Annotated in this window: 99 protein-coding genes and 5 pseudogenes (1 of these 104 running past the window's edge); 53 read left to right on the top strand and 51 right to left on the bottom strand. The window is 60.8% G+C overall.

Going from position 1 to position 114,953, the window contains the following annotated elements; translation table 11 throughout:
* Positions 1 to 27: 27 nt before the first annotated feature.
* Complete coding sequence (locus OLZ32_RS11065; RefSeq protein ID WP_264421132.1) at positions 28 to 348, bottom strand: hypothetical protein; 321 nt, start codon at positions 346 to 348, stop codon at positions 28 to 30.
* 176 nt (positions 349 to 524) lie between these two features.
* Positions 525 to 1,229, bottom strand: coding sequence for a transcriptional regulator NanR (locus OLZ32_RS11070; protein ID WP_018068270.1), 705 nt, complete (start codon positions 1,227 to 1,229; stop codon positions 525 to 527).
* 138 nt (positions 1,230 to 1,367) lie between these two features.
* Here OLZ32_RS11070 and oiaX point away from each other — a divergent pair, with 138 nt between their 5' ends.
* The 17 genes from oiaX to OLZ32_RS11155 all read left to right on the top strand — a co-directional run bounded on the left by oiaX (position 1,368) and on the right by OLZ32_RS11155 (position 20,426).
* Positions 1,368 to 2,663: a 3-oxo-isoapionate-4-phosphate decarboxylase OiaX gene (gene oiaX / locus OLZ32_RS11075; protein ID WP_264421137.1), complete on the top strand. Its 1,296-nt coding sequence runs from the start codon at positions 1,368 to 1,370 to the stop codon at positions 2,661 to 2,663.
* Between the two features lie 5 nt (positions 2,664 to 2,668).
* Positions 2,669 to 4,006, top strand: coding sequence for a four-carbon acid sugar kinase family protein (locus tag OLZ32_RS11080; RefSeq protein WP_264421139.1), 1,338 nt, complete (start codon positions 2,669 to 2,671; stop codon positions 4,004 to 4,006).
* A 120-nt stretch (positions 4,007 to 4,126) separates the two neighbouring features.
* Entirely contained in the window at positions 4,127 to 4,954 is an 828-nt protein-coding gene (locus OLZ32_RS11085) for a phosphogluconate dehydrogenase C-terminal domain-containing protein (protein WP_003562289.1), read from the top strand.
* A gap of 100 nt (positions 4,955 to 5,054) precedes the next feature.
* On the top strand, positions 5,055 to 5,996 hold the full coding sequence (locus OLZ32_RS11090; RefSeq protein WP_003550404.1) for a D-ribose ABC transporter substrate-binding protein: 942 nt from the start codon (positions 5,055 to 5,057) through the stop codon (positions 5,994 to 5,996).
* Positions 5,997 to 6,069: 73 nt separating this feature from the next.
* Positions 6,070 to 6,714, top strand: a complete 645-nt coding sequence (locus OLZ32_RS11095) for a DUF2291 family protein (protein WP_113545438.1) — start codon at positions 6,070 to 6,072, stop codon at positions 6,712 to 6,714.
* Positions 6,711 to 8,261, top strand: a complete 1,551-nt coding sequence (locus OLZ32_RS11100) for a sugar ABC transporter ATP-binding protein (RefSeq protein WP_264396000.1) — start codon at positions 6,711 to 6,713, stop codon at positions 8,259 to 8,261. Before OLZ32_RS11095 ends, OLZ32_RS11100 begins: the two co-directional genes overlap by 4 nt.
* A complete protein-coding gene (locus OLZ32_RS11105; protein ID WP_003550410.1) occupies positions 8,258 to 9,322 on the top strand; it encodes an ABC transporter permease in 1,065 nt (354 codons plus the stop codon). Before OLZ32_RS11100 ends, OLZ32_RS11105 begins: the two co-directional genes overlap by 4 nt.
* Position 9,323: 1 nt before the next feature.
* Positions 9,324 to 10,358, top strand: coding sequence for a Gfo/Idh/MocA family protein (locus OLZ32_RS11110; protein WP_264396002.1), 1,035 nt, complete (start codon positions 9,324 to 9,326; stop codon positions 10,356 to 10,358).
* Entirely contained in the window at positions 10,355 to 12,214 is a 1,860-nt protein-coding gene (gene apnL / locus OLZ32_RS11115) for a D-apionate lactonase (RefSeq protein ID WP_264421141.1), read from the top strand. Before OLZ32_RS11110 ends, apnL begins: the two co-directional genes overlap by 4 nt.
* A gap of 55 nt (positions 12,215 to 12,269) precedes the next feature.
* Positions 12,270 to 13,274 carry a dihydroxyacetone kinase subunit DhaK gene (locus tag OLZ32_RS11120; RefSeq protein ID WP_264396006.1) on the top strand — a complete coding sequence of 335 codons (1,005 nt, stop codon included), beginning with the start codon at positions 12,270 to 12,272 and terminating at the stop codon, positions 13,272 to 13,274.
* Positions 13,275 to 13,277: 3 nt separating this feature from the next.
* Complete coding sequence (dhaL, locus tag OLZ32_RS11125) at positions 13,278 to 13,922, top strand: dihydroxyacetone kinase subunit DhaL (RefSeq protein ID WP_264396008.1); 645 nt, start codon at positions 13,278 to 13,280, stop codon at positions 13,920 to 13,922.
* 71 nt (positions 13,923 to 13,993) lie between these two features.
* Entirely contained in the window at positions 13,994 to 15,247 is a 1,254-nt protein-coding gene (locus OLZ32_RS11130) for an ABC transporter substrate-binding protein (protein WP_264396010.1), read from the top strand.
* 93 nt (positions 15,248 to 15,340) lie between these two features.
* Positions 15,341 to 16,240 (top strand): carbohydrate ABC transporter permease, encoded by a 900-nt coding sequence (locus tag OLZ32_RS11135; RefSeq protein WP_264396013.1) that lies wholly within the window; start codon positions 15,341 to 15,343, stop codon positions 16,238 to 16,240.
* Positions 16,237 to 17,121 (top strand): carbohydrate ABC transporter permease, encoded by an 885-nt coding sequence (locus OLZ32_RS11140; RefSeq protein ID WP_012755221.1) that lies wholly within the window; start codon positions 16,237 to 16,239, stop codon positions 17,119 to 17,121. Before OLZ32_RS11135 ends, OLZ32_RS11140 begins: the two co-directional genes overlap by 4 nt.
* Before the next feature lie 33 nt (positions 17,122 to 17,154).
* Complete coding sequence (locus OLZ32_RS11145) at positions 17,155 to 18,675, top strand: DUF5060 domain-containing protein (protein ID WP_264396018.1); 1,521 nt, start codon at positions 17,155 to 17,157, stop codon at positions 18,673 to 18,675.
* Positions 18,676 to 18,695: 20 nt separating this feature from the next.
* Positions 18,696 to 19,766 (top strand): ABC transporter ATP-binding protein, encoded by a 1,071-nt coding sequence (locus OLZ32_RS11150; RefSeq protein WP_003550428.1) that lies wholly within the window; start codon positions 18,696 to 18,698, stop codon positions 19,764 to 19,766.
* 150 nt (positions 19,767 to 19,916) lie between these two features.
* The gene (locus OLZ32_RS11155; RefSeq protein ID WP_264396021.1) at positions 19,917 to 20,426 is read left to right on the top strand and encodes a GNAT family N-acetyltransferase; all 510 of its coding nucleotides are present in this window, start codon (positions 19,917 to 19,919) and stop codon (positions 20,424 to 20,426) included.
* Positions 20,427 to 20,745: 319 nt separating this feature from the next.
* Here the strand turns inward: OLZ32_RS11155 and OLZ32_RS11165 are convergent.
* A pseudogene (locus OLZ32_RS11165) lies at positions 20,746 to 21,171 on the bottom strand (sigma factor); the annotation flags it as partial.
* A 186-nt stretch (positions 21,172 to 21,357) separates the two neighbouring features.
* Between OLZ32_RS11165 and OLZ32_RS11170 the strand changes: the two are divergent.
* From OLZ32_RS11170 to OLZ32_RS11200, 7 genes are all read left to right on the top strand, one after another.
* On the top strand, positions 21,358 to 21,645 hold the full coding sequence (locus tag OLZ32_RS11170; RefSeq protein WP_003550431.1) for a BufA1 family periplasmic bufferin-type metallophore: 288 nt from the start codon (positions 21,358 to 21,360) through the stop codon (positions 21,643 to 21,645).
* Between the two features lie 62 nt (positions 21,646 to 21,707).
* Positions 21,708 to 22,589, top strand: coding sequence for an MNIO family bufferin maturase (gene bufB, locus OLZ32_RS11175; protein ID WP_264396023.1), 882 nt, complete (start codon positions 21,708 to 21,710; stop codon positions 22,587 to 22,589).
* Positions 22,586 to 23,368, top strand: a complete 783-nt coding sequence (locus OLZ32_RS11180) for an HvfC/BufC N-terminal domain-containing protein (protein WP_264396025.1) — start codon at positions 22,586 to 22,588, stop codon at positions 23,366 to 23,368. Before bufB ends, OLZ32_RS11180 begins: the two co-directional genes overlap by 4 nt.
* Complete coding sequence (locus tag OLZ32_RS11185) at positions 23,365 to 23,862, top strand: DoxX family protein (protein WP_264396027.1); 498 nt, start codon at positions 23,365 to 23,367, stop codon at positions 23,860 to 23,862. The genes OLZ32_RS11180 and OLZ32_RS11185 overlap by 4 nt, the downstream gene beginning before the upstream one ends.
* A 436-nt stretch (positions 23,863 to 24,298) precedes the next feature.
* Positions 24,299 to 24,904 carry a TetR/AcrR family transcriptional regulator gene (locus OLZ32_RS11190; RefSeq protein ID WP_264396029.1) on the top strand — a complete coding sequence of 202 codons (606 nt, stop codon included), beginning with the start codon at positions 24,299 to 24,301 and terminating at the stop codon, positions 24,902 to 24,904.
* Positions 24,905 to 24,913: 9 nt separating this feature from the next.
* The gene (locus OLZ32_RS11195; protein WP_003550439.1) at positions 24,914 to 25,201 is read left to right on the top strand and encodes a YciI family protein; all 288 of its coding nucleotides are present in this window, start codon (positions 24,914 to 24,916) and stop codon (positions 25,199 to 25,201) included.
* 3 nt (positions 25,202 to 25,204) lie between these two features.
* Positions 25,205 to 25,828 (top strand): DNA-3-methyladenine glycosylase I, encoded by a 624-nt coding sequence (locus tag OLZ32_RS11200; protein WP_264396032.1) that lies wholly within the window; start codon positions 25,205 to 25,207, stop codon positions 25,826 to 25,828.
* Here the strand turns inward: OLZ32_RS11200 and OLZ32_RS11205 are convergent.
* A pseudogene (locus OLZ32_RS11205) lies at positions 25,825 to 26,354 on the bottom strand (peroxiredoxin-like family protein). The gene OLZ32_RS11200 and the pseudogene OLZ32_RS11205 sit on opposite strands and share 4 nt — an antisense overlap.
* A gap of 60 nt (positions 26,355 to 26,414) precedes the next feature.
* Between OLZ32_RS11205 and OLZ32_RS11210 the strand changes: the two are divergent.
* Positions 26,415 to 27,200 (top strand): helix-turn-helix domain-containing protein, encoded by a 786-nt coding sequence (locus tag OLZ32_RS11210; RefSeq protein ID WP_264396036.1) that lies wholly within the window; start codon positions 26,415 to 26,417, stop codon positions 27,198 to 27,200.
* A 468-nt stretch (positions 27,201 to 27,668) separates the two neighbouring features.
* Here OLZ32_RS11210 and OLZ32_RS11215 read toward each other — a convergent pair whose 3' ends face one another.
* Entirely contained in the window at positions 27,669 to 28,157 is a 489-nt protein-coding gene (locus tag OLZ32_RS11215; RefSeq protein WP_264396038.1) for a winged helix-turn-helix transcriptional regulator, read from the bottom strand.
* Between the two features lie 50 nt (positions 28,158 to 28,207).
* Here OLZ32_RS11215 and OLZ32_RS11220 point away from each other — a divergent pair, with 50 nt between their 5' ends.
* Together OLZ32_RS11220 and OLZ32_RS39360 are read left to right on the top strand one after the other, a co-directional pair.
* Positions 28,208 to 28,642: a hypothetical protein gene (locus OLZ32_RS11220; protein WP_264396040.1), complete on the top strand. Its 435-nt coding sequence runs from the start codon at positions 28,208 to 28,210 to the stop codon at positions 28,640 to 28,642.
* A gap of 12 nt (positions 28,643 to 28,654) precedes the next feature.
* Positions 28,655 to 28,741, top strand: a pseudogene (locus OLZ32_RS39360) (DUF1059 domain-containing protein); the annotation flags it as partial.
* 379 nt (positions 28,742 to 29,120) lie between these two features.
* Here OLZ32_RS39360 and scpB read toward each other — a convergent pair.
* Positions 29,121 to 29,809: pseudogene (gene scpB, locus OLZ32_RS11225) on the bottom strand (SMC-Scp complex subunit ScpB).
* A 55-nt stretch (positions 29,810 to 29,864) separates the two neighbouring features.
* On the opposite strand from scpB, the pseudogene OLZ32_RS11230 reads away from it, so the two are divergent.
* Positions 29,865 to 30,613 (top strand): annotated as a pseudogene (locus tag OLZ32_RS11230) (tyrosine-type recombinase/integrase); the annotation flags it as partial.
* A gap of 302 nt (positions 30,614 to 30,915) precedes the next feature.
* Positions 30,916 to 31,827 (top strand): protein-L-isoaspartate O-methyltransferase family protein, encoded by a 912-nt coding sequence (locus tag OLZ32_RS11235; protein ID WP_264396041.1) that lies wholly within the window; start codon positions 30,916 to 30,918, stop codon positions 31,825 to 31,827.
* Between the two features lie 1,035 nt (positions 31,828 to 32,862).
* Here OLZ32_RS11235 and OLZ32_RS11245 read toward each other — a convergent pair.
* Complete coding sequence (locus tag OLZ32_RS11245; protein ID WP_264396043.1) at positions 32,863 to 33,246, bottom strand: hypothetical protein; 384 nt, start codon at positions 33,244 to 33,246, stop codon at positions 32,863 to 32,865.
* A gap of 319 nt (positions 33,247 to 33,565) precedes the next feature.
* Entirely contained in the window at positions 33,566 to 33,973 is a 408-nt protein-coding gene (locus OLZ32_RS11250) for a hypothetical protein (protein WP_264396045.1), read from the bottom strand.
* 1,294 nt (positions 33,974 to 35,267) lie between these two features.
* Here OLZ32_RS11250 and OLZ32_RS11255 point away from each other — a divergent pair.
* Complete coding sequence (locus OLZ32_RS11255) at positions 35,268 to 36,347, top strand: YihY/virulence factor BrkB family protein (RefSeq protein WP_264396047.1); 1,080 nt, start codon at positions 35,268 to 35,270, stop codon at positions 36,345 to 36,347.
* Positions 36,348 to 36,420: 73 nt separating this feature from the next.
* Entirely contained in the window at positions 36,421 to 37,704 is a 1,284-nt protein-coding gene (locus OLZ32_RS11260) for a cystathionine gamma-synthase family protein (RefSeq protein ID WP_003550455.1), read from the top strand.
* A gap of 45 nt (positions 37,705 to 37,749) precedes the next feature.
* Here the strand turns inward: OLZ32_RS11260 and OLZ32_RS11265 are convergent, their stop codons facing one another.
* Positions 37,750 to 38,163, bottom strand: a complete 414-nt coding sequence (locus tag OLZ32_RS11265) for a cupin domain-containing protein (RefSeq protein ID WP_003550457.1) — start codon at positions 38,161 to 38,163, stop codon at positions 37,750 to 37,752.
* Between the two features lie 46 nt (positions 38,164 to 38,209).
* Positions 38,210 to 38,974: an SDR family oxidoreductase gene (locus OLZ32_RS11270; RefSeq protein ID WP_264396052.1), complete on the bottom strand. Its 765-nt coding sequence runs from the start codon at positions 38,972 to 38,974 to the stop codon at positions 38,210 to 38,212.
* 380 nt (positions 38,975 to 39,354) lie between these two features.
* On the opposite strand from OLZ32_RS11270, the gene OLZ32_RS11275 reads away from it, so the two are divergent.
* Entirely contained in the window at positions 39,355 to 39,813 is a 459-nt protein-coding gene (locus OLZ32_RS11275; RefSeq protein ID WP_003550461.1) for a carboxymuconolactone decarboxylase family protein, read from the top strand.
* Positions 39,814 to 39,833: 20 nt separating this feature from the next.
* Here OLZ32_RS11275 and OLZ32_RS11280 read toward each other — a convergent pair whose 3' ends face one another.
* Genes OLZ32_RS11280 through OLZ32_RS11290 form a run of 3 tightly spaced genes read right to left on the bottom strand, consistent with a single transcriptional unit; the run spans position 39,834 to position 42,992 of the window.
* On the bottom strand, positions 39,834 to 41,039 hold the full coding sequence (locus tag OLZ32_RS11280; protein ID WP_264396054.1) for a thiolase family protein: 1,206 nt from the start codon (positions 41,037 to 41,039) through the stop codon (positions 39,834 to 39,836).
* Positions 41,017 to 42,546, bottom strand: a complete 1,530-nt coding sequence (locus OLZ32_RS11285) for a class I adenylate-forming enzyme family protein (RefSeq protein ID WP_264396056.1) — start codon at positions 42,544 to 42,546, stop codon at positions 41,017 to 41,019. The genes OLZ32_RS11280 and OLZ32_RS11285 overlap by 23 nt, the downstream gene beginning before the upstream one ends.
* Before the next feature lie 29 nt (positions 42,547 to 42,575).
* Positions 42,576 to 42,992 carry an acyl-CoA thioesterase gene (locus OLZ32_RS11290; protein ID WP_264396058.1) on the bottom strand — a complete coding sequence of 139 codons (417 nt, stop codon included), beginning with the start codon at positions 42,990 to 42,992 and terminating at the stop codon, positions 42,576 to 42,578.
* A gap of 53 nt (positions 42,993 to 43,045) precedes the next feature.
* Between OLZ32_RS11290 and OLZ32_RS11295 the strand changes: the two genes are divergently transcribed.
* Entirely contained in the window at positions 43,046 to 44,020 is a 975-nt protein-coding gene (locus tag OLZ32_RS11295) for a zinc-dependent alcohol dehydrogenase family protein (RefSeq protein WP_264396060.1), read from the top strand.
* A gap of 107 nt (positions 44,021 to 44,127) precedes the next feature.
* Complete coding sequence (locus OLZ32_RS11300) at positions 44,128 to 44,685, top strand: DUF3299 domain-containing protein (RefSeq protein WP_264396062.1); 558 nt, start codon at positions 44,128 to 44,130, stop codon at positions 44,683 to 44,685.
* Positions 44,686 to 44,997: 312 nt separating this feature from the next.
* On the opposite strand, the gene katG is transcribed toward OLZ32_RS11300, so the two are convergent.
* On the bottom strand, positions 44,998 to 47,178 hold the full coding sequence (katG, locus tag OLZ32_RS11305) for a catalase/peroxidase HPI (RefSeq protein ID WP_264396063.1): 2,181 nt from the start codon (positions 47,176 to 47,178) through the stop codon (positions 44,998 to 45,000).
* Between the two features lie 143 nt (positions 47,179 to 47,321).
* Between katG and OLZ32_RS11310 the strand changes: the two genes are divergently transcribed.
* On the top strand, positions 47,322 to 48,236 hold the full coding sequence (locus tag OLZ32_RS11310) for a hydrogen peroxide-inducible genes activator (protein WP_168253838.1): 915 nt from the start codon (positions 47,322 to 47,324) through the stop codon (positions 48,234 to 48,236).
* A 21-nt stretch (positions 48,237 to 48,257) separates the two neighbouring features.
* Here the strand turns inward: OLZ32_RS11310 and panB are convergent, their stop codons facing one another.
* Together panB and panC are read right to left on the bottom strand one after the other, a co-directional pair.
* Complete coding sequence (gene panB / locus OLZ32_RS11315) at positions 48,258 to 49,079, bottom strand: 3-methyl-2-oxobutanoate hydroxymethyltransferase (RefSeq protein WP_164037508.1); 822 nt, start codon at positions 49,077 to 49,079, stop codon at positions 48,258 to 48,260.
* Positions 49,076 to 50,023: a pantoate--beta-alanine ligase gene (panC, locus tag OLZ32_RS11320; RefSeq protein WP_264396069.1), complete on the bottom strand. Its 948-nt coding sequence runs from the start codon at positions 50,021 to 50,023 to the stop codon at positions 49,076 to 49,078. Before panC ends, panB begins: the two co-directional genes overlap by 4 nt.
* Before the next feature lie 275 nt (positions 50,024 to 50,298).
* On the opposite strand from panC, the gene OLZ32_RS11325 reads away from it, so the two are divergent.
* Positions 50,299 to 50,772 carry a ProQ/FINO family protein gene (locus OLZ32_RS11325; RefSeq protein ID WP_003550489.1) on the top strand — a complete coding sequence of 158 codons (474 nt, stop codon included), beginning with the start codon at positions 50,299 to 50,301 and terminating at the stop codon, positions 50,770 to 50,772.
* Positions 50,773 to 50,876: 104 nt separating this feature from the next.
* On the opposite strand, the gene OLZ32_RS11330 is transcribed toward OLZ32_RS11325, so the two are convergent.
* From OLZ32_RS11330 to OLZ32_RS11355, 6 genes are all read right to left on the bottom strand, one after another.
* Complete coding sequence (locus OLZ32_RS11330; RefSeq protein WP_003550492.1) at positions 50,877 to 51,938, bottom strand: ABC transporter ATP-binding protein; 1,062 nt, start codon at positions 51,936 to 51,938, stop codon at positions 50,877 to 50,879.
* Between the two features lie 22 nt (positions 51,939 to 51,960).
* Positions 51,961 to 52,815, bottom strand: a complete 855-nt coding sequence (locus OLZ32_RS11335; RefSeq protein ID WP_264396072.1) for a sugar phosphate isomerase/epimerase family protein — start codon at positions 52,813 to 52,815, stop codon at positions 51,961 to 51,963.
* A gap of 65 nt (positions 52,816 to 52,880) precedes the next feature.
* Positions 52,881 to 54,119 carry an ROK family transcriptional regulator gene (locus OLZ32_RS11340; protein ID WP_264396073.1) on the bottom strand — a complete coding sequence of 413 codons (1,239 nt, stop codon included), beginning with the start codon at positions 54,117 to 54,119 and terminating at the stop codon, positions 52,881 to 52,883.
* Between the two features lie 38 nt (positions 54,120 to 54,157).
* Positions 54,158 to 55,000, bottom strand: coding sequence for a carbohydrate ABC transporter permease (locus tag OLZ32_RS11345; protein ID WP_011649125.1), 843 nt, complete (start codon positions 54,998 to 55,000; stop codon positions 54,158 to 54,160).
* Positions 54,997 to 55,926: a carbohydrate ABC transporter permease gene (locus OLZ32_RS11350; RefSeq protein WP_264396079.1), complete on the bottom strand. Its 930-nt coding sequence runs from the start codon at positions 55,924 to 55,926 to the stop codon at positions 54,997 to 54,999. Before OLZ32_RS11350 ends, OLZ32_RS11345 begins: the two co-directional genes overlap by 4 nt.
* Before the next feature lie 69 nt (positions 55,927 to 55,995).
* Positions 55,996 to 57,294 (bottom strand): type 2 periplasmic-binding domain-containing protein, encoded by a 1,299-nt coding sequence (locus OLZ32_RS11355; protein ID WP_027664475.1) that lies wholly within the window; start codon positions 57,292 to 57,294, stop codon positions 55,996 to 55,998.
* Positions 57,295 to 57,663: 369 nt separating this feature from the next.
* Here OLZ32_RS11355 and OLZ32_RS11360 point away from each other — a divergent pair, with 369 nt between their 5' ends.
* Entirely contained in the window at positions 57,664 to 58,710 is a 1,047-nt protein-coding gene (locus tag OLZ32_RS11360; protein WP_264396085.1) for a Gfo/Idh/MocA family protein, read from the top strand.
* Between the two features lie 27 nt (positions 58,711 to 58,737).
* Here OLZ32_RS11360 and OLZ32_RS11365 read toward each other — a convergent pair whose 3' ends face one another.
* Positions 58,738 to 59,877 (bottom strand): ROK family transcriptional regulator, encoded by a 1,140-nt coding sequence (locus OLZ32_RS11365; RefSeq protein WP_003550506.1) that lies wholly within the window; start codon positions 59,875 to 59,877, stop codon positions 58,738 to 58,740.
* A gap of 242 nt (positions 59,878 to 60,119) precedes the next feature.
* Between OLZ32_RS11365 and OLZ32_RS11370 the strand changes: the two genes are divergently transcribed.
* Positions 60,120 to 63,146 (top strand): alpha-mannosidase, encoded by a 3,027-nt coding sequence (locus OLZ32_RS11370; protein ID WP_264396087.1) that lies wholly within the window; start codon positions 60,120 to 60,122, stop codon positions 63,144 to 63,146.
* A gap of 157 nt (positions 63,147 to 63,303) precedes the next feature.
* Here the strand turns inward: OLZ32_RS11370 and OLZ32_RS11375 are convergent, their stop codons facing one another.
* The 3 genes from OLZ32_RS11375 to OLZ32_RS11385 are packed head-to-tail and all read right to left on the bottom strand — an operon-like array spanning position 63,304 to position 65,925.
* Positions 63,304 to 63,972, bottom strand: coding sequence for a TetR/AcrR family transcriptional regulator (locus OLZ32_RS11375; RefSeq protein WP_003550510.1), 669 nt, complete (start codon positions 63,970 to 63,972; stop codon positions 63,304 to 63,306).
* Positions 63,962 to 65,209 carry an amidase family protein gene (locus OLZ32_RS11380; protein ID WP_245272032.1) on the bottom strand — a complete coding sequence of 416 codons (1,248 nt, stop codon included), beginning with the start codon at positions 65,207 to 65,209 and terminating at the stop codon, positions 63,962 to 63,964. The genes OLZ32_RS11375 and OLZ32_RS11380 overlap by 11 nt, the downstream gene beginning before the upstream one ends.
* On the bottom strand, positions 65,137 to 65,925 hold the full coding sequence (locus OLZ32_RS11385; protein WP_003550514.1) for a cysteine hydrolase: 789 nt from the start codon (positions 65,923 to 65,925) through the stop codon (positions 65,137 to 65,139). Before OLZ32_RS11385 ends, OLZ32_RS11380 begins: the two co-directional genes overlap by 73 nt.
* A 331-nt stretch (positions 65,926 to 66,256) precedes the next feature.
* Here OLZ32_RS11385 and OLZ32_RS11390 point away from each other — a divergent pair, with 331 nt between their 5' ends.
* The 5 genes from OLZ32_RS11390 (at position 66,257) to ggt (OLZ32_RS11410) (ending at position 72,377) form a co-directional block, all read left to right on the top strand.
* On the top strand, positions 66,257 to 67,204 hold the full coding sequence (locus OLZ32_RS11390; protein WP_245272034.1) for a BMP family protein: 948 nt from the start codon (positions 66,257 to 66,259) through the stop codon (positions 67,202 to 67,204).
* Complete coding sequence (locus OLZ32_RS11395; protein WP_264396091.1) at positions 67,204 to 68,766, top strand: ABC transporter ATP-binding protein; 1,563 nt, start codon at positions 67,204 to 67,206, stop codon at positions 68,764 to 68,766. Before OLZ32_RS11390 ends, OLZ32_RS11395 begins: the two co-directional genes overlap by 1 nt.
* Positions 68,763 to 69,851 (top strand): ABC transporter permease, encoded by a 1,089-nt coding sequence (locus tag OLZ32_RS11400; RefSeq protein ID WP_003550517.1) that lies wholly within the window; start codon positions 68,763 to 68,765, stop codon positions 69,849 to 69,851. The genes OLZ32_RS11395 and OLZ32_RS11400 overlap by 4 nt, the downstream gene beginning before the upstream one ends.
* The gene (locus OLZ32_RS11405) at positions 69,848 to 70,753 is read left to right on the top strand and encodes an ABC transporter permease (RefSeq protein ID WP_003550518.1); all 906 of its coding nucleotides are present in this window, start codon (positions 69,848 to 69,850) and stop codon (positions 70,751 to 70,753) included. The genes OLZ32_RS11400 and OLZ32_RS11405 overlap by 4 nt, the downstream gene beginning before the upstream one ends.
* A gap of 91 nt (positions 70,754 to 70,844) precedes the next feature.
* The gene (gene ggt, locus OLZ32_RS11410; protein ID WP_406648117.1) at positions 70,845 to 72,377 is read left to right on the top strand and encodes a gamma-glutamyltransferase; all 1,533 of its coding nucleotides are present in this window, start codon (positions 70,845 to 70,847) and stop codon (positions 72,375 to 72,377) included.
* Between the two features lie 35 nt (positions 72,378 to 72,412).
* On the opposite strand, the gene OLZ32_RS11415 is transcribed toward ggt (OLZ32_RS11410), so the two are convergent.
* Complete coding sequence (locus OLZ32_RS11415; protein WP_264396093.1) at positions 72,413 to 73,051, bottom strand: TetR/AcrR family transcriptional regulator; 639 nt, start codon at positions 73,049 to 73,051, stop codon at positions 72,413 to 72,415.
* Between the two features lie 191 nt (positions 73,052 to 73,242).
* Between OLZ32_RS11415 and OLZ32_RS11420 the strand changes: the two genes are divergently transcribed.
* Entirely contained in the window at positions 73,243 to 75,705 is a 2,463-nt protein-coding gene (locus tag OLZ32_RS11420) for a beta-glucosidase (protein WP_264396094.1), read from the top strand.
* Positions 75,706 to 75,796: 91 nt separating this feature from the next.
* Here OLZ32_RS11420 and OLZ32_RS11425 read toward each other — a convergent pair whose 3' ends face one another.
* From OLZ32_RS11425 to OLZ32_RS11435, 3 genes are all read right to left on the bottom strand, one after another.
* Positions 75,797 to 76,333 (bottom strand): OmpA family protein, encoded by a 537-nt coding sequence (locus tag OLZ32_RS11425; protein WP_003550523.1) that lies wholly within the window; start codon positions 76,331 to 76,333, stop codon positions 75,797 to 75,799.
* A 14-nt stretch (positions 76,334 to 76,347) separates the two neighbouring features.
* The gene (locus tag OLZ32_RS11430; protein ID WP_264396095.1) at positions 76,348 to 77,022 is read right to left on the bottom strand and encodes a L,D-transpeptidase; all 675 of its coding nucleotides are present in this window, start codon (positions 77,020 to 77,022) and stop codon (positions 76,348 to 76,350) included.
* A gap of 164 nt (positions 77,023 to 77,186) precedes the next feature.
* On the bottom strand, positions 77,187 to 78,161 hold the full coding sequence (locus tag OLZ32_RS11435; protein WP_264396096.1) for an alpha/beta fold hydrolase: 975 nt from the start codon (positions 78,159 to 78,161) through the stop codon (positions 77,187 to 77,189).
* Positions 78,162 to 78,302: 141 nt separating this feature from the next.
* On the opposite strand from OLZ32_RS11435, the gene OLZ32_RS11440 reads away from it, so the two are divergent.
* Positions 78,303 to 79,352, top strand: a complete 1,050-nt coding sequence (locus OLZ32_RS11440; RefSeq protein ID WP_264396097.1) for an AI-2E family transporter — start codon at positions 78,303 to 78,305, stop codon at positions 79,350 to 79,352.
* Between the two features lie 232 nt (positions 79,353 to 79,584).
* Here OLZ32_RS11440 and OLZ32_RS11445 read toward each other — a convergent pair whose 3' ends face one another.
* From OLZ32_RS11445 to OLZ32_RS11475, 7 genes are all read right to left on the bottom strand, one after another.
* Positions 79,585 to 80,589 (bottom strand): ABC transporter ATP-binding protein, encoded by a 1,005-nt coding sequence (locus tag OLZ32_RS11445; protein WP_264396291.1) that lies wholly within the window; start codon positions 80,587 to 80,589, stop codon positions 79,585 to 79,587.
* The gene (locus tag OLZ32_RS11450; RefSeq protein WP_264396098.1) at positions 80,589 to 81,566 is read right to left on the bottom strand and encodes an ABC transporter ATP-binding protein; all 978 of its coding nucleotides are present in this window, start codon (positions 81,564 to 81,566) and stop codon (positions 80,589 to 80,591) included. Before OLZ32_RS11450 ends, OLZ32_RS11445 begins: the two co-directional genes overlap by 1 nt.
* Positions 81,563 to 82,477: an ABC transporter permease gene (locus tag OLZ32_RS11455; RefSeq protein WP_264396099.1), complete on the bottom strand. Its 915-nt coding sequence runs from the start codon at positions 82,475 to 82,477 to the stop codon at positions 81,563 to 81,565. The genes OLZ32_RS11450 and OLZ32_RS11455 overlap by 4 nt, the downstream gene beginning before the upstream one ends.
* A 4-nt stretch (positions 82,478 to 82,481) precedes the next feature.
* Positions 82,482 to 83,456 (bottom strand): ABC transporter permease, encoded by a 975-nt coding sequence (locus OLZ32_RS11460; RefSeq protein WP_017957362.1) that lies wholly within the window; start codon positions 83,454 to 83,456, stop codon positions 82,482 to 82,484.
* Between the two features lie 67 nt (positions 83,457 to 83,523).
* Positions 83,524 to 85,134, bottom strand: coding sequence for a gamma-glutamyltransferase (gene ggt / locus OLZ32_RS11465; protein WP_264396100.1), 1,611 nt, complete (start codon positions 85,132 to 85,134; stop codon positions 83,524 to 83,526).
* Positions 85,131 to 85,985, bottom strand: a complete 855-nt coding sequence (locus OLZ32_RS11470) for an alpha/beta hydrolase (protein WP_264396101.1) — start codon at positions 85,983 to 85,985, stop codon at positions 85,131 to 85,133. Before OLZ32_RS11470 ends, ggt (OLZ32_RS11465) begins: the two co-directional genes overlap by 4 nt.
* A gap of 147 nt (positions 85,986 to 86,132) precedes the next feature.
* Positions 86,133 to 87,707, bottom strand: a complete 1,575-nt coding sequence (locus OLZ32_RS11475) for an ABC transporter substrate-binding protein (RefSeq protein ID WP_264396102.1) — start codon at positions 87,705 to 87,707, stop codon at positions 86,133 to 86,135.
* A 193-nt stretch (positions 87,708 to 87,900) separates the two neighbouring features.
* On the opposite strand from OLZ32_RS11475, the gene OLZ32_RS11480 reads away from it, so the two are divergent.
* A complete protein-coding gene (locus OLZ32_RS11480) occupies positions 87,901 to 88,665 on the top strand; it encodes an IclR family transcriptional regulator (RefSeq protein ID WP_264396103.1) in 765 nt (254 codons plus the stop codon).
* Positions 88,666 to 88,711: 46 nt separating this feature from the next.
* On the opposite strand, the gene OLZ32_RS11485 is transcribed toward OLZ32_RS11480, so the two are convergent.
* The 9 genes from OLZ32_RS11485 to OLZ32_RS11525 form a co-directional block, all read right to left on the bottom strand.
* Entirely contained in the window at positions 88,712 to 89,647 is a 936-nt protein-coding gene (locus OLZ32_RS11485; RefSeq protein WP_264396104.1) for a dihydrodipicolinate synthase family protein, read from the bottom strand.
* A gap of 25 nt (positions 89,648 to 89,672) precedes the next feature.
* A complete protein-coding gene (locus OLZ32_RS11490; protein WP_264396105.1) occupies positions 89,673 to 90,626 on the bottom strand; it encodes an ABC transporter ATP-binding protein in 954 nt (317 codons plus the stop codon).
* The gene (locus tag OLZ32_RS11495) at positions 90,627 to 91,643 is read right to left on the bottom strand and encodes an ABC transporter ATP-binding protein (RefSeq protein ID WP_264396106.1); all 1,017 of its coding nucleotides are present in this window, start codon (positions 91,641 to 91,643) and stop codon (positions 90,627 to 90,629) included.
* A gap of 8 nt (positions 91,644 to 91,651) precedes the next feature.
* On the bottom strand, positions 91,652 to 92,569 hold the full coding sequence (locus OLZ32_RS11500) for a dihydrodipicolinate synthase family protein (RefSeq protein ID WP_264396107.1): 918 nt from the start codon (positions 92,567 to 92,569) through the stop codon (positions 91,652 to 91,654).
* Between the two features lie 18 nt (positions 92,570 to 92,587).
* Complete coding sequence (locus OLZ32_RS11505) at positions 92,588 to 93,466, bottom strand: ABC transporter permease (protein ID WP_003550548.1); 879 nt, start codon at positions 93,464 to 93,466, stop codon at positions 92,588 to 92,590.
* Positions 93,467 to 93,468: 2 nt separating this feature from the next.
* Positions 93,469 to 94,428: an ABC transporter permease gene (locus tag OLZ32_RS11510; protein ID WP_264396108.1), complete on the bottom strand. Its 960-nt coding sequence runs from the start codon at positions 94,426 to 94,428 to the stop codon at positions 93,469 to 93,471.
* 83 nt (positions 94,429 to 94,511) lie between these two features.
* Positions 94,512 to 96,110, bottom strand: coding sequence for an ABC transporter substrate-binding protein (locus tag OLZ32_RS11515; RefSeq protein WP_264396109.1), 1,599 nt, complete (start codon positions 96,108 to 96,110; stop codon positions 94,512 to 94,514).
* Positions 96,094 to 96,837: a FadR/GntR family transcriptional regulator gene (locus OLZ32_RS11520; protein ID WP_264396110.1), complete on the bottom strand. Its 744-nt coding sequence runs from the start codon at positions 96,835 to 96,837 to the stop codon at positions 96,094 to 96,096. The genes OLZ32_RS11515 and OLZ32_RS11520 overlap by 17 nt, the downstream gene beginning before the upstream one ends.
* A 174-nt stretch (positions 96,838 to 97,011) precedes the next feature.
* Positions 97,012 to 98,298: a GGDEF domain-containing protein gene (locus tag OLZ32_RS11525; protein WP_406648070.1), complete on the bottom strand. Its 1,287-nt coding sequence runs from the start codon at positions 98,296 to 98,298 to the stop codon at positions 97,012 to 97,014.
* 412 nt (positions 98,299 to 98,710) lie between these two features.
* On the opposite strand from OLZ32_RS11525, the gene OLZ32_RS11530 reads away from it, so the two are divergent.
* Together OLZ32_RS11530 and fhuF are read left to right on the top strand one after the other, a co-directional pair.
* Positions 98,711 to 100,894, top strand: a complete 2,184-nt coding sequence (locus tag OLZ32_RS11530; RefSeq protein WP_264396112.1) for a TonB-dependent siderophore receptor — start codon at positions 98,711 to 98,713, stop codon at positions 100,892 to 100,894.
* Between the two features lie 9 nt (positions 100,895 to 100,903).
* Positions 100,904 to 101,686 carry a siderophore-iron reductase FhuF gene (gene fhuF / locus OLZ32_RS11535; RefSeq protein WP_264396113.1) on the top strand — a complete coding sequence of 261 codons (783 nt, stop codon included), beginning with the start codon at positions 100,904 to 100,906 and terminating at the stop codon, positions 101,684 to 101,686.
* A gap of 83 nt (positions 101,687 to 101,769) precedes the next feature.
* Here the strand turns inward: fhuF and OLZ32_RS11540 are convergent, their stop codons facing one another.
* Positions 101,770 to 102,261 carry a GNAT family N-acetyltransferase gene (locus OLZ32_RS11540; RefSeq protein WP_164037581.1) on the bottom strand — a complete coding sequence of 164 codons (492 nt, stop codon included), beginning with the start codon at positions 102,259 to 102,261 and terminating at the stop codon, positions 101,770 to 101,772.
* A 163-nt stretch (positions 102,262 to 102,424) separates the two neighbouring features.
* On the opposite strand from OLZ32_RS11540, the gene OLZ32_RS11545 reads away from it, so the two are divergent.
* Positions 102,425 to 103,084, top strand: coding sequence for a sigma-70 family RNA polymerase sigma factor (locus OLZ32_RS11545; protein WP_080635939.1), 660 nt, complete (start codon positions 102,425 to 102,427; stop codon positions 103,082 to 103,084).
* Here the strand turns inward: OLZ32_RS11545 and OLZ32_RS11550 are convergent.
* From OLZ32_RS11550 to OLZ32_RS11560, 3 genes are read right to left on the bottom strand one after another with little or no spacing between them, the layout of a single operon-like run.
* Complete coding sequence (locus OLZ32_RS11550; protein WP_264396114.1) at positions 102,975 to 104,162, bottom strand: PLP-dependent transferase; 1,188 nt, start codon at positions 104,160 to 104,162, stop codon at positions 102,975 to 102,977. The genes OLZ32_RS11545 and OLZ32_RS11550 overlap by 110 nt on opposite strands.
* 10 nt (positions 104,163 to 104,172) lie before the next feature.
* A complete protein-coding gene (locus OLZ32_RS11555) occupies positions 104,173 to 105,594 on the bottom strand; it encodes an MATE family efflux transporter (RefSeq protein ID WP_264396115.1) in 1,422 nt (473 codons plus the stop codon).
* Complete coding sequence (locus tag OLZ32_RS11560; protein ID WP_264421144.1) at positions 105,591 to 106,580, bottom strand: GNAT family N-acetyltransferase; 990 nt, start codon at positions 106,578 to 106,580, stop codon at positions 105,591 to 105,593. The genes OLZ32_RS11555 and OLZ32_RS11560 overlap by 4 nt, the downstream gene beginning before the upstream one ends.
* 205 nt (positions 106,581 to 106,785) lie before the next feature.
* Between OLZ32_RS11560 and OLZ32_RS11565 the strand changes: the two genes are divergently transcribed.
* Genes OLZ32_RS11565 through OLZ32_RS11575 form a run of 3 tightly spaced genes read left to right on the top strand, consistent with a single transcriptional unit; the run spans position 106,786 to position 112,365 of the window.
* A complete protein-coding gene (locus OLZ32_RS11565; protein ID WP_264396117.1) occupies positions 106,786 to 107,004 on the top strand; it encodes an MbtH family protein in 219 nt (72 codons plus the stop codon).
* A gap of 19 nt (positions 107,005 to 107,023) precedes the next feature.
* On the top strand, positions 107,024 to 111,016 hold the full coding sequence (locus tag OLZ32_RS11570; protein ID WP_264396118.1) for an amino acid adenylation domain-containing protein: 3,993 nt from the start codon (positions 107,024 to 107,026) through the stop codon (positions 111,014 to 111,016).
* Positions 111,013 to 112,365: a lysine N(6)-hydroxylase/L-ornithine N(5)-oxygenase family protein gene (locus tag OLZ32_RS11575; RefSeq protein WP_264396119.1), complete on the top strand. Its 1,353-nt coding sequence runs from the start codon at positions 111,013 to 111,015 to the stop codon at positions 112,363 to 112,365. The genes OLZ32_RS11570 and OLZ32_RS11575 overlap by 4 nt, the downstream gene beginning before the upstream one ends.
* Here the strand turns inward: OLZ32_RS11575 and OLZ32_RS11580 are convergent.
* Complete coding sequence (locus OLZ32_RS11580; RefSeq protein ID WP_264396120.1) at positions 112,338 to 113,057, bottom strand: 4'-phosphopantetheinyl transferase family protein; 720 nt, start codon at positions 113,055 to 113,057, stop codon at positions 112,338 to 112,340. The two genes, OLZ32_RS11575 and OLZ32_RS11580, sit on opposite strands and share 28 nt — an antisense overlap.
* A gap of 209 nt (positions 113,058 to 113,266) precedes the next feature.
* On the opposite strand from OLZ32_RS11580, the gene OLZ32_RS11585 reads away from it, so the two are divergent.
* Positions 113,267 to 114,953: the 5' portion of a HAMP domain-containing methyl-accepting chemotaxis protein gene (locus OLZ32_RS11585; RefSeq protein WP_264396292.1), read on the top strand. It continues 194 nt past the right edge of the window; only the first 1,687 of its 1,881 coding nucleotides appear in the window; its start codon is at positions 113,267 to 113,269; its stop codon lies off the right edge, out of view.

The following is a 114,953-nucleotide window of genomic DNA, read 5'->3' on the forward strand; positions in this document are numbered from 1 at the left end:
GAAGCGGGGTTTTTGAGAAGGGGTCGATCAGTTGTTATGTGCCGCGCAGGCTTCGTCCATCGGCGTGGCGTTGCTTGTGCCGCCCTGCGTCTGAAGATTGGCAGAGTTATTGACCGGGTTGGGGCACTTGGTCTTGTCCATCTTCATTGTGCCGCTGATCGTGGATCCCGTCGTGGTGGTATCCGTTGCCATCGGCTTCTTGGTCTTCGTGTCGCTGGCTGCGCCGCCACCCTGGTCGGCCTGGTTCTTATCGATGGTGGCGCCGGCCGGTGCCGGATTGGATTGGGCGAAGGCGGATGTGGCCATGCCGATAGCGAAAAGCGAAGCTGCTACGAGTTTCATACGCATAGTGATGTCCTCCTTGGGATCTTTTGCATGCTTGACCCACTCAGAACCTCGTTCTTGGTCCATTGTTCCGTTGTGGCCGACAAATGCAGTGCCTCGCCCGAAAGCCATCGCACGATGGAGAGGCGAGGTGTTAAGCAGCAGAACGAGCAGGCATTAGTCGCAACGGGAACCGGCGTTTATTTCGCGTAGAGCGCTCGCGACCGCTCGAGATGCTTGAGGAGCGCCGTTTCCGAGCCATCGACGTCGTTTGCTTCAAGGCGGTCGACGATCTCGTCGTGTTCGGCGAGCGTGAATTTTTCCTTGCCGGTCCAGATCAGCATCTCGGTGTGATATTCCTTCAGCCAGGCAAGCATGGCTTCGCTGACGGCGACATAGATCGGGTTGCCTGATATCTGCGCGATGCGGGTGTGGAATTCCATGTCGGCGTCGATGAACTCCTCGGCCCGCCCGAGCGACATTCGCTGGCGTTCGATAATGTTCCTGAGATCGGCGATATCGCTTGCAGAGGCGCGCTGCGCGGCCTCGCGCGCCATGCCCCGCTCGAAGAAGATGCGGGCGCTCTTAAGGTATTCCAGCGAGTCCGACGATTGCGACAGCATGATCTTGGCGGTGAGATCGACCTGGCGGAATATCGATTTTGCCGTCAGCCTGAGGACCTTCGCCCGCTCGCCATGCGAAATGCTGACAAGACCTTTATTGGCAAGGGACTGCATGGCCTCCCTGATCGCCGGCCGGCCGACGCCGAAGCGTTCCATCAGCACGCGCTCGGAGGGCATTTCGTCGCCGGGCTGAAGCTCGCCCGAGGTAATCATTCGCTCAAGTCGATCAAACACTTCGTCAGAGAGTTTCCGGCGGACGATTTGTTCGAGGGGCTGGGTCATCACATCTCGCTGGCTCAAAATGTTTCCTCCTAACAGTTTCCGGGTCGAGAACAAAGCTGTCGGCGAAAATTTGCGGATCCGAAGATTCTACTTTTCATGAGTTGGAATACTCATTATACCAGATCACGAGTTGACGCCATGGCAATCTGCCGGGCCAGAGGAGCAACCATCCGTTTCATGATAATTACCCTGACCTACCGTATCGAAACGCCCGGCAGCGTCGAGGCAATGGCGGAAAAGATCGCGAGCGACCAGTCGACCGGTACTTTCGTGCCTGTTCCCGGTGAAACCGAAGAGCTGAAATCGCGTGTCGCCGCCCGCGTCCTGGCGATCCGTCCGCTCGAAGATGCGCGTCATCCGACCTGGCCCGAGATCGCTCCCGGCACGGTGCTACATCGCGCCGATGTCGAAATTGCCTTTCCGCTGGATGCGATCGGCACCGACCTTTCGGCATTGATGACCATTGCGATCGGCGGCGTCTACTCCATCAAGGGCATGACCGGCATCCGCATCGTCGACATGATGCTGCCCGACGCCTTCAAAAGCGCGCATCCCGGACCGCAGTTCGGCATCCCTGGAAGCCGCCGACTCACCGGCGTCGAAGGCCGACCCATCATCGGAACGATCGTCAAGCCGGCGCTCGGTCTCAGGCCGCACGAAACGGCGGAACTGGTCGGCGAGTTGATCTCATCCGGCGTCGACTTCATCAAGGATGACGAAAAACTGATGAGCCCGGCCTATTCGCCGCTCAAGGACCGCGTTGCGGCGATCATGCCGCGCATTCTCGATCACGAGCAGAAGACCGGCAAGAAGGTGATGTATGCCTTCGGCATCTCGCATGCCGACCCCGACGAGATGATGCGCAACCACGACATCGTCGCCAAGGCCGGCGGCAACTGCGCCGTCGTCAACATCAACTCGATCGGCTTCGGCGGCATGAGCTTTCTGCGCAAGCGCTCCAATCTGGTGCTGCACGCGCATCGAAACGGTTGGGACGTGCTGACGCGCGACCCCGGCGCCGGCATAGATTTCAAGGTCTACCAGCAGTTCTGGCGGCTGCTGGGGGTCGATCAGTTTCAGATCAACGGTATCAGGGTCAAATATTGGGAGCCGGACGACAGTTTCGTCTCGTCCTTCAAGGCCGTCAGCACGCCGCTCTTCGACGCCTCCGATTGCCCGCTTCCGGTTGCCGGTTCGGGCCAGTGGGGAGGACAGGCGCCTGAGACTTATCACCGGACCGGCCGGACCGTCGATCTTCTCTATCTCTGCGGCGGCGGCATCGTCAGCCACCCCGGCGGCCCGGCGGCCGGCGTTCGGGCCGTGCAGCAGGCCTGGCAGGCAGCCGTCGCAGACATCCCGTTGGAGATCTACGCGAAAGATCATCCGGAGCTCGCCGCTTCGATTGCAAAATTCAGCGACGGCAAGGGCGCGTGACCGCGATGGGTGGACCTCTCGTCAGCTATTACGGGGATGACTTCACCGGCTCCACCGATGTCATGGAGGCATTGGCTTCGAACGGCGTGTCGACCGTGCTCTTCCTCGACGTTCCGACGCCGGAACTGCTTGCGCGCTTTGGGGATTGCCGCGCAATCGGCATTGCCGGGACAAGCCGCAGCGAGACGCCCGCATGGATGGGAGAGCACCTCACGCGCGCTTTTGAATGGCTGAATTCGCTCGGCGCTGACATCTGCCACTACAAGGTCTGCTCGACCTTCGATTCCAGCGCCGAAATCGGCAATATCGGCAAGGCGATCGAAATCGGCCGATCGGTGTTCGGGCAATCCGTCGTGCCCGTCATTGTCGGCGCGCCGCAATTGAAACGCTACACGGCATTCGGCAACCTCTTTGCCGCTTACCAGGGCCGGATCTTTCGCATCGACCGCCATCCCGTCATGAGCCGCCATCCGGTAACCCCGATGGACGAGGCGGACCTTGCCGTTCACCTGTCGAAGCAGACCCGCCTTCCCGTCCTGGTCGCTGATCTCGTCGCCATCACCGCGACAGACGCCGATGCGCGTGTCGACGAACTGGCGTCGGGTTCGGAAGGAATCCTGCTGATCGATGTCGATTCCGAGGCGACGCAGGAGGCCGCGGGCCGACAGCTGCTTCGTGTCACCGGCCGCCCCGGAAGTTTTGTCGCCGGCTCCTCGGGGGTCGAATATGCCCTGCTCAGCGCTTGGCGGAGGAGCGGTTTCATCGGCAACAGCGGCGCCGAGTTTCCTGATGTCGGCCCGGTCGACCGCCTCGCCGTCGTGTCGGGCAGCGTATCGCCGACGACCGAGCGCCAGATCCGGACGGCTGTCGAGAACGGCTTCGAGAGTATCGCGCTCGATCCGCTTGCACTGGTCTCGGAGCATGGCGAAGGCGCGGTAAATGCTGCGGTGGAGGCTGGAACGCAGCAGCTCAGGCAAGGCAAGAGCGTCATCCTGTATACCGCGCTTGGACCGTCCGCAGACCGCGGCGCCGACATAGACAGGCTTCCAGGCGCTCGTCACCGGCTCGGGAGCGCGCTCGGCACGATCTTGCGCCGCCTGATCGAGAACGAAAGGCTTTCGCGTGCGGTCGTCGCCGGCGGCGACACATCAAGTCATGCACTCAGGCAGTTGAAGATCGACGCGCTGACGACGCTTCTGCCGCTGCCCCAGACGCCGGGTTCTCCGCTTTGCCTTGCGCATGGCGACTATCAGCCGACGAACGGCCTGCAGATCGCCCTCAAAGGCGGCCAGGTCGGAACTGACGGGTATTTCACGCAGATCCGCGATGGAAGGAAACACTGATGGTTTCCCCGATCCGGCTTGGCGCAGAAAAACGTGTGGATCATATGAATTAAGTGATATGGTGATTGACTCGTCATACCAGTATATGATCCTATCCAGAAACGGAAAAGGTGAGGAAACATGACTAAGATTGCCCTCTTCGGCGCAGGCGGGAAAATGGGATACCGGCTTGCCAAAAATCTCAAAGGCTCGCGTTTCGAGGTCCGCCATATCGAGGTGAGCGACGCAGGCAAGACCCGTTTGAAGAACGATCTCGGTGTCGATTGCGTGCCCGTCGATATCGGGCTCGACGGCGCTGAGGTGGTGATCCTTGCCGTGCCGGACACGGCAATCGGCAAAGTCGCGGCAGGCATCGTCGACAAGCTCACTTCAGGCACCATGGTGATCGCGCTGGACGCTGCGGCTCCCTTTGCCGGCCACCTGCCGAAGCGTGATGATCTTACTTACTTCGTCACCCATCCCTGCCATCCGCCGATCTTCAATGACGAGACGGACATGCAGGCGAAAAAGGACCACTTCGGCGGCCTCTTCGCCAAGCAGCATATCGTTTCCGCACTGATGCAGGGTCCGGAAAGCGCCTATGCGCTCGGTGAGGAAATCGCCAAGCTGATCTGGGCCCCGGTCATGCGCTCGCACCGGGTCACGGTCGACCAGCTTGCGATGCTCGAACCGGGCTTGTCGGAAACCGTCTGCGCATCGCTGCTCGTCGTGATGCGACAGGCCATGGACGAATGCGTGGCACGCGGCGTGCCGGAACAGGCCGCCCGCGACTTCTTGCTCGGCCATATGAACGTTCTCGGCGCGGTCATCTTTAAGGAAGTCGACGGCGTGTTCTCGGATGCCTGCAACAAGGCGATCGAGTTCGGCATCCCGGCGCTGATGCGCGACGACTGGAAAAAGGTATTCGAACCGCAGGAGATCGCCGAAAGCATCCGGCGCATCACCTGAACCGGCCTGGGGAGGCAAGTCCTCCCCCTCAACTGCCCCGGGGAGACGGGGTCTAGCCGCCCCAGGGAGAAGGGGCTTCATTCACAACAGGGAGGAAAAAATGAAACTGACGCGCAGACTGACACTTGCAGCTTTTGCCGGCGCACTGGCGCTTGGAACGGCTCTTCCGGCCTTTTCGGCCGATCTTATCGCCATCATCACGCCGGCGCATGACAATCCCTTCTTCAAGGCCGAAGCCGTCGGCGCCGAAGCCAAGGCGAAGGAGCTCGGCTACGAGACGCTGCTCATGACGCATGACGACGACGCCAACAAGCAGTCCGAAATGATCGACACGGCGATCGGGCGCGGCGCCAAGGCGATCATCCTCGACAATGCCGGAGCCGACGCCTCCGTCGCGGCCGTCAAGAAGGCGAAGGATGCAGGCATCCCCTCCTTCCTGATCGACCGCGAAATCAACGCGACGGGCGTTGCCGTCGCCCAGATCGTCTCGAACAACTATCAGGGCGCCCAGCTCGGGGCGCAGGAATTCGTCAAGCTGATGGGCGAGAAGGGCAATTACGTCGAGCTGGTGGGCAAGGAGTCCGACACCAATGCCGGCATCCGCTCGCAGGGCTATCATGATGTCATCGACGACTATCCGGACCTGAAGTCCGTCGCCAAGCAGTCGGCCAACTGGAGCCAGACGGAAGCCTATTCGAAGATGGAAACCATCCTCCAGGCAAATCCCGACATCAAGGGCGTCATCTCAGGCAACGACACGATGGCCATGGGCGCCATCGCTGCGCTGCAGGCGGCCGGCCGCAAGGACGTGATCGTCGTCGGCTTCGACGGTTCCAACGACGTGCGCGACTCCATCAAGTCGGGCGGCATCAAGGCAACGGTTCTGCAGCCCGCCTATGCGCAGGCTCAGTTGGCGGTAGAACAGGCAGACGCATACATCAAGAACAAGACGACGCCAAAGGAAGAGAAGCAGTTGATGGATTGCGTTCTCATCAACGCCGACAATGCCGGCAAGCTCGAAACCTTCGCCCTGACGAACTGATCGGCCGCGAATTGCGGAGGGCGCAGCGCTGCGCCCTCCGCAATGCATTTTGCAAGACGTCGAGGTTTAAAGCATGTTGAGAATGAAGGGCGCCCTGCTCGCTGCCGTCGTGGCGGCCGCCTTGCCCGGTTGCAAGATCATCAAGACGCCGACGGCTGAGGAAAAGGCGGCGGCAGCGGCCAAGACCGCCTTCGACCCGAATGCAAAGGTCGAGGCGATCTGGCAGTCCGAGGCAGTGCCCTATTTCGAAAAGCGCGCCGGCGACCTCAAGGACGTCATGCAACTGGCCACCTCCAGCCCCGACGCCGCAGGCGAGAAATACGGCAATCCCCGCAAGCAGAGCAGCTCGCCCTGGACCTATGCGGTGAAGATCACCGGCAAGGTTGTCGCGGCCGATACAGCGTCGCGCGCGGCAACGCTCGATGTCGACGCCGATGGCGACGGCAAGGCCGACGCCAAGGTGCAGATCGGACCGGCGCTGCGCGGCACGGCGCTGCGCGACACGTTGGAGTTCGTCAATTTCAACGAATTCAAGAACCAGATCGAGTGGGCGCAGTTCGGCAAAGCCTTCAACGAGAAGGCCAATACCACCTTTCTCTCCGCCATCCCGCGTGAGGGCCTCGCCGGCAAGACGGTGACCGCGATCGGCGCCTTTCCGCTGCCGAAGAGCGGCGAGCTGCCGCTCATAACACCTTCGGAACTGAAGGTCGGCCCATGACCACAGCAGAGGCAAAAAAGGACGACATCATCCTGCGCCTCGACGACGTGTCGAAGGTCTATTCGGGCATCGTCGCCGTCAAGCGCGCCAATCTCGAGCTTCGCCGCGGCGCGGTGAACGTCCTCGTCGGCGAAAACGGTGCAGGCAAGTCGACGCTGATGAAGATCATCGCCGGTGTCGAGCGTCCGACGCTCGGCCGCATCATCCTGGACGGCAAGCCCATATCCTTCGATAGTCCCGCAGATGCGCAGGCGAATGGCATCGGCATGATCTTCCAGGAGCTCAATCTCTTCGCCAACATGTCGGTCGCCGAGAACATCTTCGCCAGGCGTGAGATCACCCGCGGCATCCTCGGCATCGATCACAAGGCGCAGGTTCAAAAGGCCAATGCGTTTCTGAAGCGTCTGGATGCCGGGATCGAGGCGGATACGATGGTCGAGGACTTGCCGATCGGCCAGCAGCAGCTCGTCGAGATCGCCAAGGCGATGTCGTTGAATGCCCGTATCCTGATCATGGACGAGCCGACCTCGGCGCTTTCGGCGGCCGAAGTCGAGATCCTGTTCAAGGTGATCGCGGAGCTGAAGGCCCAGGGTGTGGCAATCGTCTATATCTCGCACCGGCTCGAAGAGCTGATGCGGATCGGCGACTACATTACCGTGCTGCGTGACGGTCAGGTCACCGGTGAAGCGATGGTCCGCGATATCGACACGCGCTGGATCGTGCGTTCCATGATCGGCTCGGATGCCAAGGATTTTGCAAAGTCCGTGGACCACACCGTCGGAGCCGAGGTCTTTCGCGCCGAAAACATCAGCCTGCCGCGGCCGACGGGCGGGCTTTCGGTCAACGATGTCTCCCTATCGGTCAAGGCCGGCGAAATCCTCGGCATCTACGGCCTGATGGGTGCTGGGCGCAGCGAATTCTTTGAATGCGTGATCGGCCGGCACACACACTCGACCGGCAAGATCTTCATCGACGGCAAGCATGTTCGCGCCCGCGACACCACCCGGCGCATCCGCCGCGGCCTTGCGCTCATTCCGGAAGACCGGCAGCGGGAAGGTCTGGTCCAGGTGCTCTCGATCGCCTCCAACTTGACGCTGGCGAGCCTTGGCCGCTTCACCCGGCTCTTCCATATCAACAGGGGTGCGGAGAAGAATGCCATTCGCGATGCGATCCGCGATCTGTCGATCAAGGCGCCGAACCCGGATTTCGAGGTGACCTCGATGTCCGGCGGCAATCAGCAGAAGGTCGTCATCGGTAAGGCGTTGATGACCAATCCGAAAGTGCTTCTGATGGACGAGCCGAGCCGAGGCATCGATGTCGGCGCCAAGGCCGACGTCTTTCGCACCATGCGGCGGCTGGCGGCAAGCGGGCTCGCCATTCTGTTTTCGACTTCCGACCTCGAGGAGGTCATGGCGCTTTCCGATCGCATCGCGGTCTTGAGCAACGGCCAGCTGGTCGCCGTCTTCGACCGCAACGAGGCCACGGAAGAAGCCATTATCGCGGCTTCGGCCAAGGGACACGGACATCAAGGGAAACTCGCGTCATGATGACGGCTACATCAACCACTCTTGCGCCGAAGGGCGGTAACGGCTCGGCGCTTCTGACGCTGATGAAGCTCAGGACGTTCATCGCGCTATTTGCCGTCATCATCTTCTTTGCGATCTTCGCCCCGAACTTCACCTCGACGGCGAACATGATCCTGATGTCGAAGCATGTGGCACTGAACGCCTTCCTGGCGATGGGTATGACCTTCGTCATCATCACCGGCGGCATTGATCTCTCCGTCGGATCGATCGTCGGGCTTTGCGGCATGGTCGCCGGCGGCCTGATCCTTTACGGCATCGAATTGCCGATCGGCTACACGATCTTTTTCAACCTCTTCGAGATCGTGCTGATCACCCTGTCGATCGGCCTGCTCATCGGTCTGATCAACGGCCTGCTGATCACCAAGCTCAACGTTGCGCCCTTCATCGCCACACTCGGCACACTCTATATCGCCCGCGGTCTCGCTTTGCTGTCGTCGGACGGGCAGACGTTTCCGAACCTTGTCGGCCGGCCGGAATATGCCACGACCGGCTTCGATTTCTTCGGCGCGGGGCGCATCCTCGGCCTGCCGGTGTCGATCTGGATCCTGATCGTGCTGGCGCTGCTGGCGGCCTATGTCGCCCGCTCGACGCCGATCGGCCGTCATATCTTCGCCGTCGGCGGCAATGAGCGGGCCGCGCGCATGTCCGGTATCCGGGTCGATGTGGTGAAGATCTTCGTCTACATGTTCTCCGGACTTTGCGCGGCAATCGTCGGCGTCGTCATCTCCTCCGAGCTGATGGCAGCCCATCCGGCAACCGGCGAAAGCTTCGAACTCAATGCGATCGCCGCAGCCGTGCTCGGCGGCACTTCGATGTCGGGCGGCCGCGGCACGATCGGCGGAACGATCATCGGCGCCTTCGTCATCGGCATCCTCTCCGACGGGTTGGTGATGATGGGCGTCTCCTCCTTCTGGCAGATGGTCATCAAGGGCCTGGTCATCATCATCGCCGTCGTGGTCGACCAGGCGCAGCGCCGCCTGCAGCAGCGCGTCACCCTCATGCAGATGGCAAAGGCAGGTTGATATGACGGAATTGAAAGGGGCTTTGATCGGTTGCGGCTTCTTTGCGATCAACCAGATGCATGCCTGGAACGACGTTCGGGGCGCCGGCATCGTCGCGATCTGCGATCGCGATCCGGAGCGGCTGAAGATCGTCGGCGACCAATTCGGCATCGATCGCCGCTATGGCGATGCCGAGGCTTTGTTTACCGATGGCGGCTTTGATTTCGTCGACATTGCCACAACAGTCCAAAGCCATCGCTTTCTCGTCGAAATGGCGGCTCGGTACAAAGTGCCGGCCATCTGCCAGAAGCCGTTCGCCAAGACCTTGTCGGACGCGAAGGCGATGGTCGAGGCGTGTCGCAATGCCGGCATCCCGCTGATGGTGCACGAGAATTTTCGCTGGCAGACGCCGATCCAGGCGGTGCGCAAAGCGCTGGAGGCAGATGCCATCGGCACGCCCTTCTGGGGCCGTTTCTCCTTCCGTTCGGCTTACGACGTCTTCTCCGGCCAGCCCTATCTCGCCGAAGGGGAACGGTTCATCATCGAAGATCTCGGCATCCATACGCTCGATATCGCCCGCTATATCCTCGGCGACGTTCGCTCGCTCACGGCCCGCACCAAGCGGGTCAATCCCGGAATCAAGGGCGAGGATGTCGCGACCATTCTGCTCGATCATGAAAACGGCGCCACGTCGGTCGTCGACGTCAGCTACGCCACCAAGCTCTCGAAGGAGCCGTTCCCCGAGACCTTGATCGAGCTCGACGGTTCGGAGGGCACGATCCGCCTGACCCAGGGTTACGGCCTCGAAATCACCAACGCCAAGGGCACCACCACCACAGACGTATCGCCGAAGCTGCTGTCATGGGCCTCGCGGCCCTGGCACAACATCCAGGAGAGCGTCTACGCCATCCAGCAGCATTGGGTCGACCAGTTGGAGTGCGGCGCCGAACATTCGACGTCAGGGGCGGACAATCTGAAAACTTTCGCGCTCGTCGAGGCCGCCTATGACAGTGCGGCCAGGGGACAGACGATCGATGTCGGAGCGATGCTGCGATGACGGTCAATGCGTTCCAGCTCTACGGCACTCGCCTCGTCGATCCGCCGCCCGTTCGCCTGAGAGCCGGAAAACTGGAAGCCGATCTCGCCAACGGCAACCTCCGCACCATCCGCTACGGTGGGGTCGAGGTGCTGCGGGCGATTTCCTATCTCGTTCGCGACCGGGATTGGGGCACTTACAGCCCCGAGATCGTCGATCTCAAGATCGAGCAGAGTGACGATCGTTTCGAGGTCGCCTATCGGGCCTGCTGCGTGGGGCCGGATGATACGAAGCTCATCATCGATGTTCGCATCGTCGGAAGCCCGGACCGGCTCGACTTCGAGGCCGAAGCCGTCGCCCCGACCGACTTCGAGACCAACCGCTGCGGCTTCTGCATCCTGCATCCGATCGTCGGCGTGGCGGGTTCACCGGCGACGGTCGAACATGTCGACGGACAGATCGTGGCGACACGGTTTCCTGATCTCATCGAGCCCTGGCAGCCGTTCAAGGACATGCGGGCCATCACCCACGAGGTCATGCCTGACATTCAGGCGGAGTGCCGAATGGAGGGCGACACCTTTGAAATGGAAGATCAAAGGAATTGGTCGGACGCATCCTACAAGACCTATGTCAGACCGCTCGCTCTTCCCTGGCCGTATGAGATTCCTGCCAATCGGCCCGTTCGGCAGAAAACGTCGCTGGTCATCAGGGACGCAGGCAGTTCGACACGGCATCCTCCTGGGATGTCGGGCGGCGCCATAAAACTCGAACTCGGGGCGCGCACCGGCACCATGCCTGATATCGGCGTGATCATTACGCCCGAGGAGGCCGATGCAACCCTCTCGGCAAAGTCCGTGCTGTCGGAGATCGCTCCCCAGGAGCTCCTTTTCCATTTCGACCCCGGTGCCGGGCACAGCATCGAAGCGCTCAGGCGGTTTGCCGCCATCGCCACAATCCATCGCGGCCGCTCGACGCTGGAGATCGCCCTTCCCTGCAGGTCGTCCCCGTCAAGCGAGGCGGCCGAGATTGCCCGCCAGATGCGGCTGGCGGAATTCAAGCCGGATGCGATCATGATCTCGCCTTCCGTCGACCGGCAGTCGACGCCGCCCGGCAGCACATGGCCGGATTGCCCGCCCCTGGATGAAGTCTATACAGCCGCCCGCGCCGCCTTTCCCGGCATTCGCATTGGCGGCGGCATGCTGAGCTACTTCACCGAGCTCAACCGGAAGCGCGTCCCGGATGGACAGCTCGACTTCGTCAGCCACTGCACCAATCCGATCGTCCACGCCGCCGACGATCTCAGCGTCATGCAGACATTGGAAGCACTGCCCTTCATCACGCGGTCGGTGCGTGCGATCTACGGCGACAAACCCTACCGGATCGGCCCGTCGACGATCCCGATGCGGCAAAACCCCTATGGCAGCCGCACGATGGACAATCCGGTGGGCGCACGCATCCCCATGGCCAATCGCGACCCGCGTCACAATGGACGCTTCGCGGAAGCTTTCGCGCTCGGTTACGCGATACGGGTGCTGGATGCCGGTCTGGAATGCCTGACGCTCTCGGCCTTGTCAGGCCCGTTCGGTTTGATCGCCGGTCCAGCCGAACCGACCGAGCAAGGCGAGCGGCGCCCGCTGTTCAACACCGTGCGGACATTGTCCCGATTGGCTGGCGCATCCTGGCAGGAATGCGTCTCCTCCTCGCCCTCCGAGGTCCTGTCTTTCGTTGCACGGAATGCCGCAGGCGCCAGGCTTCACGTCGTCAATCTGACGGGCGAAGAACGAAAGGTCGATTGCGGCGCAAGCCGGCCGGCAGATGCGGGCAAAGAGTTGCTGCTCGCGCCGTTTGCGACCGCAGCCCTCCCGCTGGCGGATTGACCTTCGGCGGTGCAACCGCATTTATGCAGGCGGAGCTCGCACTGGGAGGATCAGCATGAAGACGAAGAAGCTTATCAATGCCGGCGCAGATGCCGTCGATGAGATGCTGCAAGGGGTGTTGGCGGCGCATCCGCGCCACCTATACGCCGTGGAGGACATGCCCCGCGCGATCATTGCCAGGAACGGGCCGCGCAAGGGCAAGGTCGGCTTGGTCATCGGCGGCGGATCCGGGCACGAACCGACATTTCTGGGGTTTGTCGGCAAGGGGCTGGCGGACGCGGCCGCAATCGGCAACGTCTTCGCGTCGCCACCGCCCGATCCGATCATCGCCTGCGCCATGGCGGTCGACGGCGGCGCCGGTGTCCTGTTCATGTATGGCAATTATGCCGGCGACGCGATGAACTTCGACATGGCTGCCGAGATGCTTGCGCTTGACGAGATCGAGGTACGCACCGTCCTCACCACGGATGATGTAGCGTCCGCCCCTGCCGATCAGCGGGACAAGCGACGAGGCGTGGCGGGCAACGTCTTCATCTTCAAGGCTGCCGGTGCGGCATGCGATCTTCTCTATTCCTTTGAGGATGTCGAGCGCACGGCCCGCCATGCCAATGCGCGAACCTATACGATGGGTGTCGCGCTTTCCCCCTGTTCGCTGCCCCAGACCCTCCGGCCGAACTTCCTGATCGGCGAAGGCGAGATGGAGATCGGAATGGGCATCCATGGCGAGCCGGGCGTGGCGCGCGAGCCGCTGAGGCCGGCTGACGCCGTGACCGACGAACTTATGGACAGCATTCTTCGCGAAATGAAAGCAGATCGGGGCGATCGTGTCGCCGTGCTCGTCAATTCGCTGGGGTCGACCCCGATGATGGAACTCTACATCATGATGCGGCGCGTGAAGTCCCGGCTCGACGATGCCGGGCTCATCCTCCATACGTCGCTCGTCGGGAATTACTGCACCTCGCTCGAAATGGCCGGCGCGTCGATCACGATCATGCATCTCGACGATGAGCTTCAGCGATTGATCGACCACCCCTGTGATTGCGCGATGTTTGCGAGGTAATCGATGACGTTTACGACCGAAGACCTGCAGCGCATGTTTGCCGGGATTGCAGAGGATATCGCGGCGGAACGAGATCATCTTTGCGAGCTGGACGGTGCCATCGGCGATGGAGATCACGGCCTTGCCATGGATGCGGGCTGCCAGGCCGCCGCGAAAGCGGTCGGCGAGCTTGACGCCGGGATTGCCCCGACAACCGCATTCAATGTCGCGGCAAAGGCATTCCTGAATGCGGTCGGCGCTTCGTCCGGCCCGCTATATGCCACGGCCTTCATGCTCGCCGGAGCGGCCGCCAAAGACAAGCAGACATTGAGCGACGACGACTTCCTGCGTGTCTTCGCCGCGATGGCGCAGGGAATCCAGGAACGCGGAAAGGCCGAACCCGGTGAAAAGACGATGGTTGACGCCTGGAAGCCCGCGGCTGACGCGGCACTCGATGCCCGGCAATCGGGAAAGCCCCTCCCCCAATGCTTCGAGGCAGCGGAGCGGGCAGCGCGGGCAGGCTGTGAAGCGACCGGCAATATGACGGCGGCCAAGGGACGGGCTTCGCGATTGGGGGACCGCGTGATCGGGCACATCGATCCCGGCGCCGCGTCCGCGGTCATCATCATCGCCGCGATGGCCAAATTTACTCAACGTCGTAATGGTTAGCTCGTCATACCAGTTGACATGTCGATGACTATCTGCAACAAGGGGCCCGGCTTTACAAGAGGAGGACGGTAATGCTGACCCTTTCTGCGAAATTGAAGACTGCGAGCATCGTGGCGATCGCCGTGGCGTCGCTATCGGCCACGCCGGTTCTTGCGGAAGACATCACGCTTTGGACCCTCAACTTCGACAACAATGCTGCCAACACGGCTCTGAAAAAGGTGGCGACGGACTTCGAAGCGGCAAACCCCGGAACACATGTCGAGATCGTTCAGCGCGCCGTCGACGAGCACAAGACCGCCCTGCGTGTCGCTGCGGGCTCCGATAAGGGACCTGACATTTACTTCAGCTGGGCGGGCCTCGGTCTCGGTGGTGAATATGTGAAGGCCGGTCTGTCCCTGCCCCTCGACAAATACTATGCCGAGTATAAATGGAGCGACGAATTGCTGCCCTCGGCAGCGGCTTTTGCCGACCTTTATCCCGGCGGCAAGCACGGCGTCCCCTTCACCTTCAAGGGTGAGGCCGTCTACTACAACAAGAAGCTTTTCGAACAGGCCGGCATCAAGGAAGAGCCGAAGACCTACGAGGAATTCCTTGCCGCGGCCGATAAGCTGAAGGCCGCAGGCATCCCTGCCTTCACCTTCGGCGGCACGGTCAACTGGCACGTCATGCGCCTTATGGACGTCATCCTTGAAACGAAGTGCGGTGCTGAAAAACACGATGCGCTGAAGGCGATGACGCTGGACTGGACCAAGGAACCCTGCGCGACGGAATCCTTCGCGGAGTTTGCGAAGTGGACGAAGGACTATACGCTGCAGCCATTCATGGGCATCGACAACAAACAGTCCTACAGCCTCTTCACCGCAGGCCGTGCAGCGATGATGCTCGAAGGCGACTGGCTGGTCAGCCAGCTTAACGGCTCCGGCGCCAATCTCGACGACTACGGGATTTTCCCCTTCCCCACCAACACCGATCGTCTCTACGGTTTCGCCGAGTACAACTACATCAGCACCAAGAGCAAAAATCCTGACATAGCGGCGAAGTTCCTCGACTATTTCCTCTCGACGAAAGTCCAGCAGGACCTGCTCGGCCAGCTGAGTTCGACCTCCGTCAACAAGAACGTACAATATGCCAACCAGAAGCCGCTCGAGGCGGAATGGCTGGGGATCTTCCAGAAATACGGCAAAGTATACATGAACGGCGATCAGGCGTTCCCGCTCGACGTCACGACGGAGTACTTCCGGGTCATCAACGATGTTGCTTCCGGCAACACCGAGCCGGCCGATGCCGCCAAGCAGCTGCAGAGCTTCATCGCAAGCCGAACCTGATTCCTCCCGAGGTGCCAGTCGATCGACCCAGCTGTCGATCGACCGGCACATTCTTTCATCAGCTGGCAGCCGCTTCACTGCCAGGAGGAAAGCATGTCACTTCGACAATCGACACATGATCCGCGCGTACAAGCGCTCATCCTGCTCGTGCCGGCGCTGGCGATTTACGCGGTCTTCGCGCTCTACCCGATGCTCAACGTCGTGATCCTGAGCTTTCAGAAATGGAACGGGCTCGATCCCAATCGACAATTCGTGGGGATTGCGAACTACCAGGCAATTTTCACCAAAGATCCGGTCTTCTGGGTGGCCTTCCGCAATACTGTGATCTGGACCTTGATGAGCCTGATCTTTCCGCCGATGGTCGGACTGCTGCTGGCGCTTAGTCTCAACCAGAAGATATTCGGCCGAAATGGCCTCAGGGCCGTCTTCTATCTGCCTGTCATCATCGCGCCGATCGCCGTGGCCACCATGTGGAAGTGGATGTACGATCCGTTCTTCGGCCTTTTCAGCCAGTTGCTCACCTCGTGGGGCATGCAGGGCTGGATCAATGACTGGCTGGGCAACCGGGATATCGCCCTTTATTCGGTCTTCGTCGCCTATCTCTGGCAGACGGTCGGCTTCTCGATGGTCCTGTTCCTGGCGGGCCTGCAGAATGTCTCTCAGACGCTTGTTGAGGCAGCGCGCATCGATGGCGCCGGCCGCTGGAAGGTGTTCAAGCATGTGACATTGCCGGCCTTGCGCCCGACGATCACGATCGTTCTCGTTCTGTCTGTCATCTCCTCCCTGAAGGCTTTCGACATCGTCTACGGTCTGACGGGTGGCGGACCGGCGCAGTCCACCCAGATGCTGGCGCTCTGGGCGTTCACGCAGGCGATGCAGATCTTCGATTTCGGACGAGGCGCGGCGATTTCGGTCGTGCTGCTGCTGATCACCATGGCCGTCGTCATTCCTTATCTCAAATGGACCCAGAAGCACGAGGAGGTTGAAGCGTGACAGCAGTGCCGACCGACCAGACCGCAGTGCATCTGCAGGTCGAACCATCGTCGATGAAGCGGGATCCGATTCTGATCGGCCTCTGGATCACGCTTGTCATCGTGGCGCTCGTCTGGGTCGCGCCATTCGTCTTCATCGTCTTCACCTCCTTGAAGACGCCGGCGGCGGTCACGGGTACGGGCGCCTTCGTGCCGCCAACCGAACTCGCTTTCGAAAACTACAGTGCCGCATGGAGCCGCGGCAACTTCGCAAACTCCTTCTTCAACAGCGTCATCATCACCGTCATCAAGGTGCCGCTCGGGCTGTTCCTTTCGGCGATGGCCGCCTATGCCCTGGCCAAGATCAAGCTGAAGATCACCAAGGCCCTGCTGCTTCTCGTCGTGTTCGGCACGATGATCCCCTTCCAGGTGATGCTTGCGCCGCTCTTTACCCTGGTGAATTCACTCGGCCTGATCGACACCTACCCCGGCGTCATCCTTCCCTATATCGCCTTCGGCGTTCCCTATCAGGTTTTCATCCTGCACGGCTTCTTCAAGAGCATTCCCAAGGAGCTGTCGGAAGCAGCACTGATCGACGGTGCCAGCCACTTCATCATCTTCAGACGGATCTTTCTGCCGGTGTGCCTGCCCGTGCTCGCCGCACTGCTCATCCTCGACTTCGTCTCCACCTGGAACGAATTCGCCATGGCGCTGGTGCTGCTCCAGGATCAGCACATGTGGACCTTACCGCTCGGCCTGATGTCGTTTCAGGGGCAGTTCTCGAGCAATTACGGCCAGCTCAATGCGGCCATCGTGATGACCGTCCTGCCGGCGACGATCGTCTATCTCATCTTCCAGCGTTACTTCGTCTCCGGCCTCACGTCAGGTGCCGTCAAAGGCTAGCGACCACAAAAGCATTCACGAGGAGAATATTCTATGTCTGATGCAACAGTCGAAAAATGGGGCGTGTTCGAGGCCTCCTTTGATGGACCCGCCGACGGAAATCCCTATCTCGACGTGGCATTCGATGCCGTATTCACCCACAAGAGCCGCGAAGTTCGCGTGCCGGGCTTTTATGACGGCAACGGCACCTACCGCATCCGCTTCATGCCGGATAGCGAGGGCGAATGGTCGTTTCTAACGCGTTCCAGGACCGCCGCACTCGACGGCAAGACCGGCGCACTGACCGCGACCAAGCCTTCGGCCGGCAATCACGGCCCGGTGCGCGTACGCAACAAATTCCACTTCGCCTATGCCGACGGCACCCCCTTCCTATCCTTCGGCACGACCTGCTATGCCTGGACGCACCAGCCGCTCGACATGCAGAAGCAGACGCTCGAAACCCTCAAGAAGGCCCGCTTCAACAAGATGCGGATGGGCGTGTTTCCGAAGGACTATCCCTACAACGTCAACGAGCCGCTGCACGCCTGCTTCGAACGCGGGGCGGACGGAAGGGAAGACTTCGACCGTCCGAACCCCGCCTCGTTCCAGCACTTCGAAAAGCAGGTCGCAGCGCTCTGCGAATTGGGGATCGAAGCCGATATCATCATCTTCCATCCCTATGACCGGTGGGGCTATGCCGACATGTCGGCCGAACAGGATTTTCGCTATGTCGAATATCTGGCCGCTCGTCTCGCCGCCTACCGGAACGTCTGGTGGTCGCTTGCCAATGAATATGATTTCCTCATCGATACGAAGCCGATGGAGCAGTGGGATCGTTACTTCCACATCCTGGAAGAGAACGACCCCTACCAGCACCTGCGCTCCATCCATAATGGCGACGTGACGGCGAATTTCGATCATCGCAAGCCGTGGGTCACGCACACCTGCATTCAGAACCCCGACGTCAAGCGGACCCAGGAATGGCGCGATGCCTATGGCAAGCCTGTCGTCAACGACGAGCCGGAATATGAGGGCGACATCCTGCAGTCATGGGGCAATCTCAACGCGCAGGAACTCGTGCATCGCTTCTGGATCACGATGGCGCGCGGCGGCTATGCCGGCCACGGCGAAACCTATTCCCATCCGGAGGATCTGATCTGGTGGGCCAAAGGCGGAGAACTGCGCGGCGAAGCGTGGAAGCGCATCGCCTTCCTCCGCGACCTCCTGGAAGCCGATGTCAGGCACGGCCTCGAGCCGCTGGGCATCATCGGCGAATGGCCCTGGTCCCGCGTGTCGGGCGCCCGCGACGGCGACGGCGATTTCCGCCTAATCTATTTCGGCGAGCATCAGCCGGTGATCTGGTCCACGGGCCTGCCGGTCGACGGCGACGACTATGATGTCGATCTCATCGACACCTGGGAGATGACGATCACGCCGGTCGAGAAGGTGGCGGCGCCCGTTCCGCATCCGACGCGCCATGGCTCGGTCGTGCGCGGCGGCAAGCCGGACGCGGCCTTCGGCGTGAAAATTCTGCGCAAGCCGTACCAGGCGCTGCGCGTGCGCAGGAAGCGCTAGAAGATGACAAGGGGTACGAAATGTCTGGCTTGAGCATCAGAAACGTCAAGAAATCCTTCGGCACGGTCGATATCATTCATGGTGTCGACGTCGAGATCGCCGACGGCGAATTTACCATTCTCGTCGGCCCCTCCGGCTGCGGCAAGTCGACATTGCTGCGCATGATTGCCGGGCTCGAGGATATCACCGCCGGTCAAATCAGCATTGACGGCCGGGTCGTGAACAATCTGCAGCCGAAGGATCGCGATATCGCGATGGTCTTCCAGAACTATGCTTTGTACCCGCAGATGACGGTCTCCCAGAACATGGGATTTGCGCTCGAGCTTGCCGGTGTCAAGCGGCCTGAAATCGAACAGAAGGTCGGTGAGGCTGCAGCAATTCTCGGATTGCAGCCGCTTCTCGATCGAAAGCCGGCGCAGCTGTCGGGCGGACAGCGACAGCGCGTCGCCATGGGCCGGGCCATCGTCCGCGATCCGAAAGTCTTTCTCTTCGACGAGCCGCTCTCCAATCTGGATGCGAAACTGCGGGTGAAGATGAGGGCGGAGATCAAGGCTCTGCACCAGCGCCTGAAGACCACGATCGTTTACGTCACCCACGACCAGATCGAGGCCATGACCATGGCTGACAAGATCGTCGTGCTCCACGGCGGCCGCGTCGAACAGATCGGCAGTCCGCTCGAGCTCTATGACCGACCGCGCAATATCTTTGTCGCCGGCTTCCTCGGCTCCCCCGCGATGAACTTTCTCGAGGGAACCCTTGAGGGCGCAGGCAACCCGGCATTGTCGCTGCCGGGTGGGTCACGCGTAGCGCTTTCGCGGGCTCCAGCCAATGCCGCCAACAGACCGCTGACGCTGGGTATTCGTCCCGAAGATATCACCTTCGGTGGCGAAAACGGTGTGGATGCCGTGGTCAAGGTGGTCGAACCCACGGGATCGGAAACCCATGTCGCCGTGGAGCTCGAAGGCAGGGAGCTGACATGGGTCGTCCGCGAACGTGTCGATCTGGTACCGGAACAGCCGGTGAAGCTTTCTTTCGAAACCGCCAAGATTCACTTCTTCGACCGGCAGACGCAGCAGCGCCTGAACGCCTGAACAAGGCGCGTCAGCAGGTCCGTCGAACGCGGAACCGGAATGTGACGGCATGAGGAGTTCTTGATGATTCCTCGTCTTCGCAGCCAATTGGCGACTTGTAATCTCTGATCTCGCCGATAGGCTGTGCCTCCCAAACGAGGTAGCCAAGACATGCATATTCGAAGAGCCGTCTCCGCCGATGCGGAGGAACTGAGCAGTCTCCTGAACGAGATCATCCGAGCCGGCGGAACGACCGCGCTCGAGACGCCGCTTTCGGTTGCCGAGTTCGCGGACTGGTTCATCGACGGCGAGTTTCCTCTGACCTGCCATGTTGCCGAGCACGACCAGTCGCTTGTCGGCTTTCAATCGCTCAGCTTATACGGCAACCCGCCGAAAGGCTTCGCCGACATCGCGACCTTTGCCCGCCTGAACCCAAGAACCCCAGGCGTCGGCAGTGCTCTCTTCCCCGCAACCCGAGCTGCAGCGGAAGAACTCGGGCTCGAATTCATCAATGCGACCATTCGGGCCGACAATGTCAGCGGCCTTGGCTATTACGCAAAAATGGGCTTCGAGACCTATGACCGGCTGGTCCAGGTTCCACTTCAGGACGGGACGCCCGTCGATAGGATCAAGAAGCGTTTCAGAGTAGACGCCAGGCACCACACGATACCTGACGCCTGAAAGTGTCGGCGGCGGAAACCGTTTCGACTCCTGGAGGCCAAGCCCTCTCACAGCGCGCCTGACCACCCGCCAAGGCTACAATCTCGCACGCTATCGCACTGCGCGAACGGTAACGGCGTTGCTGCCGCGCACCCCCGAAACCGGGCGCTCGCGGCTTTCGGCCGAAGTGGAAGCGATCATCAGCTCCACCTTGCGCGAGCAATGGCTGGTATTGGAGGCGCCGCCTCTTGGTCTCGAATTTGACGCAAGCGGCTGCCTTCGTGTCGATGACATGCTGCGATCTCTCTCTCTCACCGCATATCTTTGCTGCCGGCGATGTGGCCGTCTCTCCGATCGAATGACCCTCGATCGAAATTGCCGCGACCACCGAACGCTGGCCCGGCGCCAGTCCGTCGATCACCCGACGCATCTCGCGGTCGCTCACCGTCTCCGTCTCCTGCTGGGCGACGGTCTCGATGATATCGCTGATTTCGATCTCCACGCGACGCCCGCGCTTGCGAAAGGCATCGATCAGCTTGAAGCGCGCGATCGCATAGATCCAGGGCAAGACGGGCGCATCGCTCACCCATGTATGGCGCTTCGTGTGTATCGCCAGAAGCGTATCCTGTACGATGTCCTCCGGATCGAGGTTACCGTCCACGATTTTGCGTCGCGCGAAGCCACGCACGATAGCTCCAGTTCGCCTCAGAAAACCAATCGCAGCCTGCAGCAACATGGCGAGCTCTTCTTCGTCCTGGCCGCTCAAACCCATGTTTCCGATTCGTGCGGACTGGGTAAATTGTTACGCGGCGCCCGATTTATTGTCCAATGAAGAAGAAAAAGGCGATCACGAACTCGTGTTCTCGGCGGACCGTAACATCAGGGCTGTCCAAACGAATACAGATACACGCAGCCGATCAACGGCCTGCGGATATCAAAGAGGAGATCATCCATGAACCGTTCCGCGCTCACCCTCGCCCTCGCAGGTTCGCTCGCATCGGCAATCGCATCCGTTTCCTTCGCAGCGCCGCTGGCGCCGGAGAAAATGGTCGGCAACGAGAAGTGCTATGGCATCGCACTGAAGGGCCAGAACGATTGCGCTGCCGGCGCTGGCACCACCTGCGCAGGCACCTCGACCACGGACTACCAGGGCAATGCCTGGAAGGCTGTCCCGGCCGGCACCTGCACCTCGATGAATGTCAATGGCCATAAAGGCATGCTGGAGCCCATGAAGGGTTGAATTCCGACCGGAGGCCCGGTTTGGCCGGGCCTCCGCCTCATCCAACGACCGGGAGAACAGCAATGACCGTTTCAGCAGCCCGTGCCATCGCCTTGCCGCAACGCGCTGGCGTCGGCCTCAAGCCCGAGCATTACGAGACCATTCTTGCCACCAGGCCAGATGTCGGCTTTTTCGAAGTCCATGCTGAAAACTATATGGGTGCAGGCGGCCCGCCGCACCATTATCTCGAAGCCGTCGCGGATGTGTACCCACTTTCGTTTCATGGCGTCGGCTTGTCGATCGGCGCGGCACGCGATCTCGACAAGGAGCATCTGAAGCGGCTTCGCACCCTCATCGATCGTTACCGGCCGCAGAGCTTTTCGGAGCATCTGGCATGGTCGACCCACGACACCGGCTTCCTCAACGATCTTCTGCCCCTGCCTTATACGGCTGAAACCTTGTCGCGCGTCATCGACCATATCGATGAGACCCAGCAATGGCTTGGCCGGAAAATGTTGCTCGAAAATCCGTCGACCTACCTGTTGTTCGCTGAAAGCACCATCGACGAGGTGGATTTCCTGGCCGAAATCGCCAGCCGAACCGGATGCGGACTGCTGCTCGACGTGAACAATGTCATGGTTTCAGCGGTCAACCATCGGCTTGATCCGGTCGCCTATATAGACCGCTTCCCGGTCGAGCTAGTGGGTGAAATCCACCTTGCCGGTTATGACGAGACTGTCGATGGCGTCGGAGACCGGTTGCTGATCGATGCCCATGGCAGCGCCGTCAGGTCGGATGTGGTGGAGCTTTACCGGCACACGCTGTCGCGCAGCGGTGCCTTGCCGACATTGATCGAATGGGACAACGACGTCCCTGACTTTGCCACCCTTCAGGCGGAGGCCGTCCGCACCGATGCTATGTTGAACGTTGCGGCCGAGAAACGCCGCGCCAACCGGGCGGCATGACCATGGCTTTCAACGAAAGCCAGCGCGCCTTTGCAGCAGCCCTGCTCCATCCGGGCCAGCCGCTTCCGCAAGGCATCGCCACCGCTCGCGGCGTAGCTGATCCGGTGCGCTTCGCCGTGTACCGCAACAATGTCTATGTCGGGTTGACGACGGCACTTAGTCACCGTTTCCCGGTGACGAAACGGCTGGTCGGCTCCGATTTTTTTGCAGGTATGGCCCGTGCCTATGCCGCCGATCACAAGCCTGCGTCACCCCTGATCATGCATTATGGCGATGATTTCCCCGATTTCATCGCAGCCTTTCCCCCTGCAGCGTGTCTCGGCTATCTGGCCGATGTGGCGCGGATCGAGGTCGCCTGGACTGAGGCCTATCACGCGGCAGATAGAGCGCCGCTCGATGTCGCCCAACTCTCCGCCGTTCCACCCGAGCATATCGCAAACATGGCGCTCGTCCCGCATCCTTCGGCACGGCTGGTGCTGTCGGACTATCCGGCCGGTTCCATCTGGAGCGCCCACCGGGGCGAGACCGTGGCGCCGGTCACCGATTGGCGGGCCGAAGCGGCGCTAGTCGTGCGGCCAGCCATGCATGTCGAGATCAGGGTCCTTCCGTCGGCGGACGCCGTATTCGCGGCCCGTCTGCTTGAGGGGGCCACCCTCGGCGAAGCGGCGCAGACGGCATTCGACGCCGCGCCCGATTTCGATTTCGGATCGGCCTTGATCGGCCTGATCGGCCTTGGCGCATTCTGCACCATTGAACCTGTCGAAGGGGAACGTCCATGACAACAGAACTTGCTTCAACGCGCAACCTCGGTGGCGCGCTCACCTCGCTTCACCGTCACGCCGAATGCCTGTTGGCCTCCATTCCGCAGTCGCTACCGCTTCTGGCGTTGCGCATCGGCCTGGCAATCCCGTTCTTCAAATCCGGGCTGACGAAGTGGGACGGATTCCTGACCCTTTCGACAGGCGCCAGATATCTGTTCGAACAGGAATTCAGGCTGCATATCTTCGGCAGTCAAATCCCCTACCCCATGCCGCTGGTGATGGCGGCGGCTTCAGGGGTTGCCGAACTCGTTCTGCCTGTCCTGCTGGTGTTCGGCCTTTTCACGCGCTATGCGGCGCTTGGACTGCTGGTCATGACCGCCGTAATCCAACTCACCATCCCGGACGGCTGGGCCAATTTCCATCTTCCCTGGGCGGCCATGGCGCTGGCCCTTGTGGTGTACGGCGGGGGCAGGATCGCAGTCGATACCTTCTTGAAACTGCGCCGAGATTAACTCGAGCGGTCTCATCGCGGAACGGTCAATCTCAATCGCCTAACATGGAGACATTCGCAAGGCGTGTTCTCGGAGCGAGATCCAAGGTTAAAACCACACGATGTAGAAGGCAATTTAAGTCATTGAAGCATGCGTTTGACAGCCGTCACGGCAGGCAACATAACCGGCCGACGCCACCGGCATAGCATAACCCGGGGGCAGAACAAGCACAGCCACTTTAGTCGCTCGCGTTCAACTGCGGCTGTTTCAACCACGTCGCGTTTTTTTCGCGGGCGGCAGCCAGACCCTCTAAGCCGTTCAATAGCGGCCTCCCGCAACTTTTCATTCCAACCTAAGAAGACACTTGATTTTGGTAGGTCAAATGTCCTAGCACCTAGGTCAATCGTCCTAATGAAGTGAACGCGCTTTCGGCAAGCGCATTCAGAGGAGCCAGAATTTGGTCGCCACAACTACGCGACAGCAGATTGTTGAAGCAGCTGACAAGCTCTTCTACGAGCGAGGTTTCGAGGCGACGTCCTTCGCTGACATCGCGGCGGTCGTGGGGCTTTCGCGCGGGAACTTCTACTATCACTTCAAGACCAAGGACGAGATTCTCGAAGGAGTGATCGCCCTCCGCCTTTCCAAGACCCAGGCGATGTTCGATGCGTGGCAGATCGAGGCGAAAACCCCGACCGATCGAATCCATAGCTTCATCCAAATTCTGATCATGAACCAGACAAAGATCATGGCGCATGGCTGCCCAGTCGGCACGCTTTGCAGTGAACTCGCAAAGCTCGATCATATTGCCAAGAACAGAGCGACCGAGATATTCACCTTGTTCCGCGACTGGCTGTCGCGCCAGTTTAGAGACATTGGCCACGACACCGGCGCCGATGAGCTCGCCATGCACGTTCTCATGCGCAGCCAAGGTGTGGCCGCGCTCGCGACCGCGTTTGGCGATGAGGCGTTCGTGCGCCGTGAGGTTGAAGACATGTGCCAGTGGCTGGCAGCGCAGCAACCCACGTCATCACCCATAGAAATCGTTTCAGTGCAGAATTCCTGAGGTCCACCTATGTTCGTCGTCACACTCAAATTCTCCGCCAACAAGGCGAAAGCGCCTGCTTTGATGGAAGGGCACAACGCCTGGCTCAAGCGAGGCTTCGACGAGGGCATTTTCCTGCTGAGCGGAAGCATTCAGCCAAGCGCAGGCGGAGCGGTTCTTGCCCACAATACCTCCCGCGCCGATCTGGAAACACGCGTTCAGCAAGACCCCTTTGTTGTGGAGGATGTCGTCACCGTCAACATCCTCGAAATCGCACCCGGCCGCACAGATGACCGCCTGGCTTTTCTCAAGGTTTGAGGTATGAGCGCGACGATCCCGGGCCCGGACGGGCGGCCGCGCTGCCGTTGGTGTGCTGCCGCTCCGGAATTCATGCCCTACCATGACAGCGAGTGGGGCTTTCCCGTCGACGATGACCACCGCCTATTCGAAAAGCTTTGCCTGGAAGGCTTTCAATCCGGTTTGAGCTGGCGCACGATTTTGGCCAAGCGGGAGAATTTTCGGTCTGCCTTTCTCGGCTTCGATTTCGACTGTATCGCGCGGTTCATGGATGCCGACATCGAACGTCTCCTGCAGGACCCTGGCATCGTGCGCCACCGAGGAAAAATCGCCGCGGTGGTCAACAATGCGCGGCATGCCCAGGAACTGGTGAAGCAGGAAGGATCGCTCGCGGCCTATGTCTGGCGCTTCGAGCCGAAGGCGTCCGAGCTTTCGCCTCCACAGACGGCGTCGGTCTCGGCCGCCTCCATCGCCATGTCGAAAGATCTCAAGAAGCGCGGCTGGTCCTTCGTCGGCCCCACCACCGTTTTTGCGTTCATGCAGGCGATGGGCTTGATCAACGATCATGCCGAAGGCTGCGTTATCCGGGACAAGGCAGCAGCAGCCAGGGCAACCTTTCGGCGTCCGACCTCGATCAAACGGATTTAAACCTCACCCGTATATTCGCCTCTTGCCGGATAGTCGTTCTTGATCACGAATTCCAACGCCTGCACCATCTCGGCGGCCGCGCAAACGGCATGGATTGCACCGAGAGCCAATAGACGGTCTGATCCGGCCTGATCAGGAAGACCGCCGGCTCGGAAAACAATTCGGGCTCTTCGATGCCGATTGAGGTCTTTCCGCGCGAGGCGGAGATATAGAGACCCCATTGCCGGGCTACGCTCAAGGGCAGGCCATAGCCGATACGCAGGTGTTCAGCACCGATCTTGTCTGCCATTTGCCGGGCGCGGTCCTCCCCATCGGAGCTCATGGCAATTGTGCGCACGCCGCGCTCTTCGAAGGCTGGCGTCAGCCGTTCCAATTCCTTGAGATAATTTCCGCAGACGGGGCAGTGAAGCCCTCGGTAGAAGCACACGAGCGTCATGAGCGACGGGTTTTCATGAGCGAGATCGAACTCTCCGTGCCGAAGAGTCTTGGCGGTCAAATTGGGGGCCAGTGTTCTCGGGACCAACATCGATCAACTCCTTTGGGTGAAACTTCCGACGCCATGTTGACGTCACGGCCTCAGCATCCCATGATCATGATCATCATTGGTCCAGAAATTATGATCGAAAGTCTGAAAACTCTTCCGAAAGTCGATCGCCTAACGGCCTTCTTTGACGCGTTCGAGCTGGAAGCCTCACTGGAACCGCCACCGATCAGCGATGGCCGTACCCGGCTGTTTGTGATTGGAGAACCGGGTGGCCCTGCCGAACGGATCGTCCTCCACCCACGGGGCGACACGCCCCTCGAGCCATCGGCTTTGATAACTGCGGCGGTCGATTTCGAGAGGACGCATAATCCCCTGATGAACGCTTTGCCGGACCGGGTCGTCGTCGACGTCAGTGAGATTCCTACCCTCCGCGACACCACGGCCGCCTTCATGGCGGAAGCGCTGGATTCGCGCTGCGGACGCAGCGCCGCCCTTAACCGGCTTTGTGAAGTCATGGTCCTGCTTATCCTGAGGTCAGCGATCGACCGCGGGGCGACTGGACCGGGTTTGCTGGCGGGTCTGTCCCATCCCGCGTTACACCGGGCGTTGGTGGCAATGCATGATGCGCCAGCGCGAGCCTGGAACAGCGATGAACTTGCTGCGGTCGCTGGGCTTTCACGAAGCCATTTCATGGCCCTGTTTCGCGACCTGGTCGGCACGCCGCCGCAGGCTTATCTGACCGGATGGCGTCTGATTCTTGCTCGACGGAAGCTCGACAAAGGGGCGAAGGTGAAGGCAGTGGCGCGTCAGGTCGGATTTGGCAGTGCGGCCGCATTCTCTCGCGCTTTCTTTCGAAAGTTTGGGAACTGGCCATCAGTCCGATCATAGATGCGATTGAGGTTGCCCGCCGGTCCGGTGACCTAGGCTTTAGGTGGAGCCGGCTCGCAGACGCGGACAGCAGGGCATATTCCCCCAACATGTCCATGACGGACATCTCATCCGTTACAGCAGGTCCCGAAGACGCCATGACACTGCCAGCCTCCCCAACGCTCATGGGACCGACGATGATCCCGAGCAGGGCGCTCACGAACAGGAGTCGAAGGATGAGTTTCACACCCCATTTTTTCAATCTGACACGCCGGAGCTAGACCGAGAAGAGGCTCACGAAGACGTGCGATCACGAGCTTCGAATGATCCGCATTCGCGCAAATCGCCAATCGTCGAGATGTCCGCCTCGGCGAGGCGGCAGGAGATGTATGGGCCGGGCCGGTAAGGGGTTCAATCTGATCGGACATCTCCTAGCATCGTTTTTGCGATCACAACCCAAACGGTGCGCGGCTTTTTGTGAGCCACCATTCAATCGGCTGTCCCGTTAGCTTTCTCTCCGCCTGATAGGGACGGATCAAACCCCAATTCCATCGACCGAAGAAGCCCATCGCGGTCACTTTCGTATGCCTTGACGAATTCCGGTGAAGCGGCGGTCGCCGCATCGTGCGTAGCTCCCCAGTAGGCCATTTCGACGAGGACGGGCAGTAGCTTCCTTCCGGCCCCGGTCGGCGTGTACACCGCATGTCTTTTGTCGGCAGGGTGGGCTGCACGCGTGACGAGGCCGGCGCATTCCAGTCGCGACAGCCGCTCCGACAGGATATTCGTGGCGATTCCCTCTTCTGACTGCAGGAACTGCTTGAATGTGCTCTTGCCCACGACAAGCAGGTCGCGGAGCAGGAGGAGGGTCCACTTGTCACCGAACAGTTCGAGGCCGAAATTGAGCGGACAGCAGGATCGGGGGTTGTGCGGGGGCTTTATCATAAAGCCATGATCAACTAAATCACTTGCGTTTTGCAAGTTATTATTCTATGGTTGGTGCGCTTTCAGGAAAAGATGTGGAGCCCGACATGAAAGCGAAATTCTGGCTTGCAGTCCTCGCATACGTCATTCCGACATTCCCTCTGGGATATTTCTGGCACCTTTCTACATTCAAAGCGCAATATGACGCGCTCGCGGTTTATCGCGTAGACGTCATCATCCCGATGGGCCTCGCCTCAATGATCATCCAGGGGCTGTTGTTCGCCTGGCTCTACCCGAAGCTCTTCAGCACCGCGCAAGATCAATGGACGAGAAGCGCCGTCAAGTTCTTTCTCCTCTTCACAATCCTGGCATGGTCGTTCCTGGTCCTGCCCGTGGCGGCCAAGTTCAACATGACGTCGGTCGCCCAGTTCATGGCGCTTGAGACCGCGTTCACATTGCTCCAGTATGCGGTGACGGCTCCACTTATCGCCCTCGCCTGGCGGGATCGGGTTCCACTCGCGAGCGCGGCCAACCCAACATAGGGGCCAGACGTCATGAAGAGACTCAGTTGCCGCGATCTCGGAGGTCCCTGTGACCACAAGATCACGGGCACGACCTTTGAGGAGATCGGCCGTAACATCCGAGCCCACGTTATGCGGGTGATGGAAGACGGCGATGCTGCCCACAGGGAAGCAGCCGAACGAATGCGACAGGGCTCGCCGGAAGAGCAAGCAGGCGATGATGGCGGAGTTCAAGCGGCGTTTCGACGAAGCGCCAGACATCTGATTACGTGCACACCTCGTCGTATTGATTTTGAATCGCATGCCCACAGACCGGGAGAACTGTCAGGCCATATTCGGTCGTCAAAGCGTTATTTCGACGAAAGCCGAATGCCCTGTGGAATGTCTCACTCGCGCGAGACCTGTGGGATTGCCCACATCGGCATAGTTCCATGTGGCGTCGCACTGGATTCCGAGATTGCTGACCGTCCACAAGGACCTTCCTGCTTCAGCATGAGGTTCAATCCTCCTCCAGCCGTTGTTCGTTGCGTTGCTCTGCGAACGCCTCCCCCTCTTGCGCCTGCCGGCTGAGCAGACCGGCATCCTCCAATCGCTCGAGGTCAGGCAGATCGCCCAGCGTCTCCATGCCAAAGCTTGAAAGGAAGTGCTTGGTCGTCACATAGGTGTAGGGGGCACCCGGCGTCGGGCTGCGGGGTCCGGATGCAATAAAACCCGCGCTGCGCAAGGCTCCGATCGTGTCGCGTGACACCTCCTTGCCGAAGATCTTCGAAAGCTCGCCACGGGTGACTGGCTGGTAATATCCCACCGCCACCAGCGCCTCGAACTCCGACAGTGCTGCCGCTCCTCCCCGCGTCGGCGCCGATGAGACGCGGATCGTCTCTGAAAACCGCACCCGGGTCCGATGCTGCCAGCCGCTGGCGACCGAAACGAGTTCATAGGGCCGGTCGCGCAGTTCCTCCCTCAGATCCTCGATCAGCAGGTCGATGCTGCAGTCTTTGCCGACCACCCTTGCCAGCGTCTCGCGGCTGATCGGTCGGAGGAGGCAAAGATCACCGCCTCGACCCGCAGCATCCATTCCCGCCAGCGCAGTTCCGGCGGCAAATCCTCCAATTCCCGATCAAGGAGACGTTCGTCTCCCACACTTGGTTGCGTCCTTCGTCTGGATTTGGTTGTGGGGGATCCGGCCATGTTCACAATCCGTAAATCCGAAACGACGAACGGCCCGACAATTCGCGAACCGCCCATCGAGCGGCGGCTGTCCGCGATCACCCGGAACTATGCCCAGCGCGGCACGCCGCTCGACCGCAAGGATCGCCATATCGCCACCGTGCTCGCCGGCATCCGCAACACCCATGCCGCCCCTCCCCGGCAGAAGGAAGCGGTGCTGCCCGAACACCTGATCGCCATGCTGGAAACGCTCCCGCGCGGCACCTTGCGGGTCTTACGCGACCGCCCCGTGCTGCTGATCGGCTTTGCCAGCGGGCTGCGGCGCTCCGAGATCGTCGGGCTCGACGACGGCCGCGACCAGACGAAGGACAGCCGTGGCTGGGTCGAGATTCTCGACAAGGGCATGGTCGTCACGGTCCGCGGAAAACGCGGTTGGCGCGAAGTGGAAATCGGCCGCGGCTCCCCCGACGCGACCTGCCCTGCCGTCGCGCTGCAGATCTGGCTCAACCTTGCAAGGATTGCGCATGGCCCGCTCTTCCAGCAGGTCACCGGTCCAGGCAAGGATGTCGGCCCCGACCGACTGCTCGATCAGGAAGTGGCACGCCTCGTCAAGAAGGCGGCCTCGGCTGCCGGCGTGAGCCCCGACTCCAACGAGACAGAGCGTGCGGAGAAGTTCTTAGGCCACTCGCTGCGGGCTGGGCTTGGCCGAAGTCGACGCGCTACGTGCAGAAGCAGCTCGGCCATGCGTCCGTCGAGACGACCCGAAAATATCAGCGGCGGCGGGATCGGTTTCGGGTGATTCTCACCAAGGCATCCGGACTTTGACAGGCCCCTCCCCTGCCCGAGATGAAGTCGTTAGATCAAAATTGCGGGCCAAGTTTTCAGCTTAGGGCTTCAATTGAAATCGGGAGGTAAAAGCGCCAGGAGGCACTCTTTGAGTCCGGCGACGATGTCAAATTTTGCGGCTTGCGGAATATTAACCTTATGAAGTAACAACGTAGTTTTCTATATTGGAAGATAAACGATACTTAACTTCCGTCACGGGTTTCATCTATTCATGGATCAAGCATTGGGGATAGTGATGGATTTGGAGCCGCAAAAACGTAAAAAAGGAACAGGTCAAAGCCATGCGCGGAGATTTGCCCATGCCGACTGCGATGTTCACGGCCGACGAACTGGCGGTGATCCGCCGCGCTTACGCCCATCAGGTGGTGGCAACCGCCGCAACAACGAATCCGCGGATCGAAGCTGCCTTTGCCACCGTCCCGCGCGAAAAATTCCTCGGTGCGCCGCCATGGCAGATCGCCAACCTGGGCGGCGGATATCGCCCCCTCCCCTCCTCCGACTTGGTTCTGGCCTATCAGGACGTGCTATTCGCCCTGCAGTCCGACAAAGGTGTCAACAATGGTAGTCCCTCACTGCATGCCCGACTCCTGGCAGAGCTGGACATACAAATCGGCGATCGCATCGCCCATATCGGTGCCGGCACCGGCTATTACAGCGCCATTCTTTCCGAGCTTGTCGGCGCTTCCGGTCATGTCTATGCCGTCGAGATGGATCCCGATCTGGCTGACCACGCTCAAACAGCGCTTGCCGATCGCGCCAATGTCAGCGTCATCCACGCCGACGGCAGTCTATGGCCGCAGCAGGAGGTGGATGCGATCTATGTAAATTTCGCCGTCGCGCGGCCCGCGGAACCCTGGATCGAAAGGCTGCGGCCTGGAGGGCGCCTCGTGCTGCCACTCGGCGTTCCGCACCAGGACCGACCGCCGAAAGGCGGCCGTCATGCGTCCCACGGTGCTGCACTTCGTATTGAGCGCGGCGAGGGTGGATTTGCGGCGCGCTGGATCGGCTCAGCCTATTTCGTCTGCGCGAATGGTGGATTGACAATCGACGATAACGAGATCGAGGCGCTCACCGCCGCCTTCAGGCGCGGCGGCATCGAGTTCGTCAAAAGTCTGCTCTGGAAGACGGAGCCGCGGATAGGACGCTGCTGGTATATCGGCGACCAATGGGCGCTCTGCTACGACGACGCCTGAACCATAAGGGCCGGCTCCGCAAAACCGACCGCCCCATCTCTGCGGGGAACCGGAGCGACGTAGCGCCGCGGCACCGAAGAGCTTGACGTCCTCGACATCATCCTTCCTTCGACCGGCGCAATCAGCTAGCCGCACTTTTGACCGACGATGACGTCGCAACGCTCAAACATCCGGCGCAAGGCATGGGCGACAACTCGCTCAGAGCGCCGACCTCGAATCCGGCTATCTCGAGGCTTAGTCCAGGCGAGCCACAGACACCCTTCCCTGCCCAGTGCTGGAGGGCCTGCTGTGGAAATCAACATGCATCATCCCTCGGCGCCAGCAAGCGCGGAGAAGGGATCGGAGCCACGGTATACCGACTAAGATCGAGATGAGATTGGCCGCCGACGGCGCGTTGAAGATATGGCACACCAACAGCTGACTTGATCGGCTTTCATAGGCCGGCGAGACATGACTAAGGCATTCGGCGCCCTCCACCGGAAGGCACCGCGCAGTCGGACGGCTGAGATCAGCAAGCGGCGGTGACCGCGCCATCGTCGGTCTGTGGCGCTCTTGAGGCACGACTTGCTCGCCAGGGATCTCATCAGACAGCCACGCGCGGCTCTCCTGCTGGAGGCGATGCGGCGGTCGCGGCACAAATCCGCGGCGCAGACAACCCATCGCCGGCTCAAGCCTCCCTGACCCCGACACATCTCGCGAAGTCGGATCGACACGAATGGAACGTGAGGATGCGCTGCCTGCCCGGCGGCGGGTTGCAAGAATGACAAAAGCCCGGCGCGGGAGAGATGCGCCGGGCTTCGATAGTGACCGACAGCCTGGGAGGAGAAGTGCTGTCCGTCGGACCGAAACGGCTAGGAGGGGAAGCGCTTCGGTCCGTCACGAGGTAATGTCGCAATGCGGCAAATTCAAGCCTGGCGGTTGCGTGGATGTGGCAGACGAAGTGCCGGGCGAGTACAGCCTTCCCTCGCACGCGATCAGGGCTAGGCGTGGGGTTGTCCGCGGACAACTTGCTGTCAGCGATCCGGCGGAGGGAGTTCAAAAGCTTTCAGCGGGGCGACCTGCTCCGCCGCGAAGTGACTGATGAGGGTAGGGGATCGCACTGCTGGTGCACCAAGAACCGGACGCGCGAATGGAGATTGCCTCAATGATCGACGACGATCCGCCCTGCCAATCCTTCGCCCCGAGCATGGGGGCGGCCCCGCTTGTCTCCACCTGATTGAGGTCGAATTGGCCGAGATATCGAACCAAGGCGATCGCCAAGTTGGCCGACCTGGCGCCGATGACCAACGACGGCGACACATCCATCCATCCGCCCATCACATGCGAAAGCTGCCGTCGGCATTCCGCCATCCACAGAATCATCGGCCTTTGACCTACAAAGCTCAGGTAGGAGGACCAATCGGCGAGCTTGATGGACAAGCCGATCGATGCGCCGCGAGCTGACACGCTGCGGGATTCGCCACCATCACCTGCCGCCCTCTCTCCAGCCCTCGCCTAAGACGCCCAACAGGGGCCTCGAAGGACAGCGCTGACCGCCGCCCCGCTTGCCCGATTTGCCCCGGCGTTGCGACCGAGGCATAGCCGTTGGCCAAACAACCTCCGCCGGGCGACGGGCGGCCTCGATTGCCGCCCAGTCAAGGAGGCGCAAGAGCGGCAAGGATGACGCCACCGCGGCGCCATGCCATCCTTGCCGCGGATCCCTTTCGGTGACCGAAGCCGCAGCGCATGCAGCCCCACATCACTTCGAATTGGCGGCGTTCTGCTTCTCCTTAAACGCGGGGCAAGTTCTTGGTAGCATGGACCTGTCCGCAGAACCGGCGGAGTTCTTCGGAACTCTTGGAGGCGAAATGCCACGTGTGTTCGGCAAGATGCATGAGACCGCTGCTCTACAATACCAGGCAGGGCCATCGAGGCGGGCGTATTGCCGCAACTCCATGGCATCCATCAGCAGGGAGATATCAGGGAAATTTTCGCGGCCGCGCGAACCAATTGCTGCGGAGATCGGCTCATGTGGAAACGACCTGACAGCCACCAGGTTGATCATCCGGTTGTCCGCGGACAACGGCACGATCAGGCGGCGTTTGGCCTGCAGGGGTTCGCGGATTCGCCTGAGAGAACGCTGCAGGGTCGACTGTCCTCCCGTCATCGAGGCTGCGCCTTCCGTGCGACGGCCAACCGACAGAACGCTATCTCGCTGCCACCGCATTCGGCTCTTCATGCGACCGAGCGGAAGGGTCACGCGACAGGGGAGGGCTGTCTTCGACCTACGGGATCGGCAGGTCACAGCCGAGGCTTTCCGACGCATCAGCTCATTGCGAGCGGGTGGCCGCTGATATCGACCGACAGCCCGTCAGCGCGCATGACCCAGCGGCGACTGTCGCCGATTTGCTTGCGGCAGCGAGCGAACGTATATGGGAACAGGAGCCGCCCGTCGGCCTTGTCCTGGGATAGCCGACCGTGGCGCCATGGCCTCCCCGTCATGTCAGATGGGGCGGCGCCCGTCATTGATGCATGTTATTTGTTGACGCACGGCCCCACGCTCTCAGGCAATGTGGAAGACCGGCGTTAGTCCCGGCCGATATGACAGGAGATTATCCTGCGCCTTCAAAGGGGTGCTGGAGATTCCCAGAGCAGCGCTGCCAGTGACAGTCGGGGAGGGGCCGCCGATGGCACATAACGCCCGGCTGCGAGCTTGCCGACGTTCGGAGCAGCGCGCATCATGTCACCACCGCCTTCCCACACAGTTGCTTTCGCGTGGAGACTTGGCGATCGCGATGCGCGTTCTGGCGATTGCCGAGACGCTATCAAGCAACCACCGTGGCCATCGAGATCGCGCCCGCGGGCAGGGCACTGCCTCGGTCTCGATGCCGCTTGGCCATGAGGCGCGCCCGGCGAAAGCAATGGGCTCGCAGTGAGCCGGCCTATGGCCGTTGATAACGCAAACGGCTATTGCAGGCCATTGTCACCAGCGCTATTGTTTTGTCGGGCGTGCTATACAGCGCGTCGCCTGCAGGTGCCGGTCGCCGGCATCGGACGGCGGCAGGATTCAGGTCCAAGTCGCGCTTCCGATACGAGCTGCGCACTGATCTACCGGCCTCGCAGCCGTCAAGCCGCCCTATCGGCAGACCTGCGAAAAAGACATCCGGCAACGCAGTAACGAAACTAAAGTCCACGTTCGCTTCCGTAGCCGGAGGCGATCGCAGCTATATCAATGACTTATGATTTCTGAAACTACTTACAATCCCTTGCTGTAGGCGATACCGAGGGCAGTGGCGGCGCCGCTTGACGAGCTCTCAATCACCTCTAATCCCTGCCGCCCAACTCGACAGGGGGAAGCGGACTAATCTCGGGCTCCGGCTTAAATGTCCGCAGGAAAGCAACGGCTTGCATCCTTTAGCGGCACCCTGCGTTATCTCCGCACCAGATCGGAGAACATCCTCATGCTAGATGTACTTCACCTCAAGAAATTCCCCATTGCGGCGACAATGATGGCCGCAGCGATTGGCGCATTTGTCTTGGTGCAAGCAACTGAGCGCAGGTCGGTCGCCGCGTCTGCGGATACCGACCGTGCAGCTGACGATCATGGCCGCAGCGCCAGCACGCCCGAGGCTATCCCTTTCAGCGGCCTTCGCGACGTGTTCTGGCGCGTCTTCCACGAGGTCCTCGCCGACCGGGTCACTTTGATTGCCGCGGGCGTGACGTTCTATCTGTTGCTGGCGCTCTTCCCAGCCATGGCGGCTTTGGTGTCACTCTACGGGCTGGTTGCGGATCCGGCCACCATATCCGAACACCTTCGCGAATTGGCCGGCCTCATGCCATCCGGAGCGTTCGATCTTCTTGCCAATCAGATCAAGGAACTCGTCGATCGGCGCGATGCTACGCTCGGCATCACCTTCTTCGTCGGCCTCGGCATCGCCCTCTGGAGCACGCATAGCGGCACGCTGGCGCTCTTCGACGCGATGAACGTCGCCTATGAGGAAGAGGAGAAGCGGGGGCTTATCCGATTGAACCTGATCGGCCTCTGCTTCACCTTGTGCGCAATGCTTTTGACAGTAGTCATGGTGGTGCTCGTCGGGGTCATGCCGGTTGTTCTCTCCTATCTCTGGCTCGATCAGTTCAAGGAGCACATGGCCCTTCTCATCCGATGGCCACTGCTTCTGCTGGTCGTCGCAGTGGCCGTTACATCGGTCTACCGCTTCGGCCCCAGCCGGGAGCCTGCCAAGCTCCGGTGGATGACATGGGGCGCGGTTCTGACCACGGTCGCCTGGACCGCCATGTCCCTCGGCTTCTCCTACTATCTGGATCACTTCGCCAATTACAACGCGACATACGGCACGCTCGGCGCACTGATCGGCTTCCTCATCTGGATCTGGCTTTCCGTCGTCATTCTTATCATCGGAGGGGAGCTTAACGCCGAACTGGAGCATCAGACCGCGAAGGACACGACGACAGGAACGCCGCTGCCAATGGGAGCGCGCGGGGCTTATGTCGCGGATACTCTGGGCGAGACCAAGAGCTGACCGCTATGATTGCTCCTCTCCTATGGTTTTGATGTATTCTGCCATTTCGCCAGTCCCGACACAGGAGACGATGATGACCGCCCCGCATCCTTCCAAAACCCATATCGGCAATCATGCCCTGCATCCCGAAACACAGATGCTGAATTACGGCTACGATCCGGAACTCTCGGAAGGGGCGGTCAAGCCGCCGGTATTCCTCACCTCGACCTTCGTGTTCAAGACGGCGGAAGATGGCCGCGACTTCTTCGATTACGTGTCGGGCCGCCGCGAGCCGCCCGAAGGGAAAGGGGCCGGCCTCGTCTATTCGCGCTTCAACCATCCAAACAGCGAGATCGTCGAGGACAGGCTCGCGGTCTACGAACGGACCGAAAGCGGCGTGCTGTTTTCATCCGGCATGGCGGCGATCGCCACCACCCTGCTCGCCTTCGTCCGGCCGGGCGATGCGATCCTGCATTCACAGCCGCTCTACGGCGGAACGGAAACATTGCTGGCGAAGACCTTCCTGAACCTCGGCGCCGCCGCCGTCGGATTTGCCGACGGCGTCAGCGAAGGATCGGTGCAGAAGGCGGCTGAAGAGGCGATGGCCAAGGGCCGCGTTTCCGTCATCCTGATCGAGACGCCTGCCAATCCGACTAACAGCCTGGTCGATGTGGCGATGATCCGACGCGTGGCCGACGCGATCGGTGCAAGACAGGGCCATATGCCGATCATCGTCTGCGACAACACCCTGCTCGGGCCGGTCTTCCAGCGACCGATCGAGCACGGCGCCGATATCTCGCTCTATTCGCTGACAAAATATGTCGGTGGTCATTCCGATCTGATCGCCGGCGCCGTTCTTGGCCGCAAGGCGGTGATCAAGCAGATCAAGGCCTTGCGCGGCGCGATCGGCACCCAGCTCGATCCGCATTCCTGCTGGATGCTCGGCCGTTCGCTGGAAACGCTGCAGCTCCGCATGGAACGGGCAAACAGCAACGCGCGGGCCGTCGCCGACTTTCTGCGCGATCACCCGAAGGTCGAGAAGGTTCACTACCTGCCCTACCACGATCCGGAATCGCCGGCCGGCCGGACCTTCATCGCGCAATGCACCGGCGCGGGCTCCACTTTCTCTTTCGACATCCGCGGCGGCCAGCCAGCCTCGTTCAAATTCCTGAACGCGCTGCAGATCTTCAAGCTTGCGGTCAGCCTCGGGGGAACGGAATCGCTTGCGAGCCATCCGGCCGCCATGACGCATTCCGGCGTGCCCGCCGATGTCCGTCAGCGCATCGGCGTTCTGGAATCGACGATCCGTCTTTCGATCGGCATCGAGCATCCGGACGATCTGATCGCCGACCTGGAGATAGCACTGCAGGCTGCGTGATCAGGGGGAAACGATGCCCGGCGGCGCCGGGCATCAAGTACCACGTTATTTGTCGTCGATCGTCAGTTCCGTCTCGTCCGTGTCCAGCACGAAGACAGCAAGCAGGCGCGCCGGCTTGGTGTCGCTGGCGTTTGCGCTGACGCTGTGGTGATCGCCGGGAAATTCGGCGAAGCTTTCTCCGGCCTTATACGTTTTCACCGGGCCATCGTTCACCGCGCTGCGGATCGCTCCTTCGAGAACGGTGGCGTAGATGAAGGCCGAATCCGGATGGGTATGGCCGGGCGACAGGCCGCCGGGCTCATATTCCACCATCACAGCCTTCATGCTCTTACCGGGAACATTGGGAAGCTTCTGGTCGAAAACGACGCTTACCTTCGCTTTCCCACCTCCGGCGTGAGCTTGAGTGCCGGCGGCGAGGACAAGCGCGAATGCTGCTGTCGAAATCATTTTCCTGAGCATGTCTGGTCTCCTTCGTTAATGGAACGCGCACTGGCGGCTTCGTCCGTCAGGCGCTCCTTTTCTGCGGCGGCTGCCGGCTCAGCCAATCGTCGAAACGGATCTGGCCGAGCCGAGCCTTGGCCCCGGTCACGAGCGAATTGTCCTCGAGCTCGACCCCGAAATAGCGGGCGTGCGGATCCGCCACCACCTGGCGCGGATCGTTCGTCGCCTTGAAGAGACGCATCACGATTTCGGTGAGGCGGACTTTCTCCGGCCCGCCGATCTCGATCGTGCCATTCACAGGCGTGCCGAGCGCCACGTCGGCCATGACGTCGGCGACGTCGTCCGAGGCGATCGGCTGCACGTGGGCGGGCGACAGATGCACAGTCTGACCGACGGTGCCTGACTGGGCGATGCCAGCCATGAATTCATGGAACTGCGTCGAGTGCACGATGGTGTAGGGTATGCCGGACGTCTTGATCAGCTCCTCCTGGGCCATCTTGGCGCGCATGTAGCCGCTGCCCTGCAGCCGCTCCATGCCGACGATCGACAGGGCGATATGATGCTTCACGCCGGCGGCAACCCCTGCCTTGAGCAGATTGCGGCCCGACGTCTGGAAGAATTCCAGGACGGCCTTGTCCTCGAACGAGGGCGAGTTTGCGAGATCGAGAACCACCTGCGCGCCGGCGAGCGCTTCGGCCACACCCTTGCCGGTAATCGTGTCGACGCCCGAATTCGGCGAAGCCGCCAACACCTCGTGCCCCTTGTTGCGCAATCTTTCCACGGTCTTCGAGCCGATGAGGCCAGTGCCGCCGATAACGACGATTTTCATGGGTAGTCTCCTTGTCCTTTACGAGGAGTTTCCTCTGTTGACCTGAAAGCGAGCAGGCTACTGCTCGGCATGCCCCCGCGCCCTCGATGAGCGAAGCGACTTCATCGGGACCGTTGCCGGTGCGGCCGGTGTAACCGATGGGAAGGAGGATGCGCCGGATCGCGGCCCCAAACTATTCTTCCTCGGTCGCTGTCACCCTATGCGAACGTAGTAGGCCAACTGGCTCTGCGATGAGCCGGTTGGCTGAAATGGAGGAACATCACGTCAACAGGCATCGACCGAACCTACCGTGGGGGCAGATGACCAACCCGGAAGGCAAGGCGTATTCACTGGTCTGCAAGCCGGTACTTCGGCGATCAATCCTCACGATGGAGATAAGAATGATCAAGCGTCTGAACTTCATGGCCCATAAGAACAGCGGCATCGACGGCCTCGTGGCTGTTGAAGCCTGGATTGCGAGAAGCTTCGATCCAAAGCTGCTCGAACTCGTCAAAGTGCGTGTTTCCCAAATGAACGGATGCGCGCATTGCCTGCATATGCACCGCCAGGACGCGCTGAAGCTTGGCGAAACGGATGACCGGCTGTTGCTTCTCGACGCATGGCGGGAGTCACAGCTCTTCAGCACACGGGAGCGGGCGGCACTCGCCTGGGCCGAGGCCCTTACTCAGATAGCGAAAAGCCATGCGCCGGATGATGTTTATGAAGAAGTGCACGCCAACTTCTCGGATGACGAGTTGGTGGCCCTTTCGATCGGTATTGCGATGATCAACGCCTGGAACAGGCTGGCGATCGGCTTTCGGCTTCAGCATCCGGCCGATCACAAACGCGCCGCCGCCTGATGGTCTGCGCCTTCGCCGGGTCAGGAAAGCTTGGCAGCCTCGAACATGGCGGTCAGCCCGATGCCTCCGCCGATACCGATCATGGCCAAGGCAGTCGCGCCGGGCGCCCAGCCTTCCCCGGTGTTGCGGATCAGCTGGCTGTATAGTCGGGTCACGAGGATTGCGCCGGAGGCGCCGAACGGATGGCCCAAGGCAATTGCTCCGCCGTTCCTGTTGATCGTGTCGGCAGGGATCTCGAGCTGATCCAGCGATGCCAGAACCTGGGCCGCAAAAGCCTCGTTGAATTCGATGGTATTGATGTTGGAAAGCGAGAGCCCGGGCTGACGCTGCAGCAGCCTCCTAGTCGAGGCGACCGGGCCGATGCCGAGCAGGTTGGGGTCGACGCCGGCAGCGGCGCTGTCGATGAAGGCAAGGCCCTTTTCGAAGCCAAGGCTTTTCGCCATGCCACGGCTCATGACGAGCACCAGGCAGGCGCCGTCGTTCAGCGGGCAGGCATTGCCTGCTGTCACCGAACCATCGGCCAGGAAGACCGGCCGGAGGTTTGCGAGAGCCTCGAGAGATGTGGAGACGCGTGGGCACTCGTCCCGCTCGATCAGTCCGTGGCCGGTAGAGATGTCGACGATCTCTGGCCGAAAGATGCCTGCCTCGGCCGCCGCTACGGCGAGCCTATGGCTGCGCAGGGCGAATTCATCCTGTCTCTGCCGCGATATGCCGAACCGACGGGCGACGTTTTCGGCGGCAATTCCCATTTCCGGATCGCCGATCGTGTCAGGCGAAAACCGGGCGCGCCCGTAAAAGCGGGGCAGCGCCCCATTCGCCTTTGGTCTTTCGACGCGCCATGGCGCGGTGCTGACGCTCTCCACGCCGCCGGCCAGAAAGCACGAACCGGCTTTCGCCTGGATCAGCCGGGCTGCCATGATGATCGCTTCCAGGCCCGAGCCGCATTGCCGATCGATCGAAACACCCGGAACCGCCATGGGCAGACCTGCGGTGAGCGCCGCCAGCCGCGCGATATTTCCGCCGCCGCCGGCGGCATTGCCCACCAGCACATCGTCGATGCTTTCGGGCGCAATTCCCGTCTCGGACAGGATCCGATGAATGATCGGCACAAGCAGGTCTTCCGCCGCGACAGTCGCAAGCGACCCGAACGCCCGGCCGATCGGCGACCGGTAGGCGGCAACCACGACTGGCTGCCAATCCTCGTCAGGCTGAAAGGCGTAGGACAAGATCGCCTCCAGAAACCACGGCCCGCTCCACTTGCCCCCTCGATATCTTCCCGCTGCTCGTCATCGGCCAGGACCTTATATGGTAGAATTGCTTGGGCGTCTTGTACTTCCCGAGCATCTGCGCGCAATGATCTGCCAGGATTTTCGGATCCGTAGTCTCTCCCGAGACGACGGCGACGATCCGCTGGCCGAAATAGGCGTCCGGCAGTCCGAAGACAACGGCATCCTCTACCCCGAGGCAGGCTTTGAGCGCGCTCTCGACTTCGGCGGGATAGATGTTGTTGCCGCCTGATATCATCATGCCGCCGGCCCTGCCGATCACCCGCAGCATGCCATCGGCATCGAGTTCGCCGAGATCTCCGACCGTCGCTCCCGCTTCTGTGACCCGGAACGCCTGACCGTCATCGCCCCAGAGATATCCATCCGCGATCAGGTCGCTCCTGACGAATATGGTTCCCGGCACATCGGTCCCGACGTCGTTTTCATCGGGGTCGCGAATGGAAATTTCCACGCCGGGATAGGCTTGTCCCACCCGGTCGATCGGAAAATCGATCTCGCCGCCGACAAGGGTCGAGACCGTCATGAAACCTAGCTCGGATGCGCCGTAATATTCCCGGATACGGGCCTTCGGAAACAGGCAGCGCATGGATTCGACACCGTTCCTGTCAAGCTTGGCGCCGGCGGTCAGGACGTCGCGCAAGGAGGTCAGAGCGGGTTCGCCCGCCCACGCTCTTGCAATGCCGGCTATATGCGTCGGCACGGCGACCAGCCGTTCGACGTGCCAGGAGGAGAGCGTGCGTGGCACCGCGACGGGATCCCATTTCCGGACTGAATGGAAGGTTGCCCCGACATCCAAGGCTTCGACCAGTGCATAGAGCGCCAGGCCATGAGCCAAGGCTCCCGGGCACATTGTCGACGGCGCATCTTCGAGCTCGAAAACGACACGTCCGCGATCGAGGCTCCGGCGCCACTGCTCGCGCGAGCGATAATAGGCCTTCGGCTCGGCGGTGGTCCCCGATGTGAAGCCGATCAGAAAGATCTTGTCGGCATCGGCCGGCAGCTCGGATTCACCTCCCGCTGCAGCGAGGTCGAAAGCCTCCGCTCCGGCGGTGACGACGGGAATGCCCAGCCTTCGGGCAATTTCCGCGCTCGGCCCGGCATCGTCATCGACGATCAGAACGTCAGGCGCCAGGCGCTCGATGATGCGTTCGATCCTTTCTGCCGGCATCAGCGGGTCGATGACCGCGCAGGAATTCGGGAAAGCGGTGGCCGCCGCAAAATACTCGGCAAAGCCGATATGGTTGCCAAGGCTGAGAGCGGCAAGCCTCTCCACACCGGGCAGATCGAGCATGCGGCGGTTCGAGCGAGGCAGATCTTGGAGAAACCGATAAATTGCCTTGGCCCGCACATAGAGCTCGCCATAGCTGAGCGAGCGCCCGTCGATCACCAGCGCCGGCTTGTCCGGTGTCTCCGTTGCATGTCGAAGAAGCTGCGCATGGATCGGCATGGACACCCGCTGGTTTGAATGATCGGCAATCAGCCGGGAGACAGAGCGGCTCCGGTCGCTTCCGGGATCGGCGTCGGGCGGCCGTCGGAGAGGCCGACGCAGACCCAGACGAAATGCGCCGATGCGCAATGGGCGCCATCGCGCTGGCGAAAGAGTTCTATGGCAAAGGACAGGCTCGTGCGCCCGATTTTCCCCACGTCCACCTTTGCCTCGACGACATCGTCGAGATCAATCGGGCTGTGAAAGGTGATCTCCGCCTTCTTCACGTGATAGGCGACGCCGGAGGAGGTGTGACGAAAATGGCTGAGAATTTGCCGTTGCCGCAGAAACTCGACGACCGCATCCTCGCAATAATCGAGATAACGGGAATTGTGGACATGACCATAGATGTCGATGTCTCGCATCGAGACCCGGAACGATGCTAAAGGCCTGTCATCAACGCTCATTCGATCACCGAAAATACGACGGGGTGATCTAACCGCAGTGTGTGGGGGATGCAATGCAATATCAGGCGGTCGTGCGAAAATTCGGGCCGGCCGAGGAGGTCGTCGAGCTCGAGCAGGCTGCGCTGCCGTCGCTGCGGCGCGACCAGGTGAGGGTGCGTCTGCTGGCGCGGGCGATCAATCCGTCCGATATCATCACCATATCAGGAGCCTATAGCGGACGCACGATATTGCCCTTCATTCCGGGCTTCGAAGCGTTCGGCGTAGTCGAACAGTGCGGCGAGGAGGTTCATGGGCTTTCCCCGGGAACACGCGTGCTGCCGGTGCGTAGTGCGGGCGGCTGGCAGGAATTCAAGGATACCGATCCCGGCTGGTGCCTGCGTGTTCCAGACGAGCTTACCGACGTCGAAGCTGCGACGAGCTACGTCAATCCAATGACAGCGTGGTTGATGCTGCATGCCAAGATCGGGCTGAGGCCGGGCATGCGCATCGCCATCAATGCCGCCGCCTCTTCGATCGGAGCGATATTGATCGGTCTCGCCAATGCCGCAGGCGTGGAGCCGGTTGCCATCGTCCGCGGTGAAGGATCACTTGAGCGGCTGCGCGGCCGGGTCGAGGCTGTCATCATCGATAGGGAAAAAAGCGAAAGTGATCTGGTTGCCGGGCTCGCCGGCCGGCATGGGCTTGACGCGGTGCTCGATTGCGTCGGAGGTGTGCGCGCCGCAGTCCTCGCCGATGCGCTGCGGCCGGGCGGACGCTTCGTGCATTACGGCCTGCTTTCGGGCCAAAGCATTCCGAATTCATTCTGGGCGTCCCATCCCGATATTTCCTTTTCCTATTTTCACCTCAGGGAATGGGTTCATTCCGAAGCTATGGACGACGTGCAGCACGCCTATTCCAAGGTCGCGGCGCAGATCGTTTCGAAAATCATCGCGACCGAGGTGCGGGAGGTATTCCCCTTGGAAAATGTCCGACAAGCCCTGCAGTCCGCTCTTCCCTTCCGAACGGGCGGCAAGGTTCTGCTGGCCTGATGAACATGAGTGGGCCGCGAGGTAGCTTTGACGGCTGAGCGGGATCGAGAGTAGCATCCATGCGGCAGCGGCAAGGTGGTCAAAGCGGCCGGCGCGATGGAGATGCAATGATGAAACACAAACCTTTCCTCCTGACGTTCGCGGCGCTGGCATTTGGTTCCGCATGGCCAATTTCTAACGCCTTCGCTGCGGCGCAGCCTATCTTCTGGAGCGCTTTACGGCCGGCCGATCAGGCCAAAGCGACAGTGCCGCTGTCGGGCAAGGCGGTGAGCGGCCCAAAGGGCGAAACACTCGCCTGGCATGGTGAGGAACATCCGATCGAATTGACGGGCTTCGTTCTGCCGATCGACCAGGATGGCGATCTTGTCTACGAATTCATGCTGGTGCCTTGGGCCGGAGCCTGCAGCCACATGCCTTCCCCTCCGCCCAACCAACTGGTTCGTGTCGTTCCGGAAGAGCCTTTGCACCTGGCAAGAATGTACGAGACCGTCACCGTGACGGGTACCTTGCGGCCCGGCCTGGATCAGGCGCAATTCTTCATGATCGACGGTGACCGCGTCCTCACCTACGGCTACAGCATAAGCCATGCCCAGGTAGCGACGGTAACGGCGACGACCGATCCCGATCTGCTGTCACTTTCGCCTTTCGGCATCCTGCCTCACTAAAAGCCCAGAGACGGTGCTGCGATCGGGCGACGCCACCTCCGCACTCCTCATTCCTGTGCCTGTCACAGGAATCCAGCCACCGCGCGTCTGCGCGGTGAATGACTTTTACCGGAAAGGGAGTCTCTCGCGCCCAAGGACTTGGGCGCACTGGATCCCTGTGACAAGCACAGGGATGAGGGAGGAGAGGTAGTGCCCGCCTAACCGAGCATCAGACGCCTCGATGACTGGACACTCGGGCGGTAGGTCCCGCCTTCAATGCAAAGAAAGTGCCGGGACGCGACTGAAAGCCGCGTCCAGACAGTGTTCAGCCGATCAGACGATATCGAAACGATCGGCGTTCATGACCTTGGTCCAGGCCGCGACGAAGTCCTTGACGAACTTCTGCTTGGCGTCGGACTGGCCATAGACTTCGGCAAAGGCGCGCAGCTGCGAGTGCGAGCCGAAAATCAAGTCGACGCGGGTGCCGGTCCACTTGACTTCGTTGGTTTTGCGATCACGCCCTTCATAAACGCCGTCCCTGCCCGCAGCGGGCGACCACTGCGTGCCCATGTCGAGCAGGTTGACGAAGAAGTCGTTGGTCAGCGTTTCCGGACGGGAGGTGAAGACGCCATGTTCGGGCGCGCCGGCCTTCAGCACACGCAGGCCGCCGACGAGAACGGTCATTTCAGGTCCGGTCAACGTCAGCAACTGGGCGCGGTCGACGAGCGCTTCTTCCGGCTTCATGAACTGCCGGCCGCCGATATAGTTGCGGAAACCGTCGGCGCGGGGTTTCAGCGCTGCGAAGGAATGCGCATCGGTCTGTGCCTCGGAAGCGTCCATGCGGCCCGGCGTGAACGGCACGCTGACGGCATGACCGCCGGCCGCTGCCGCTTTCTCGACGCCGGCTGCACCACCCAGAACGATCAGGTCGGCCAGCGAGATCTTCTTCGCCCCGGTCTGGGCGGCGTTGAAGTTTTTCTGGATGCCTTCGAGAACGCCGAGGACCTTGGCGAGCTGCGCCGGCTGGTTGACTTCCCAGTCCTTCTGCGGGGCAAGGCGGATACGCGCGCCATTGGCGCCGCCACGCTTGTCGGAGCCTCGAAAGGTCGAGGCGGACGCCCAGGCGGTCGAGACCAGTTCCTGCACGGTGAGGCCCGTTGCGAGCACCTTTGCCTTGAGGTCGGCGATATCCTTGTCGTCGACAAGCGGATGATCGACGGCCGGGATCACGTCCTGCCAGATCAGGTCTTCGGCCGGAACCTCCGGGCCGAGGTAGCGCACCTTCGGTCCCATATCGCGGTGGGTCAGCTTGAACCATGCGCGGGCGAAGGCATCGGCGAACTCGGCAGGGTTTTCCAGGAAGCGGCGCGAGATCTTTTCGTAGATGGGATCGAAGCGCAGTGCCAGGTCGCTGGTCAGCATGGTCGGCAGATGCTTCTTCGATGCATCATAGGCATCCGGAATGGAGGCATCGGCGTTCTTGGCCTGCCACTGATGCGCGCCGCCCGGGCTCTTGGTCAGCTCCCATTCGAAAGCGAACAGGTTTTCGAAGAAGTAGTTGCTCCACTGGGTCGGCGTCTGGGTCCAGGTCACTTCGAGGCCGCTGCCGATGGCATCGCGACCGACGCCGGTGTTGAACTTGCTGGTCCAGCCCAGGCCCTGAGCTTCGAGCTCGCCGCCTTCCGGGTCGACACCGACAAACGACGGATCGCCAGCGCCATGGGTCTTGCCGAAGGTATGCCCGCCGGCGATCAGCGCCACGGTTTCTTCGTCGTTCATCGCCATACGGGCGAAGGTTTCACGGATGTCGCGGGCGGATGCCAGCGGATCCGGAGTGCCGTTAGGGCCTTCCGGGTTGACATAGATAAGGCCCATCTGCACAGCGCCAAGCGGCTCTGCCAGTTCGCGTTCGCCACTGTAGCGTTCGTCACCCAGCCAGGTTCCCTCAGGACCCCAGTAGAGTTCTTCCGGCTCCCAGACGTCGGCGCGGCCGCCGGCGAAACCGAAGGTCTTGAAACCCATGGATTCGAGCGCGACATTACCGGTGAGGATCAACAGGTCGGCCCAGGAGATCCTGTTGCCGTATTTCTGCTTGATCGGCCACAGCAGGCGGCGGGCTTTGTCGAGGTTCACGTTGTCAGGCCAGCTGTTGAGCGGCGCAAAACGCTGCTGGCCGGCCCCGGCGCCGCCGCGGCCATCGGTGATGCGGTAAGTGCCGGCGCTGTGCCAGGCCATGCGGATGAACAGGCCGCCATAGTGACCGAAATCGGCCGGCCACCAATCCTGCGAATCCGTCATCAAGGCGTGAAGATCCTTCCTCAGGCCGTCGAGATCGAGCTTCTTGAACTCCTCGGCATAATCGAAGGCTTGGCCGAGCGGGTCGGCGCGGCCGGAATTCTGGTGAAGAATCTGCACGTTCAGTTGATCCGGCCACCAGTCGCGATTGGATCTGCTGCGAGGCGTATTGCCGTGTGCGACAGGACATTTGCCTGCGCTGTCAGTGGGGTTGTCCATGATCGTCTCCTTGATTGCTTGATCTGTCTGCGGTCCAAAAAGATGAGCCGAGCTGGCGCCCCACTCTCTCCCTGCAGTCTTCATATCGGAAGCGCTTCATAAATTTAAGTTGGATTTACTGATCGCTGCGATAAGCTGAGATTATGAAGAACCTTACGCTGAAACAGCTACGTTATTTTGAAGCGCTGGCAAGAGATGGACGCTTCCGACGCGCGGCCGACGCCTGTGCGATCTCCCAGCCGGCATTGTCAATGCAGATCAAAGAACTTGAGCAAGAGTTGGGCGGTGAGCTTTTCGAGCGCAACGCGCGTGAGGTGAAGCTGACCGCTTTCGGTCAGACCGTCGCTCTCAGGATCCGCGATATCCTGCGTGGCGTCGACGAACTGGCGGAACTGGCGCGCGCCGCGCGCGATCCTTTCCTGACGCGGCTGCGCATCGGCATCATCCCGACGATTGCGCCCTATCTGTTGCCGGCCATCATCAACGATCTGAACAGGAGCTTTGCAGGCATTCAGATCGAAGTGCGCGAAACGCAGACGTCGAAGCTGGTTCAGGAGCTGGCGCAGGGCCAGCTGGATACGGCAATCGTTGCCTTGCCCGTGTCGGAACCATCCCTGGCAGAACTTGAGCTCTTCAAGGAAGAGTTCGTGCTGGTTCGGCGGCCCGAAGACGAGGGTAAGCCGGTGCCCGAACGCGAGGCGTTGCGCGAAATGCGGTTGTTGCTGCTCGAGGAAGGCCACTGCTTTCGCGATCAGGCCTTGTCGTTCTGCAAGATCGGGCAGGCCCGTCCCCGGGAAGTCATGGAAGGCAGCTCTCTCTCCACCTTGGTCCAGATGGTCAGCGCCGGTATCGGCATCACCTTGATTCCCGAGATGGCCGTTCCCCTCGAAACGCGCTCGGCGCACGTCTCGATCTCCCGTTTTCAGTCTCCGCAGCCGTCGCGAACGATAGGCATGATCTGGCGCAATTCGACACCGATGGCCAAACAGCTCCAGCAGGTTTCCGAGGCGGTTCGCCGGTCGGCCGACAGCATGCGCGAACAGTATGCCGTCCGGTGATGGACCTGATATGGCCTCGCCTCAAGATCGCCGTTTGAACGTATGCTCCGCTGCCGGAAACTGTCGCGATCGGACCTCGTCGGCATAGGCGGCAGCGGCGGCCGAAATCCTCTTGCCGAGTTCGTCGTAGCGCTTGACGAAGCGCGGGGTGAAATCGTTGAAGAGCCCCAGAATGTCGTCGGAAACCAGAACCTGACCGTCGCAGGCGGAAGAAGCGCCGATGCCGATGGTCGGGACGTGCACGGCGGACGTCACCTCCCGGGCGAGCGGCTCCACCGTGCCCTCGATGACGACGGCAAAGGCGCCCGAGCCGCCAACGGCGTGGGCATCGCGGCGGATCTTCGACGTCTCGTGTTCGGAATGGCCGACAGATCGATAACCGCCTGCGGTTTGGACCTGCTGCGGCATCAGGCCGATATGGCCCATAACCGGAATCCCCCGCTTGGTCAGAAAGGCGATGGTCTCGGCCATCTCCTCGCCGCCCTCCAGCTTGACGGCATCACAGCCGGTTTCCTGCAGGATGCGGACAGCATTGCGGAAGGCGATCTCCTTGGATTCCTGATAACTGCCGAACGGCATGTCGACGACAACGCAGGCCTTGCCGACGCCGCGCATCACCGCCTTGCCGTGCGCGATCATCATATCGAGCGTGACGCCGATGGTGCTCTCCATACCGTAGAGTACCATGCCGAGCGAATCCCCAACCAGCAGGAGGTCGCAATGCTCATCGAGCAGCCGCGCCATGGGCGTCGTATAGGCGGTCAGGCAGACGATCGGCTTGCCGCCCTTCATGGCTGAGATGCGCGGTGGCGTAATGCGCTTCTGAATTCCGGCCGCGCTCATCTGGTCACTCCCTTTCCCGGCAAGCTCTGCCCGCCGATCACCCTTTTGTTCCCGACAACCCGGTTGTCTCCGACAACTCGGTTGTCACTGACGACCCGGTTGTCACTGACGACCCTGTTGTCGAGCAGCCGTGTCGAGCCGACCCGAACGAAGAGCGCCACGACGACAGGCTCTGCGATCGATGTGACCGGCTGCAGCGTTGCGGCATCCCTGACGGCGACGACCTCGGGCTTTGCCAGAGGCTCGCGATTGAGAAATGCCGTGAGCCTTGCCTCGAGTTCCACCGGATCGGTCAGGCCGCCGGCGACCAGACGCTCGGCCTCGTCAAGGGTCTGGGGGACGATCACCGCGGCATGCCGCTCCGCCTCGCTGAGATAGACGTTGCGCGACGACAATGCGAGGCCGTCGCTGTCCCTGACCGTCGGCACCGATATCACGCGCACCGGCAAGGCCAGATCGTCCACCATGCGCCTGATGATCACGACCTGCTGGTAATCCTTCTCTCCAAAATAGGCGGTTTGCGGCTGCACGATGTTGAAAAGCTTACAGACGACAGTGGCGACGCCGGCAAAATGCCCAGGCCGTACCGCCCCTTCGAGTTCGCGCCCGAGATCGGGAACGTCGACGACAGCAAGCATCGGGCGGGGATACATGTCCTCGACGCCAGGCGAAAAAAGGAAATTGACGCCGGCTTGCCTCAGCATGGCGTCGTCGCGTTCCAGATCGCGCGGATATTTGCTGAGGTCTTCCGCCGGGCCGAACTGCAGCGGATTGACGAAAATCGAGACGACGACGATGTCGTTCTCGGCGCGAGCGCGCGAGACGAGCTCCATATGACCGGCATGGAGATAGCCCATCGTCGGAACAAGGCCAACGGTTCGCCCCTGCCGCCTCAGCGCATCGAGCGTGTGGCGCAACTCGTCAATGCTCGAGAAAACCCGCATATATCCTCCCTGGCCGGTCACTCCATCTTGGGCGCGGATAAGAAGTGTAATCGATGCGGCAGGTCAATGCATATTCCTCGATAAAAACGATTAGATGAAACGCCAGCCGATGACACCGGACCATATCAGCCCTGGGGAACGGATTTTCGTCACTTGGCTGATGTTGCGCGTCTCACCTGCTTGCAGTGGAACCGACGATGTGCGACTTCCGTTACTCGCCCTGTCCGTCAAGATACCATCACAGTCGATCGCTATGGACGTTACATGGAGGACGCATGGACAAGCCCTGGAAGATCAGCCGCGGACCGATTGCGGCAACCGAGCTCGACGTGGAGAAGGCAAACGCGATCAATGTGCTGTTGATCCGGCCGGTCGGCGTCCTTCCGGCCAAGGCGGGTGATCCGGTCCTTCCTTTTGCCGTCGGCCTTTTCAACGAACTCCGCCCGCTCTTGAAGCCCGATGCCGGCGTCACCACGCTCAGGCGAGCGACCGCGGCCTATGTCCACTGCCGGCGCTACTATTTCGCCAGCGCCCAGCCCGATTCCATGCGCCATAGTCTTGACGGTGAACCTGTCGAACCACTGTCGTCCGAAGACCGGCTGGTCGCGCAAAAACGCTTCCTGAGCCTCAAGCAGACCACCGGCAAAGCCGATGCGCCCGAAGAGACAGCACCGGTTCCCGCTCCCCTGGTGAGCAAAAGCGAACAGATCCGCGCAGCCCTCCTCGGCAAAAGGAACGCCGCCAGCTAGAGCAGGATGACAGCTTTCCTCAATAAAAGAGCTCTCGGGGGCCGGGGGCGCCGAAAACGCGCCCCCGGCTGGCGCCGGCCGAAGGGGAGGGGCAATCGGCCGGGTCAGTTCAACGGGGCTTCGCCTGAGGTGATCCGCTGCTCGTTTCCGGCGAACAGGTGAACAGCATCATGGATTGGCGCAATCCTCAGCACCTCGCCGGGGGCCGCCCTGATCCGTTCCCTGAAGACGCAGGTCAGCGTCTGCGTTCCCAGCCGGACGATGACGAGCGTTTCCGAACCCGTCGGCTCGACGACCACCGTCGTGACCTCGATGCCGCCCGGGTCCAACCGGATATGTTCGGGACGAATGCCGTAGATGACGGCATCTGCCGGACGGCGCTCGCTCGGCAGGAGCAGACCGTCGGCGGTTCGAAACCCGTCTCCCGTCATGCTGCCGCTGATGAAATTCATCGCCGGGGAACCGATGAAGCCTGCGACGAAGAGGTTGTTCGGACGATCGTACAATTCCAGCGGAGAGCCCGACTGCTCGATCAGGCCGTCCTTCATGACGACGATCTTGTCGGCCATGGTCATGGCTTCGATCTGGTCGTGGGTGACATAGATGGTCGTCGTCTGCAGCCGTTGATGCAATTCCTTGATCTCCGAGCGCATCTGCACCCTGAGCTTGGCATCGAGGTTCGACAGGGGCTCGTCGAAGAGGAAGACGGCCGGGTCGCGGACGATTGCCCGCCCCATCGCCACGCGCTGTCTCTGGCCGCCCGACAGTTGCTTGGGATATCTCTCCAGGAGACTTTCGAGACCGAGGATCTTCGCGGCGTTGCCGACCCGCTGATCGATCTCCGACCTCGGCATCCGTTTCAGCCGCAGCGAAAAGCCCATGTTCTTGGCAACGGTCATATGCGGGTAGAGCGCGTAGTTCTGAAACACCATGGCGATGTCCCGATCCTTGGGGGCAAGCTCGTTGACGATATGCTTGCCGATCTGGATCTGCCCCGAGGTGATGCCCTCGAGGCCCGCGATCATTCTCAAAAGTGTGGATTTGCCGCAGCCCGAGGGGCCGACCAGAACGACGAACTCGCCGTCGCCGATATCGACCGATACGCCTTTGATCGCTTTGAACGCGCCGTAATCCTTGCGCGCATTGTTGACCGAAACATGGGCCATTACCGTCCTCCCGAAATCGCTGTCAAAGTCCGCTCAGGACATTTCTCAGATAATCGAGGCCGAGGCGCTCGCCGTCTTTGCGCTCGGCTAAGTCCTTGCCCGGCCAGCCATAGGCGGCATCCTCGTGTTCGATCGACAGCGTGCCGTCGAAACCAGCCCCGCGGGCCTGGCGCAGAAACCTCGGCCAATCGATGAGGCCGAGCCCGGGCAGCTTGTATTGCCACCAGCCCTTGCCGTGGTAACCGACAGCCTGCAGGCTCTCCGGATCGATTGCCGTGTCCTTGGCATGAAGGATGGCGATGCGATCCTTCACCGCCTCCATCGCCTGATACGGATCGACGCCGATGCGAATGAGGTGCGAGGGATCGAATTCCAGGCCGAAGCGGGGGTTCTCGATCCTTTGAAAAAGCTCCTGCCATCCTTTCGGCGTCGTCCCGATGAAATTGTCCTTCGGACCGGGCCAGTTCTCGATTGCAACCGTCAGGCCGTAGGGCTCCGTCTGCGCGATCAGGCCGTTGGCGAAATCGGCGAAGTCATCATAATTGGCTTCGTCGCTTGCGGTGTCGTCCCGGCCCGGGAAGATCACGAAGATAGGGACGCCCGCTTCACCGATCGCGCCGGCAAATTCGGCGGTCCTTTCCCGAAGTGCCGTTCGTTTTGCCCGGTCGGCATCGAGTTGATTGCCGAAATAGGTAATCGACGACACGAAGAGGCCGCGGCTACGCGCGAGCGCGACGGCGGCCTCCACCCGGTCCGGCGTCTTGATATGACCGCCGACGTCGATCTCGATGGCGTCGAAACCGACCGATGCGGCGAAGTCCACCACTTCCTCCAGGGGCCGATCGTTGAATGTCGAGGTGTAAAAGCCGATCTTCACCAAAATCCTCCGATCTTCACCAAAATCCCGTTCTTCACCAAAATCCGTGGGCCTTGCCGGCCGTTTCAACTGTTCAGGCGATCCATGTTCTTGAGTGGCGAACGTGTGCGTTGAGCAGCGTCCGCCGATGCGAGCATGAGGGCTGCTGCCATCGGCATGACCGCCGCCCCCATGGCAGAGGCATCCTCTCCGAGCGAGGCGCGATGAAGCGAGGGAAGGCTGGTGTCCTCGGCATCGAGATGCTCGTGCACATAGCGCAGTAACTCGTCGACGATGCGGATCGGCAATCTGCCGCCGACAAGGACGGCGTCGGGGTCGACGACCATGCCGATATGCTTGACGGCGACGGCCAGATGCGCGCTCATTTCCTTCAGCCACTGCGACACGAGGCGCCTGCCATGCGCATCCAGCGTCAGGAGATCGTGGGGAATACTCACCTCGACGCCATGCCGCGCAAGAAAATCATAGAGGAAGAACAGCGAGAATATCTCGCCGAGAAGCTGGACCTTATGGGCCTTCCCGTCCCCGCCATCGGCGATCGGAAGCCAGCCGATTTCGCCGCTGAGGCCCATGGCGCCACGATGACCGTTGCCGTCGAGCACGAGGCCGCCGCCCGGGCATGGATTGATGGCGATGTAGAAGAAGCTGCTGCTTTCAGCACCCAGTCCATAATCGAGTTCGGCAAGGGCTGCGGCATTGGCTTCGTTTTCGATGAAGACGGGATGCTGCGTCAGGTTCTCCAGTGCGGCGCGCACATCGAATGCCGTCCATTCCTGATAAGCCTCGGGCTTGCCGAGGAGCGAAATCTCGCCAAGCCAATCCGGCATCGCCAGACCGATACCGGCAAGGCGCGCGTCGTCGATGAGCCGGCTGCGCTGGAAATGCGAAATCGCATCGGCCGTGAGTTGCAGGAATTCCGCCGGCAGGATGAAGCGTTTTTCGTGATGCACGCGGGCGCGGACGTTGCCGACGGCATCGACGGCCAGGATCGTCAGATGGTCGCGATCGATGTTGATACCGATGGCAAAACAGGCATCCGGGTTGATTTCGAGTTCGATCGCCGGCTGGCCTCTCAGCCCATGCCGACGGCGGGCTTCCATGATCAGGCCCTCATCCAGCAGGCGATCGACGATCCGGGCGATTGCCGGTTTGGTAAAACCCGTCCGCCTGGCAATTTCGGCACGCGAAATCGGCGCCTGGCGATGAATGCAGCGCAGGACGACAGCCCTGTTGTGCTCACCTGCATCCTCGACATTGGCGCCCGTCAGATCCGGGGACAGTCTGGCGCCGAGTGTCTGGTTCATGCTCGAAATCCTTCCTTGCGCATCGCCTGAACCGATCGTCATCCCTTGACGGCGCCACTGGTCATCGCACCGAGGATCAGCCGCTGGAGCGACAGGAAGGCGACGATCGCCGGAACGACTGCGATCAGGCAGGCGGCGGCAAGCAGTTGGATGGACGAGTCGGTTTGCATGCCGCGGAAGTTAAAGATCCCGACGCCGATCGGCATCAGATCATTTTTTGTGAGCAACAGAAAAGGCACCAGAAATTGCGACCAGCCGGCAATCACCGTGATGATGAAGACGGAAGCGATGCCCGGCGCCGATAATGGCAGAATGATGCGCCAGAAGACCGAAAATCGATTGCAGCCATCGATCATCGCCGCTTCGTCGAGGCTGCGCGGGATGCCGTCGACCGAACTCTTGAGGAGCCAGGTCGCCAGCGGAACACCAAGCGCGATATAGACCATGACGACGGCAAAATGCGTATCCAGCAGGCCGAGGCGGTTCATGTAGCGGTAGAGCGGCACCATGATGACGAGCGGCGAGATCATCTGGAAAAGCAGCAGCCCCATCATCGACAGGCCCTTGCCCCGGAACTGAAAGCGGGAAAAGGCGTATGCCGCGGGCAGTGCGACGATCAGTACGCCCAGCCCGCTAAGGGCGGCAAGCTTGAGGCCGTTCCAGAGATAGATCGGAAAATAGCTGTTGTTCAAAACGGTGATGAAATTGTCGATGGTGGGATTGTTTGGAATATATCGCGCCGCGCCGCGATAGATCTCGCGCTTGTCGCGCATCGCCATCGACAGAAGATAGGTGAGGGGGCCGGCGAAGAATACGAACATTACCAGCATGAACAGATAGCTCATGGCATCGCCGAGCCGCGTTCCGGTCCGTCCGCTCATTGCTCTTCCTCCTTCGGCAGGAACGACGCATAGATAAAGGCAAGCCCGAGGCTGATGATCAGCATGAGCACGGAGAGCACGCTGCCGCCGGACAGGTCGTAGTTTCTAAAGACGATATTGAAGACGTAGAGCGAGATGACCTCGGTCGCACGCCCCGGACCGCCGCCCGTCAGCGTGATGATCGCATCGAAAGTATTCACCGTCTGGATCGTAATGAGGATCATATTGACGAGGATCGCCGCGCGCAGTTGCGGAAGCGTGACGAAGAAAAACTGCTGCGACGCCGTCGCACCGTCGACCTCCGCCGCTTCATAGAGCGAGGGATCGATCGACTTCAGCGCTGCATACATGACGACCATCGAAAATGCCGTGCCGCGCCATATGTTGGAGATAAGGGTAGACCACGGTGCGATTGCGGGATCGGAGAGCCAGGCGACAACAGGCATGTGCATCAACCTGAGAATGCTGTTCAGCGCACCATAAGGCGCTTCGGAAAAGAGCATCTGCCAGATGATGCCGCCGGCAATTCCGGGGACAACCCAGGCAACCAGCGCCGTCGTCCTCAAAATGGTGGTGCCGAACAGGCCGCGCTTTTCGCCGCGGATAACCACGACGGCGACCGCAAGGCCTAAAATCTGCTGACCGATAACGCTGCCGCCGACAAAGATCAGGGTCGCCCATAAAATGTCGGGTAGCTGCGGCGAGCTCAACGCATTGGTGATCGACCCCAGCGTATAATCCTGATTGTCGCCGATCAGCGTGGCATTGGTGAACGAAAGCCTGAAAACGTCGATGACGGGGTAAAGGTAGAAGATGCCGATGACGACGATCACGGGCATGATCCAGGGCAGGGGCGCACCGGCGAAACGGCGCATGAACGTTCTGCTTTGAGGCTGGCTGTCAGCCTCGATGGCAATGGGGCTCATTGGCTTCTCTGTGCGGGTTTGGCAATGTCGACGGCGCCTGGCGGGCAGGCGCCGTCACGGTCGGAAGCACTAGAGACGCTTGTAGGCCTCCAGCGCCGCATTGAAGGCGGCATTCAAAGCGTCTTCCGGCTTTTTGGTCCCCGAGAGCACGTCGCCCATCATGATCTGGATCTGGTTGGAGATTTCAGGATAGATCGGCACACCCGGGCGTGCCTGTCCATCGACCAGAGCCGCGGCGAAGGTCTTGTTGGCTTCGGTGGAGAAGACCTCATATTTGTCGAACAGCGACTTCCTGGTCGGCAACTGCTGCTGCAGCGCGTTTGCCGGCCCCATATAGACCTCGCGTGCGAGGTTGGCGCACATCTCGATCTTGTCCTTGTCCTTGCTGAAGGAGGCGATCGTCCAGCCGCCGGTTCCGGTCGAACGCTGATCGGCGCTGGGGCCGGGGATCGGCGAGAAGGTCCAGTTGTTGAACTCGTCCTCGTCGAGCGTGGCCTTCAGCTGCGCATATTGCCAGTTGCCGCCGATGAAGAGAGCCGTCGTCGCCGCTGCCGCCGCGGCATTCATATCGTCGTAATTCGCGATCGTGCTGACGCGCTTGGGCGCGGCACCGGAATCGACGAGATCCTTGAAATAATTCAGCGCCTTCAGGAATTTCTCCTTGTTCTCGCCTTCGCCGAATACCGGCTTGCCTGAGTCGTCGACGAGCTTGCCGCCCAGCGCCCAATAATTCGCGAGCCAGTCGAACGTCGTCCCTTCCCAGCGCCCGCCGTTGAAGAGAACGCCTTCCATGCCTTCCTTGGTGGAGGCGAGCGCGGCCGTTTTCAGGTCGTCCCATGTCTGGGGCGCATCCGCAACGATCGACTTGTTGCGATAGAGCACACGAAGGTCCGTATCCCACCACCAGGCGCGGACCGTCTGGTCCTTATCCGTGATGCCGCTGCGGATGAAGGGGAACAGGTCATCCACTTCCTCCTTCGAAAAATACGGCGTGAAGTCCGCAAGAACTTTATTGACCATGAACTGCGAGAGGACGAAGGAGTCGACGGCAGCGCAGTCAGGCGCGTTGCCGGCCTTGGCCTGCTCCAGCATCTTGGCCTGTTCGGTTCCGATGTCCGAGGACATGAATTGCATCTGCAATTTCCAGTCCGGATGCTTCTTGATGAAATCGACGAACAGCTTCTGATAGCCCTCGGCGATCGCCGGGTCCGAATTGTTGGGACTATCGTTCGTCAGACGGACGACGAGGGATTTCGGCGCATCGGCAAGGCCGATCCTGTCCTTCGTGGCAAGTTCCTGGGCAAATGAAACGGATGCTGAAAATAACATGGTGCTCAGCGCAAATGCGCTGACGGTGGCGCTCTTCATGATGGGTCTCCTCCCCATTTTGAACGGATACAGCCTGGCGGTCAGTTGACCTCTCCTCATTTCCGTGCTGCATTAATTAGATTAAGTTACTTTGATTTGATGTCAAGCCACAGCTTGGAAGGCCAGACCTGGGAGGTTGAGATGCTGGCGACAATCAACAGCAGCTAGCGCACAGTTCCGGAAAATCGAGATCGATTTCCGGAAAAGAACATGCGCCGTGAAAGTGATGGAGCGTCCCGCGGCACGCGCGGCGCATCCACCGCAATTTTCCTGAAGAAGAGCACGAGGCAATCGCGGATGGCTGCGATGGCGCGAGTGCGGTTTTGCCCGGCTGAACTGCCGCGGGAAGTTAATTCCATGGAGGATAAGATGCGTCTACTCATTCTCGGTACCGGCGGAATGGCCAACCAGCATGCCGCCAACTTCAAGGCGATCGAAGGCGTCAGTGTCGTGGGCGGCGTCGATGTCGTCCCGGAAAGGCTCGCGGCCTTTTGCACCGAACATGGCATCGCCAATCATTTCACGATCCTCGAGGATGCTCTCGCCTGGGGCGAGTTCGACGCAGTGGCAAACGTCACGCCGGACCGCATTCACCACCCGACGACGCTGCAGGCGATCGCAGCCGGCAAGCATGTCTTCTGCGAAAAGCCGCTCGCCACCGATGCCGTCAAGGCCATGGAGATGACCGAGGCCATCGAGCGATCGGGCAAGGTCGGCATGGTCAACTTCACCTATCGCAATTCGCCCGCCCTTCAGAAAGGCCGGCAGATGGTGCTCGCCGGCGAAATCGGGGAGATCAGGCATGTCGAGGCCTCCCACCTGCAAAGCTGGCTGGTCGGTCGTCACTGGGGCGACTGGAAAACCGAAAGCAAATGGCTGTGGCGGCTGAGCAAGAAACACGGATCCAATGGCGCGCTCGGCGATATCGGAATTCATATCGTCGATTTCGCATCATACGGTTCCGGGCTCGACGTTGCTCATGTCTTCGCCCGGCTGAAGACCTTCGACAAGGCGCCGGGCCACAAAATCGGCGAGTATGATCTCGATGCGAATGACAGCTTTACGATGAATGTCGATTTCTTCGGCGGGGCGATCGGGACGATCCAGGCGACGCGCACGGCGGCCGGACAGATGGATCAGCTGCGCCTCAGGGTCTATGGCGAAACCGGCTCGATCGAGATGATCTACGACACCGGAAAATCGACGCTACGCGCCTGTCTTGGAGAAGACGTGCACACGGCGACCTGGCGTGACGTGCCCTTCGATCCGGTCGAGACGAACTACCAGCGTTTCGTGCAGGCCGTACGGGCGGGCAGGACCCAGGAACCCTCGTTCCGGCGGGCGGCCAATATCCAGAAAATCCTGGACAAGGCGCTGGCCTCCGATCTCAGCCACGCCGATGAAGCGCTCGGCTGATTCACGCCAAAGCGGCTGGTTGGGCCATCAGGCTGAAGCCGGCGGCAGCAGCAAAGTGTTGAGGAAAGGGAGGAGCGCTGCACCGAGCGCAACGCCGCCGCCGCTGAAACTCGCGGGTTTCATCGGCGAAATCCAGGGCGTCAGCAACGGTCTCGTCGAGGTGTCGCGCCGCTCGATGGAAAGCTGATGGATCAACGCTTCGATCACGCCCTGTGGCAGGTCGCTGCCGATCATGACGACGCTCGGGGCGAGGAAACCGGCCATGGCGATGATCGGGTCGAGCAGATGGCCGGCGGCTTCCCGTATCCATTGCGACAGTAACGGCGAGGAGATTTCCTCGCCCTTCAGCAGGCGGATGAATGCCTGGTCGCCGATCCGTGATCGCAGGGATTCGAAACCGACGACGGTGTTCAATTGGACATTGTCCGGGCCCGTCAGCATTTCGCCGATGCTGCCTGCCCGGCCATGCACGCCGGAATAGGGAATACCGCGAATGAGAAAGCCGGCCTGAACGTCGTCGTCGATGATGATCATCGCAAGTCCGCCTTCCCTGCCGGAGCTGCCGATGGTGCGTTCGGCGAGAAGGCTCGCCGTGCACTCGTTCTCGACATAGGGACGCGCGATCGTCGACATCGCGGCGATCTGATCGCTTTGATCCTCTGTCCAGTCGTTGGCGGCGATGCCGAGCCCGATGATCGGCAATGTCGCGTGCCGATCGACCATATCCCTGACGGCCGCATGTACCAGGCTGACCCTGTCTGCGGGGTCCAGCTCGATATAGACCCGGTCATGGACCTGACCACTCAGATCGATGAGCACGGCCTCGCCACGCCTTTGGCGAAGCTTGACGCCGATCGAGAAAGCACCTTCCGGGCGCAAGGCAAACTCGGTCGCGGTGGCCCCTCCGCCAACGCCATTGCGGCGGTTGGAGGTCACGAGCTTCTCCTCAGCCAATCGGCGTAGAATATTGGTAATGCCGGGGCCGGTCAGGCCGCAATGCCGGCCAAGCTCCATCCGCGTCAACGGGCCATGGCGGCGGATCGCCTCCAGAATGACGCGAATATTGCGGTCGGCGATTTCACCGGACCTCAGGCCGACCATTTTGGCGCGCAGGGCACCCATCTCCTGAGTGTGAAGCCGACGCGGCCCTGACCGAAGATACCGCATAGTCGCCGTCCTTAGAGCTCCATGACGCTTGTGTATCACGCCGGCGTCTGCCGCAATGAAATTCTTACGGGCTTGACGCCAAATCAAAGTTACTTAATCTAAGACTCTGCAAGCCTGCTTGGAGGAGGGGCGGGGCAATCGCGATGTCGGTCGCGCCATCTTCATCTCCCCCAAAAGCATGACCACGACCCCAAAAGCATGACGACAAGATTGTCAGCCGTCGATTTTCAACAGGATAAGCCATGCCTCTGACCATTGCCCAGCGCCTCGATCGTCTCAAAGTTCGCATTGCCGAGTTGGCGCATTGGCGCGATCGACAAAGTGCTGCGATCGACGGCTGGACTTTCGAGGGCGAGCCGATCGCACATCACCAGGACTGGCCGCACCGCCAGGGGGTGGTGCATTTTGCCGCGACCGCTGAAGCGCCGGAGGCGTGGCCTCTTGACGATATTCGCCTGCAGCTCGATCTCGGCGGCGAGAGCCTGATTACGCTGAGCTATCCCGATGGAGAGACGGAAACATTCGGTCTCGATCCCTATCATCAGGAATTCCCGGTGAAGGGCCGCCGCCTCTCGATCGTAACGGAAACCGTCGCCCGCTTTCCGTTCGGCGAGCCCAATCGAGCGCCCAAGCTGAACAAGGCCCGGTTTATCTGGCTCGACGGTCCCGCTCACCGCCTGCATCTTCTGTTGAAGCAGGTTGCCGAGGCGATCGATGCGCTGGGCGAGCATGAAGTCGTGCCGCATCTGATGGATGCCGCCGAGCACTCGTTGCGCAGTCTCGACTGGCCGTCGGATACGGCGGCCTATATCTCCCGCACATCAAGCGCCGTCATGCAGCAGAAGATCTGGGAACTGCCGGAGCTCGAGGCTGATCCGGCAGGCCTTACGGAGGAGCAGAGCGCTTCGGCAGCCACAGCCTTCGAGGCTCTGACGGCGAGGCTGAAGGAACTGCAGAAGCGCTTCCCGCCGAATGGAGAACTGCTGCTGACGGGCCATGCGCATATCGATCTCGCCTGGCTTTGGCCGTATCGCGAGACGCGGCGGAAAATGCGGCGCACCTTCAATACGGCGCTCTCGCTGATGGAACGCTCCGACGATTTCCGTTTCAATCAATCGACCGCCCATTATTACGCGCAGATGGAAGAGGAAGACCCGGAGCTTCTCGATCGCATCAAGAAGAAGGTCGCGGACGGAAAGTGGGAAACCGTCGGCGGCATGTGGGTGGAGCCCGACACGAACATGCCGACCGGCGAAAGCCTCGCCCGTCAGGTTCTCTATGGCCAGCGTTATTTCGAAAAGACCTTCGGCACCCGCCATACGGTCTGCTGGCTGCCCGATTGTTTTGGTTTCTCAGGCGCGCTTCCGCAGATCCTGAGACAGGGCGGCATCGACAGCTTCTTCACGATCAAGGTCAACTGGAGCGAGACCAACCATATTCCATCCGATCTCTTCTGGTGGAAGGGTCTCGACGGCAGCCGGGTGCTGACCCACACGTTCGACAATCCGATGCAGGGTTATAACGGCTTCGTGCAACCCGATTGCTACGTGCCGACGTGGAAGAATTTCCGCGGCAAGACGCAGCACGATACCTCGCTGCTGGCCGTCGGCTATGGCGACGGCGGCGGCGGCGTCACGCCGGAGATGGTCGAGCGCGAAGTGCAGCTGCGCGATTTCCCGGCTATCCCGCAGGCACGCTGGGGCACCGTCAAAAGCTATTACGAACAGGCGCACCGCAGCGCAGGCGAAAAGAACCTTCCCGTGTGGGATGGCGAAATCTATCTCGAACTGCATCGTGCGACGCTGACGTCGCAAAGCGGCGTCAAGCGCAAGCATCGCCAGGCCGAACGCGCGCTGATCACCGCCGAAACTATCGCTTCGCTGGCGCATATGCTCGGAGCAGACAGGCCCCGAAGCCTCGAAGCGGATTGGCGCGTCGTGCTGAAGAACGAGTTTCACGACATTCTGCCGGGCTCGAGCATCCGCGAAGTCTATCAGGATGCAGAGCAGGAACTGGACGGCGTCATCGAACATGCCAAGGCCGAACAGGCGGGGGGATTGCAAGCGCTGTCGGCCAAGCTGCCGAAGGGCGGGGTTGGCGATGCCCTCGTCGTCGTCAATCCGTCTCTTGCGCCGAGGCCGCTCAGCGCGACACTCTCTGACGGCACGGTCGTCGCGGCCGCCGATCTCGTCGCACCCTTGTCCGTCGCGGTCTTCGACAAGGGCTCGCTCAAACCGGCGGACGGGCTGAAGGCAGGCCCCGACCATCTCGAAAACGACTACCTCGTCGTTCGCATCGGCAAGGACGGGGCGGTTGTAAGCCTCCTTCACAAGGCAACGGGCAGGGAAGCGGTCGATGGCTCGGCAAATCAGCTCTGGGTCTATCCGGCCGACAAGCCGCGCAATTGGGACGCCTGGGACATCGACGCGGATTATGCCGAAAAGGCCGTCCGCCTCGAGGCGCCTGACAGTATCACCCTCGTTGAAGACGGGCCGCACCGCGCGGCGATCCGCGTCGTTTACCGCTACCGGAATTCGAGCGTCACGCAGACCTATGTGCTAACGGCCAACGCCAGGCGGCTCGACATCGAAACGACGATCGACTGGCATGATCGCCGCACACTGCTGCGAACCCTGAACCCGGTCGCCGCTCAGGCCCGCAAGGCGACCTTCGAATGCGCCTTCGGCATCGTCGAGCGGGCAACGCACACGAATACGTCCTGGGAGCAGGCGATGTTCGAGGCCGTCGCGCACCGCTTCGTCGATATCAGCGAGCCGGACTTCGGGGTCGCGCTGCTCAACAATGCCAAATACGGCCATAGCGCACGCGGCAATGTGATCGGCATGAGCCTCGTACGCGGACCGATCTATCCGGATCCGCTCGCCGACGAAGGTGAGCAGAGCTTTACCTATGCGCTGATGCCGCATGAAGGCGCCTGGCATGAAGGCGGTGTTCTCGACGAGGCGATCGATCTCAACCAGCCGCTCGTCTCGGCCGAAGCCACCGGCCTCTCCGCCGGCACTTTCGCGCCGCTTACGGTCACCGGCATCCCCGTCGCGTTCTCGGGCCTGAAGCCGGCGGAAGAGGGTGATGGTCTCATCCTGCGCCTTTACGAACCGGCCGGCCGGCGCGGCAGGCTCGCCCTCGGGCTACCTTCCGGATGGGCAGCATCGCAGCCGCTGAACATTCTCGAAGAACCGATGGAACGGAAGGGACCTGCCGACATCATGCCGTTCGAGATCCGGACCTGGAAGCTGGAAACTGCCTGACGCTATGTCACGCAGACCAAATCCTTATTTGACTTTGAATGCCGCGGAATGATCGGCGGCATTCAAAGAATGAAACCAGGGTGCACTCACTAGACGCATTCCAAGGGTAGCGTTGCGACCTTCCAGAGCATCGCCTAGGCGGGTTTGACGCGGGACATTATTTCGGGATGTCCAGCGGCTTGAGAAAGGCTTTGACCATTTCGATGGTGAAGGCGAGATGCGCCTTGCGCCAGTCTTTTTTTGTCAGATCCTGATCGAAAATGAACGACAGCGTGTGTGCATTCGACAAGTGAAACTGACTTAAAGCCACCATTGTCACGTAATAATGAAGCGGATCGACGTCAGTTCGAACCGATCCGTCCTGCGCGCCGCGCGCCAGAAAATCCGCGATTAATTTGAGCACCGGCGACGACATTTCCCGAACGCGCTGCGATGTCTTCAAGTGCTTGGCTTTCTCGACGTTTTCATTCCTCAGAAGCTGCACTAAACGCAGATCCGAATCGAAATGCTGGTGGATATGCTCAAAGAGCGCGATCAACCCCTCCAACGGGTTGAGATGATCCACATCGATTTTCAGTTCCTGCTGGCGCAGGTTGAAGAGCGCCTCTTCCAGTACCACCACATAGAGACCAGATTTGCCGCCGAAATGATGATAGAGCATGCGGGGGTTTGCGCCGGACGTCGAAAGTATGCGCTCGGTGCGCGCGCCGGCGAAGCCATGTTGCGAGAACTCCTCGCGCGCGGCTTTCAGGATTTTTGCGCGCGTGTCGGGCGCGGCGCGCATCTTCCTGGCCGGTGCTGTCACCGCTTTGATGTCAGCGCCCATCGTTGCTTTTCTCCCGACCGCTTTCTAGCGCAAAATTGAGGATGGCGCGATCCGAACCGCATCCGCCCATCACTGATAAAGGACTGCTGCCGCATTGGAGTTGTGGTGTCCCCGCATGGCCCGCAAGCGCGGTGAGTGCAAGTGTCGAAGCGTAAAAGCGGCCGATTTCTTCGCTGAGCGCGTCGATCCGCAGGTGCGGCACGGATGTCACCGGCAGTAAGGCCACAGTACCGGGCGGCAGCCGTTCTTGCAGCCAACCCGCAAAGCTTCGGCGCACCGCTGCTGCCGTCTCATAATCGGCATAGCTGATGGCCGATGCCGAGGCAAAGCGCTCACCAATATCCATCGCGAAACGGGGCTTCAGCGCGTCCAGCCGGGATCCAAGGCTACGGGCAATCTCATAACCCTGGATGGTCGAATAGGCCCACTGCAATTGCGCAGACGGCCAATGCTCGAACACCCGCATCGGTGCAGCATTTGCAAACCGTCGTGCGGCGTCCCGAAAGGCGTGCGCATCGGCCGGATCCAGCATGTCCAACGTATCTTCAACAATCGAAATCGTTAGGCAATCCACATGGGGCGCCGGCGGCAAGAGCACGTCACCGACGCGAGCGAGGGTCTGTGCGTCGCGGGCGAACCAACCAATGGTGTCGTAACTCGGTGCGAAAAGAATAACGCCGTCAAGCGGCACTGCATCGTGGCTCGGTCGCATGCCCCAAATCCCACTGAAGGCAGCCGGAACGCGAACCGATCCGCCGGTATCCGTACCGATTGCAAAATCCACCACTCGCGCTCCGACCGCAGCCGCTGATCCGCTCGACGATCCTCCCGGCAGCCAATCCGGATTTCGAGGGTTGCGCGGTATGCCATAGTGAACGTTGCGTCCTTCCAGGCTGAAGGCCAATTCGTCAGTCACTGTTTTGCCCAGACACGTGGCGCCGTTGGCAAGCAATCTGGTTACCACGGGAGCATGCGCCGCGGCAGGAGTCGCGGCCGCGCGCCAGTCGGGATTGCCGCCGCCAGTGCGCCGACGGGCAATGTCGATCAGGTCCTTGACCGCGAAAGTAAGACCCGCAAGCGAGCCTTGCGCCGTTGCATCCAGACGAAAGATTTCTCCGGGCACGAAGGCTCCGGCATTATCGACAATATGCTCGCCGTCCATCATCACATTTGTGGCAAGGTCTTGAGGACGGCGTCCGAATTGCAGACGAAGCCGAAGCATTTCTTGACGTTCCATATCGTCGCTTCGGTACAAAAGTCCGGCGAACTGGTGGCACAGCAATCGGCCAGCATGATGCAGCCATAGCCAAGGAAATTGGCATCGGTCAGCGTATGAAGCACGCATTGGTCGGTGTTGCAGCCGGCAAACAGGATGGTGCGGGTGCCGAGATTGCGCAGGATAGAATCCAGCGGCGTGTCCCAGAAACCGCTGATCCTGTACTTGTCGACCCGAACGTCAGCGGGCTGCGGCTTGAGCTCATCGACCACCTCGGCCGCCCAGGAATCCTTCTCCAGGACGTGCGCGCCGTTGGACGGCAGTGGATCGCCGAGCCCGATGCCCTCGCCACTGTTCTTGTAGAGATGAAGCTGGTTCGGCGGCATGTTGAGGAGATCCGGTCTATTGCCCCAGTTTACCCAGATGACAGGCACTTCGGCTTGGCGGAGTTGCGGAAGGAGTTTCTGCAAAGGCGCGATCGCCGCGCGATCCGCCTCATAGTTGCCGCCGATATGATCCACCCAACCATCCTTGGCACAAAAATCGTTCTGCATGTCGATAACCACAATCGCTGTGCGGGCGAGGTCGATCGTCACGCCTTGTGGTTCGGCATCGATTGTCACGACCCTTGGCAAGATGGAGGGCAACGTCATATCGACATTGGTCGGCGTTGCCCGCCAAGCGGTGTTACGGCCCTTTCCGAGAATGCCGCCACTCGCCGTATCTAAGCCCGCCATTTCCCATTCTCCTGCTGCTCTCGAACCAATTGCAGTCGTCGATGCAAGCGTCATGCCATAGCGGGAAAGCCCGGTCTGCCGCAGAAATTGGCGGTCCACGCACCGGAACTGCAGATCAATTGTGCAGCATTGAGCTGGATCTGGATAATAAATAATCATTTACTTACTTCGTTGATGCTGAAGCCACAAATTAATGTTGATAATCAGATAGATATGGATGTGGCATAGGCTTTGCGTTCACTTTGCAATGGGAGCTAAGCGGTCCATCCGCCATCGTTCCGGCGTTCAATCAACAAAGGGAAGCAAAATGATCAAACGGCGAAATGTTCTCATGGCTATGACCACGCTTGCACTGGTCGTGACGAGCCTTGGCAGCGCGATGGCGCAAACCCCGTTGTCAGTCGGTATCCTTATTCCGGGATCGAAGACCGACAAAGGTTGGATGGAATCGGGTTATGACGGTCTGGTCGCGGCGCAGAAGAAATATGGCGACAAGATCGCCGTTCAGATGATTGAAAACATCAACTATGCAGATATGGAGCAGGCACTTACGCAGCTCGCCTCCTCCAACGCGCTGGTGATAGGCGTCGGCGGCCAGACCCAGGCTGCGGTGATGAAAATCGCGAAGCGTTTTCCCGACATCAAGTTCTCGATCGTCGGCGGCAATGCCGGCGCCGAACTCCCAAACGTCGCCGGTTATGATGTGAAACAGGCCGAGATCGCGTTCGTCGCAGGCGCGGCGGCCGCGATGCTCTCGAAGAGCGGCGCAGTGTCATATGTCGGCGGCATGGAACTCCCGTCGATCGTCAACGCCGGCAAAGAATTCGGTAACGGCGCGAAATACGTCAATCCGAATGTCAAATATTTCGAAGCCTATACCGGCGACTTCGATGATCTCGCAAAGGCCAAGGAAGCGACGCTGACGGCGATCGCGCAAGGTGCGGACGTTCACTATCACATCCTGAACCTCGGCCTGCGCGGCATGGAGCAGGCCGCCAAGGAGAAGGGCACCCACATCATCGGCTCTTACACCAATTATTGCGGCACCGATCCACTCTATTTGGCATATTCGATCACAGGAGTGGGCTTCCAGGTGAAGTATGCGATCGACGAAACGGTCGGGGGCACCTGGAAGGCCGGTTACAAGCCCTTCGGCTTGGCGATGGGCCCGGAAGCTTCCGACATGGCTGTCTGCAACGCCACCGACGAAATGGCAAAGAAGCTCAAGGCCATCATCGAGGACATCAAGTCCGGCAAGATCAAGGTGCTGGAGGGCTGATGCGCAGCGAGAGAAGCATAGGGGCCAAGGCAGTGCCACTCCTTTCGTTGAAGGGTATCGGCAAGCTCTTCGGCGCGTTCGAGGCATTGGCGGGAATCGATATCGATTTTCACCCTTTCGAAGTCCATTGTCTCCTGGGCGAAAACGGCGCTGGGAAATCCACCCTTTGCAATCTCATCTTCGGCATCAATCGCCCCAGTGCTGGCGAGATGATTCTCGAGGGCAGACCCTACCTGCCCTCGAGGCCGCGCGACGCGCTAACAAGTGGCATTGCCATGGTTCACCAGCATTTCAGCCTGGTGAATGAACTCTCGGTCATCGATAACCTCCTGCTCGGCCGTGGCTTCGGGCGGCTGGACAGAAAAGGCGAAAGTGAACGGCTCGAGGCGATGTCGCGGCGTTTCGGCCTTGAAATTTCGCCAGCCGCGTTCGTCGGCGACCTGTCGGTCGGCCAGCGGCAGCGGGTCGAAATCGTCAAATGCCTGATGAACAGTCCGCGCGTCCTGGTGCTCGACGAACCGACCGCCGTGCTGTTGCCAGACGAGATCAGTGCCCTGCTCGGTATCTGCCGGCAGGTGGCCGAAAGCGGCTGCGCCGTGGTCATGGTCACCCATAAGCTCGCCGAGATCGAGCGCGTCGCAGATCGGGTCACCGTCCTTCATCGCGGACGAATTGCCGCTCGGTCGGATCAGCCCGCGTCCGAGATCAGCCGGCTTGTCGGAGCAATGATCCACCGTCCCGACATCGATCCGAATGCGATGATCGGTGCCCGAGCCGTTGCCTCCCGCAAGCCTGAAACTCCCGTACGCCCGACCCGCGAAGCCATGCAGATAGACGGGATCACGGTTGTCGATCGTCTCGGTATCAAGCGTCTCGACGACATCACTCTGACGGTCGGTTGCGGCGAAGTGGTTGGTATCGCCGGCGTTGAAGGCAACGGCCAAAGCGAACTCGGCGCCGTCCTTGCCGGCCTGCTGAGGCCAAGCCAGGGTCGTTGGTTTGCCGGGAACCGAGAACTCACGAGGGCGACCCCGCGCCAGATTACCGGGGCGGGCGTCGGCATCGTGCCGGAGGATCGTCATGCGGTCGGAGCGATCTCCAGGATGTCGCTGGCGGACAACATGTTTCTCAATCGCATGCATCAGTTTAGCCGGTTCCGCATGATCGACCGTCGTGCGCAGCGAAAGGCGGCGGAGCAGGCAATGGCGCGTTTCGATGTTCGCGCCCCCGGACCGCTCGTGCCTTTTGGCAGCCTTTCGGGAGGCAACCAGCAGAAGGCGGTTCTCGGGCGTGAACTGACCACGCAGAAACTCAACTTCCTGCTTGCCGCGCAACCGACGCGGGGCCTGGATGTCGGCGCGATCGAAGCGGTCTACGGGCTGGTCCGCGATGCCGCCGATGCCGGCGTTGGCGTACTTCTGATTTCATCCGAACTGGACGAATTGATTTCCGTCGCCGACCGGATCCTTGTCTTCTATCGTGGGCGGATCGTCGGTGAACATGTCGCGCGGCCCGAGAACGGCCACGCTATCGGGGCACTGATGTCGGGGCAGGCAGCATGAGTGCAAGCACGACAGCAAATCCAACATCCCTTTCATCTCTCTCCGCCCTTCTGCCCGTGCTTCTTCCGGCTGCTGCCGTGCTTGCGGCCCTGGTGGTGGGGATGATCGTCGTGGTCGCCATGGGTGTAACGCTCGACAAGGCGGTCATGGCATTCTATCGCGGCGCTTTCGGCAACGCATATGCGATCTCAGCCTCGCTCAACCGCGCGGTCGCGCTCGCGCTCGTCGGCGTTGGCTTCGTCATCGCCAACCGTGCCGGCCTGACCAATGTCGGCGGCGAGGGCCAGATCGCCATCGGAGGCATCGTCGCCACCGCATTCTGTCTGATGCCCGGAATGGCAGACCTGCCCCTCGGGCTGGCCTATCTGCTGCCGCTCCTTGCTGCATCACTTGCCGGCGGGCTTTGGGGTGGGATTGCCGGGGTGCTGCGGGTCAAGGCAGGCACCAATGAAGTTATCGCCACCCTCCTTCTGTCTTTTATCGCTGTCTGGCTTCTGTACTGGTGCGTGCAATCGGAGAACCTGTTGCGTCAGCCAATGACCAGTGCGGCGACATTGCCCGAATCGCTTGCCATTCCAGAGGCGACCCAGGTGCCATTGCTGACCGGATCCTACAGCTCCCCCGTAACGCTCGGCCTGCCCATCCTGCTGGGGGTTGCAATCATCGCGGCAATCCTGTTGCGCAGGTCGCTTTATGGCTTCGCCTTAAGCGCCGTCGGCCTGAACCCCGTTGCCGCCGCCCGGGCGGGTGTGGCGGTCGGTTTTACTATCGTCTCGGCCATGTGCCTCGCCGGCGCATTGGGCGGGCTGGCAGGCGGCCTGATGCTACAGGGAGAGCAATATTCGCTAAAGGCCGGCTTTTCCTCCGGCTACGGTTTCGACGGTCTAGTGGTCGGACTGCTTGCGCGCGGGTCGGTGACGGGCGTGATTGCCGGCGCATTGCTGTTCGGGTTCCTGCGTTCGGGGGGCATTTCCATGGAAATGGCAGCCGGCGTGCCTTCGGCGCTGATCGACGTGCTGCAGGGCCTCATCGTCCTGACGATCGCCAGCGCCGCTTATTATCTCGAGCGGAGAATTGCACGATGACGGCAGAGCTCTTCACCCTGTTCCTCGCCTCGACAGTCCGGCTCGCGGTGCCGCTTTTGTTTGCGGCGACTGGAGAACTCGTGTCCGAGCGAGCGGGGGTCGTCAACATGAGCGTCGAGGGCATGATGCTGACCGGCGCTTTCGGTGGTGCGATGGGGGCGGCCTACACCGGATCGCCCATGCTCGGACTCTGCTGCGCCATCCTCGCCGTGCTGCCCATCGCTGTGCTGCAATCGGTGATGACCAACACGCTGCGTGCCAATCAGATTGTCACGGGCATCGGCATCAACATCATGGCTCTCGGCCTGACGACGCTGGGCTACCGAGCCCTTTTCGGCGCAAGATCCCGTGACATTATCCCCGGCTTCGATGCCTGGTCGCCGCCGTTGCTCGGACAAATACCGCTGGTGGGGGGCGTTTTCCAACAAGTATGGCTGTTTTACCTGGCAGCCGCCATTATCGCTGTCGTTGGCTACGTCCTGGCACGGACCGGCCTAGGCATCGTTTTGCGCGCCGCCGGCGACAATCCGCAATCAGTCATCCGCTCGGGCGCGCCATTGAAGGGTGTCCGGCATGCAGCCGTGATCTTCACCGGTGTGATGTCGGCCCTTGGCGGCGCCTTCCTGTCGATCGGCGACATTCACACATTTACCGAGGGCATGACAAATGGCGCCGGTTACCTGGCGATCGTCGCCGTGATCTTCGGCAGTTGGCGGCTCTGGCGCACAGTGGCCGCCTGCCTCCTGTTCGGCGCGGCAACCGCACTGCAATTTCAGTTGCCGGCCTTTGGCATTCATATTCCGAATGCCCTGCTGATCATGATGCCTTATCTGCTGGCATTGCTGGCTGTTGCAGGTGTGGTTGGCCACCAGACAGCACCGCGGGCGTTGACCCAGAATTAGAAAAACACGCCAATAAGACGAAAGGGCAGGAATCTTGAGAGAGCGCAATTATATAGACCCCGGCCGCTCGCCGGCCATCGGCGAAAACGGAATGGCGGCAACCTCGCACCCAGCCGCGACGCTGACAGCCATCGACATTTTGCGAGCCGGCGGCAATGCCATCGATGCCGCTCTGGCGGCGGTCGCTGTTCAAAGTGTCGTCGAGCCGGCGATGACCGGCATCGGTGGTGATTGCTTTGCGATCGTTGCCCCAGCCGGAAAACCCATCATTGCGTTCAACGGATCCGGCCGATCCTGTGCGGGGGCTGATGCTGAGCGCTTGCGTACGAAAGGCTTGTCGCGGATCGACGAAGAAAGCCCGGACGCCGTCACCATTCCCGGCGCCGTCGATGCCTGGTGTCAGCTTTCGCAGAAATTCGGCCGAATGGAACTCGCCGAGATCCTGGCGCCGGCCATTGCGCTCGCAGACAACGGCTTCCGCATTGCCGGCCGGGTAGCGTATGATTGGGCGCGCGAAGGCAAGCGACTGGAGCACCATGAGGCGGCGCGTGCGCAATTCCTGCCGGGTGGCAAGGCGCCGACGACCGGCGACCGCTTTGCCATACCCGCATTGGCGGCCACCTTGCGGGCGATCGCCGGCAGCGGCCGTGCCGCCTTCTATGAAGGCGCCGTTGCCGAGGAAATGGTCTCCGTGCTCCGCGAATGCGGCGGCCTCCATACCGTAGAGGATTTCTCACGCCATCGCGGCTTTGCGACCGAGCCGATCGGTGCGGATTTCCGCGGCCGTCGTGTGCTGGAATGCCCGCCAAACGGCCAGGGTCTCGCCGCTCTGCTGATTGCCCGGATCCTTGACGGATTCGATCTGTCGGATGACGCCGCAAGCGAGGCCGATCGCGTTCACCTCCTGGCTGAGGCCAGCAAGGCGGCCTATCATCAGCGTGACCTGCTGATCGCCGATCCGGACCATATGCGGATTTCCGTCGAGGAAGTTCTGGGCGAGCGTTTCGTTGCCGCATTACGATCCAGAATACGAATGGACCGGGCAAGCGAAGCATCGATCTGGGATGGTCCGGTTCATCGCGATACCGTCTACCTGTCGGTCGTCGATCGTGACGGCAATGCAGTCTCGCTGATCAATTCTCTATTCTCCGCGTTCGGCAGCGGCATCTACGCGCCGGTATCGGGGGTCCTGTTGCAGAACCGCGGAAGTGGCTTCTCACTGAATGAGGGTCATGCCAATGAACTCGCGCCGCGAAAGCTGCCGCTGCACACGATCATTCCGGGCATGGTGGTCCACAATAACTTGCCCGTGATGCCATTCGGCGTCATGGGCGGGCAGTTTCAGGCAACGGGCCACGCACATTTCCTCTCGCATCTCTACGACCGCGGCTTCGATCCGCAGCGCGCCAACGAGGCGCCGCGCAGCTTCTCCTTTGACGGCAGACTGTCGCTTGAGCCCGCATTCGGCGATAAGGTCCGCGCCGACCTGGAAGAGCGCGGCCACCGTACGGAATGGGCAAACGCACCGATCGGCGGCTGCCAGGCGGTTCTTATCGACAGGGTTCGGGGCGTGTTTATCGGAAGCTCGGATCACAGGAAGGACGGGTTTGCGCTTGGGTATTGATACTGAACGAAACGAGCTGCGCGCGCGCCTCGTACTCACTCCTCCAACCCAAGGCTCGCCAGCAGGCGGCTGACATACGCTTCCAACCCGCCGACCATGTCGAAGCGGGCGGGATCGCGCAGCCAGAGCATTTGAAGGCCGTCCATCACGGCGATCAGCTCGGCTGCCATCGCCCTGCCATCGGCCTTGCCGTCTATCGAGCCATCGGCGACGGCCTGGTCGAAGGTGGCGGCGATGTCGTTCTGCAGCTGGGTGGCGCGATCGAGAAACCATGCCTTGGCCGGGTGATCCTTCATCAGGCTCTCGGCATTCAGGATGGCGAAGGCCCTGACGACCTCGATCATTTCGGCGTTGCGGCGGAAGACCCCGACCATACCCTTGAGCAGGCCGCGGAGATCGGAACGATAGGGCCCGATGAAGCTTTCGCTTTCGAGATCGCGCTTGTCCAGAATGGCGAGAAGCAGATCGACCTTGGTCGGAAAATGGTGCAGCAGGCCGGGCAGCGACAGGCCGACGTCGCGGGCGACATCGCCGATCGCAGCATTCTGATAGCCGTCTTCGGCAAAGCGTCGCATCGCAGCCGACAGGATCTCCGCGCGGCGCGCTTCACCCTTGCGGGATCGGCGCCGCCGCTTTTCGTCTTGTCCGGTCTTCGGTTCGAAAAATTCTGCCATCGTCTCTTCCGCCTGCCTCGTTCTCCCGCCCTCCATCCATACATCAGGGTTCCGCAGTTGACATCTTAAAAATACCGAGTAATCGGTAGGTTTAAGAACTGCATGGCGCGTGACGCCGCCGGATGAATTGGCACGGGGCATACTCGGCCAGCATTTCGCAATGCCCGAATTCCATTGAAGGGGAGGTTTGCATGATCGATTCCATTCTCGACAAGATGACGATTGAGGAGCAGGTCGCGCTGCTGTCCGGCGCCGATTTCTGGACGACTGTTCCCGTCGAGCGTCTGGATGTGCCGAAGATCAAGGTGACGGACGGGCCGAATGGGGCTCGCGGCGCCGGTTCGCTGGTCGGCGGCGTCAAGGCGACCTGTTTTCCTGTCGCCATCGCGCTCGGCGCCACCTGGAATCCCGATCTCGTCGAGCGTATGGGCGTGGCGCTTGCCCACCAGGCGAAGAGCAAGGTGGCCGCCGTGCTGCTCGCACCCACGGTGAATATCCATCGTTCCGGCCTCAACGGGCGAAATTTCGAGTGTTATTCCGAGGATCCGATGCTGACCGCGGAACTCGCCGTCGCCTATATCAAGGGCGTGCAGAGCCAGGGGATCGCGGCGACGATCAAGCACTTCGCCGGCAACGAATCCGAGATCGAGCGGCAGACCATGTCTTCCGATATCGACGAGCGGACGTTGCGCGAAATCTACTTTCCGCCCTTCGAACAGGCTGTCCGGCGCGCCGGCGTAATGGCCGTCATGTCCTCCTATAACCGCCTCAACGGCACCTATACCAGCGAGCATCAGTGGCTGCTGACCAAGGTGCTGCGCGAAGAATGGGGGTTCGACGGAATCGTCATGTCCGACTGGTTCGGTTCGCATTCGACGGCCGAGACGATCAATGCCGGTCTCGATCTCGAAATGCCCGGCCCGGCGCGCGATCGCGGCGAGAAGCTGGTTGCGGCCGTGCGCGAGGGCAGGGTCGAAGCGGCCACCGTGCGGGCGGCGGCGCGGCGAATCCTGCTGCTGCTCGAGCGGGTCGGCGCGTTCGAGAAGAAGCCAGATCTTACGGAGCAGGCGGTCGACCTGCCGGAAGACCGGGCGCTGATCCGACGTCTCGGCGCGGAAGGCGCGGTCCTTTTGAAGAACGACTGCATCCTGCCGCTTGCCAAGACGTCGCTCGACCGGATCGCCGTCATCGGACCCAACGCCGCGAGCGCGCGCGTGATGGGCGGCGGCAGCGCGCAGATCGCGGCGCATTATACGGTCAGCCCACTCGAAGGCATTCGAGCCGCCCTTTCCAATGCCAACAGCGTCAGTCACGCCGTCGGCTGCCGCCACAACCGTCTGATCGAGGTGGCCAAGGGAAAGATCACCGTCGAATATTTCAAGGGGCGTGGTTGCCAGGGCACTCCGCTTCATGTCGAGACCGTCGACAAGGGCGAGTTCTTCTGGTTCGAGCTGCCGTCAGGCGAACTCGACCCCACCAATTTCTCGGCGCGGATGACGATGCAATTCGTGCCGGAGGAGAGCGGCGATCATGTCTTCGGCATGACCAATGCCGGACTGGCGCGGCTCTTCGTCGATGGCAGGCTCACGGTCGATGGCCATGACGGCTGGACACGCGGCGAGAACTATTTCGGCACGGCTAATGACGAACAGCGCGGCACGGTGGCGCTCGATGCGGGCAAGGCCCATACCGTCACCGTCGAGTATGACCCGCCGGTGGCGAACGGGGAGGGGATCAACCTCACGGCCATTCGGTTCGGCGTCGAAAAGCCCTTGGGTGAGGCCGATATCGAGGACGCCGTCGAGACGGCGCTGAATGCCGATGTGGCGCTTCTCTTCGTCGGCCGCGACGGCGAATGGGATACCGAGGGCTTGGACCTGCCCGACATGCGGCTTCCGGGCCGGCAGGAAGAGCTGATCGAGCGGGTCGCGGCCGTCAACGCCAACACCGTGGTCGTCCTGCAGACCGGCGGCCCGGTGGAAATGCCCTGGCTCGGCAAGGTTCGCGCCGTGCTGCAGATCTGGTATCCCGGGCAGGAGCTGGGCAATGCCGTCGCCGATGTCCTGTTCGGTGACGTCGAGCCCGGCGGACGCCTGCCGCAGACATTCCCGAAAGCGCTTGCCGACAATTCCACCATGACGGGCGATCCGGCCGTCTATCCGGGTAAGGATGGACATGTGCGCTACGACGAAGGTGTGTTCGTCGGCTACCGTCACCACGATACACGCGCCGTCGAGCCGCTCTTCCCCTTCGGTTTCGGCCTTGGCTATACACGCTTCAACTGGGGCGAGCCGCGGCTCTCAGCAAGCGAAATGGGTGCCGAAGGCGTGATGATCCGCGTCGATCTGACCAATATCGGCGACCGGGCCGGATCGGAGCTGGTCCAGCTCTATGTGCGTTCGCCGAAGTCAAAGGTGGAGCGGCCGGACAAGGAACTGCGCGCCTTCGCAAAGCTTTCGCTGCTGCCCGGTGAGACTGGGACGGCCGAAATGAAGATCCTGCCGCGCGATCTCGCTTATTTCGACGTTGAGGCCCGTGCCTTCCGCGCCGAACCGGGCGATTACCAGCTGGTCGTGGCTGCGAATGCCGCGGATATCAGGTTCGTTATCGATCTGCCGTCGCCACTCGAACATGTACAGCCACCTTCGTATTAAACGCAGACTGGCGAGATCCATGTCGTATTCGAGTGAGCCCAGCCGATAGCGCTTGGCGCGTCCGCGCAAGCGTTGAGTGGTTCGAGCTAGATCAGGCCGCGTCGGGCTGAGTGCGGAGATTGGTGACGACGCGTCGGTTCTGCACCTTGCAGGAGCGCTCGGTGCAGTCGCGGACTTCGCGGTCGTTGCCGTAGCCCTTGGCCCACATGCGTCTGGCGTCCACGCCTTTCGAGACGAGATAAGCCATCGCCGCATCGGCGCGCTTCTGCGACAGCGTCTCCATGCTGGATGCGGAACCGGAATCGTCGGCAAATCCCTGCAGCTTGAGCAGCCAGGACGGGTTCCTGTTGAGCCAGGCGGCCTGGTTATCCAGGGTTGCCATAGCGACGGAATCGAGTGTTGCGGAGTCCTGCCTGAAGTAGATCCGCCGGCCGACATTGAGGATGAAATCCTCTTCACTGCCCATCGCGACGTTCTCGAAACCGGGCGCGGGATCGTTGGTCTGGCCGGTCATCGGCGCCGCAGCAGGTTCTTCCAGGGCGGCGATCTTGGTGGTGGTGCAGGCGGTAAGTGCCAGGAGCATGGCCACGGCCACAAGCTGCCTCATGTATCCGGTCGTAGCAGACATCAGGGCTATATTCCTCATTCGACCGGGGTGGTTTGGCTGACCTGAGTGGCACTTTCAGCCTGGTCGGCAATATGCGGCAGCACCTGCACAGCGGTGCCGATCGGGCAACGCTGGTAAAGATCGATGGCGTCTTCGTTGAACATGCGGATGCAGCCGCTCGACGCATCCTTGCCGATGCTCCACGGCTCCAGCGTGCCGTGGAAGCGATAGCCGGTGTCGACGCCGTCGCGATGCAGATACATGGCGCGGGGACCGAGTGGATTTTTCGGTGAGCCTCCCGCCACGAATTCGGGCAGTTCGGGGTGGCGCTTGCGCATCTCAGGCGGAGGCGTCCAGCGCGGCCAAAGCGATTTATCATCAATCGTGGCGCGGCCAAACCATTTGAAGCCCTCGCGGCCGACGCCGACGCCGTAACGGATGGCCGTCTTGTTCTCCATGATCACGTAGAGGAAATGGTGCCTCGTATCGACGACGACGGTGCCGATCGGCTCGCTGCTGAAATATTTGACGACCTGGCGGTGCCACTTCTTGTCGATCTTGGCGAAGTTGGTTCTTCGGAACGCCACACCATTGTCGACGATGGTCCCGTCGAAAAAGGAAGACGCCGCGGCGAATGCCGGTTTCCGGACTGCACCGGCGCCAAGTAACGCCAATCCACCAAGCACAATATTTCTGCGTGTCCACGGCATCGGCAATATCCCCCTTAAAGCCAAGCAGCGAAGCGTCAGTAAATCAGATTTTTCATTTGCGACAACAGAAAAATCATCTCCACCCTAAAGGCGGCGATCGGATTGCGGGCCTCCTGTGTCTGGTATTGCCCCATCCTTACTCTGGAATGCCGTGGCGCTTCGAATCAAAGGGCCGGGGATTCATCTCCTCTGAAGACCGGCATGTACTCTTTGGGAGATGGCACTTCCGCAACCGCCTGCGAGCCGATGCTCCTCACACGCGGGAGTTCCGTTTCTTGTGCCGATGCCTCCACAAGATCACCAAGCATCCGTCGCGCCACGCCGGGGACCACATGATGGGGCAAATGCCCGACACCTTCCAGTAAACTGATGATCGGCGCCGGATGCTTCCTGCAAAGCCAATCGATATGCCAGTTCGGTGAAATCACGCGGTCCGCCATCCCGAAGAGAACGTGCAGGGGAAGATCGCCAGGCAGATCTGGAAGGCGCTCCATGTCTCGGTTGAAGGCGCGCAACTCGTCGGCCATCGTGCGGATGGTGATGGAATTGACCACGTGAGAGGCTGGCAGGTCCGAGAGATGAGAAGGCAGGGGATTGGGAAAAGAGGACGACCTGAGGCCTCGATCGAGAAAGAATGCGGGCCACCGGCAGATGACGTGCTGGCGGATCAACGGCCCGACCACCGGAGCGACCGCCGATCTAAGCACAATCAGCGGCTTCGATGGCACAGGCGCGCAACATGGGGAAATGAGAAAAAGTCCCCTGGCGAGGTCCGGTCTTCTTGCCGCAAGGTGTAGCGCGGCTGCGCTGCCGATCGAGTGCGCGACGATCGTCACCTCCGGCAGGTCAAGAGAGGCGAGAAGGCGTTCAAGCCAGAAGGACTGTCCCTCAGGTCCACGCTCAGCCGGTACAAGCGGCGTGCTCAGTCCATAGCCAGGGCGGTCGGGTGCAATGATCCGGAAATCGCTGTTGTCGAAAGGAAACAAAATTTCCTGCGCAACGCTGCCGCAGCCATGCAGGAGGAGGACTGGAATGCCATGTGGGTTGCCACCGTCAATGATGTGAACGTCCTGATCTTCAACGTGAATTGTTGTTCCGAGCATCGGCGGGACTGATTGCTTCGTTAACATGAGCCGCATAACGAAAGTCGCAAGTAGAAGTTCCGGCCGGTTGCTGGACGGCGCCTACGGCATCGAGCCGTTAGTGTAGGATGGGAGGGAGGCCAGCGCTGCCGCCTTATCTGTGCTACCATCATCGCGGTCTCGAAGCGGAAAGATCGAATGCTCCTTCAGCGTGTCAGTTTCTATGTGCTTCTGGTCCTCGTGACCATTGCGTTCGTCGCCGTCGTGCTACCGTTCTATTCGGCGATATTCTGGGCAGTCGTCCTCGCTATCATCTTCTTCCCGCTTCACGCCCGTATCGAGGCTCGGCTGGGTGGGCGGGGAAACCTTGCTGCAGCGCTGTCTGTATTGATTTGTCTCTGCGTCGTTATCATTCCCGGGCTGATCGTCCTCAGTTCACTCGTCCAGCAGGGCAACCATCTCTATCAACGTATGGACACCGGCGAGATCGACGTCCGGAGCTTTATTCGTAATCTGCAGGAAGCATTGCCCTTGTTCCTCCGCGACTGGCTCCGGAGCATCGAGCTGAACGGCGTCGATACGTTTCAGGACCGCATTTCCTCGGCATTGATGCAGGGCGGCGGTTTTTTTGCCGGACGCGCCTTGAGCCTCGGTCAGAACACCCTGCGGTTCTTCGTGACCTTCGGCGTGATGCTCTATATCCTGTTCTTCATGTTCCGGGATGGGGGCGCCCTTGCCCGCGCCATCAGAAGAGCGCTGCCTCTCAGCGATGCCCATACCCTTCGCTTCACCTCCAAATTCACTTCGGTCGTTCACGCGACCGTGCGAGGCAATATTATCATCGCCATCATCCAGGGTTCGATCGGCGGGATTGCCTTCTGGGCCCTCGGCGTCGAACCCGCCCTGCTGTGGGGCGTGCTGATGAGTTTCCTGTCGCTGCTGCCTGCGGTCGGCGCCGCATTGATCTGGGTGCCAACGGCCATTTACCTGGCCTTGGCAGGCTTTTGGATGAAGGCGATTGTGCTGGTTGCGGTGGGCGCCCTCGTCATCGGTCTTGTCGATAATCTTCTGAGGCCATCCTTAGTCGGCAGGGAGACCAAGCTTCCCGACTATGTCGTCCTCATTTCCACCATTGGCGGCATTTCTCTCCTAGGCATCAATGGTTTCGTGATCGGGCCGTTGATAGCCGCTCTCTTCATCGCCGCTTGGGGGATATTTGTGGAGGAGGAGGGCACCTCGGATTCCTGACGAAGCGGCCGGTGCATTTAACGATGACTGGTTCAACGGATTCGAACCAACCTTCCCGTCGTCAATCGTGACAAACGCCCCACCGGCGTCATGTCGCTCGGCGATGCCTCTCTGGCGGACACCGCCGCCGCGGGAGCCGGATTGAAAAAAGTTTCCCGTTCGGGCGGCGCTCGCGCGCATTAGAGCACGATGATTTTAGGCCTGAAGCAATCCGCGCTCCTGTCGTTTGAGATCATTCATCATTGAGGTGGCAAGCCGACAGGTGCCCCGGTGCAATTTCCTTTTTCACCGGCACTTCCATATGACAGCGGTCCATCGCAAACGGGCATCTCGGATGGAAGTGACAGCCTTTCGGCGGGTTTATCGGGCTGGGGAGTTCGCCATCGACGGGCTTGAACTGTCGCTTGCCGGATTCGATGCGCGGCACCTCGGCCAAGAGCGCCTTCGTGTAAGGATGATTGGGCCGCCTGAAAACCTCCTCGACCGGCGCCTCTTCGATGATCCGGCCGAGATACATGATCGCAACGCGATCGGAAATATGTTCCACGACGCCGAGATCATGGCTGACGAACAAATAGGTCAGGTCGAGCTTGTCACGAAGTTCCATGAACAGGTTGATCACCTGGGCCTGGATGGAAACATCGAGTGCCGCGACGCTTTCGTCACAGACGAGGAATTTCGGCTGCACGGCGAGCGCGCGCGCAATATTGACGCGCTGCCGCTGGCCACCGGAAAACTGGTGCGGGTATCGCTTTTTCATGGCCGGGTCGAAACCGGCCAGCATCAAATATCTGTCGACATAGGCGTCGCGTTCCGTCGAGCGGGCAAGCCCATGCGTTCGAGGCGCCTCCCAGATAAGCTCCTCGACGGTCATGCGCGGATTGAGAGCCGCCATCGGATTCTGGAAGATCATCTGGCTGGCGAGACCGAACTGATGCTGCTCGCCTTTCGACATGGCGCTTCGGTCCATCCCCTTCCAGAGAATTTGGCCTTGGCTCGGCGAAGTGATCCCTGCAATAGCGCGGCCGAGCGTCGACTTTCCGCAGCCGCTTTCACCGACAAGGCCGACAACCTCTCCGGGCCGAATGCTGAGGTTGACATTATCAAGCGCGTGCACGACAGGCGCCGGTTTGGCCAGTTTGAGCTTGAGCGCGATCTTGGCGGCCAGGTCGGGCTTGGCTCCGAAGCGCTGCGACACGTTCCTCGCTTCGATCAGGGGCGCGGCGGTCGCCGTCATCATGCTACCTCTTTCGTTACGGGATGAATGCAACGGAAGGAGCGATCGCCTTCCGGCATGAGCGCCGGCAAGACCAGACAGCCGTCGGTTGCCCGATCACAGCGCGTACGAAAACTGCATCCCTGTGGGAGGCGGTTGATCGCCGGCGTCATGCCGCGGATCTGGTGAAGCGGTTCTCCGCGTCTGTTTTGCGAGGGCACCGACGCGATCAGACCGGCGGTGTAGGGATGGTGAGGATCGGTCAGAACCTTGCCCACCGGTCCGGTCTCGACGAGGCGGCCGGCATACATGACGGCGATCTCGTCGGCCAATCTTGAAACGATCGCCAGATCGTGGGTGATCCAGATCACCGCCGTATTTCCCTCTTCGGTGAGTTTCTGGAATTCGGAAATGATCTGGCTCTGGATCGTCACATCAAGCGCCGTTGTCGGTTCATCGGCGATGATGAGGTCCGGCTTGTGAAGAAGCGCGATGGCAATTGCCACGCGCTGGCGCATTCCCCCGGAGAACTGATGCGGGTAGGCGGCAAGCCTTTCTTCAGGGCTTGGTATTCCGACCAGCGCCAAAGCATCCCGCGCCCGCTGCCGGGCGGCATCCTTCGAGACTCGCTCGTGTGCCCGGACGGCTTCCACCATCTGCGTTCCGACCGTCAGGACCGGATTAAGCGTCATCATCGGATCCTGGAATACCATGGCGATCCGCTTGCCGCGCAGCTGCCGCATCTCTTCGTCCGAATATTTCGCGATGTCGGCGCCGTCGAAGATGACCCTGCCGCCGACAACCCGGCCGGGTTTATCGAGGAGCCGCATGATCGAAAAGCCGGTCACCGACTTTCCGGATCCGGATTCTCCCACAAGACCAAGGACCTTGCCGCGCTCCACCGAGAACGACACATCGTTGACGGCGCAAAGGCTGGGGCGTCCCCTGCCACCGCCGAATTCGGTGACGAGATTGCTCACTTGCAGCAATGGGGTCATGACATGTTCCTCGGATTGAGCACATCGCGCAGCCGGTCGCCGACGAGATTGATCGCCGCGATCGTGACCAGAAGCGCAATGCCGGGAAAGAAGCTGATCCAGTAAAGGCCTGTCAGAAGATACTGGTAGCCCGTCGAGATCAGCATGCCGAGCGAGGGTTCGGTCACGGATGCACCGAGACCGAGGAAGGACAAGGTCGCCTCGAGGCCGATTGCCCGGGCGATCTGCATGGTGGCGATGACGATGACCGGCGCAAGACAATTCGGCAGCAGGTGCTTGAAGAGGATGCGCCATCCGGGCAGGCGCAGCATCCGGGCCGCCTCGATATATTCCTTCTCGCGCTCGACCAGAGCGGTGCCGCGGACCGTGCGGGCATAGGTCGCCCACTCGGCGATGATCAGTGCGATCACCACATTGGGCACGCCCTTGCCCAGCACGGCAAGCATCATGAGCGCCATCAAGATGGTGGGAAACGACAGCTGCAGGTCGACGAGCCGCATCATCGCGGTTTCCGTGCGCCCTCCCATGTAAGCGGCAAACAATCCGGCTGAGGTTCCGATGATGGCAGCAGCGAAAGCCGACAGAACGCCCACCAGTAGTGAGGTGCGCAGGCCATAGAGGATGCCGGACAGGATATCGCGGCCCTGGCTGTCGGTACCGAGGTGATAGACAAGCCCGGTCATGGATTCGGACCCCGGCGGCAGCCGTCCATCCATGATGTCGAGCTGCATCAAATCATAGGGATTTTGCGGAGAGATCCATGGCGCAAACAGCGCCAGGCAACAGATGATCATCAGCGTGAGGAAGGCGATCGCGGCTGCCGGAGAGCTGAAGAAATCCGCGATCCCTTTCGACAGACGACTGGGTTCGGGCGTTGGAGCGCTTGTGTCTTGCGTGTTTGGTTCGGCCATGGGGTCAAGCCTTTCCTTCCAGCCGGACCCGCGGATCCAGAAGGGTATAACAGATATCGATGATGAAATTGAGGACGACGAAGAGCAGCACCATCATCATCAGGTAGGCGACGATGACGGGGCGATCGAGAAGGTTGATCGAGTCGATGATGAGCTTGCCCATGCCCGGCCACGCAAAGATGCTTTCGGTGACGACCGAAAAGGCGATGAGTGAGCCGAACTCGAGACCGATGATGGTCACCACCGGGATCATCAGGTTCTTGAGAACGTGCACGGAAATGATCCTCCGCTCTCGCAATCCCTTGGCGCGGGCAAACTTCACATAGTCCTGGGGGAGAACCTCTTGCACGCCGGCGCGGGTCAGCCGAAGAATGAGCGACGTCTTGAACAGAGCCAGGTTGAAGGCGGGCAATAGAAGGTGCCGGATGCCGTCTGCGGTCAGAAACGACCATTGTACGCCGAGCAGTTCCTGCGTCGGGCCACGGCCATTCGTCGGCAACCAGCCGAGCTCGACGGAAAACACCATGATCAGCATGAGACCGACCCAGAAGGTCGGAAGCGAGAAGCCCAGAATCGAGCCGCTCATGATCAGCTTGGAGGAAATCCGATTGGGGTAGAGCCCTGCATACAGCCCAAGCGGCAGGCCGAACAGCAGCGCGATGCCGAGAGCCGTGATCGCCAGTTCGAGCGTTGCCGGAAGACGTTCGAGGATCAGGCCCAGTGCCGGCCGCCCATAAACGAAGCTGTTGCCGAAGTCCCCGTGCAGAAGCCCTTGGAGAAACAGCAGATACTGTTTCCACAGCGGCTGATCCAGACCGTAATGGGCGATAACGAGTGCCCGCTCCGCCTGATTGGCGTCCGGGTTGATCAGGATGTCGACCGGGTTGCCGATCACATTGACGCCGATGAAGACAATGATCGTCATCGCGACAACGACGAACAGCGCCTGTATCAATCGCCTGATAATGGATGTGACCATTGAACCTCTCCCTACAGCGCCGCGCGTCTTTTCGAGAGCCGCAAAGGACGCTGTAACATTTTTGAATCTAGGCGACGGAGATCGCCATCCCGTCGCGCTGCGGATCGGCCGCGCCATTCGAGATGCCGCCGTCAATCTTGATCGCGTGGACTGCGGCGAACGCATATGTCTGCGGCGACCGCGCCACCGGGTAGCCCAGCGTCCGCAGCTCGTCTTCGACAGAGTGTCGAATGCGATTGCAGATGTCGATCGTATTTGACACCCCTACGATCCTCGGCGCCGAGACGGCTTCGAGCACGGACATGTCGAAATCGATCATGTTCATAAGGCATTGCGCAACGGCGGGCGCAATATAGCTGCCGCCTGGCGCTCCGATGACGATGCTGGGTTCGTCGCCCTTGAAGACGATCGTCGGCGCCGCCGAGCTGGGACGCCGCTTGCCGGGCGCGATGGAGCCGGGCTTACCGGGAAGCGGATTGAAGCGGCTCATCGTGCCATTGTACATGAAGCCGAGGCCGTCGGTGATCGCACCCGAGGGACTGCCGAGGGTGTGGGTCATCGCGACGGCATTGCCGTCCTTGTCGATCACCGAGATATGCGTGGTGTCGCGCTGCGAGCTATCAAGACGCGAAACACTGGCGATCTCGCCCGCCTTGATCGCGCCGGCATGCGCCTTTGCATGCTCTTTCGACAGCAGCTTTTCATAGGGCACGTCGACATAGGCGGGATCGCCCATATGCGCGTCCTTGTCGATCGTCATCCGCTTCATGGCTTCGAACAGGATGCGGACATGTTCGGCGCTGCTATGCTGCAGCGAGCCGACGTCGAACTGCTCCATGATATGCAGGAATTCCAGCATCGGGAAGCCCGAGCCTGGCGGAGGTGACGTGGCGATGCGGTGGTCGCGATAGTCGCCCCAAACCGGCTTTACCTTCGACAATTCGTAACGCGCCAGATCCTGCCGATCGATCAAGCCGCCATGTGCCTTGAAATCGCCGGCGATCTGTTCGGCCAGTTCGCCGTGATAGAAGATGTCCGAGCCGCCGCTTCGCGCGATCCGTTCGAGAGTCTCTGCCATATCCTTGTTGACGAGCAGGTCGCCGACATTCTTGAGCGTGCCGTCGTCGTGGAAATAGACTTTCCGGCCTGTTGCAGAAAAGCGCAATTTGTCGAGCGTGTTGGCAAAACCGTCATTCGACTGGTCCTTGGCCCAATACCAGTGCATGTGGTTTCGGATCATGAAACCGTTACCGGCAAGGCGGATGGCCGGCTTGATGAGATCGGCCCAATCGAAGGTGCCGTAATCGCGTAGCGCAGTCTCATAGCCCCTGAGCGAGCCGGGGGTGCAGACGGCAAGGTAGCCGATATCGGAAATATTGCCTTCAAGCACGTAGCCGAAGCCGTCGCGGCTCTGGTGCTTGATCTTGTCGAGCCACATGTCCGGGGCGGCCTTCAATGGCGCGCGCGCATAAAATTCGAGGATCTCGTGCACGCCCTTTTTCGGCATGTAGACATGCATGGAGCCGAAGCCGCCGATGCCGGCCATCTGCGGGTCGACCACCCCTTGGACGAAAGCACAGGCGAGTGCTGCGTCGATGGCATTGCCGCCGCGTTCGAGAACTTCCGCGCCGGCTTCGACTGCCTCCGGCTGAGGCGCTACGATCGTTGCATTTCTCATTTCGCGCGACGCTCCTCCAGCACCTTTGCCAGGAAGGCCTTGACGTAGCCCAGAACCTTCATCCGGTCGTGAGAGACCCCCGGAACACGATCGAACGTCACATCGACACCCGCTTTGCGGAATGAGCTCGCCAGGGCGGCAAGGCGCTCGGGCCGCGTTTTGCCGGCGTCATTTGCGCCGTCCATATAATATTTGCCACCCGGCTTGTGGGTGATTTCCCAGGTCTCCAGATCGGCGTCGCCGACGATCATATGCACCGGCACCTTGGCGAGATCTTCGGGCCGGAAGGCCTTGCCGAAGCGCGCCTCCAGGTCCCGAATGCCGACCCACCAGTCACGCGTCGGATCCAGAAGGGTGACGGAACCAGGTGCGCCGATCGATGCCGCCCAGAGCTTTTCCGGATGCAGGATGGTGAAACGGTGCACGAAATGCCCGCCGCCGGAGAAGCCGAACATGGCGAATTTGGACCAGTCCTGGCGGTATTTGTCGGCCATCTCCGTGACCATGGCGAGGACGACACGATCGTAGCGGATGTCGCCTTCCTCAAGGAACTTGTAGCCGGAACGCGCACCATCGCCGAGGACGCCAACCGGGAAGATCGGGCAAAGCACGGCGCAGTCGTTGTAGAGCCCGAATTCGGCAAAACCGTCGCGGAAGTCGATGGCCGACGTGCGCCCGGTGCCGTGGACCGCGACTAGGAGATCGAGCTTGCGGCCGTCTGCCGCCGTCGGCGGCACATAAAGCACCATATGAAGGCGGGGATCGGCCTGAGAGGCGAAGATGGCCGTCTGGCCATAGTCATAGATGGCCTTCGCCCGGGCGACGGCTTCGCCCGTTCCAAGTTCCTGCATGAATGTCTCCTGGGAGATGAAGAAAGGGACGGCCCTGGTGCGGCCCCATGCTGCTGTTTTAAACCGCGCCGCATCGATTGGATCGATGCGACGCACTTCAAATCTTTATTTGTCCCAAAACCGCTGTACGCTTTTGGACGGCATGCATCAGTCCGCCGGCTTCACGTCGTAAGCGAGCGTATATTTGTCACCGCGCGGGGTGTAGGACACGGTCTTCTTTGCACCCAGCACGACGTTTTCGTAATGCATCGGGAGGAGCCAGAGGTTGTTGAAGGTCTCGGTCGACAGTTCCTCGAGAAGGGGCGCGCGTGCAGCTTCATCGAGTGTCGAACTCGCCTTGGCCAGCACCTCGTCGATCTTCGGATCGGACACGCCGCCGCCATTATATCTGCCGGTCCCCTTTTTCTCGTCGCGCGTCGCGACGAGCGCGACAGTCGGATTGGTGGTTTCGCCGGTGTTCACACCCCAGGAGCCGAAATAGGTGCTGTAGGTGCCCTTTGAATAGGCTTCCGAATACATCGACCAGGGCAGGACCTCGACTTTCGATTTGATCCCGATGCGCGTGAACATCTGGCCGACCGCCTGCAGAACTTCGGCGTCCTTGACGTAACGGCCAGAGGGGCCATGCAGGGTCAGGCTGAAGCCATCCGGATAACCGGCCTCGGCCAGAAGCGCCTTGGCGGCGGCGGGATCATAACCCACCTTCTCGACTTTTTCGGAATAGCCCGCATAGCCTTGGGTGACGAATTGGTCGGCCACCGTGCCGTTCTTCTGCATGACGCGGTCGACGATTGCCGGCCGGTTGATCGACATCAGCATTGCCCGACGCACCCGTTCATCCTTGAGCGGGTTCTTGTCGAGATCGGAACCATCCGCAGCCTTCACGAAAGGCGAAACATCGCGGCTGACATCGAGGCCAAGATAAACGAAGCGGGAAGACAGGCCGTTGATGACTTGCAGATTATCGCTCGCTTCCACGCGTGCCATTCCATCGGCAGGAAGGGTTTCGACAAGGTCGATCTCGTTGGAAAGAAGCGATGCCAGACGGGCGCCGTCATCGGGCAGGAAGCGGAGCGTGACGTTAGACCAGTGCGAGGGCCCAGCGAAATAGCTGTCATTGCGCTTCAAGGTCAGGTTGCTGCCTGGCGAATAGGAGACGAAGGAATAGGCCCCGGTTCCGATTGCACACTTGCCGTTGTCGAAATCCTGGACCGGCGCCTCCTTGCAATCGGCGCTGATAATGCGAATTCGGCTGACGGAATTCAGCAGGATCGGGTCCGGAACCTTGGTCTCGACGACGATGGTATAGGGATCCGTGGCCGTGACATTGACAATATTGCGGGTGTAGGAAGCAAAGCTCTGACTGGGCTTGTCGCGGGCACGCAGAAGCGAAGCGATGACGTCATCGGCGTTGAACTCGCTGCCGTCGTGGAATTTCACGCCCTTTCGCAGCTTGAATTCCCAGTGGGTAGGGTCGACGACCTTCCATTCGGTGGCGAGTTCCGGCGCATTTGCCGACGTTCCCGTGAGGTTTATGAGGCTGTCCCAGATATGGCGCGAGGTCGCATTGTTTGGCGCCGAACTGTCTTCATGGGGATCCAGCGTCGTCGGCGTCGTCGACATCCCGATCGTCAGCGGGGTTTCCTGTGCGGCGACCATTGCAGGAATAGCAATCGTTCCGAGCAGCCCGATCGCTGCCCGCGTCAATATTTTTGCGGCCATTTCTTCCATCCCGGTTTAGCGTTTTTGGGCCGACCTTGCTTGGTCGGTACGAGCGGGTTCCCGTCCACTCTTGACACAAATTGGTAAGGGGGCCTCAAGGGGGCTGTCAAACGGAAAACAAGCGCGTTACGCTAGCCGTAACTTGAAATTATGCCAATCCTTCAGCCTTTGTCGCGGAGAAAATTCTGGTCCCATGGACAAAAGACAATCATCAAAAAGCGATATTGTGCAATCCGTTGATGTCTGCATCGACGTATTGCTGAATGTCGCCAAAAACCCGGATATCAGACTGACCGAGGTGGCGCAGAACCTCGGGGAAACCAAGCCGAGAATTTTGCGCATGTTACGCACACTGGAACGGCGCGGCCTGGTGCGGAAGAGCGATACAGGCACTTACCGGCTGGGGACGACTGCGATCATTCTCGGGACTGCTGCCTCGACACAGGTTGATCTGGTGCGAATAGCCAATCCGATTCTTGAAGAAGTCGGCCAGAAGGCCAACGAAACGACCCAGCTCAGGATCATCGACAATGGCGAATCCCTGTGTATTGCAAAGTTCGAACCGATGCGCGACTTGCGGGTGCAGGCGATGATCGGTCGAAGACGGCCGCTCACGGCCGGCTCGTACAAGGTGCTTCTCGCCTATCTCCAGCCCCAGGTGCAGTTGCAGATGATCCCGGAGACTTTGCCGCGGCTGACCAAGCGCACGATCACGGATCGCGGCAAGTTGGTTGCTGAATTGGATAAAATCCGACGCCAGGGATTTTGTGTGAGTTATGGTGAAGTCAGCGAGCAACTTGTCTCCGTCTCGGTGCCGGTTCTGGCATTCGACGGGTCCGTGATCGCCGCGGTGAATGTCGGCGCCCCGGCCTTTCGCACGCAAAAAAGCGACGTCGACCGCTTCATCGTTCTGCTGAAGGAGGCCTCCAGCAAGATATCGGCCCGGCTGGGATGGTAGAGCTTTTCGTTCTGCGCCATATCGGAAAGCCCTTGCTTAAGCAAACTCAGGGAAAAAGATCGGGGAGATCCGAGCGTGCGATGCGTCGCAATCTGACCGCTTCTGCCATGTCTATCGAACGATAGGCAAAGCGCAAACGGGTGCCCACAGGTCCCCAATTGCCGATCGCACTCAAAAGTTTGTCGAGAGCGGCGTTCGAATAGCCGAATTCCTGGCGAAACGGGACGATATGCGCGTCCATAAACGTGCAGATGCGTCGCTCCAGATCGAGTGCGGCGTCGATATCGTTTCGCATCGAAACCGTCCAGGTCTGAGCGCCGCGGGGACTAAGACAGGCCACGTTGGAAAAAGAGCCTGCTGCCACGCCTTCCCTCGTGCCGGTTGCGAGATGATGGCCTGGGACGAAGAGCGAAAGCCCGGACAGATGCCGGCGTGCCTCGGCATACCAGGAGGCGTCGCCATCGGCGAGCTTGATGCCGATCACCTCAGGCACTGCCGCGCAGACCATGCCGAGCTCCCTTGGTGCCAGCACGCGTTTTGCATGCGGCGGATTGTAGAGGATGAGCGGAATTCCGTCGGCAACCTCGGCCGCTCGTTTCAGGAAGTCGACCGCTTCGGCATCGGTAAGCGGCCACCAGTCCGGCAATATGACCTGAATGGCGCGCGGATCGAGCGCGGCGGCGCGGCGGACGCGATTGAGCATGATCAGCGGGTCGGGCTGGCAGGCGCCGATGACGAACGGCATAGAGGAAGCCTTGCAGCGTTCGGCCAGCATTGCCTGGATCCTGTCGAACTCCGCCTCCGTCTGATTGTGGAATTCGCCAGCCGTGCCATTTGAGTAAATACCGTCGACGCCGGCATCGATGAGGATGTCGATCTCTTCGCCGAGCTTGTCGAATTCGATGCTGTCATCGGCTGCGATCGGCAAAAGCAGGCTCGCCCAATTTCCGCCGATGGCGGGACGCGGCGTCTTCGCGTTCATCTCTTGTTTCTCCGATGGGTGCAAATCAGTTGAGGTCGTCGCGGATGCAGGCCTTGAAGTGGCCGGGCGCGATTTCCCGCAATTGCGGAACGGCGCCGGCGCAGGCATCGAGCGCGCTCGGACAGCGCGTGCGAAAAACACATCCGCTCGGCGGATTGGCCGGACTTGGAATATCGCCTTTCAGGATCTGCCTGTTGCGGCGCGCATCCGGATCGGGCGACGGAATCGCCGACAGAAGCGCGCGCGTATAGGGATGCTGCGGTCTCGCATAGAGATCGGCACTCGGCGCGATTTCCATGATGCGGCCGAGATAGAGCACGATCACCCGGTCGCAGATATATTCGACGACGGCAAGGTCATGCGAGATGAACAGCATGGTCAGGCCAAGCTGCTGCTGCAGGTCGCGCAGCAGGTTGATCACCTGCGCCTGGATCGACACGTCGAGCGCCGAGACCGGCTCGTCGGCGACGATGAATTCGGGCGACAAGGTCAACGCACGGGCAATCCCGATGCGCTGGCGCTGGCCACCGGAAAATTCATGCGCGTACCGATTGATCGCATCGGCGGGCAGGTCGACCTTTGCCAAGGCCGATCGCGCCCGCTCGAGCCTGTCGCGGGCGGTTCCGATCCCTTGGATCTTCAGGCCTTCCGTCAGGTTCTCGCCGATCGTCATGCGCGGCGACAGGCTGGCGAAGGGGTCCTGGAAAATATACTGCATGCGCGGCCGTTGCCGTCTGAGCGCCGAGGCGGAAAGTGCCGTGAGTTCCGTCCCGTCGAAACGGACGCTGCCGGACGATGGTTCGACGAGGCGAAGAACGGAACGCCCGATCGTGGTCTTTCCGCTGCCGGATTCGCCGACCAGCCCGACGACTTCACCCTTGCCGATATCGAAGGAGATACCCTGGAGAATGTTCAGCCGCGTGCCGCGGGAAGTATAATGTTTCGAAAGGTCGCGGACGGAAAGCAGCGGTGCGCTCATCTAGATCTCCTGCCATCTGATGCAGCGGCTGCGGTGCTGCGGATTGACCTGTTCGAGCGCGGGAACGGCAGCGCGACAGGCGTCGATCGCGAATTTGCAGCGCGGGGAAAAGGCGCAGCCGCTCGGCATGTTCATCAGGCTCGGAACCATGCCGGGAATGGCCGCAAGCTTTTCGCCGGCCAGCTTCATCCGCGCGGCATCGCCAAGGCGCGGCATGGAGGCGAGAAGGCCCATCGTGTAGGGATGCTTGGGATTGCGGAAAACCTCGCTGACCGGTCCTTCTTCGACGATCCGGCCGGCATACATCACCGCCACGCGATGGGCGATTTCGGCGACGACGCCGAGATTGTGGGTGACGAAGAGCATGGCCATGCCGCGCTCGCGCTGCAGTTTGAGGAGCAGGTCGAGAATCTGCGCCTGGATCGTCACGTCGAGCGCCGTGGTCGGCTCGTCGGCGATCAGCAGCGCCGGATCGCAGGCGAGCGCCATGGCGATCGTGGCGCGCTGGCGCATGCCGCCCGACAGTTCGTGCGGATACTGGCCGGCGCGGCGTCGCGCGTCCGGTATGCCGACGCTTTCAAGCAGCGCGACGGCTGCGTTCATTGCCGCCTTGCGGTCGGCACTACGATGGATGCGGATCGGCTCGGCGATCTGGTCTCCGATGGTGAAGACGGGATTGAGGCTCGACATCGGCTCCTGGAATATCATGCCGATGTCGTCGCCCCTGATCCTGCGCATGCTCTCTTCGTCGAGGGAGACGAGATCGCGGACCACGCCATCGCTCGTCGCAAGGCGGATGCTGCCTGCGGCGATCACGCCGATGTTGCGGGTGAGCAGCCGCATGACCGACAGGCTGGTGACCGACTTGCCGGAGCCGGATTCGCCGACCAGCGCAAGCGTCTCGCCGGCGGCAACGGATAGGTCGATATTGTTGACCGCCGTGATCTCGCCGCCGCGGATGCGGAAGATCGTTCGCAATCCTCTGATGTCGAGCACGGGTTCGGCGGTCTGTTCCATCAGCCGGCTCAGTTCAGCAGGCCGGTTGCACGCAGGATCTCGTCGATCCGCGCCGTTTCGGCATCGTTGAGGGCGGCACGCGGCCGCGGCATGACGGCGGAATCGATGATGCCGAGGCTGCGCATCGCCGCCTTGAAGGCGCCGATGCCGGCTGCGCCGCCGCTGACACGGCCCTGCGCGACCCAGACGATTTCGAACAGGCGGCAGAGACGCTCCTGTTCCTTCTTCGCGGCGACCCAGTCGCCACGCTGGGCAGCATCCCAAAGGTGGACATAGCCGTGCGGATCGACATTGGCGATACCGGGAACGACGCCATGGGCGCCCATCAGCAGGGCAGTGTCGACGACGATCTCGGAGCCGGTCATCAGGAAGACGTCCTTGTGCTCGGCAAGATCGAGGAGCGCATAGCGGAAGTTGCCGTCGTCGCCGCTGGAATCCTTGAGGCCGATAATGGCACCTTCCCTGGCAAGCGTGACCACGGTCTGGCGCTGCAGCTTGACGTGGACGCAGACGGGAATGTCGTAGGCGATCAGCGGAATGTCCACCGCGTCGCGGATATAACGGAAGTGGTCGAGTATCTCGGACTGGCTGGTGACCGTATAGAATGGCGCCGTCACCACGACCGCATCGGCGCCGGCGGCCTTTGCGACCTCCGCATGGGCGATGACGCGATCCGTGGTCGGATCGATGACGCCGACGATCAGCGGCACGCGGCCATTCACCACCTTGGCCGAATGTTCGATGATGTCCCGCCGGGTCTTTTCGTCATGGAAGATCACCTCGCTCGTCGAACCGAGCACGAATACGCCATGGCAGCCGGCATCGATCAGATGCTCGAGCACGCGTGTATAGGATGGGTAGTCGATGGTGAGATCCGGATTGAGCGGTGTTACGACGGGGGGGACGACACCCTTGAATTTGGTCATTTTCGCTTCTTTCGATTGTCAGTTCAGTTCGGCACGCGGGTCGAAGGCGTCTCTGAGGCCATCGCCAATGAAGTTGATTGCCAGGACGGCAAGGATCAGCGCGGCGCCGGGGAAGAGCCATTGCCACGGATATTGTTCGAGCACGGCGGTCGAGCGAGCCGCGTTCAGCATGTTGCCCCAGCTTGCTGCCGGCGGGGCGATGCCGAGACCGAGGAAGGACAGGCCCGCCTCGAGCAGGATAGCATTGGCGATCTGCAGCGTTGCATAGACCACGAGGATATCGATCGAGTTCGGCAGGCCGTGGCGAAAGAGCAGATGTCCGATGCCGGCGCCCATGCCGCGGGCAGCCATGACGAAGTCGCGCTCGCGTAATTCCAGCAATCGAGAGCGGATCATGCGCGCAAGCAGCGGCCAGGAAAGCAGCGAGATGACCAGCACGGTCGGCCAGATGCCGGTGCCGGCAATCGAGGCGAGCACGAGCAGGAAAATGACGGGCGGCAGGGTCATCACCAGATCGACGAAGCGCATCGAGACGGCGTCCGTCCAACGTCCCGCAAGCGCCGAGATTGCCCCGAAAAGAAACCCGATGACCGCCGAAAGCGCGGTGGATGCGACGGCGACCAGCAGCGAAATCCGGCCGCCTTCGAGCACGCGGGCGAAGACGTCGCGGCCGACGCCGTCGGCTCCGAACCAGTGCGTTGCCGTCGGGCCGCTATTCATGGCCAGAAGATCGATGTCGTTCGGCCGGAAAGCCCACCACAGCGGATAGGAGAGGATCAAAAGCAGCATGGGAATGGCAATGCAGACGCCGGCAACGGCTGCGCGATTGAGCAGAAACCGACTGAAGGCGCGGGCAAGTGGTCCGGGGCTCCGGCGTTCGGAAGAGCGTGCCAGCATGATCAGCCCACCTTGATGCGCGGGTCGACGACCGCATAGGTGATATCGGTCAGAAGATTGACGACGATAACGCACGCCCCGATGACGAGCGTCGCCCCCATGATGACGGGGTAGTCGCGGGTCTGCACGGCATCGACGAGCAACAGACCCATGCCCGGCCAGTTGAAGACGCTCTCGATGAAGATGGCGCCGCCGATCGCAAGTCCGATGGTGGAGCCGATCAGCGTGACGATCGGCAGAAGGGCGTTACGCAACGCATGCTTGCTGATGACCCAGAACTCGCGAACGCCCTTGGCGCGGGCCGTGCGCACGTAGTCCTGGTTCAGGACTTCGAGCAACGAAGCGCGCATGTAGCGCATGATCAATGCGGCTTGCGCGACAGACAGAAGTGCCGCCGGCAGGATCAGATGATGGAGAAGATCGCCCACCGAGAATTCCTCGCCCGGCGTCAGCATGCCGCCGGATGGCATCCAGTGCAGGCGAACGGAGAAAATATAAAGGCCGATCAGCGCGCTGAGGAAGGCCGGGCTGGAAATGCCGGCAAGCGCAACCACCGACAAGGAGAGATCGGCCAGCGAATTGCGGCGGACGGCGCCGATCACCCCGAAGGTGATGCCGGCGACGATGGCAAAGGCCAGTGCGGTGCCCATCAAGAGCACTGTCGGACCGATCCGTGACAGCACCAGCCCCAGAACCGGCTGATCGAGACGCTTGATCGAATAGCCGAGATTGCCCGTCAGCGCCTGTTGCAACCAGCCCAGATACTGCACGGGCAAGGGCTGATCGAGCCCGAGGCTTCTGCGCAGATCGGCAAGGTCTGACGGCGACATCGGCAAGTTCGGATCGATATAGGCATCGATCGGATCGCCGGGTGTCAGGCGCAGCAGCAGGAAGATCAGCATGCTCAGGGCGACGAGCATGGCTATTCCTATGATCAGGCGTCTGAGACTGTATTGGAGCATCGGCAATCCGTCTTATCGGGCCGTCTTGTCCGGCCGTCTTGTCAGGGTGGCCGAGGCCACCCTCAAGGCTTTGCGGAAAACGCCTATTCGGCGATCGACCATTTCTGCGGGTTGGCCTGGTAGGGGCCGCCGCCCGGCGCCGGTGTCCAGACGAAGTCCTTCACCTTGGTCGAGACGATGCCGTAGCGGTTCGCCACCCAGAGCGTCGCCCAGGGTAGGTTGGTGTTCATCACCTTGCAGACGTCCTGGTAGGCGGCATCCCGCTTGGTGCTATCAGGCTCGGCCAAGGCACTATCGAGCGCCTTGGTGAGGTCAGGCATGCGAACCCTGGCGACATTCGGTCCGGCCGGAGGGATCTGCTTCTCGTTAAGGCCGACATTGATGCTTCCGGCATCCGGCCCGTTCTGCAGCCCGGCATAAACCAATTGGAACTGGGCAATGTCCGGCGTCGCATTGAGCACGATGCTGTTATAGGTCGGCGCATCGACGGCACGCGGGACGATGTTGATGCCGACCTGGGCCAGCATCGCCTGGACTGCGGCAAGCACATTGGTCGCCAGCGGTGTGGTGTAATAGGTCAGAAGGGTGATCGGCTTGCCGCCATTGATCTGGTCCCAGCCGGCATCCGTCAAAAGCTTCTTGGCCTTCTCGGGATCATAGGCATAGCTGTCGATATCAGGGGGTATCAGCTGTTCGGCGACATAGGCGCAATTGGCAGGCTTGGCCGCGCCGCCATAGAGGCTCTGGATGATGGCGTCGCGATTGATCGCGTACATCACCGCCTGGCGGACGCGCGCGTCCTTCCAGAGCGGCGAATCGTGGTTGAAGCCGAGATAATTGACGACGAAAGAGTTGCCTTCGATGACCTGGAAGTCCTTGTTGTCCTTGAAGGTCGGCACGTCGTTGGAATCGACATAGGTGAACTGAATTTCACCGGATCTCAGCGCCGCGATCGCTGCGGCCGGGTTGGCGAAATAGCGATTGATGACGCGTTCCAGTGCGGGTTTGCCACCGCGATAATCGGTATTTGCGGCAAGTTCGACATATTGATCCGAGACGTATTTGGTGAATTTGAACGGACCGGTGCCGATCGGAGATGTGGACCACCAGGTGTTCTTCGCCAGTTGGTCGGCCGGAATCGAGGAGAGCGCATGCTCGGGCAGCATCATCACCTTGGTCATCGTGTCGGGAAAACTGCTGCTGGGGGCGCTGAGCTTGATGACAACAGTGCGATCGTCCGGCGTCTCGACGGACGATATGCCCTTCAGCCGGGCAGCGAGCACCGAGCCGGTTTTCGCATCCATAGCAAGGCCCATGGTGAACTTCGCGTCCTTGGCGGTGAACGGTTTGCCGTCATGCCATTTGGCGTCCGCCAGCTTGAACGTGTAGGTCATCTGGTCCGAGCTGACCTCGTAGGAGCTTGCCAGCGCGCCGACGACCTTCTGCAGCTTCTGGTCATAGGTGATCAGCGGTTCGTAGTAGACGCTGAGCCAGGTGAAGCCGGCGGTCGCGGCGAGCGGATTGAAGTTGCCCTGGAAGCCTCCGGGGCCGACATCGAAGCCGCCCGACAGCGTGGCTGCCTGGGCCTCTGTTGCAACGCCCGAAACGACAAGAGCCGGAACGGCAGCCGTCGACAGCAGGGCGCCAAGCGCAATAACGGATAGTCTAGACAGTCTTTTCATGTGTTCCTCCCACCTTTGAACTTGTCTTGTTGTTGGCAATCACCCGGGCAATGCCCTCGTAGTGACGATCCAGGCGTCTGCGCGCCTCCTCCAGATCTTTTGCCTCGATCGCATCGACGATCGCGGCATGGTCGCGCCACGTCGCCATCGGATCGGCATTTTCAAGATTGACGAAATCCGATGCCTTGTAGAAGGCGAGCCAGAAGACATCGATCAGCCGCACGAGCGTTTCATTGTCCTGGCAGCGAAACAGCAGTCGGTGGAACAGCTGGTCGTCTTCCGCAAAGGTTTCGCCCCGCTCGGCATGGGCGCGCATCCGATTGACGGTGGCGCGCAGCTCGGCGATGTCCTCCTCGCCGATCACGTCGATCGTCTTGCCGATCAATCCCACTTCCAGTGTACGCCGGATTTCGAGGACCTCCTCGATCTGCCGCAGGGCGCCGCCGAGGCCGTAAGCGAGGTTGTCGAGAAGCGGCTCGAAGGAAAAGGCCTTCACGAAGATGCCGACGCCGCGACGCGTCTCCAGCACGCCGAGCGATTCCAACGCCTTGATGCCTTCCCTCAGCGAATTGCGGCTGACACCGAGCTGGGTAGCGAGTTCTCCTTCCGCCGGAAGCAGCGTTCCGGGCGCAAGGCCATTGTCATCGATATAGGCGCGAAGACTTTCCTGCACGGAGACATGCAACAGCGGGGCGCGCGTCAGCGGCTTCATCGATTTCAATGTCATGCCCCGGTCACTTTCCCGCATCGCCGATAAGATGCATGTTACATATCGACTTGTAGGATATCTGTCAAATGGGCAAGCTTAAACGGCTGACACCGGACCCGCTAGGAGCCGCTTAAGCCGGTCTTTTTTGGACGCCAGAATGCAACAGGAACAGCTTACTCAGCTGGAGTTACTTCATTGGAGGCTTTGATCGACCTCTGGAGAATGGACCACCACCCGGTTGCGGCCGGTCTTTTTGGCAAGGTAGAGGGCCGCATCCGCTTGGCGCTGCATGTGCTCTGCTGACACGAGTTCACCGTTTTGCATCAATATCGCTAGTCCGACGCTGACAGTGACCCAGGGGCCGACGCGGGAGGTAGGATTTGGAAGAGACGCCGCTTCCACTCGGCTGCGAATTCTCTCAGCGACCAACCCGGCCTCTTGTTCATCAGAGCCAGGGAGAAAAACGAGAAACTCTTCGCCTCCGTACCGGGCGACCTGGTCCCGCTCGTCTCTCATGCTGCTCTGAATGATGCCGGCAACTTTCACCAGGCAGCGGTCGCCTTCGGCATGTCCGAGATTATCGTTGAGATGCTTGAAGTCGTCGACATCGCACATCAGCATCGCCGCGCCACTCGTTCGTTTCAGGTCCTCGTTCCAGAAATGATTTAACGTTTCCATCATCGAACGCCGGTTGGCGACACCCGTCAGCGGGTCGGTCCGTGCCAGCAATTCCAGCTGTGAGTTGGCGTCGGTAAGCTCCGCAAGGCGGCTTCGATCTCGTAACTCGAGCAAGAAAGTCTTCTGAGCGAAGATGGTGGCGGTGCGGCGGGCAACGACGGTTGCAGCCACACCGCTGGCGAAAAACAGGGTCCCGGCCAGAGCACTCCCCACTTCGATGCCCGGATTGCGCAGCTGAAACACAAGGTAGATGCCGAGGGCAGCAGCACCGATCGCCATCGCCCAACCGAGTGGAACGGGAAATATGATAATGGCCGTGACGGCCACAAAAAGCATGATGGTCAAATGCCGCTCATAAAACTCGCCACCGGTGTTAACGCCCACCAAGGCGACCGACAGGAGGATGAGAAAAACAGCCGATAGGAGGAAAACTCCCTGCACCCACAAAGCATGCGGCCGCAGGAAGGCTATCGCGGCGACAAGAGCCGCGGGGGGAAGGATGGACGCTGGCCAGAGCATCGACATGACGGTTTCGGTCGGAAGCAAGATCGCGTTGAGGCCCAACGTCAGGACGTCGAGCACGATAACCCAAACCATCCAAGCGCGGATGATCTTGGCAGTCCGCGGCCAGGAGCGTTCGCCAAAAAGCCGAGCCAGCTCACCATTGAGGCGGATATCACGCGTGCGTCCACCGAGCAGGCGCTCGACTTGCTCTACAATGGCCGGGCTCAACCTCTGAAGAGGTTTCCGCGAAGACGCCCTTACCGATTTGATAGGAGCTGTGGTTCGCTCGGTATCCATGTGTCGGATCTAGGGAGCAGACGACCGGAGGCAAGACGAGCCGCAAATTCCGCCCGGAAAGACGATATGCTTGCCCTAATGATTTTGGACCACTTCACGACAGTATGTTGTTAAGGTGTGTCACATCGGTTCAAAGTCTCACCCGCGCCGGGCAGAATTTACGGATCGATCCCCATCCAGACCCGCCGGTTGACAGTCGTTTCGGCCCGCAGTTGGGCTCTCGCGGAACAGGATCGTCTCCGTATGGCACCGCACAGATCGTTACGAAACCTCGATTCTACGTGCAACCTGTTCGAGAGCGTTGAAGGCGTGGTTTTATCGATTAAAAGATGACTAAAACAATCATCTTATGTTGACAGAGCCAATTTCGCTCCATAGGTTCCGCCCGCATCCGTGGCGTAGGGACCAAGCAATGGCGCGTGTTTTTTTGAATGTTTCTAATAATGTATCGCGAATTTATAGAGATAGCCTATTTGTCACGACAGCGATCGTCCTGATCGGCATTGCGGCATCGCCGGCCTCAGCCCAGAGCGCGTCCGCAGATGCCGGCGCCACAGCGCTGGAACCGATCGTCATTCAAGGCGCATCCTCTGATAGCAAGACCGACCGGACGTCCGTTGCTGCCAAGAACAGTTCGGCCGCGACCAAGATCAACACGCCGCTCGTCGAAACGCCGCGTTCGGTCTCGGTGACCACCGAGAAGGAAATCGAGCAGCGTGGCGCCCAGAGCATCATCGAGGCCGTGCGCTATTCGGCCGGCGTGACGACCGGGCCGAATGGCTTCGATCCGCGCTTCGACCAGATCTACATCCGCGGCTTCAACGTCACGACGGTCGGCGACTACCGTGACAGCTTGCGCCAGCCCTACATCAATTACGGCATGTTCCGCACCGATCCCTATCAACTGCAGCGCGTCGAGGTGATCAAGGGGCCGGTATCCGTGCTCTACGGCTCGGGATCGCCGGGCGGTCTCGTCAACAAGATATCGAAGCTTCCGAGCGAAGAGCCGATCCGTGAAGTCGGCATCTCCTACAGCACCAAGGATCGGGCTCAGGCGATGTTCGATTTCGGCGGGCCGATCAGCGAAGACAACGACGATTTCCTCTATCGCATCGTCGGCCTTGCCCGCCGCGGCGACACCAATTTCGATATTGCCGACGACCGCTACTTCCTGGCGCCGTCCTTTACCTGGAAGCCTGACGAGGGCACGACCTTCACAGTGTACGGTCTGGCGCAGGCCGACGAGACCGAATCCAATGTCGGCGCGATCACGACCGCCGACGGCAAGATTCTCGACATCCGGCAGAGCGACCCCGATTACGATTACCAGAAGGTTCGTCAGCAGCAGGTCGGCTATCAGTTCGAGCACGAATTCGACAACGGCCTGACGTTCCGCCAGAACCTGCGTTATTCGCATCTCGATCTTCGTGCGCGCTATCTCGGTATTTCCAGCTGGACCGGGACCGTCGCACATCGCAACGCAAGTTCGATCCGGGACGAGATGAACGTCTTCCAGGTCGACAACCAGCTCGAGGCGAAATTCGATACTGGTCCGCTTGCCCACACGATGCTGTTCGGGCTCGATTACACCAATCTCCAGTCGAATTGGGGCTATGGCATCGGGGCGGTGAACTCGGCCTTCGATTTCGATATCGCCAACCCGACCTATGGTGTCTCGGGCGCCACGCCGGCCTACAACTTCATCGTTGCCGACGCCGATATGCGCCAGGTCGGTGTTTACGCCATGGACCAGATCGAGGCCGGAAACTGGCGCTTCAACCTCGGGGGCCGCCAGACCTGGGTGGAGCAGACGCGAGATACGACCTACCCCTCCTTCGGGTTGAACGACTCGGAAGACGTCAACAAGAACGCTTTCTCCTGGCAAGCCGGTGCGCTCTACCTCTTCGACAACGGCATTGCACCCTTCGTCTCCTATGCGACCTCGTTCGATCCGGTGACCAACCGGTCGACATCCGGCAAGATCCTCGAGCCGACAGAGGGTGAGCAGTACGAGCTCGGTGTGAAGTACCAGCCGCCGGGCACTGATATCCTGCTGTCGGCGGTCGCCTATCACATCGTCGAAAAGAACAAGCCGGTGCTGGTCAATGCGCTGACCCTTGCCTATGACTCCCTTGGCGAGGTGACGGGAAAGGGCATCGAGCTTGAAGCGCGCGCGGCAGTCGCCGATGGCCTGGATCTCATCGCAGCCTACACCTACAACCATTCCGAGGTGACCGGGGGTGGCGAAAACGAGGGCAACACGCCGGCTGTGACCCCCTCCCATGTCGCAAGTCTCTGGGCCAACTATACGTTCCAGGAAACCAATCCGTTCAACGGGCTGTCGGTCGGCGCGGGTGTCCGTTATGTCAGCGAGAACTGGACGGATACCGCCAATACTTCGAAGAACCCTTCAGGTTTCTATGTTGATGCATCCGCCGCTTATGATTTCGGCGCGGTCGACAAGAAATATGAAGGCCTGACGGCCGCCTTCAATATCCGAAACATTGCCGACGAACGCGACACTGTCTGCAACGAAGGCTTCTGCTATCTCGGCCAGGGCCGCAACATGACCGGCACCCTGAAATACCGGTGGTAAGGCACGGCAATGGAGACAAACGGGGTCTTCCAGCGCCCGACCTTGATCGCTGATCATCCCGTCGCCCACCAGGCCGTCGACCTCGACGGACTGGTGGGCGACGGTCCGTTCTCCTATTGCCGCGGCAAGCTGCTCGGTTCCCTGCCGCAGACGGGCATCGTCGTTTCCTGCAGGGATCTTTGCGACCGAGCGATTTTCGACGAGATCATTGGCCGATATGCGCAAAAATTTCCGGGCAGCGACCGGCGCGCGATCGTCTCCATGTGGACGCTCTATTATTTCAGCATGCTGACGATTGCTCCGAGCGTCCATATGTTCGTGAACCGCATCGCGCTGCCGATGGAGGTCGACCAGCTTTCGCTCGTCTGCAACGAACAGACGGGCGAACCGGAAGCATTCGTGATGTCCGGCAGGCCCGAGGCAACGAGTGACCCGGCCGGCGAGCTTCACCGGCTGATGCTCGGTCACGCCGAGCCCGTCATCGCGGCGATTGCCGCCAACGCCGGCGTTGCGCCGAAGCTTCTCTGGAACAATGTCGCGGCCTATCTCTCCTGGATTCTGAAGGAGATCGCTCATCGCCACGAGCCTGTCCTCGTCGAAGGCGGGCTGGCGCTGCTGGAAGAAGCTCAATGGCCGGGCGGCGGGCGCAACCCGATGTTCGGCATGATCCGCATTGCGCGCCAGCAATGCGGGCTCGAATTCGTGCGCCGGAAGGTCTGCTGCCTGCGCTATAACCTGCCGGGCGTCGGCGGCTGCGGCGAAGCCTGCCCGCTGCCGGAGGGGCGCCACTAGCTCCTATCGTCCGCCGCGTGCAGAGACGGGTGCCCTGCGCGCCAGTTATTGCCAATGCCCGCCAAGCAGAAAGTCCCGTCGCCTCAAAGCGTAGCCTCACCTGCCTGGACGCCGGCGAGTGGCTTGACCATGAACAGGCATGGATGGTCCTCGTGCCAGAGCTTTGCAAAGACCTCCGCCCGTACAAAGCCGTTCCGGTCATAGAAGCGCCGCGTCGCCTCGAACTGTGGTTCGTCGAGGCCGCGCGGGGCAAGCGTCTTGACCGTCAGCAGCCGCGCACCCGATTCATGGCCGAAACGTTCGGCCGCATCGATGAGATGGCGTCCGGCGCCGCGACCGTGATGTTCGGGTCGTGTCGCAATCAGCGCGATCTCGACGGCGCCGGGCGGGTGCGGCTTCAAGGCCATCAACGCGGTCACGACATCCGCTTCGACATAGCCGAACACCGGCAGGTCTTCGATCGCCTGGGCGCTCGCTTCGATAACCGCAGGTTCTGAAAACCAGTCCGGCAAAGCCCCCATGATCGATCGGCAGAGCTCTGCCTTGCCGGTCAGGATCTCAATTGTTTTTCCCATTTTTTCTCGCCTCCGATCTGTCGATTTAAACTTGACTATTGTTATCACCTTAAAATAGACACTGCAATCAAATCGTGTACTTCTGCTCAAAAGAGGAGCCCGAGACCGAACCGGCCAGCAACGACAGAGCCTGATTTTCCATTTGTAAAAGGGGTACAGGACAATGCAAGCATTGCATCGTGATGTGAACGGAAATGCCGTGGTCAACGCCATGATCGAAAACAAGGACAAGCTCCTTAAAACGATTGAAAGTGTTGTCAAATCAAAGTCATATTCCGAGGATATCTTTCAAGATGGAGTCATTAAAGCCTATGGGGTCAAGACCGACGACATTCGTTGCCCGATCGGCTACGCCTTCCGGATGGTCTACAATCTCGCACTCGATGAGAGCCGCCGGCGACGCCAGAAGATGAACAACCATAGGTCGATAGACCAGATTCAGGAGATCACGGCTCCCGTCCCCACCGTGCTCGACCAACTCGTCGCTGCCGAGACCCTGCGCAATGTGCTTGCCTCGCTCGAAGCGCTGCCGAAGCGAACCAACGATGCCTTCATTCGCCATCGCCTCAACGGTGTGCCGCAGAAGGATATTGCCGCCGAACTCGGCGTCTCAAGGACGCTCGTCAACTTCATGATCAAGGCGGCAGAGGAACATTGCCATCTGGCGATCGCCGAACCTGCCTTCCGCCACGATCATGCACACCGGCAGCAGCCTAGCGTTTCGCCGCGTGCAGCGCCTGCTGCAAATCGCTCCACAGCAGTTCCGGCTCTTCCAGGCCAACAGCGAAACGAACCGTCTGCTCGCTCACGCCGAACCGGATGAAGGAGGTCATCCGGTCGGGGATCTGCAGCGCGACCTTGGCGGGGACCACCAGCGTTTCTGGTCCCCCCCAGCTGACACCGAGGCGGATGTCGCGAAGGCTATTCACAAAGCGTGCGACATCGATATCGGGATTGAGGTCGAAGGCAAACAGCCCGGCATAACCCGTCAGCATCGCCCTTCCTGGATGCTCCTGAAACGCCGGATGACGAACGCGTCCGATCGCAGAATGCTCCTTCAGCCGCCCGGCCAGCAAAAGCCCGCTGCGCTCATGCTCCTTGAGACGGACACGCAGCGTGCGCATGCCGCGCAGCAGCAGCCAGGCCTCGAACGGTGACAGCTTGGCGCCGACATAGGGGTAGGATGTTGCATTGATCCTGGCGATGGCCTCTTTCGAGCCGACGACGACGCCGGCGACCGTATCGCTGTGACCGCCGAGATATTTCGAGGCGGCGTGAATGACGATATCGACGCCATGCTGGATCGGTTTCTGAAAGAGCGGCGTTGCCCAGGAATTGTCGATGATGGTGGTGACGCCGGCCTCCTTTGCCATGGCCGACAGCGCCGCAATGTCCTGCAGCTCGAAGACGAAGGATGTGGGGTTTTCGAGGTAGAGCAGCTTGGCACCCGACAGGGCCTTGCGGACCTCGTCGTGGTCGGCGGGATCGACGAAATCCACCGCGACGCCGAGCCTGGCAAGCAGCTTCACCAGAAGACGGTAGACATCGTTGTAGAGATGGCGGACCGCAACGACCCGGTCTCCCGCCTCAACGAGACTGAGAATTGTCGATGTAATGGCAGCCGTTCCGCTGGAGAAAGCGCGTCCATCCTCTGCGCCCTCGAGGCGGGCGACCAGGAGTTCGAATTCGCGGACCGTCGGATTGTCGCCGCGCGAATAGATGTAGTTGCGCGTTCGTCCGGCAAAGACATCCTCCATCGCCTCGTAACTGTCGTAGGTGAAGAGCGATGTCTGGAAAATCGGCGGAGACACGGCGTTGAATGCCGCCGGATCGACAGGCGTAAAGAGATCGTCAGCGACCGCATGGGCGCCAAGGTCGTGCGGATTGATCGACTGGTTCATGGTCATCCTCTCATGGACAAAAGCTGGGATATGGACGGATGGAGGTCAGATGGTCGGCAGAGCGCTGCCGGAGCGCGCTGAGCGTCCTCGCCAGGCAGACGGCCGACAGCAGGCCGGTCAAGGCAGAGGCCAGGAATATTGCTGCCAGCAAGCCTGAAAAGCCGAAGAACGGCGGCAGAAGAGCAAGCAGCGGAAAGAGAAAATAGCCATTCTGCGCCAGACCGATGGCAACCGCCGCTTTCGGTCTGCCCTGAGCCTGGAAGAGGATCAGCACCGTTTGCCGCAGACCGAACAGCAGGAGGGGAAGATGGGTCGCGATGATCGCTTGCCCTGCGATCCCGATCACCATCGCATCGTCGGTGAAGAACGAGGCAAGTTCTTCGGAGAAAACGAGCGCGGCCAATCCATAGGCGCCACTCACGGCAGTTGTGACCACTGTGAGGATGCGGGCTGCCGACAGCATCCGGGCCGTATCGCCCCGACCCCAGGCAAAGCTCAGGATCGACTGGGCTCCGAGTGAGATGCCGATGACGGGGAGGGTTCCGACCGCCAGCAGCCGCAAGGCAATTCCGACGCCGGCGATGCCGGCTTCTCCGTGATAGGTGCCGGCGAGCGATACCACGGCCGCAATCGCGCCTGCGGTTGCGAGGCTGGTCAGTGTCGTCGGTGCGCCCACAGCAAGCACAGGTTTGAGATAGCCGATATCTCTCCACCGCCAGCCAAACGTCAGCCGGACCGTCCCCAGTCGCCTGGCGTGGTAGGCAGCATAGATGCAAAGCGCGACGAGCTGGGACAGGATGGTTGCGATCGCAACGCCCTGCAGGCCGAGGCCGAAGCCGAAGATCATGATCGGGTCGAGGATCATGTTCAGCGCAAAGCAGGCGACCAGCGTCCACATGCTGAAGCGGGCATTGCCCTCTGCGATCGCCAGGAAATCGAGAATGATCTGCGCCATCGTCAGCGGCACCGAGACCGCAATGATCATCAGATAATGTTGCGCGAGCGGCTGGAGGGCAGGCGTGGCGCCGAACAGCAATAGATCTGGAAATGCGACGATTGCGACAGCGCTGGCCGCGCCGAAAGCGACACCGGCTGCAAGGCTGATCGAGGCAATGGCGCCGGCCCGGGATCGGTTGCCGGCGCCGAGCGTGCGTCCGATCTCCGTTGCGACACCGACGCCGATCCCTTCGCCGAAGGCGGCGATGAGCATGAGGACCGGCAAGACGATCATGATCGCCGCGATCTGGTCTTCACCGATCATTCCGACGAAGATCATGTTGATCGTATGATGGGCGGCGTTGATCGACAGGCCGAACATGGCCGGCAGTCCGAGCCGAAGCAGCAGCCTGAAAAGCTCAGGGCTGGCAAGGTCTTCCGGTGCGAGGCGCTGCCGTCTCCGGAAGCTGCCGCTGACGTCGCTCATAGCGTTCATGTTGCGGGCACCCAGAGACGATCACCGAAGAAACGCTCGCGGCCGAGCATCACCAGGAGCGCCCGCTTATGCGGAAAATCGAAATGCTTGACTTTGGCAAAACCCGAACGGTCGAGGTTGCGGATCTGCTGCTCGTGACTGGCGCGCGGCTCGCCGACGATGCGTTTCGTGCGAGGATCGTCGAGGAAGATGAAATGCATCAGCGAGGGAAGCCATGCGCTGATCCATTTCTTGCCGCGATAGCCGGGCTCGCCGATCGCCACGTGCCATCCACGATCATAGTCGTCGGCGTCGTAAAAGGGGCCGAGCCGGTTCTCTTTCGCCCAATAGACTTCGAAATAGCCGAAGGGAATGTCCGTGAAACTGCCGATCAGCGGCAGGACATGCGGATCTGCGATCCTTTCTTCCAGGATCTTCCGGTGCTTGTCGATCGAACCCGCATCCTCCCAGATCGTGTTGACCTGTTCGTCGTTCATCCAGCGATGAAATGCTGCAAGATCGGTCTCCGGATCGGCCACCGTGAAGGTGATTTCCCGCTCCAGCCAGGGGATGAAACGTCTGTAAATCGTGCCCTTCGGCTTTGCGGGTCGACGCGGATGATACCGGCCCGCGGTCATCTCCTGCACGGGCGGCAGCGGATAGGAGAGCTGCGGCAGCCACAGTGAGGGCCATTGCCACAGGATCGCCGAATCGAGCCCTCCGCTTGCATCCGCAATGTGTCTGGGAAGACTTGTCTGATGCCCTTCGAAGACGACTGAGGTGATCGAGCGATCTTCCGCCGTCACGGCTTCGGCCGCCGCCATGAGAAGCTCTGCCGATTGCACCGGATCGCCATGGTAGAAGGTCACCGACGCGATGCCGGCCTCGACCTCGAATGCGGCTTCGTGGTGGCCGTAAGCGGTCTTGAGGTGGATGAGATTGGGGGCGAGGCTGACGTAGCTGCGCGACTGCAGAGCGCGCCTTGGTTTGACGGCGTCGAAATCCATGATGTTCTCCTTGGCCGGTCGAGGACCGGTCGGGCTTTTGGCGCTGCGAGCATGAAGCGTGCTCTTGCGCCGATTTAGTAGAATGACGATCCATCTCCCGCTGGGTTTAGGGGTAAGCGAAGAAAAAAATTCTCATCAATTTTCTAAACTGCAGCCTGCCGGATCCGTCACTTGCGCATGACCATCATCACCGCAGGAGCTGCGAATGGATAATCTTGACCCTCACGACGATCTCTGGATCGCCGTCATCGACACCGAGCGTCGCTACTCGGTCTGGCCGCAGGACAAGCGGATTCCCCTGGGCTGGGAGCCGGCGGGTTTTGCCGGTTCGCGCCAGCAATGCCTGGCGCATATCGCTGACGTCTGGGCGGATCCGCGCCCCCTCTCTTTGCGCTCGGCAATCGCCGCCGATGCGCATCTCTGAAAACGGCTGGATGGCACGGATGAACAAACAGATCACAAACTTCGCAGATGCCTACCCGACCGATGTCGCAACGGACGCGGTCTTCGAGAGCTTCCCGCTGACGATCGCGCAGAAGCGTATCTGGTCGCTGGAGCAGATCGGCAACGGCACGGTGTTTCCCGACCAGGTCATTTCGCTGCGACTGAGCCCGGCGGTCGACGTCAAGACCATTGCCGGCGCCTGCCGGACGCTCGTGGCGCAGCATCCCTCCCTTGCCACACGGTTCCGCCGGCTGGCAGGCGGCCGCGTCGAGCAATACTGCGGCGCATTGACCGCAGTACCGATCGAGATTGTCGGCGAAGGCGCTGCTCTTGCGGAGGCCGATGCGTTGGCCGCCCAGAAAGCCTTCCGCGAGGGGCGCTTCGATCTCCTTGCTGGTCCACCGGCGCGTGTTCAGATTGTCTTGCTGTCCGATGGGCAGTCGCTTCTGACGATCGTGCTTCATCCAGTGATCTCGGACGATCGCGAGAAGTCTATTCTTGCCGGCTCCCTGACGCGCATTCTCGACGGTGCACCCGCCGGCGACACGCAGCTGGCCGAAATCTTGGCCGGAACGCGGGAGGCTGAATGGCTGCAGACCGAGCAGGCGCAGGAATCCCTTTCCTATTGGCGGAACACGATCGGCCTCGATTATTCGGCCTCCACCTTTCCCACCCGCTTCAACAGCGGCGGGCTGGCAGGTGTGGCGCGCGCTCAGCACCGATTTTCGATCGAGCCCGATCTCTGGGAAAAGTTCGGTCGACATGCGCAGCATAAGGGATATCAGGTCGAGCGCGTGCTTCACGCCGCCTTTTGCGCGCTGCTGGCACGCTACAGCGGCAACTATGCTTTGCTGACCGGGCTCCTGATCGCGCGGCCGCAGAAGGAGCACCTTGCGAACCGCGGCCGTGCCGAACAGGTCCTTCCCCTCATCCTGTCGCTGAAATCAAAAAGCTCTCTCGACGATGTCATCGCAGCGATCTCATCGGCAACGGAGGAGGGGCTCGCCCGGCTCGTTCCGCTGGAGCGCATCACCCAGGAGCTGGTCGTCGACGAAGCGGCTGCCCAGGAAGCCATGGTCAAGGCGCTGTTCGAATTCCGTGAGACGTATCCGGTCCCCGGGCAGGCAACAAATCTGGAACCGTTGGGGGCGCGTGCCGACAGCGAGCTTTCCCTGGTGATCGAGGCACGTCTGGATGGTACTGCATCCGGGCTGATCGATTATGCACAGGATCTCTACGACAGCGCCCTGATTGCCCGTATCTCGCGGCATTTCATCCTTGTGCTCGAGCAGATCGTCGCGCGTGACAATGTGCGGATCAAGGACATCGAACTCGTCGGCAGCGACGAGCTCGACCAGTTGTCGGCGCCCTACGAAGACGAAGTCGTCAACGATGACAGGCCGGTCCACGAGCTGATATCAGCCCATTCGCGCCAGACGCCGGAGAAGACGGCGATCGTCTACGGCGACGAGGAATGGAGCCATGGTTGGCTGGAGGCCAGCACCAACCGCCTCGCACATCGGCTGCGGCATCTGGGCGTTCGCGCCGAGGTGACAGTCGCCATCTTCATCAAGCGCTCGCCCGAGGCCATCGTCGGGATCCTCGCGACGCTGAAGGCGGGCGGTGCCTATATCCCGGTCGAGCCCGACCATCCGCCGGTCCGCAACCATCACATTCTGCGCGATGGCGGTGTCAAAATCGTTCTGACCCATAGCTGGCTTCGCCATCGGCTGCCGGAAGAGCTCGACACCACTATCCTCGAACTCGACAAGATCGACCTCGACGGCGAGCCGGATACGCCGCTTGATATTCCCACTCACAAGGATCAGCTCGCCTATGTCATGTACACGTCAGGATCGACGGGGTTGCCGAAGGGCGTGGCCGTCGAGCACGGCCCGCTGACGCACCATCTGCAGAACACCTCGCGTGTCTACGGCATGAGCTCGGCCTCCCGGGAGCTGCCGTTCCTGCCTTTCAGCTCGGATGGCGGGCATGAGCGATGGATGAACCCGCTGATGGAGGGCGGTAGTATCATTCTTCCCGACCAGCCGCTGTGGACGCCGGAAGAGACATTGACGGCCATGCGCAAGCACGGCGCCAACAATGCGAGCATTCCCACAACCTATCTGCAGCAACTGGCGGAATGGGCCGATATTACCGACGGCGCGCCCCCGATGCGGCTTTACTCCTTCGGCGGCGAGGGGCTGGCGCAGCCGACCTTCGATCTTCTGTCGCGGGCGCTGAAATCGGAATGGCTGATCAACGGCTACGGGCCGACCGAAACGATCATGACGCCGATGGTCTGGAAGGTGAGGGCCGGCACGAAGTTTCAGGGGGTCTATGCTCCGCTCGGTCGCGCTGTCGGGTTAAGGCGCGTCTATGTGCTCGACCCCGATCTCAATCCGTGCCCGATCGGCGTGACGGGCGAACTCTATATCGGCGGCGAGGGTATCGCACGCGGCTATCTCGGCAAGCCGGACACGACGGCGGACCGCTTCATCCCCGATCCGTTCTTCACGGAGGGCGGCCGGCTTTATCGCTCCGGCGATCTGACGCGTTGGCGTGATGACGGAACCGTCGAATTCGTCGGTCGTGTCGACCATCAGGTGAAGCTTCGCGGCTACCGGATCGAGCTCGGCGAGATCGAAGCGGCTCTGCTCCAGCAGCCCGGCGTCGGCGAAGCCCTGGTGGTCCTGCGCGATGACGATGCCGGCGGTGACAAGGCGCTCGTTGCCTACGTCGTTCGGAAGAAAGCCGAGACGTTGGACGTCGAGACGATCCGCGCCGGGCTCGAACGCAGCCTGCCGTCCTACATGGTGCCGGCTGCCGTGGTCGAACTGGAGAAAATGCCGACCAATCCGAACAGCAAGCTCGATCGCTTCGCGCTGCCGGCGCCACAACCGGTCAAACGCACAATCGTCGAGCCGGCGACCGCGCTCGAAGAGGAGGTGCTGGATGTCTGGCGGCAGGTTCTCAAGCTGGAGGCAATCAGCGTCGAGGACAATTTCTTTGCGATCGGCGGCAATTCGCTCGGCGCGATCCGTATCCTTTCGTTGCTCCGGCAGCGCCGGCCGAAAACGCCGCTCATCGTTGCCGATATCTTCAACAACCCGACCATACGCTCGTTTACCGGGGTGATGGAGCAGGGGGACCAGCGGGATCTGTCCGAGGTGATCGTGCTACGTGCTTCCGGCGCCAAGCCGCGGCTCTATTGCTTCCCAGGCCTTCTCGTCAGCACCCGTGAATATGTCAAGCTCGTCGACTATCTCGGCGCCGATCAGCCGGCGACCGGTTTCATTTGCCACTCGCTTTCCGAGAAAAAGGCCGTCGGCGCTCCGGTCGAAGAGATCATCGAGAGCTATGTCGATTACATCAGGACGCATAGCCAGGGAGCGCCCTGCTTTTTCCTCGGCTGGTCGTGGGGCGGGCTTCTGGCCTATGAGGCTGCCCGCGCCCTCGGTGATGAGGTCGACGTCAGGATGATGGCGATGGTCGATGTCTGCGATCTCGGATCGGAATTCGCGATCGGCGCAAAGCCGAGCTTCCGGCCGGGCGAGCGCGATGAGCTTCATCGAGACGTAGAGGCATGGCTTGGGAAAACGGCGATGCGTCCCGAATGGGACCGGCTGCTGTCGACGATGGACGCGGATACTTACGATCAGTTCTTGCGCTTTGTCGGCGACGAAAAGGACCCGCTTCCAAACGACGGGCCCGATATCAGCAGTCGCGAGCATACGTTTTGGGTGCTGATCGACAATGCCCTGATCTTCCGCAAGCACCGGCTCGTTCCTCACGATGTGCCGATCTATCCCTGGGCTGCCGACGACAGCCTCAACCGCGGCCTCAACCTGATCGACTGGCGCCGCCTGTCGCCGCGGGCGCGCGCGGCCGAAATCATCACCGGCACCAACCATCTGCACATGATCGGGTCTCCCGCCTTCCACTCAAGGCTTGCCCTGCGTCTCAAGGAAACAGAGAAGGATATCGCATGACCGTCGCTTTTGCCCGCAGGGATACCGAGCCGCTGGATATTGCCGGCATCGGCATCGGCCCCTCCAATCTGAGCCTCGCTTGCCTGTTCGAGTCGGTGCCCGAGATCAGAAGCCGTTTCTTCGAGCGACGAGACGCGTTCGACTGGCATCCCGGCATGATGATGCCCGGCGTCGAGTTGCAATCGTCCTTTCTGAAAGACCTCGTCACCCCGGTCCTGCCGACCAGTCGCTGGTCATTCGTCTCCTATCTGGTTGCCCATAAGAGGCTCTACGCCTTCCTGAACGCCAATTATGAGGCCGTTCCCCGGCAGGAGTTTGCACGTTATCTCGCCTGGGTGGCCAACGGGTTGGACGGCCTGCGCTTTGGCACGGAGATCCGTGACGTCGAGCATCGCGACGACCGCTTCTTCCTGCGGTTCGACAGCGGGCAGGAGGAGGCGCGAAACCTGGTGATCGGCACGGGATCTTCACCCTTCGTGCCCGACTGGGCAAAACCGTTTCTGGGTGCTGATTGCTTTCACAACAGCGAGGCCAAATCGCGTCTCAGCGATCTCGGCGCTGCCCGCATCGTCGTGGTCGGCGGCGGTCAAAGCGGCGGTGAGGTTGTCGAAGCCCTGCTTGCTGATCCCGGTTCCATGAAGGAGCTGACATGGATTAGCCGGCGTCACAATTTCGAGCCGATCAACGACACGCCGTTTTCGAACCAGGTCTTCTCACCAGAATACGTGCAGGCCTATCTGAAGCTCGGCGGCGAGCAGAAGCAAGCCGCTTTGAAAAATTCGATCCTGACCAGCGACGGCTTGTCGATTTCGACGATACACGCGATCTATCGCCGCCTCTATGCATTGCGCTATCTCGAACCGAGCACGCTCAACGCATCTCTGGCGCCAAATCGCGATGTGATCCAGATGGAGCGGAACGGCAATGCCTATCGGCTCATCGTCAGGAACCAATTCGACGGTGGGATCGAGGTGCTTCATGCGGATGCGGTGGTTCTGGCAACCGGCTACCGGTTCCGATTGCCGGATGCTCTCGGCTCACTGGGCGACAGGATAACGCTCGACAGAAACGGTTACCCGCTTCTCAATGACAACTACACGATGCAGTGGACGGGTCCGAGGGCCAACCGGCTGTTTGCGCAGAATGCGGGGCGATACTCGCATGGTATCGCCGATTCTCAGCTCAGCCTCATGGCCTGGCGCAGCGCAACCATCGTCAATACGCTTCTCGGCCGGCAGCATTTCGATGCGGAACCCGACAACGGGCAATTGGCCTGGGCGACGGAGACCGCTTCCGCAATGCCTCATCAGCTCCGAGCCGGCTATTCGGACGGCATGCTATCGTCCTGAAATAGGTGCGTCGAAATGCCGGGGAGCCCGGATTGAGAGCAGGCAGCCAGCGCGACGACGTGCTGGCTGCCGCTTTCGACCAGACGGTGATGCCATCGCCGATCGCGATCGCCACCATCGACCATGACTGGGATACCATCCTTCCAGGAAAAGGCGACGTTGCGGGGATTCTCGCGCAGCCCGACGCCGAGTGCCTTCAGATGGCTCTCCTTGAGCGTCCAGAGTGCAATGGCCGCGCGCGTGCGTTCGCGCGCAGGCAATTCCGCAAGGCAGCGCCGTTCGTCTGCACTGCAATAGCTATCCACTGCCGCCGCTTCGATCTCGGTGTCGGCGCGTTCGCAGTCTATTCCCAGGTGGTCACATCCTGAAGCGACAGCGACCGCCACAAGCCCGTCGGTATTTGCGAGGCTGAAATGCGGCCTCTCACGCCCCTCAAGCCTCAGCTTGCCACGGTTGTCCGGGGACAACAGGAGCTTGCTGGGCGATGTCCCGGTATGCGCACTCAACAGCCGCCGCAGGAGATACCGGCCGGCAATGAACGAGGTCCGATCTCGTTCGAAACGGTACGTCGCAGCGCGCTCCCGTTCATCCGGTGAAAGCGACTGCATCCAGCGGTTCCAGTCTCCTTCGATCTTGGAATACGGCCAAAGCGCGATTTCAATGCCGGCAGGATGATCTTCAGGTTGGTGCATTTTCGCTCGCCGTGGCTGCTATCTCCCTGAATTTTCAAGAACTCAGGGTCGTAACGCGTTTAATTGATCGCGGAAGTATTGGTCAACTCAGAAGATCTTCGCAAATGAGGCGGGAACATTGTTTAGTTAATACTAAATTATGGAATCCGGTGCGAGATCTTACATCAGCCGGCACGCCGCTCGTCCCAGCTATCGTCGAGGAGACCCGCATGAAACGCCCGAGTATCAAGCAAGCCCTGATCTTAAAGCTGTCGATCATCACTCTGTTCATGGTTAGCCTGTCCTATGTCTCGCTGAGCACGATTTCGACGCTTCGTGCCAATACCGAGCAGATCGGCACCTTCTGGATGCAGCGGCTTGTGACGGCTCGCGAGATCAAGGATGACTTCCTCGACCTGAAACTGGTCTATGCCCAGTACCTCCTGGAGGATACGGCGGAGGAGCGGATGGTCGGACAACAAAAAATCGATGCCGCCGGCGCCGCGGTCGAGAAAGTCGTCACCGAATACGAAAGGGGTGTCCGCACCGAGCGTGGACGCGAACTGATCAACCAGATGAAGCCGGAACTCGCCAAATATCGCGCGCTGGCAGAACAAATGATCGCGCTTGAAAATGACGGGAAGACGCCTGAAGCAATCCGTCATTTCAAGGAAAATATGGAGCCACAAGCCGAGCTGGTGAACAAGGCGGTGGCGGATCTGGTCACTTTCATTCTCAGCCAGGCCGAAGGCTTTGTGGCCGAGAGCGGTGCTTCCGCGCAATCCGCTTTCATGCTGACGGCCGCGATCGCATCGCTGGCCGTGCTTCTTGCAGTAGCCGGCATCTTGTTTGCAATATCGGGCATAGCCAACCCAATCCGAAGCATCGCCTCCGCCATGAGGCGCTTGTCGGATGGCGATCTTGACAGCGATATTCCCTATGCCGGTCGCGCCGACGAAGTCGGCGAAATGGCCGGCGCGGTTGAAATCTTTCGTCAGAATGCTCTCAACGTTGTCAGGCTCGAGAAGGAAGCCGCTGAATCCCGCAGCGAGAGCGAGGCAGCGCGCGCCGCAGCCCAGCAGCGCGCCGAACGCGAGGCGGAACAATTGCGCTTCGCGACCACGACATTGGGCGAAGGTCTCCGGCGGCTTGCATCAGGTGACATATCCTTCCAGCTTTCGGAGCAATTTGCGGCCGAATACGAAGCCTTGCGCGAAGACTTCAACGCTTCGCTCCGTCAATTAGGCGCGACGATCGGCGCCGTGCTCCAGACGGTATACAGCATCGATAATGGTACTGGTGAGATTGCATCTGCCGCGCAGGATCTTTCCAAGCGTACCGAACAACAAGCCGCCTCTCTCGAGGAGACGGCCGCAGCCCTGGAAGAGATCACGTCGAATGTGATGATGGCGACCAAACGCACCGACGAGGCGCGCAATGTCGCCAAAGAAGCCGATATCAGTGCTCAGCGGTCGGCAGCGGTCGTCTCGCAGGCGGAAGGGGCCATGCGACGCATCGAGGACAGTTCACAGCAGATTTCGAACATCATCGGTGCAATTGATGAAATCGCCTTTCAGACGAACCTGCTTGCGCTGAACGCCGGCGTTGAGGCTGCCCGTGCGGGTGAGGCGGGTAAGGGTTTTGCCGTTGTCGCCCAGGAAGTCCGCGAGCTTGCCCAGCGAGCCGCTCAAGCGGCCAAGGAAATCAAAGGCTTTATTCAAAAGTCATCGACTGATGTGGAAAATGGCGTGAAACTGGTTCTTGAAACCGGAACGTCGCTCAAGTCGATCGGTGAGTACGTCGTCCAGATCAACCAACTCATGGATGCGATTGCCACATCGGCGCGCGAGCAGTCGACTGGACTTGCCGAGATCAACACGGCCGTCAATCAAATGGACCAGGCGACCCAGCAAAATG

This window comes from Rhizobium acaciae (genome assembly GCF_025941625.1).
GTDB classification, from domain to species: domain Bacteria; phylum Pseudomonadota; class Alphaproteobacteria; order Rhizobiales; family Rhizobiaceae; genus Rhizobium; species Rhizobium acaciae.

Coding starts and splice junctions, on each gene's coding strand:
- OLZ32_RS11500 (WP_264396107.1), bottom strand. CDS start 92,569: ATGACCAAATTCAAGGGTGTCGTCCCCCCCGTCGTAACACCGCTCAAT.
- panC (WP_264396069.1), bottom strand. CDS start 50,023: ATGCGGGTTTTCTCGAGCATTGACGAGTTGCGCCACACGCTCGATGCG.
- OLZ32_RS11070 (WP_018068270.1), bottom strand. CDS start 1,229: ATGACCCAGCCCCTCGAACAAATCGTCCGCCGGAAACTCTCTGACGAA.
- bufB (WP_264396023.1), top strand. CDS start 21,708: ATGACCGTTTCAGCAGCCCGTGCCATCGCCTTGCCGCAACGCGCTGGC.
- OLZ32_RS11100 (WP_264396000.1), top strand. CDS start 6,711: ATGACCACAGCAGAGGCAAAAAAGGACGACATCATCCTGCGCCTCGAC.
- OLZ32_RS11290 (WP_264396058.1), bottom strand. CDS start 42,992: ATGAGCGTTGATGACAGGCCTTTAGCATCGTTCCGGGTCTCGATGCGA.
- OLZ32_RS11180 (WP_264396025.1), top strand. CDS start 22,586: ATGACCATGGCTTTCAACGAAAGCCAGCGCGCCTTTGCAGCAGCCCTG.
- OLZ32_RS11150 (WP_003550428.1), top strand. CDS start 18,696: ATGTCTGGCTTGAGCATCAGAAACGTCAAGAAATCCTTCGGCACGGTC.
- OLZ32_RS11130 (WP_264396010.1), top strand. CDS start 13,994: ATGCTGACCCTTTCTGCGAAATTGAAGACTGCGAGCATCGTGGCGATC.
- OLZ32_RS11580 (WP_264396120.1), bottom strand. CDS start 113,057: ATGCACCAACCTGAAGATCATCCTGCCGGCATTGAAATCGCGCTTTGG.
- OLZ32_RS11370 (WP_264396087.1), top strand. CDS start 60,120: ATGCCTCTGACCATTGCCCAGCGCCTCGATCGTCTCAAAGTTCGCATT.
- ggt (WP_406648117.1), top strand. CDS start 70,845: ATGGCGGCAACCTCGCACCCAGCCGCGACGCTGACAGCCATCGACATT.
- OLZ32_RS11155 (WP_264396021.1), top strand. CDS start 19,917: ATGCATATTCGAAGAGCCGTCTCCGCCGATGCGGAGGAACTGAGCAGT.
- OLZ32_RS11430 (WP_264396095.1), bottom strand. CDS start 77,022: ATGCCGTGGACACGCAGAAATATTGTGCTTGGTGGATTGGCGTTACTT.
- katG (WP_264396063.1), bottom strand. CDS start 47,178: ATGGACAACCCCACTGACAGCGCAGGCAAATGTCCTGTCGCACACGGC.
- OLZ32_RS11200 (WP_264396032.1), top strand. CDS start 25,205: ATGAGCGCGACGATCCCGGGCCCGGACGGGCGGCCGCGCTGCCGTTGG.
- OLZ32_RS11475 (WP_264396102.1), bottom strand. CDS start 87,707: ATGGCCGCAAAAATATTGACGCGGGCAGCGATCGGGCTGCTCGGAACG.
- OLZ32_RS11270 (WP_264396052.1), bottom strand. CDS start 38,974: ATGAAAATCGTCGTTATCGGCGGCACTGGCCTCATCGGCTCGAAGACC.
- ggt (WP_264396100.1), bottom strand. CDS start 85,134: ATGAGAAATGCAACGATCGTAGCGCCTCAGCCGGAGGCAGTCGAAGCC.
- OLZ32_RS11360 (WP_264396085.1), top strand. CDS start 57,664: ATGCGTCTACTCATTCTCGGTACCGGCGGAATGGCCAACCAGCATGCC.
- OLZ32_RS11510 (WP_264396108.1), bottom strand. CDS start 94,428: ATGCTCCAATACAGTCTCAGACGCCTGATCATAGGAATAGCCATGCTC.
- OLZ32_RS11530 (WP_264396112.1), top strand. CDS start 98,711: ATGGCGCGTGTTTTTTTGAATGTTTCTAATAATGTATCGCGAATTTAT.
- OLZ32_RS11355 (WP_027664475.1), bottom strand. CDS start 57,294: ATGAAGAGCGCCACCGTCAGCGCATTTGCGCTGAGCACCATGTTATTT.
- OLZ32_RS11525 (WP_406648070.1), bottom strand. CDS start 98,298: ATGGATACCGAGCGAACCACAGCTCCTATCAAATCGGTAAGGGCGTCT.
- OLZ32_RS11440 (WP_264396097.1), top strand. CDS start 78,303: ATGCTCCTTCAGCGTGTCAGTTTCTATGTGCTTCTGGTCCTCGTGACC.
- OLZ32_RS11275 (WP_003550461.1), top strand. CDS start 39,355: ATGATCAAGCGTCTGAACTTCATGGCCCATAAGAACAGCGGCATCGAC.
- OLZ32_RS11065 (WP_264421132.1), bottom strand. CDS start 348: ATGCGTATGAAACTCGTAGCAGCTTCGCTTTTCGCTATCGGCATGGCC.
- OLZ32_RS11235 (WP_264396041.1), top strand. CDS start 30,916: ATGCGCGGAGATTTGCCCATGCCGACTGCGATGTTCACGGCCGACGAA.
- apnL (WP_264421141.1), top strand. CDS start 10,355: ATGACGGTCAATGCGTTCCAGCTCTACGGCACTCGCCTCGTCGATCCG.
- OLZ32_RS11425 (WP_003550523.1), bottom strand. CDS start 76,333: ATGTCTGCTACGACCGGATACATGAGGCAGCTTGTGGCCGTGGCCATG.
- OLZ32_RS11195 (WP_003550439.1), top strand. CDS start 24,914: ATGTTCGTCGTCACACTCAAATTCTCCGCCAACAAGGCGAAAGCGCCT.
- OLZ32_RS11255 (WP_264396047.1), top strand. CDS start 35,268: ATGCTAGATGTACTTCACCTCAAGAAATTCCCCATTGCGGCGACAATG.
- panB (WP_164037508.1), bottom strand. CDS start 49,079: ATGAGCGCGGCCGGAATTCAGAAGCGCATTACGCCACCGCGCATCTCA.
- OLZ32_RS11210 (WP_264396036.1), top strand. CDS start 26,415: ATGATCATGATCATCATTGGTCCAGAAATTATGATCGAAAGTCTGAAA.
- OLZ32_RS11560 (WP_264421144.1), bottom strand. CDS start 106,580: ATGGATTTCGACGCCGTCAAACCAAGGCGCGCTCTGCAGTCGCGCAGC.
- OLZ32_RS11490 (WP_264396105.1), bottom strand. CDS start 90,626: ATGAGCGCACCGCTGCTTTCCGTCCGCGACCTTTCGAAACATTATACT.
- OLZ32_RS11260 (WP_003550455.1), top strand. CDS start 36,421: ATGACCGCCCCGCATCCTTCCAAAACCCATATCGGCAATCATGCCCTG.
- OLZ32_RS11080 (WP_264421139.1), top strand. CDS start 2,669: ATGGGTGGACCTCTCGTCAGCTATTACGGGGATGACTTCACCGGCTCC.
- dhaL (WP_264396008.1), top strand. CDS start 13,278: ATGACGTTTACGACCGAAGACCTGCAGCGCATGTTTGCCGGGATTGCA.
- OLZ32_RS11450 (WP_264396098.1), bottom strand. CDS start 81,566: ATGACCCCATTGCTGCAAGTGAGCAATCTCGTCACCGAATTCGGCGGT.
- OLZ32_RS11485 (WP_264396104.1), bottom strand. CDS start 89,647: ATGAACGCGAAGACGCCGCGTCCCGCCATCGGCGGAAATTGGGCGAGC.
- OLZ32_RS11460 (WP_017957362.1), bottom strand. CDS start 83,456: ATGGTCACATCCATTATCAGGCGATTGATACAGGCGCTGTTCGTCGTT.
- OLZ32_RS11390 (WP_245272034.1), top strand. CDS start 66,257: ATGGCTATGACCACGCTTGCACTGGTCGTGACGAGCCTTGGCAGCGCG.
- oiaX (WP_264421137.1), top strand. CDS start 1,368: ATGGCAATCTGCCGGGCCAGAGGAGCAACCATCCGTTTCATGATAATT.
- OLZ32_RS11330 (WP_003550492.1), bottom strand. CDS start 51,938: ATGGCCCATGTTTCGGTCAACAATGCGCGCAAGGATTACGGCGCGTTC.
- OLZ32_RS11480 (WP_264396103.1), top strand. CDS start 87,901: ATGGACAAAAGACAATCATCAAAAAGCGATATTGTGCAATCCGTTGAT.
- OLZ32_RS11105 (WP_003550410.1), top strand. CDS start 8,258: ATGATGACGGCTACATCAACCACTCTTGCGCCGAAGGGCGGTAACGGC.
- OLZ32_RS11085 (WP_003562289.1), top strand. CDS start 4,127: ATGACTAAGATTGCCCTCTTCGGCGCAGGCGGGAAAATGGGATACCGG.
- OLZ32_RS11340 (WP_264396073.1), bottom strand. CDS start 54,119: ATGAACCAGACACTCGGCGCCAGACTGTCCCCGGATCTGACGGGCGCC.
- OLZ32_RS11565 (WP_264396117.1), top strand. CDS start 106,786: ATGGATAATCTTGACCCTCACGACGATCTCTGGATCGCCGTCATCGAC.
- OLZ32_RS11325 (WP_003550489.1), top strand. CDS start 50,299: ATGGACAAGCCCTGGAAGATCAGCCGCGGACCGATTGCGGCAACCGAG.
- OLZ32_RS11135 (WP_264396013.1), top strand. CDS start 15,341: ATGTCACTTCGACAATCGACACATGATCCGCGCGTACAAGCGCTCATC.
- OLZ32_RS11470 (WP_264396101.1), bottom strand. CDS start 85,985: ATGCAGGAACTTGGAACGGGCGAAGCCGTCGCCCGGGCGAAGGCCATC.
- OLZ32_RS11435 (WP_264396096.1), bottom strand. CDS start 78,161: ATGCGGCTCATGTTAACGAAGCAATCAGTCCCGCCGATGCTCGGAACA.
- OLZ32_RS11555 (WP_264396115.1), bottom strand. CDS start 105,594: ATGAACGCTATGAGCGACGTCAGCGGCAGCTTCCGGAGACGGCAGCGC.
- OLZ32_RS11570 (WP_264396118.1), top strand. CDS start 107,024: ATGAACAAACAGATCACAAACTTCGCAGATGCCTACCCGACCGATGTC.
- OLZ32_RS11400 (WP_003550517.1), top strand. CDS start 68,763: ATGAGTGCAAGCACGACAGCAAATCCAACATCCCTTTCATCTCTCTCC.
- OLZ32_RS11295 (WP_264396060.1), top strand. CDS start 43,046: ATGCAATATCAGGCGGTCGTGCGAAAATTCGGGCCGGCCGAGGAGGTC.
- OLZ32_RS11395 (WP_264396091.1), top strand. CDS start 67,204: ATGCGCAGCGAGAGAAGCATAGGGGCCAAGGCAGTGCCACTCCTTTCG.
- OLZ32_RS11520 (WP_264396110.1), bottom strand. CDS start 96,837: ATGACATTGAAATCGATGAAGCCGCTGACGCGCGCCCCGCTGTTGCAT.
- OLZ32_RS11185 (WP_264396027.1), top strand. CDS start 23,365: ATGACAACAGAACTTGCTTCAACGCGCAACCTCGGTGGCGCGCTCACC.
- OLZ32_RS11365 (WP_003550506.1), bottom strand. CDS start 59,877: ATGCGGTATCTTCGGTCAGGGCCGCGTCGGCTTCACACTCAGGAGATG.
- OLZ32_RS11090 (WP_003550404.1), top strand. CDS start 5,055: ATGAAACTGACGCGCAGACTGACACTTGCAGCTTTTGCCGGCGCACTG.
- OLZ32_RS11220 (WP_264396040.1), top strand. CDS start 28,208: ATGAAAGCGAAATTCTGGCTTGCAGTCCTCGCATACGTCATTCCGACA.
- OLZ32_RS11345 (WP_011649125.1), bottom strand. CDS start 55,000: ATGAGCGGACGGACCGGAACGCGGCTCGGCGATGCCATGAGCTATCTG.
- OLZ32_RS11265 (WP_003550457.1), bottom strand. CDS start 38,163: ATGCTCAGGAAAATGATTTCGACAGCAGCATTCGCGCTTGTCCTCGCC.
- OLZ32_RS11385 (WP_003550514.1), bottom strand. CDS start 65,925: ATGGCGGGCTTAGATACGGCGAGTGGCGGCATTCTCGGAAAGGGCCGT.
- OLZ32_RS11145 (WP_264396018.1), top strand. CDS start 17,155: ATGTCTGATGCAACAGTCGAAAAATGGGGCGTGTTCGAGGCCTCCTTT.
- OLZ32_RS11540 (WP_164037581.1), bottom strand. CDS start 102,261: ATGGGAAAAACAATTGAGATCCTGACCGGCAAGGCAGAGCTCTGCCGA.
- OLZ32_RS11420 (WP_264396094.1), top strand. CDS start 73,243: ATGATCGATTCCATTCTCGACAAGATGACGATTGAGGAGCAGGTCGCG.
- OLZ32_RS11455 (WP_264396099.1), bottom strand. CDS start 82,477: ATGGCCGAACCAAACACGCAAGACACAAGCGCTCCAACGCCCGAACCC.
- OLZ32_RS11505 (WP_003550548.1), bottom strand. CDS start 93,466: ATGCTGGCACGCTCTTCCGAACGCCGGAGCCCCGGACCACTTGCCCGC.
- OLZ32_RS11350 (WP_264396079.1), bottom strand. CDS start 55,926: ATGAGCCCCATTGCCATCGAGGCTGACAGCCAGCCTCAAAGCAGAACG.
- OLZ32_RS11110 (WP_264396002.1), top strand. CDS start 9,324: ATGACGGAATTGAAAGGGGCTTTGATCGGTTGCGGCTTCTTTGCGATC.
- OLZ32_RS11445 (WP_264396291.1), bottom strand. CDS start 80,589: ATGACGGCGACCGCCGCGCCCCTGATCGAAGCGAGGAACGTGTCGCAG.
- fhuF (WP_264396113.1), top strand. CDS start 100,904: ATGGAGACAAACGGGGTCTTCCAGCGCCCGACCTTGATCGCTGATCAT.
- OLZ32_RS11545 (WP_080635939.1), top strand. CDS start 102,425: ATGCAAGCATTGCATCGTGATGTGAACGGAAATGCCGTGGTCAACGCC.
- OLZ32_RS11550 (WP_264396114.1), bottom strand. CDS start 104,162: ATGAACCAGTCGATCAATCCGCACGACCTTGGCGCCCATGCGGTCGCT.
- OLZ32_RS11405 (WP_003550518.1), top strand. CDS start 69,848: ATGACGGCAGAGCTCTTCACCCTGTTCCTCGCCTCGACAGTCCGGCTC.
- OLZ32_RS11170 (WP_003550431.1), top strand. CDS start 21,358: ATGAACCGTTCCGCGCTCACCCTCGCCCTCGCAGGTTCGCTCGCATCG.
- OLZ32_RS11575 (WP_264396119.1), top strand. CDS start 111,013: ATGACCGTCGCTTTTGCCCGCAGGGATACCGAGCCGCTGGATATTGCC.
- OLZ32_RS11375 (WP_003550510.1), bottom strand. CDS start 63,972: ATGGGCGCTGACATCAAAGCGGTGACAGCACCGGCCAGGAAGATGCGC.
- OLZ32_RS11415 (WP_264396093.1), bottom strand. CDS start 73,051: ATGGCAGAATTTTTCGAACCGAAGACCGGACAAGACGAAAAGCGGCGG.
- OLZ32_RS11120 (WP_264396006.1), top strand. CDS start 12,270: ATGAAGACGAAGAAGCTTATCAATGCCGGCGCAGATGCCGTCGATGAG.
- OLZ32_RS11300 (WP_264396062.1), top strand. CDS start 44,128: ATGATGAAACACAAACCTTTCCTCCTGACGTTCGCGGCGCTGGCATTT.
- OLZ32_RS11495 (WP_264396106.1), bottom strand. CDS start 91,643: ATGGAACAGACCGCCGAACCCGTGCTCGACATCAGAGGATTGCGAACG.
- OLZ32_RS11095 (WP_113545438.1), top strand. CDS start 6,070: ATGTTGAGAATGAAGGGCGCCCTGCTCGCTGCCGTCGTGGCGGCCGCC.
- OLZ32_RS11285 (WP_264396056.1), bottom strand. CDS start 42,546: ATGCCGATCCATGCGCAGCTTCTTCGACATGCAACGGAGACACCGGAC.
- OLZ32_RS11250 (WP_264396045.1), bottom strand. CDS start 33,973: ATGACGGGAGGACAGTCGACCCTGCAGCGTTCTCTCAGGCGAATCCGC.
- OLZ32_RS11310 (WP_168253838.1), top strand. CDS start 47,322: ATGAAGAACCTTACGCTGAAACAGCTACGTTATTTTGAAGCGCTGGCA.
- OLZ32_RS11380 (WP_245272032.1), bottom strand. CDS start 65,209: ATGGAACGTCAAGAAATGCTTCGGCTTCGTCTGCAATTCGGACGCCGT.
- OLZ32_RS11515 (WP_264396109.1), bottom strand. CDS start 96,110: ATGAAAAGACTGTCTAGACTATCCGTTATTGCGCTTGGCGCCCTGCTG.